Raw genomic sequence first — 115,343 nt, forward strand, 5'->3', positions numbered from 1 at the left:
GATTTGATCCGCTATCCGGGAAATGATGCCGATCTGGCTGCAGTAAACGGGCTTGCCTTGTCTAACGTGAGCGGAGGACAACTCATTGCCTTGTCTCCGGTCTACAGCAGCAACACTGGCAGCTACACCGCGACAGTTGAAAATAATGTGAGTTCGATCAAAGTAGATGTAATCAAGTCCAGTCTCTTTGCGGCAGCAACATTGAACGGGGCAAGCATTGGCTCTACGGAATCCGCTAATGCTACTGGAAATGTAAGCTTAGCCTACGGGAAGAATGTAATTTCCGTGGTAATTACCGCAGAAGACGGCAAGACTCAAAAAACCTATACAGTTACGATTGTCAGAAAGCTGTCTGGTGATGCCAGTCTGACCAATCTGACCGCTTCACCGGTTGGATTATCGCCGGTCTTCACCACTAATCAGTCAGACTACACGCTGAAAGTGGCGAACGCTGTAACGGCTGCTGAGTTTACGCCGACAGCTGCAGAAGGTGCTGTTCTAAAAGTGAACGGCATAGTTCATCCGAGCGGTACGCCTTTTGTTGTTACTGATCTGGCCGCAGGAAACAATAAGTACGTGATTGAAGTAATGGCGCAGGATGGAATGACGAAGAAAATTTACAACCTGTTTATTCTGCGTGCGCCTTCGGATGTTGCAGATCTGTCCGGATTAAGTGTCTCTTCAGGTACTTTAACACCTGCATTTAACAACAATGAGACTGGCTATTCGGTTGAAGTGCCTTATCAGGTCTCTTCACTGGGTGTTACGCCTAAGCTGCTGGACGCTGCGGCAAGCCTGTCTGTGGATGGGAATGCACATCAGGACAATACAGCCTTCACCAAAAGCTTGAGTGTCGGACTGAACACGGTCAAGATCGTTGTTACCTCACAGAGTGGAGCCCGTGAGAAAACAACCCTTATCAATATTATCCGGAAGGCCTCTTCCAATGCGGATCTGTCCAATCTGGTTCTTTCCAAGGGCGTGCTCAATCCTGTGTATGACAAGAATCAAACCGGGTATGCCGTTACTGTAGCTAACCAGGTATCTGAGCTTACGATAACGCCAACTCCTGAAGAACTCCAGGCAACGGTTAGTCTCAACGGCAACTTGACTGCGAGTGCCCAGCCAAGATTGGTCAATCTGCAAGTGGGAGTTAACGAATTCAATGTTCAGGTCACAGCTGAAGATGGGGTAACTACGAAGAATTATGTATTGACGATTGTCCGCGAAGCCTCCTCCGATGCGGATTTAACCAATATTACCCTGTCCGGCAAACCGCTGTCCGGCGGATTTGACCGTGCAACTTCGACCTATTACGAATATATAGCCAACAATATTACCAGTATGACCGTTGCTGCGACTACAAGCGATGTGCAGGCCACCTATACCATCAACGGACTCGAGTCTGCAGGGGGTGTGCCGATTCCACTGGTTGTTGGCGAGAATGTAGTTACAGTAGTTGTTACGGCTGCTGATCAATCAACTATTAAGGAGTACACGGTAACCATCGTGCGCGCGGCTTCGTCCAATGCGAGTTTACTTGAGCTCACGATGACGGACTTATCGGATAATGCGATCGCTCTTTCACCGGTTCCGGGAACTTTCAGCTACAATGCTACGGTTCAGAATGAAATCTCTGTAGCCAAGCTCAGTCCGGTAGTTGATGATGCCAATGCCAGTACCTCAGTCTTTGTAAATGGGGTGTGGGTCGAAGACCTCAATGCCGTGCCTTTGACTACAGGACTGAATGTGATTGAAGTCAGAGTTACAGCTCAAGACGGAAGTATGAAGATGTATACCATTAATCTGGTGAGAAACCCAAGTGCAGATGCTTCGCTGTATAATCTGATCGTTTCTCCTGGCGAATTAACACCAGACTTCCAGCAAGGAATCAGTGATTATTCTGTCCAAGTGGACAATAGTGTGAGCAGCATGGATTTTTGGATCAATACGAATAATGAAGAGGCTAGTTACATCCTGAAAAAGAATGGAGCTTCCGAAGGTGTAACTGGAAGCCGCGTGACACTGGATGAAGGGACGAATCAAATTACAGTAGAGGTTACCGCTGCAGATGCCAGTACTAAAAAAACCTATACAGTTACTGTGAATCGTGCGATTCTGCCGAAGGACTCCTCTCTGGCGAATTTGACCGTCAGCTCTGTGAGAGGAACGGAGACTCTCAATCCTGAATTCTCGAGTGAAGTGTTCAAATACCTTTTATCGGTACCTTATGAAGTAGATCAGCTAGAACTGGCTGCGGTAAAAGGAGACCAGGATGCGCGGATTAGCGTAAATGGTGTCACTGTAGATCAGACGATGCCTATCCAGTTAGCAGAAGGCCTAAACATCGTAAACCTGAAGGTCACTGCGCAGGATGGAAAGACAGAAAGTGTCTATGAGCTGGATTTCACCCGGGAATCACGTTCTTCCAATGCAGACCTGAGCAGTATCAGCACAGATGCTGGAGTCTTGGATCCTGTATTTGATCCGGGGGTTATAAATTATACGGTAGAGGTAGAGAGTGATGTGAACTCCATCGTTCTTACCCCGTTAGCAGCAGATGCAAAAGCAAAAGGCCAAATCACGGGAAGAGACGGTGCTTTGCTGACTAATCTGGTTGAGGGCGACAATATATTTGATATTCAGGTCATTGCGGAGGACGGAACTGCAAAGACTTATACTGTCAATATTATTAAGGCTAAGCCTGTAGCGACACCGACGCCAACACCGACGCCAACACCGACGGAAGAACCGACAGCAACGCCGACGGCAACAGCGGATCCTACACCAACACCTACAGCAGCACCGACGGCAACACCGACAGCAACAACAGATCCGACATCAACACCTACGGAAGAGCCAGTAGTAACACCAACGGTAGAGCCGACACCGGCAACGCCAGCGCCGGAAACACCAGCGCCAGCAACGCCGGTACCAGCAACGCCAGCGCCGGAAACACCAGCGCCAGCAACGCCAGCACCAGTAACGCCAGCGCCGGAAACACCAGCGCCAGCAACGCCGACACCGGCAACGCCAGCGCCGGAAACGCCAGCACCAGCAACGCCATCGCCAGCAACACCAGCGCCAGCAACGCCAGCACCAGCAACGCCAGCGCCGGAAACTCCTGCAGCACCTGTTGCGACTGCATCGACAGAGGAGATTACCGTGAAGGTAGAATCAGGACAACTGGGCCAGGGTTCTGTTCTGGCGGAAACGGTCATCCAACGTACTCAGGATACAGGTGGAATTCTGCATGATGTAGTCAACTTCACAACGGAGCGTGTAGAGGAGGTTGTCCGGAAAATTACCGGGTCTTCGGATAATACGGCCCGGATTATGATCCCGGATGAGAAGGACCAGGTCGCGGATATCAATGTAAAGGTTCCTAAGGATGCCATTAAAACACTTGGTGACTCCAACGTGAATATGGAGGTCTTCACCGAGAATGTTAGAATTCTCATCCCGCAATCGTCATTAGACAATTTTACAGAAGATTTGTATTTCCATGTTGTACCGATCAAGGACCAGGCACTGCGCAAAGAGGTTGAAGACCGGGCAAGAATTGAGCGGATTGTCAGAGAAATAGCAGCGGACAAGCAAATTGATGTAGTTGCCCGTCCAATGACTATTGAGACTAATATGCAGAGCAGACCGGTGACATTAACCCTTCCGCTGCGTGACGTACAGCTGCCAGGTGACCTCCAGGAAAGACAGGACTTCCTGGCGAATCTTGTAATCTTCGTCGAGCATAGTGATGGAGACAAGGAATTGATTAAGGCAACCGTAGTCGATTACAAAACGGGTGAGCTGGGTTTACAGTTTAAAGTAAATAAATTCAGTACATTCACCATATTGAACATGGAAGGCTGGGAGCAGTATCTTGCCTCAGCGGAGGCTGCACAACAGCAGCTTGCCGGTCACAAGGCATTCATCAACGGCTTTACCGATGGAACCTTTAAGCCGGACCATTCCATTACCCGTGCGGAAATGGCTGCAATTCTGGCCAGAAACCTTGGGTATGATCCAGCAGCACCGTTGGCTGCCTCTTCCTACCCGGATGTGAAAGATAGTCATTGGGCAAAAGGCGTCATCGAATTCGTCAAAGCTGCCGGATTGATGCAGGGTAACGACAAAGGCCAGTTCCTGCCGGATGCTCCTATCACCCGCGGGGAAATCGCCGCGATTGCATCCAGATATAAGAAGCTGGACACTGCGGCCGTTACTTCCAGCGGGTTCAAGGATACCGACAGCCACTGGGCTGCCAAGGAAATTGCGGCAGCAAGCAAGGCTAACATCATCAACGGATATGGGGATGGCACTTACCGTCCAACAGGTAACCTGACACGTGCTGAAGCCGTGAAGGTTGTCAACCGGCTGTTCGGACGCGGGCCGCTGTACGGTGTCACAACACCGAGCTGGCCGGACGTTCCAGTGACAAATTGGGCGTATAATGAAATTGAGGAAGCCTCCATTGATCACACGTTCACCGTGCGGAATGAAGGCGGAGAAACACTTAGCCAATAAAATTATATCAACAGAGAAAGGCCGTAGGTCACCTGTCGGGTGCTACGGCCTTTTTTTTGCATGTTAATTAAATTCGATTGTCAATGAGCTGGTGAAAGTTCCCCCTGGTGCCAGGCCGATTACGCCTTGCTTGTCCTGCAGTTCGCCGTCGAACGTATCGCCATCCGCGATACCCTGCCAAGGCTCGATGCACACAAAAGGTGCGTTTTTCGGCTGCCAGAGACCAAGATCGGGGAAGCCCTTGGAGGTGACGATTACGCTTTTATCTGTAAGCTTGCTTCTTAACGCAATGCGCTCTGACTTCACATTCCGGAAGACCAGCGCACCGTCAAAGAACATTTCATGGGAGAGCGGAAGGATGCGTTCGCCTTCCAGTACCGGCTCGCTTTTGCCGCTGATGACAAGACCGGCATCGCTCAGGAACAGACGCTCGAGGTTCTCCTGTTCCGAGAACTCCAGATAATAGTCTGTGATAGCGCCCTGTCCGTCCACCGGGCAGTTGAAGGCCGGATGGGTGCCAAGCTGGAAGAAGATCTGCTGCTCATCGGTATTCTCCACGTGGTAGCTGATCTCAAGCGTGCTTCCGCTCAGGATGTAGGTAAGGACCAGCTTGAATTGATAAGGGTAGCTGGCGAGCGTCTGCTCATTCTGTGAGAGGGAGAAGACCGCATGCGTGTCGGTGGCTTCTACCAGTGTGAATTCACTGCGTCTGGCAAAACCGTGATTGCCGATGGTGTAGGTCTTGCCGCCGGTCCGGATCTCTCCGTTCCGGGCTGCACCAATAATCGGAAACAGCACCGGAGAGCGGCCTGTCCAATACTCCGCATCTCCGCTCCAGATATATTCGTTGTCCGTATCCAGCCTTTTGAAGCTGACCAGCTCAGCTCCCAGTGTGCTAATGACAGCTTCGGCAGTTCCGCTGCGTAGTATGGTGTTCATTTGTCAGTTCCCCTTTCATCCTAGCTTCATCTCGTGATAGCTCATATTCTATCAAACTCTTCTGCAGTGTTGTAACACAACGTGAACATTTACAAAAAATAATTATTACAGACTGTACAATGAAAATAAAAAGGATTGGTATAACATATATAGAAAGCAATAATAACATGATGATCCGAAGCGGAGGGATATATAACATGAAGCTGCAGCAGGTATTGGTGAACGGCGGGCGATTGAAAAATACCATTGAGGCTTTTGCCGATTTTGGACGTACGGACAATAATGGTGTAACCCGGCTGTCGCTGTCGGAGCAGGATGTGCTGGTACGAAATTATTTCACCTCCTGTTGTGAAGAACTGGGGATGACAGTGAAGATTGATGATATGGGTACGATGTATGCCACGCTTGCCGGCAGGGAAGAGGGTCCGCCCGTAGTGATCGGCTCCCATCTGGATACTGTGAAGAAAGGCGGCAGATTCGACGGGGTGCTCGGTGTGATCGCCGGACTTGAGGTGGTAAGAACCCTGGTTGATCATGGTATTACGCCGCGCCTTCCGGTGACGGTAATGAATTTCACCAATGAGGAGGGTGCGCGTTTCGAGCCTTCGATGATGGCTTCCGGCGTACTCGCGGGCAAGTTCGATAAGGCGGCAATGCTGAGTAAGAAGGACCCTGAAGGGACGACCTTCGAGGAAGCGCTGCTGGCGAGCGGCTACGCCGGGGATGAGGCCAACCGGATCGCCGAAGCGACGGCTTATCTGGAGCTGCACATCGAGCAGGGACCGGTGCTGGAACGGGAAAACCTTACCATTGGCCTAGTCGACTGTGTGGTCGGGATGGCCTGTTATGAGATTGAAGTGACAGGTGAATCGGATCACGCCGGAACGACGCCGATGGATATGCGCAAGGACGCCTTGTTTGCCGCCACCGATCTGATTACTGAGCTGCGGGCCAAGCTGGGCGTGCTTGATTCCGAACTGGTGTACACCATGGGCCGGATGAACGTGCTGCCTAATATTCATACGGTGATTCCGAATAAGGTGATTTTTACCGTGGAGGCAAGGCATAAGGACATGGATATCGTCCGTCAGGTGGAGGACATTATTACCGGCCTGCCGGAAGAGCTGCTGGGATGTTCGGTCCAGAAGACGAAGCTATGGGGCCGCGACACCGTATGGTTTGATCCGCGGATCTGTGATCTTGTGGAGCAGGCAGCGGTCACGCTGGGGTATTCTCATAAAAAGATGGCCAGCGGAGCAGGCCACGATGCCCAGTTCGTAGCCGGATTCCTGCCGTCGGCGATGATCTTCGTGCCCAGCGTTAACGGCAAAAGCCACTGTGAGGAAGAGCTTACCTCCTATGAAGAATGTGAAATGGGTGTAAATGTTGTGCTGGAGACGGTGCTGTCATTGCTATCCAGTTAGTGTGTGTCACTTAATGTAACGCGGTTAAACCATGCATTCACAGACGGAAAATGATAAATATACAACAAAGGACACCAGCGATGGTGTCTTTTGTTGTGTGCCGGGCTGGGGTCAGCAGCTGTCAACCCTTGATGGTTCAAGGGGTTCCGGAGGATGGCGGTTGTTTTTTACCACCTCCATTGTGTTAAAACACAATCATGGCAGATAAAGTTTTTCTTTTTACCCAAAATGCAAACGAAATTGATATGTTATCATTCTTTACATAAGAGATCCACATAAGACGGGAGAGATGAACAATGATTATTGGCGTACCTAAAGAGATTAAGAATAACGAAAACCGCGTAGCGATTACCCCTGCCGGAGTGGTCAGCCTGGTGGCTGAAGGACATAAAGTGCTGGTGGAAGCCGGAGCCGGAGTAGGCAGCGGATTCCTGAATGAAGAGTATGCCGCAGCCGGAGCTGAGCTGATTGCAGAAGCAGCTGCTGTATGGGCAGCCGCTGAAATGGTCATGAAAGTAAAAGAGCCGCTGGAAAGCGAATACGGCTACTTCCGTCCGGGTCTGATCCTGTTCACGTATCTGCACCTTGCCCCAGAACCGGCCCTCGCATCCGCATTGAAAGACAAAGGTGTCTTCGCTATCGGTTACGAAACGGTTGTGGATGGACGCACACTGCCGCTGCTTACACCCATGAGCGAAGTGGCAGGACGGATGTCCGTGCAGCTCGGCGCGCAGTTCCTCCAGAAGAACTACGGCGGACAAGGCATTCTGTTATCCGGTGTTCCCGGCGTCAGCAGAGGCAAGGTTAGCATTATCGGCGGCGGTGTAGTTGGCACGAACGCAGCTAAAATGGCCATTGGCCTCGGGGCTGAGGTGACCATTGTTGACCTGAGTGCAGACCGGCTCCGTACGCTGGATGATATTTTCGGCTCGCAGATCAGCACGCTGATCTCGAACCCTTACAACATTGCCAAAGCGGTCGCTGAAGCGGATCTGCTGGTTGGCGCAGTATTGATCCCGGGTGCAAGAGCACCGAAGCTGGTCACTGAAGAGATGGTCAAAGCCATGAAGCCGGGCTCCGTGATCGTCGATGTAGCCATCGACCAGGGCGGGATCGTAGAAACGATTGACCGGGTAACGACCCATGACAATCCGGTGTTCGAGAAACACGGCGTACTGCACTATTCAGTAGCGAATATGCCGGGAGCTGTAGCCAAAACCTCGACAATTGCTTTAACCAACGTAACGGTTCCTTATGCACTGCAAATAGCCAATAAAGGTGTATTCCAGGCGATTGAAGACAATGCCGGCCTGAAGAGCGGCGTCAACGTAGCCAATGGCAAAATCACCTGCCAGGCCGTGGCGGAAGCTCTTGGGGAAGAGTACTTCACGGTAGAGAAAGCAGTAGAGCAAGAGTTCACTCTGATCTAGTATGTGCTAAGCCCCGCAGAGAGAAATGAATTGGGGATGAGCGGGAGAGGGGATAGCGGTGTCGGCATTCCGCAGAACCGGGGATATAACGGCATTTAGGAGCTTAAAGAGAGAGAACAGAGGGGTACCTCCATTGCAGTCCGGTGAGCAATCACCGGGCTATATTTATTGGAGTGAGAGAGGGGAAAATCCCACTGATTTCGCCGAATGCGGGCAAAGGAGTGGAAATAGAGGGAAAAATCCCACTGATTTCACCAAATGCGGGCAAAGGAGTGGAAATAGAGGTAAAAATCCCTTTGTTTCCGTCGAATGCGGGTAAAGGTGTGGAAATAGAGGTAAAAATCCCTTTGATTCCGCCGAATGCGGGCAAAGGCGTAGAAATAGAGGTGAAAATCCCTCTAAACTCGCCGTCGATCTGGCAACAAGCGGATAATCAGGGCGAGCGGAAAGCCGATAAGCCAACTCATGTCAGGTTTTCTCGCATATTATCCTAGTCAGCCGTAAATCTGAGTAATATAATGTAAACACCTAAATGTGCAAGATTCGGTTATTCTTCGGGCTGGGGTGGGAACATTGACAGAATCAGGGCCAACATTTGATCGTTTTTTTGACAGCATGGAATCCTTGGCGGATACCATTAGTGAATCGCTGCAGTCGCAGGTGACGATCGAGGACAGCAACCACCATGTCATCGGCTACAGCTCCCATCAGTTCGAGAGCGACGCGGCGCGCATCTCCACCATTATCGGCAAACGGGTGCCGAACACGGTCATCATCGGACTCCGCAAAAAAGGCGTCATGCAGCAGCTGGAGAACGCGGCGCATCCGATCCGCATTCCGGCGGTGATGGAGGTCGGGCTCGGACCACGGCTGGCCATGTGCATCAAGCACCAGCAGGAGATTCTGGGCTATATCTGGGTAGTGGACCGGGGAAATCTCGCCGAGGGGTATGCCGAGGAGATTGTCGAGAAGGCGGCCGGCATCGCCGGGCGTTATCTGCTGAAGCAGCGCGGCTGGAAGACCAAGCAGGATAAGGCTTTCGAGGACTTCTTCTGGAAGCTGCTGACCTCGCATTATGATACGGAGCCGCGCATCCGCCAGGAAGCGGAAGCCTGGTCGATTCTGCTGCCGGAGAGCTACTACATCGGGGTGCTGGAAAGCGACAAGATCATCGACGAGCACTTTCTGCTGCGCTTCCGGCAGGTGATGGATGCCTATGCCGGGCAGCGTCTCCTGTTTCTGACAGCTGAGCATAACCGGCTGATTCTGCTGTTTTCTTTTGTTTTTCCGGTGGAGGGAACGGAAATTCTGTCTTCTTTTGTGAACAAGCTGCTTGCGGATATGAGCCGCAGTGAAGGCTGCCGGCTGGCCGCCGGCTGCAGTCCCGGGTACAGGGAATATACCTCTGCCGCTCTGGCCTACCGCGAGGCACTGTCGGTACTGGAGATCAAGAAGCTGCTTCCCTACCATGCCCGCGGGCTGCTGCTCTACGAGCAAATCGGCTTTTGGGCTCACATTCCGGCCATCATGGAGCAGAAGCGCAGCCGGACCCGCCGCAGTGCGCTGCTTCATCCGCTCAAAATGCATGACCGTGAGCATAAAAGTGATTTTCTCAAGACGATCGCCGTGTATTTAACGCTGGACGGCAATCTCAAGGAGTCGGCTGCTTTTTTGCATATTCATACCAACACCCTGATGTACCGGCTGAACCGGATCGCCGAAATTACCGGCAGAAGCCTGAAAGAAACCGACTACCGTACCTCGGTTTATCTGGATATTCTCACGGAGGAAACGGCGCAGGTGAACAGCTGGTTTCAGTTTCAGGAGGATACAGGCAATGCGGCGTCCATGTCGTAGTGCTTCATAAGGAAGAGTCCAGTCCCCGGCAAGAGGGATTTGGACTCTTTTTTTGATGCTCCGCACCAACAGAAGTGTTGACACGTACAATAACCTATATTTTGTGAATGAATCAAGAAAGGGGCTGACAGAATGGGGATTGGCTACGGCTCACCCGGCGGTTCAGACTTTGAACGGAACATGCGGGCGGGAATCATTGCGGCGGCAAAATCAATGAGTGTTGGCGGAACGGACTTCTCCGATTTTAAGAACTCCCGCTGCAATCCGAAATACTGGAACCGTACGGCGGGCGGCGGATTTGAATTGAAGGCGGGGGTACGCCCGTCGGCAGCGGTCAATGATATTTTTGAGAACGGGCCGCTGTATGCCTTCGAATGTGCAATGGCGATGGTGATGATTCTATATAAAGCAACAATTGGTGCGATTGGAGCGGAAGCGTTTGACCGCTATTTCACCGACCTGTACCTGTGGGACTGGAATTATGACAGCAATCTGCAGATGATCACCACGTTCCAGCAGTTTGAGATGCAGCCAGGCGATGTGGTCTATTTCAGGAATCCCGACCATGACCCGGATTTACCGGAGTGGCAGGGGGAGAACGCAATAATGATGGGTCCGGACCGCTACTACGGACATGGGCTGGGCATCAAAAGCGCAGAGGAAATGATCACCTCGCTGAACCGGAAAAGAGTGCCGGGCAGCCGGACATCCGCTTATTTGACCGATGAGGCGCTCCACCCGAATTTTGATTATATCAGCACGCTTGCCATGAGAGGTAATCTCCCTAAGGAAGGTAAAGACGGGCAGAACGCCATCTTCTCCAGGATCGGAGTGCGGACCTATATCTATAAATAGCTGAACTAAGAGGGGCTATCCTTGCCTGAGCGGTATTTGAGCGGATGCACCCCGACTGTTTTTTTGAAGACGGTACTAAAATAATGGGGGTTCTCATAACCGACACGCTCAGAAATCTCCATCACTTTAAGATCGGTTGTCAGCAGCAGCTCCTTGGCCTTGCCCATGCGGATTTTGGTGATATAGTCGGTGATCGTCTCGCCGGTCTCTTTCTTAAAAATCAGGCTGATATAGTTGGGGGTCAGGAAGACCTCTTCGGCAATTTTGGTAATGGAGAGCTCCCGGGCGTAGCCTTCCTGCACGATCGTTTTGATCCGGCTGATGGCCCGGCTGTTTTTGGAAGTGTTTTTGCCTGCCACATAAGTGCTGAGGTCATGAAAAAGCTCCAGCATATACGCCTTAAGCCCGGCAATGCTCTTCTGGGTATATAGCGTATCCATAATCGTCATCCGGTCACTCAGTACCTCTTCAATATCCTCGTCAATCTCATAGAGCGTCCGGGCTGAGGTGAAAATCATCTCGGCACAGATGCTCTGTACATAATCGATTTGCAGCCGCGGTCCCGCAAGCTTGGTGAACAGTGTATCCAGCAGCTCCATCACATTGTCCGTATGGCCAGCCTTCAGCTCATTCATCAGCCGGGCATGGAATGTATAGAAGAATGTACTCTGCAGCGTCTCCGTATCCGGCTGAATGTCTTTGAAGTACAGGACGGTAGCGTGTCCGGTATAAAATTTGTGGGCCAGCGCAGCAGTGGCCTCCTTGTAGGAATCCTCCAGCTGTCCAGCCAGGGTGGAGGCCCGGCCGATACCGATGGAGGCGTCCAGCCGCAAATATTCCCGGATGCTGCCAATAATCTTGTTGCAGAGGCCAGTAAGCGGCTCCGCAGCCGGGTCCTCCGGTGAGCAGAACATCATAATGAATTCATTCTCGCCGGCTACGAAGCTAACTGCACAGGGGTGCGCAGCCAGGCACTCATCAATAATATTCCGGATGGAAAAGTAGAGCAGCTGCTTATCTTCCTCTGAGAACTTGTCGACAGCGCTCCGGTAATCATCAAGCTCCAGCACGCCTACCGTTAACGTGTCGCCTTGCCTGAACGGCAGGTTAAAATAAGTGATTTTATCCCATATTTCCTGTTCGTTCCGGTATAAGCCGAAGATCAGATTCTGCAGAAATTTCTCGCGGATTAGCGGCATGTTGTCCTGCAGCTGCTTACCCAGATGCTGCAGATTCAGCCGGTTGTTGCGTTCATGGTGAATCCGGTCAGTGACCTCCCGAAAAAGCTCCCGGATCTCCTCCAGCTTCACCGGCTTCAGGATATAGCCCTCCGCATTCACCTTCATGGCATTCTGGGCATAAGCGAAATCCTGTGCGCCGCTGATGACAATAATCCGGGTAGGGCAATCTGCATCCTTCAGCTTCTCGGCGACCTGGAGGCCGTTCAGAAAAGGCATCATAATGTCGGTGAACAAAATATCCGGCTTAAGCTCCATACATAAATCATAGGCTTCCTGGCCGTCTGAGGCCTCCCCGATAATCTCAATGCCGAACTCTTCCTGCCACTTGAACACCTGGATCAGGCTGCGCCGGATAAACGGCTCATCATCCGCTACGATCATGGTCAACATCTTCGATCACCTCATTCCATGTAGTAACGACCGGAAACCGGATCATGGCCAGAAGGCCGGACTGATCCTCATTATTGGTATAATAACGGATGCCGTAAGCCTCCCCGAAAAACTGCTGGATTCTTGTATGCACATTACGGATGCCGTACGACTGGTTGCCGGGCTGCTGATCGGTCAGCAGCAGGTTCAGCCGCTCAGGATCAGCACCGACCCCATCGTCAAAAACGGATACGAACAGGACCTCCTGTGCGGATGTCACCCGGATACGGATTTTTCCTTTGCCGCGGCGCTGCTGAATCCCGTGAATGATCGCATTCTCCACCAGCGGCTGGATGCTCAGCTTGACCACCAGGCATTCCGTAAGCAAGCGGGGGTCCACGTCTTCCAATTCGTACTCCAGCTTATCCTGGAAGCGGAACTGCTGGATACCGAGATAGCTCTCCACCTGCTTCAGCTCATCGCGCAGCGGGATGATATTCCGTCCTTTACTCAGGCTGTATCTGAAAAAATCCGATAGCGATGTCACCATGCTGCTGATCTCGGGAACGTTATGGTTGATCGCCAGCCAGTTGATCGAATCCAGCGTATTATAGAGAAAATGCGGATTGATCTGAGCCTGGAGCGTTTTGAGCTCGGCTTCTTTTTTGCGCAGCTCGGTGACATACAGCTTGTCGATCAGCGCCTTGATCTGCTGCAGCAGCTTGTTGTAGCGGTTGAATAAATAGGAGAATTCGTCCTTGCGCCGGTAGCGGATGATGATGTTGAAGTTCCCGCTTTCGGCATGGGACATCGACTGGATGAACTTGCGGATTGGCGCCGAGATATTCTCCGACAGCAGCAGGGCCATCGTCAGTGACAACAGCATACAGATGCCGATCACGACATACATGACCCGCTGGAAGGAGGCCAGTTCCCCGTTAAGCTCGCTGACCGGAGAGAAAGAGAGAATCGTCCAGCCGGTAGCCTGAATATTCTGGTAGGAGACAAGCATCTTCTCGCCGCCGATGACATGGCGGAAGGAATGAAAGGTGCCGGAGGCTGCATCCGCCGGGCTTATTTTGCTGAAATAATCCCGGGTGCTGATATTCTGGCCGATCAGGCTCTCCTCAGGGCTAATGGCGATGGTCCCTGTCTGGTCAACGATATAGATCCGGCTGCCGGGAGTAGGCTTGTAATGGTCCAGCAGTGTGCTGAATTCGCTCACCGGAATATCAATAGTAAGCAGGCCGGCAAAGGGCAGCTGGGCATGCCGGATACCGAACAGGCGCTTGGCGAACTTAATGGTAAATCTTGAATCCAGTGAGCTGAGCCCGACCACGGTGAAGTCGGACTTGGCCGGAATCGCCAGATACCAGGGCTTCAGCGAGATCTGATCGATATTAAACACGCGTCTGGAGAAATTATACTGGGTATATTCCGGGCGGTTCAGCATGTAGAGCATTGGCACAAAGCTGCTTCCCGAGGTTCCGTTCGCCGGGAAATTCTCCAGAATTTTATTGAGGGCGGCCAATTCATTAATGATTCCGGTGCTGTCGGTAGGGCGGTTAGAGGAGATCAGGTCGGCGAATTCGGTATTGAGGTAGAGGGCGATCATCGAATTATTGGCGCTGGTGAATCTCTGATCCAGGTTATCCTGTACCAGATTAAGATTATTCTCGATCGATGTATTCACATTTCGGGTGATAATATCGGCGGATTTGTTATATACGGTGATGGATATAATCGTCGTAGGAAGCAGGACCAGGAACAGGAAATAGAGGATCAGCCGGCTGCGGATGCTGAAATTGTACAGAAAGAGGGTTTTAGACAGAGTGTCAAATAATTTCTTCAGTGCAATCCTCCCCCGTCCCGGAGAATAATCTTCACTTGCCATTTATCGGATAGTATTGGAATATATTTAATATTGGCAGATATTAACCAATAGCTGGTATCCATTGTAAGGTGTGCCAAGACGCGCTGTCAACGCAGGAGGTAATAATGAAACGAATCCTCGTCTTTAGTATGGCTGTGTTGCTCTGCGGGCTGGTGGTCTATGCGATCGCTTATGACCGGCCGCTGTTGGTTGATTTCGCTCCCGAGCCTGTTCCTGCAGTGCAGCCGCACACCCAGATCCGGATCGCCCTCTATGACTGGACGGAGAATCTGGAAGTGAAGAATGCGATTAACCAATATAACAAAACGAACCCGGACGGGATTGAGATCAGTATTATGAATATCTCTACGGATGTATATGATGATACGCTGAATATGCTGATGACCTCAGGACAAGGGCCGGATGTGTTCAGTGTTGACAATGCCTGGCTGGCTACTTATGTGAACAAAGGGTACCTGGCTAATCTGTCCTCCGCGCTGACTCCCGGGGACATGAACAGATTTCCGGACTGGGCCAGAGCCTATGCGGAAAGCTCCTTGTTCAAGGGCGGGATTTATTTCATGCCCTCCAGCATTGAAACCGTTCGGCTGATCTACAACAAGCAGCTGTTCCGGATCGCCGGCCTTGATCCGGAGCTACCGCCGGCGACCTTTGCCGATATGAAGTCGGCTGCCGGTAAGATCAGCCAGGCCGGAGTCGGGGTGAACAAATACGGGTTCGCGCTTGCTGCCGGCGATAGCCAGTACAGCCTGCAGACCGGATTGGAGCTGTCGAATACGTACAGCGGAGTATATCTGTATAATTACCGGAGCGGTTATTACGACCTGAACGGTTATAAGCCATGGCTGCAGATGCTCCTGGATATGAAGGCACAGGGCAGCCTGTATCCGGGAGAGACTCTGCTCAAGCGCAACAGTGCCCTGCGTCAGTTCGCCGACGGCAATATCGGCATGATGTATGTAACCAGCAAAGACTATGTGAAATTGCAGGAATATATGCCAAAGGATGACTGGGGGGTAGCAATGCCGCCGGTGACGGAGGCCTCCAAACGTGGGGCCGGGGCATTAATGATGATTCCGCACTCTCCGCTCGTTGTGAACAGCGCGGCTGCGGACCGTGAGGCCGCGATTAAGGTCTGGACCTTCCTGCAGTCAGAAGAATTCCTGACGATCCTGTTCCACCAGGCACTGGCTCTGCCGGTTGTTGACGGCATTCTTAATCTGCCAAACATGGCTCCCGGCCTGGCCCACTTCACGGAGTTCTATCCGACGGCGGCCGATTCGATCTATCCGCTCCCGCCGCAGATCATGGACCAATATGATCCGAGCACTGTGTCGATAGAGCCGCGGGATGCAGGCGACCGCCCGCGGCTGCAGCTGTATCTGCAGATTATATCCGGCGAGAAGAGCTTAAGTGAAGCGCTGAGCGGCGAAACTGCCCGGCTGAATCAGATGCTGGACATCGCGGCAACAGGGTACTCTTTTAAGCATGAGGAATATATTTATCCGGGGTTTGATCCGAAGGACCCGCTGAAGGGGCAGAGTCTGGAGCAGATACTGAGCTTAGAGAAGAATTAAGGGGAATTGTAGTCCGGCATTCGATGTGCAAAGAGCTGTCCACAATCTACAACAGTGGGCGGCTCTTTTTATGCGGATCAGGCATGAAGGGACTCCGATGTAAAACTGTATAGATTATCGAACTTTTATTATAGATGGTCTTATTTAGCAAATCTGCTGCTCCGGCTACACTTAAGACATGGAAAAGAGAGAGTGATGATGGAATCAGGAGGCGTAAGTGATGATTACTCAAGGAAAAAGGAGTACAGTCCATACGGTGCAGAGCCAGCCGGTGCGGCTCCCCGCCAAGAAAGGCTCCGTATTCAAGCATTTGCTGAAGCATAAGGTGCTGCTGCTCATGCTGCTGCCGGGTGTTGTCTTTTTGCTCATTAACAATTACCTGCCGATGTTCGGGATTATCATTGCCTTCAAGAATATCAACTACGTGGACGGGATACTGGGGAGCCCGTGGGTCGGACTGGATAACTTCAGGTTCCTGTTCGCCACCTCGGATGCGTGGATCATTACCCGCAACACGGTGCTGTACAATTTTGTGTTTATCATTCTCAATCTGGTCATAGCGGTATCGATCGCGATTGCCCTGAATGAGCTGAGAAATAAGCTGGCTGCTAAATTCTATCAGAGCATCATGTTCTTCCCCTACTTTTTGTCCATGGTCGTTGTCAGCTACCTCGTGTTCGCTTTTCTCAATGTTGAATACGGTTTCATCAATAAAGGCGTACTGTCCCTGTTCGGGCTCAATGAGCTGAACTGGTATTCCGAGCCGAAGTACTGGCCGTTCATTCTGCCGCTGATCAACCTCTGGAAAGGGGTCGGCTATGGCTGTGTAATTTATCTCGCGGCGATCATCGGTATTGATTCCGAGTATTATGAGGCCGCTCTGATCGACGGTGCCAGCAAGTGGAAGCAGATCCTGCATATCACGATCCCGCTGATCCGGCCGGTCATTATCATCACGACCATTCTGGCAATCGGCGGCATTTTCCGCTCCGACTTCGGGCTGTTCTACCAGACTACGCTGAATTCCGGGGCATTGTATCCGACAACGCTTGTCATCGATACCTACGTCTATAACGCGCTGATCAACATGGGCAACCTCGGCATGTCCGCAGCGGCAGGTTTATATCAGTCATTGGTCGGATTTTTCCTGGTACTGGGCTCGAACTGGATCGTGCGCAAGGTCGACAAGGACCAGGCTGTTTTCTAAAAAAAGAAGGATTAGGAGGAGAGAAATGCTGTGACCAATAATGAAATTTCCAAATTCACGAATACGCTGCTCCATCTTATATTTATCATCCTGACGATCACCTGCCTGCTGCCAATTGTACTGGTCTTCATGATCTCCATTACCGATTACGATACGATTGTGCTGAACGGGTATCAATTTTTTCCGGAGAAGTTCAGTCTGGAGGCGTATACCTATATCTTTAAGGATTACACCGTCATTGTAAAAGCCTACGGGGTGTCCATTTTTGTCACCGTGATCGGTACACTGCTGAGTGTATTTATCTCTTCGCTGTATGCCTATCCGATTTCCCGGGCGGACTTCAGATACCGCGGCATCTTCGCTTTTCTGATCTTTTTCACGATGCTGTTCGGCGGGGGGCTGGTGCCCTGGTACATGGTGTACACGCAAGTGCTCGATCTCAAAAACTCGGTCTGGGCGCTGATTGTTCCGATGCTGCTCTCCCCGTTCAATGTGCTGATTATGAAAACCTATTTCCAGATGTCCGTGCCCCCGGCACTGATCGAAGCCTCCAAAATTGACGGGGCCGGCGAGCTGAGAACCTTTTTCCGGATCGTTTTCCCGCTGTCCCTGCCGGTCTTCGCCACGATTGGGCTGTTCAACACTCTGCATTACTGGAATGACTGGTTCAACAGCATGATCTTCATCACCGATACCGACCTTTATTCCCTGCAGTACCTGATGTACAAAATGATCTCCCAGGCGGACTATTTGAGCCGCAACGGCGCTCTGATCCAGGGCTCGGCCACCGAGCTGGCCAAACTTCCGGGGGAGACGATCCGCATGGCGATGGCCCTGATCGGGATTGGTCCGATTGTGCTGGCGTATCCGTTTTTCCAGCGCTATTTCATCAGAGGCCTAACGCTCGGCTCCATTAAAGGCTAACCTCGGCTGACGCCGATTAGCATATATTTTTCAAGTAAGAGGGAGGAAAAGAGTAATGGCAATTAAAAAAGGCACGGGTCTAATGCTATCACTTGTTTTGATGATCGGACTTACGTTAAGCGGGTGCGGAGGAAATACGAATAACACCAAAAACGCCGCCCCTGAGGCCACGGCAAAAAGCACCGCCGCTCCAGCCGCCAACGCCACCGAAACCGCTGCCCCCACCGAAAAAACGAATGAGCTGGAACAGGTGGAACTGTCCCTGTATCTGCCCGGCGGGCCGGATAAGGACGTAGCGTCCGTAGAGCAGGAGATCAATGCTTATTTGAAGGATAAAATCAATGCCACCATCAAAATCAACCAGCTGAGCTGGGATAAACCGGCCGACAAAGTCAATCTGATGATCCAGTCCGGTGAAGTCTTCGATATGGTCTATACGTGGAACTTCATGACCAATGCCGCGAAGGGCGCGTATGCCCCGCTGGAGGATTTGCTGGATAAGTACGCCAAAGAAACCAAAGTACAGATTAATCCGGCGTATCTGCAGGCTGCCACTGTAAACGGACATTTGTATGCGGTTCCAACGGAAAAAGAACTGGGCCAGTCGGTCGGGTTTGCCTTTGATAAAGCGATCGTCGATAAGTACGGCTTTGATGTGAACAGCATTACGAAGCTGGAAGATATTGAACCGATGCTCAAGGTCATTAAGGAAAAAGAGCCGGGCATGTCCCCCTTGTTCATGAACCATACAGACAGTCTGAACTGGTTCACAGCGTATCCGGAAAGCGAGGACCTCGACGGCAGCAATGAAATTCCGACCCTGCTGGATTACAAAACGATGAAGGTCTTCAACGAATACGATACTCCGGAAATCCTGGAACGGCTGAAGCTGATCCGCAAATGGTACGAAGCCGGCTATATCAATAAGAATGGGGCCACGGACAAAACAGAGCTGAAGGATGCTGTAAAAAGCGGCAAAGCCTGGTTCGTCTACGGTAATATGAATCCGACCTCCACCAACGACTGGACACGTCTGGCCGAGAAACCGATGATAATCAAAACCCTTCTGCCGGTGCAGGTAGGCACGAAGAGTCTGCAGGGCTCGATGCTGGCTATTTCCAGAACCTCCAAGAATCCGGAACGGGCGATGATGTTCATCAACCTGATTCATACCGATCCTGTACTCTATAACCTGCTCACCTTCGGCATTGAAGGCAAACACTACAAGAAGCTGGATGCGAACACTGTAGAGTTCATTCCGGACAGCGGCTACAATTCCGTCTCTTCCTGGATGATCGGGAATGTGCTGCTCAACTACCTGAATAAGGATGAGGATCCAAGACGGGTGCAGCTGTACAAAGACTGGAATGCCAACTCCAAAACCTCACCGGTCATCGGCTTTGTCTTTGATTCCACGAAGGTGCAGTCGCAGATCGGGGCGCTGATCAATATTACGAAGCAGTATAAGAACACCCTGTACTCCGGGGAAAAAGATCCTGAACCGATCCTGAAGGAAATGAACAGCAAGCTGAAAGCTGCCGGACTGGATGCGGTAATCACCGAGATTCAAACGCAAATGGATGCATTTCTGGCCGCCAAATAAGAAACTGAAGCAGTAGCAGACCCGGTCTCCGGCAAGCGTCGTGAATTTAGCCGCTTGCCCGGTTACCGGGTATTCATATTCGCAGAGCCAGCACTTGGGGTGCCCTAATCTTATTTAGAGAAGAGGGTGTTAATGTGCGAATTCATAAAAGTACAGCGAAACTGCTTATCCTGTTATTGGTTATGACCACGTTTATTGCGCCAGGCGGACCAGGGGTAAAAGCTGCCTCAACCGCTGCCGCGGCTGTGCTGGAAGTACAGCCAGATGCAGAGCCGGTGGAGCAGGTCTCAAACCCGGAAACGGTAACCAGCGCTACTTACGAGCCGCCAATGAGCTTGTTGTGGCAGGTTGGTAACCAGAATAACAGCTCGTCTGAATTTGCCGATTATAACAACGTATACAGCAATGTATACAGTAGTGTATATGAAAACGTATATGGATCCGTATATGAAAAAGCATTTAGCGAAAAGCTCACTCTCCCCGTACCTCCCGCAAGGTGGAGCACGATCTCCAAAGGAATGAAGGCTGATGCCAACGGTACAATGAAGCTAACGTACCAGCTGGCGCAGGTTCCTGTAAATGGGATTCAATTCAGCTTCAAGGTCATTGATGCAAGCACAGCTATCCCCCAGCTGGCAGTATTCTCCAACGGCCTGATGAGCGGGCTGATTCAAATTACCGGTTTGAACAATGGTGAAACCGCTTTAGTGAACACCTGGAAGCAAACCTACAAGCTCTATATTCCCAAGGAACAGCTTCATATCGGCAAGAATGTGCTTACACTGGCTGTAGACCGCGGTCTTTACGCGGACCCGCAGGCCCCCGGGTATACCGGAGACCAATATCTATGGTTCGAATGGGATTATTTCAGGCTGGATGCGCTGAATGCGCCGGCGCTTGAGCCGGTTCATGGCCGGTATATCCATCTGGGCAGCACCTTGGCCGCGTCCACCTTCAAATATGATGAGCATGCGATCCGCCATCTGGCCCCGATGACCAAATGGATGGGCATTGCCTATAGCGGCAACTGGATGCGGGCCTCCTTCTGGTCGGACACAAGCAGCGGCTGGGACCCGCAGGGGCGCAATTATCTGACGGCGCTGCGTGATCTTAATCTGGAGCCGATGGTGAATATTATCGGCGGCAACTGGAAGAGCAACACGGAGCTGGCGGGCGGTACGATACCAGCGGCTCTGAGAAGCTATTATGCTGGTTTTGTCAGCAAATTCGGCGACCTGTATCAGTATGCCGAGACGGGTAATGAGCCGGGACTGTTCGGCTGGGCCCAGCAGGCTGTGGTGGCAACCCATGAGCTGATGAATGAGCAGCGGCAGAGTAACAGCCAGCCTTACCTTAAGATTGTGGCCCCGGGCTGGGCGTATTGGCCATATAACGGGACACCCGACGGCTGGGAACGGGATGCGGAGCAGCGCCGGGAGATTGAAGAGCTGTCCGATGTGACTAACGGGCACAGCTATGGCGGTACAGGCGTGCAGCCGCTGCCTGGCGCCAGCCTTTATGAGAATCTGCGCGTTTATAATCAATCGGATGAGGGCTTTGGCAAAGAGATGGCGATGAGCGAGACCGGCGCCAATGACAATCACTCCGACAACACCAAATACGGCACATATGCTTACAGGTTTGCCGCTGCCTTTGACCGGGAGATACGCGGCGACATCGGCTATGCGGACCATATTATGCAGCATGCAGCCTTCTTCAATGACGGTACGGAATTTGGATTGTTCGGCTCAGGCATCAACTGGAATACTCACCGGTTTGAAGATACGGTGGCCGTGCCAGCCAATCAGAATGAGGGGGGAGAGACAAGGCTGAAGACCTTCCGCAGATTGGCTGCAGCGTATGCGACCCATGGAAGCCCGCTCAGCTACAAGGTGGTGAATACCTTTGCCTTAACCGGCAAAAAAGCCTATTTCCGCGCAGTTGATACCTCGGCGCTCGGCACCTCAACCATTGGAGCATCGGCGGATAAAATCCTGCTGAACTTCGTCAACTTCGAGAAGGAGCCGTTAACGATGCGGGTGAAGGTGACGATGCCGGCCAGCGGAACCTACACCGGTGAAGTGTTCGGGGCAGGCAACAGCTATGCTGCTGCACATTCTACCGTGCAGCTCACGGCAACTCCATATCTCACCCTTAACGTGACTCTGGGGGCCGGCGAAACGGTGCAGTATATCCTGGATGAACTGGAGACGACCGCCCCTACTATTCCAACCGGCGCTGCTGCGGCGGCTGTAAGCCATGAACAGATCAGAGTGAGCTGGAACGCTTCAACCGACAATGATAAGGTGACCGGATACCGCGTATTCCGGGACGGAGGAACAGAGCCGGTGATGACCGTGCCGGGACAGCTTACGTTTTTCGATGACTACAGCGTTGCCCCGGAAACAGCATACAGCTACAGGGTGCAGGCAGTGGATGAATCGGGCAACGTGTCTGCCTTAACGCCTGACGTATCGGCGACTACTCTGGCTATGCCTATTACACCGCATGTGGCGGGGGACCCTACGAAATTCGAGGCGGAGGCTGCTGCGTTTGCCCTGCCGTTAAGAATCGGCACCAACAACCTCGCTTCCGGCAAAAAGGTTGTGGAGCAAACCCATGGCGGTCCGATTTCGATCCAGGGCTTTTATTCGGCCTCCGGCGGCAGTTATACCTTAACTGTTGCATACACTTCCAATCAGGATTCGAAGAAGAATATATATGTCAACGGGCAAAAGCTCTCCACCATTTCGCTGCCGACCACTGGAAGCTGGACCAGCAATATTACAGCCCGACAGTATGGCATCACACTTCAGCCGGGGTATAACACGATTACTTTTACTTCCGGCGGAAACGGGGCAAATCTCGATTATTTCAGGCTGGAGGAGGGAGCCTTTGTTCCGGTGTCAGCATGGTATACGGTAGCGCATGACAATGCTTATATCGACTATAGCGGCTTTGAGCCGGCTCCGAACGGAGTGACTCACGTGACCTATTCGCCGGATGCCACGGCGGTGCTTAATTTTAACGGCATCGGCGTGCGCTGGAAATCGGACATCAAGAGCGATATGGGCAGCGCGGATGTCTATGTGGATGGGGAGCTGAAGGGAACCGTGGTTATTCCGCAGGCCGGTCTTGAGGGCGACAATAAGGTTGTCTACGAGCTGACCGGACTGGATTACGGGCTGCACCGGATTGAGATCATTGCGCGTGAGGGAACAGTTATGGTCAGCAGCTTCCAGTTCGAGGGGTATGAAGCCACGCTGCCTGTTCCGGGCCCGGACCTGACCATTACGGACATCGGCTGGAATATCGTGAACAGCGACGGTACGCCGTCCAGCCATACGACACCTCAGCTGGGGGACTCCTTAATCTTCTGGGCCAAGGTCAAAAATATCGGCGTGCGTCCGACTCCGCTGAATGCTTCCACCGGGCTTGGCCAGATTACGGGCGGCGCCTTCTCCGTCAATGGCGGGGTTGTCTCCTGGTCGGATACGAACAACAGCATCATCCAGCCGGGGGAAGAGATCACGCTGACCGCAAACAGCAGCGCCCAGGGAACACCGCGCTGGACGGTCCCGGCGATCGGCGATTTCACGGTCCAATTCTTCGTCAATGATATCTGGCGCTACGAGGAAATGAACAAGGAGAACAATAAATTATCTGAGACGCTTCATATTAGCCTGCCCTGACCGTGGAGAGGAGTCAGGGAGCATGGATTAGACAGCGTAATCGGACTGTGGAGATTAAAGAGTAGTTATCAGACAGTGGTGCTTGAACCGGCAATCCCCGCCTCCCGTTTTGCAAGTTACGGGAGGGGGGGTTGCCGCTACATAAGCTGAATTTAAGGCTTTCTAGAGGCGAAAGCGGCGGAGGGGAAGTTTGGAACTGTAGGAGCGGTAGCGTCCGCCTGAAAGCTTTCCGTAGGAAAGCTCGCATCGGAAGCATAAGCTAGGTTCGGATTTCTACCGCTAACAGCGGTTATAATCAGGAAATCGGAAGACAACAGCGGCCGGAAGTCCAAACATTCCCTGCAGCCCGCGTATTATGCCGGTTAGGTAAATCTAAAATTCAGCTTATACCATTATAGAATTTTGAACTTATTTCATAGCTGCCTTTATTTAGAGGCCTGGCGGTATTGGTTACACTTGGAGTAGAAATGACCGGGAGGAATCGGGATCATGCGGAGGCCGTTAACGAAGGATGAGCAGGATTGGGTGGAGCATACACTACAATCCATGAGTGTGCGGGAGAAGATCGGGCAGACGATGCAGGACCATGCCGGCCGGCTGCCGTTCAAGGCCACAGATGAGAATGAAGTCAGAGCGTACCTGGAGAAATATCCGGTAGGCAGCTTTTTTATCGGCGGAGAGGTGATCCAGAAGGCTGCGGGCAAAGCGGGGGAATACCGGGAATGGGTAGAGCTGCTGCAGAGGGTTAGCAAATTCCCGCTGCTGTTCTCCGGCGATCTGGAATTCGGCGCGGGTTCAGCGGTTAAAAGCCTGACGGCGTTCCCGCCGCTGCTTGCGCTCGCTGCAGCTGATGATGAAGCGCTGGCTTACGAATACGGCAAATATACGGCGATCGAGGGCCGGGCGGCCGGGTTCACCTGGGCGCTGGCGCCGGGGACGGATCTGCTGCTGAACTGGATGAATCCGGTGATCACGACCCGCTGTCTGGGCGATGAGCCGGGGCGCGCTCTGCGTTTGTCCGCGGCTGTGGTGCGGGGGATGCAGGATTATGGAATCGCCGCTTGCGCCAAGCATTTTCCGGGGGACGGTGTAGATTACCGGGATCAGCATATCATTACCACGGTCAACAGCCTGCCGGAGGAGGAGTGGTGGTCCACCTATGGCAAGGTCTCACAGCATTTGATTGATCAAGGGCTTATGTCGTATATGACGGGGCATATTGCACTTCCTTGGATGGAAGGGGCCGCAGCCCAGGGCCGGAAGCCGGTTCCGGCAACCGTCTCGCGGCGGATTACTACGGATTTGCTGCGTGGGCGGATGGGCTTTGAAGGCGTGGTGCTTTCCGACGCGCTGGATATGGGCGGATTCCTGGCCTGGGGGGATTATGAGCAGCGGATGGTGGACTGCCTGAACAGCGGGACGGATGTGCTGCTGTGGCCGGGCGTAAGGTATTTTGAAACCATGGAAAAGGCGCTGGTTCAAGGTACGGTAACGATGGAACGGCTGGATGCCAGTGTGCGGCGGATTCTGGCCATGAAGGCAGAACTGAGCCTCCAGCATTTGGATGCACAGGGACGCGACCCCCTCGCTGTCCCGCTGCTGAATGATAAATTGAAGCCGGAGCAGGACCGGCAAGCAAGAGAGCTGAGCAGACAGCTTGCGGAGAAATGTATCACGCTTGTCCGCAACCGGGCAGATATCCTGCCGCTGGATCCGCAGACGACCCGCAGGGTGCTGGTCATCATGCTGAACAAAGTAACGCAGGGACGGGTCTTTGAGCGGATGGGGCTGTTCGTTGATCAGCTCCAGGCAAGGGGGCTGCAGGTGGATATTCTCGATGAATTCGAGCCGCTGAATACGCTGCAGAAATGGGAACAATCCGGAATCCGCTGGGATGCGGCCTTTGTGCCTTATTTTATGCCGCTGCATGGCATGATGAACTCGGCCCGTCCGGTGGGCGAAGCGGCCAAAGCCATCTGGGCGCTGCAGCATGCGGAGACGATCCGTCCGATCGGGGTATCTTTTGCCACGCCGTTTCTGCTTCGGGATATGCCGTTCCTTGACACGCTCGTAAATGCCTATTCGCTGCACGAGGAAACGGTAGAGTTCACGGTCAAAGCCCTGTTCGGAGAAGCTCCGTTCCTGGGACATTCACCTGTTGATGCCGATCCTGAGGAAGATTATATGAGTCCAAGGGGGCTGCAGCATGTCCGAGACTAAGCTTATGCTGGATCCTATATTGGAGCGGTTATTTGCGTATATGACCGCTGATCGGCACAGCGGCAACTGGGGAATGGACATCGGCCACTGGGACTGGGTGCCGGGGGTTGGGATCATTTCCATCCTGGATTACGGCCAGGCTGCGGGCCGGGACAAGGCCGTCGATTATGTGCTGGAGTGGGTAGAGCGGAATAAGCAGCAGGCCGAAGGCATCAGGGTGATTAATTCCATGGCTCCTTATGCGGTTTTTCCCGGGCTGTACCGGCGGACACAGAATAGCTGGTTTCTGGAGAAAGCCGGTGAAATTGCCGGCTGGATGCTGGAGACGGCGCCGAGAACCCGGGAGGGGGCGCTGGAGCATACCGTCACCGAAGCGGCCAAGTTCCCGGAGCAGGTGTGGGCCGATACGGTCTACATGGCCGTGCTGTTCCTGGCGCGGCAGGCCGGGCTGACCGGAGATCGCAGAATCGCGGAGGCTACGCTGGAGCAGACGCTGCTGCACCTGCGGCTGCTCCAGGATGAGCAGACAGGGCTGCTGTTCCACGGCTGGAACTCCCTGCAGGGGAACCATATGTCGGCTGTCCGCTGGGCGCGGGCCAACGCCTGGATTACGCTTGCCGTTCCGCAGATTGTGGCAGAGATTAAGGAGCTGACCGAGATCCCCTCCGAGCTGTACAGCCGGTATGACAGGCTTGCCGCTGGCCTGCGGTCCTGCCAGGCGGAGGACGGATTATGGCATACCGTCCTGGACAGGCCGGAATATTATAAGGAAACTTCGGGCAGTGCCGGCATCGCCTGCGGATTCATCCGGGGTGTACAGAGCGGCATGCTGGACCCCTCTCATCTGGCCAGCGCGGAGCAGGCTCTCGGTGCTATTCTTCCGCTCATCACGGATGACGGAGAAGTGAAGGGGGTATCGGCCGGAACCCCGGTGATGCCTTCGGCTGAGGCCTATAATGAAATTGCGGTCTATCCGGCACTGTACGGGCAGGGGCTGGTAATGCAGTTGCTGGCGCAGACGCTGAGCCTGAGTCTAAACGGACAACCGAAGGTTAACACGGTCAGAAAGGCAGGAGATAAGCGTGAATAACGCGGCAGGTTATACCAGAGAAGACATTGACCAGCGCGAAATGCTGATCCGCAAAATGCGGGGGCTGGAAGCCCGCTATAATCCGGAGCTTGCCATGCTGCGCTCACCGTTCAGCAGCCCGGGGTACCATACTACCTTGAAGCAAGCCGATTTTATCCATTCCACGCGGGATTCGTTGTCCTATGCACTGGGGCTGCTCGATACAGAGCTTGCCGAGTGGGGGCAGCGGGCCTTCGGCATCATCGCACAGGTGATTTCACTGCAGGATACGGACCGGAGCCGCGCCACCTTTGGCATCTGGTCCTGGTTCTATGAAGAGCCGCTGGCTATGATGGCACCGCCGGACTGGAACTGGGCCGATTTCTGCGGCAGCCGGCTGATTCAGGCTCTGGCGCGTCATGGGCACCGTTTTCCGCAGGAGCTGCGCGAGGCAACGATCCGTTCGGTGGACTATGCCTGTGAGGCCATTATCAAGCGGAATGTCGGACCCGATTATACCAATATTGCAATTCTGGGGGCCTTTGTCACCAGAATTGCCGGAGAGCAGCTCGGCCGGGAGGATTATGCAGTCTATGGGCTGGAACGCTTGAAAAAACTCTATGCGTATACCATGGAGCGCGGGGCCTTTCAGGAGTTCAACAGTCCCGTTTATACCTATATCGCCATTCTGGAGCTGTCGAAGCTGCGGAGTGAGTCTGCGGACAGTACCGTGAAGGAGCTGTGCAATGAGCTGATTAAGCTGACCTGGAAAACAGTAGCCGGATATTATCATCCTGTGACTGCGCAGTGGTCCGGCCCGCACTCCCGCTCCTACGAGACACTGCTGACTGAGCAGAGCAAGGCGTTCCTGCAAATGGCGACCAGGGGTGAAGTGATGTTTTTTCCATGGGATGAGCTTCCTTATGAGGAGGAATGGTACGGCAGCGGCTTTTATTGCCCGCCTGATTATCTGGACTGCTTCAAGGTACCGGCAACCAAAGAGGTGAGACAGCTCTATGAGGGGAATGCCGATGACGGCAGCGGCAAATGGGCGGTTACTTATATGACGCCGCAGTTCAGCATGGGTTCCTTTACGAACAGTGATTTATGGAATCAGAGACGGCCGCTGCTGGCCTATGTGAATAATAACGGCGCTCCGGCCTATATCCGGCTGCACTGCCTGCATGACGGCTATGATTATTGCTCTGCCCGGATTAAAACCAAACAGGATCAGGGGGATTTGCTGTTCGGAATTGATTTTCTGACGGACGGCGGGGACACCCATCCTAATCTTGACCGGATCAGCGGGGCAATCACTGCTGCGGATTTCCGGCTGCGGCTGGAGATTGGCGGTCATACCGGCGGCATCACGGCAGAGCCCACGGAAGAGGGAGCCAAATTCCGGATCGGGGAGTCCGTCTTCTGTCTGACGACATGGTTTGCGGTATTCACCGGACAGCCGGACTCCGGGCGGAGCCTGAGCTGGCAGCCGGACCAGACTGGAGACAGCCTCAATCTGGATATGATTCTGTATTCCGGCCCGCGCTGCAGCATTGATTTCACCAGTCTGCGGCAGGCGGCATTTGTGTTCTCGCTCGCTGCCTTGGAGGCTGGGGACAGCGAAGGCCCGCGGGTGGAGGTAACCGATGAAGGTATACTTCGGGTGTGTGACCGCGCTGAATCCGGCGAGGCCTTCTCGTTGCGGCTGCGTCCCGGTCCGGCAGCGGAGTTATGAATAGCCTGGGCTAACCGGCTGGTCTGAATCAACGATCAGACTAAGCATGCCGGACTCTCTCTGAACACAGCAAAGGAGCTGTGCTCCAAGGTTCAACCCTTGGAGCCAGCTCCTTTTAACGTAAACCGGTCAATGCGAAAGCTCTCTGAAATCACCGCGGAACCGCTCATAGTCAGCGGCTCTGCATTCCAGGAGGAGCTTTGTTCCATCCTCTTCATAGCTGACCTCCTGGACGTGGGCATGTTCATTGAAATAGGAAACGATGCTGCCACGGTCATACGGGATCAGAATTTCACACTGAATGTAGTCATTAAAGACATGTCCGCGGATCAGTCCGGTAAGCTCGGCGATTCCGCTGCCCTGTCTGGCGGAGAGGGTGACGGAATCTCCTTCCACAACAGGATAAGGCCGGCCGGTCAAATCGGCTTTATTGTAGGCATACACCGTGGGAATGTCCTCTGCTCCCAGTGCTTTGAGCGTCTCGGCCGTTACCTCCATATGCTGTTCATGCTGCGGATCGGAAGCGTCGACGACATGGACCAGCAGATCCGCCTCGGTCACTTCCTCCAGTGTAGAGCGGAAGGCCTTGACGAGGTGATGGGGCAGCTGGCTGACGAAACCTACCGTATCGGTTAACAGGAAGGTTTTGTGATCCGGAAGCTTAATGCTGCGGACCGACGTCTCCAATGTGGCGAACAGCATATCCTTAGCAAATACCTGCTTGCCCGAGCCGGGATGATATTCCTCTACCATGGCATTCAACAAGCTGGACTTGCCGGCATTGGTATATCCGACCAGACAGATTACCGGCACTTCATTCTTGCGCCGCTGCCTGCGCTGAATCTGGCGCCGTTCGACCTGGTTCTGCAGTTCGGCCTGCAGTGCGGTAATCCGTTCCTCGATTCTTCTGCGGTCCAGCTCCAGCTTCGTTTCACCGGCCCCCCTGTTCTTGAGGCCCGACCCGCCGCCCTGCCGGCCGAGCGATTCGCGCATTCCGGTGAGGCGGGGGAGCATATACTGCAGCTGGGCGACTTCAACCTGCAGCTGTGCTTCCCTGGTTTTGGCCCGTTCTGCAAAAATATTCAGAATCAGAATCGTCCGGTCAATGACCTGACGGTCCAGGGACGACTCCAGATTACGGATCTGCGAAGGAGTCAGCTCATCATTAAAGATAATCACTGTGTCCTCATCTTCTATCATTGCTGCCAGCTCCTGAATTTTACCGGTACCCAGATAGTGAGAAGGGTTAACCCGGCTGGCCTTCTGGCTTAGCTCACCGATGACCCTGATATTGCAGGCGGCAGCCAGATTGCGGAGCTCCTCCATCGAGTATGCGAAATTCGTCTCGTTTTGCAGTTGAACACCAACGATTATGGCCTGTTGCTGTGTGGCTTCCATCTATTCATCAACCTCCTGAAATTTTGTATGTGCGTAAGCGGCGAGTGGTACGGTCCGGACTAAACGGACTCGACTAAGGGACAAGGGGCTAAACGGACATGAAAAAAGCACAGGCGGTAATCTGCCTGTGCTTGAATTAGAGGAAATAGAATAGTCTGGGCAGGCCATGCAATTACATGCACGGCATCAACCAGCTGGCGCACCCCACAGAGAAACTGAACGAAGCATCCGGTACCGGCAAACGGAAATAGGCGGCCTATTCCAACCTGCGCGGTTAAGGTGATCAATTCTCTATGGGAGTGCGATTTCTAAAGGCGAAGGCGGCACAACATTCCCTGTCCGCCCGGTCAAACTGCGGGCTGCCTTTAAAAATGGATAGACCTATCCTGAGTCCTCTGCACATGGGCAGAACTTTAGCGCTATTCATATCTGAATTAGCCGCGCAAAGTACGAATCCGGATAAAATCTATCACATTCATTTGCAACCCTCCGTTCCTAAAAGTTGAGTCCATCTTAGCACATCCATTATTTTCTGGCAAATCAGCTTACCCATTCCCGGCGCAGGGTGAATAGATCCTTCAGCGCATCCGTGGACAGCTCGGTAATCCAGTTCTCTGAGCCGGAGATGACATCATCGCTGAGCTGCTGCTTGCTCTCCAGCATTTCGTCAATGCGTTCCTCCAGGGTTCCAAGCGAGATGAATTTATGCACCTGCACATCCTTGGTCTGGCCCATCCGGTAGGCGCGGTCCGTGGCCTGATTCTCCACAGCCGGATTCCACCAGCGGTCGAAATGGAAGACATGGTTAGCTGCGGTCAGATTGAGGCCGACTCCGCCCGCTTTCAGTGAGAGGATGAATACATTCGGCTGATCGGCTGAAGCCGGAGACCCGTCCGGAGGCGAAGGGGCCTGAAACTGCTCAATCATGCGGTCGCGGGCCTGCTTGGAGGTGCTGCCGTTCAGATACAGCACCGGTTCCTTCAGCTCCTGCTGGAGCACGGACTGGAGCATCCGGCCCATGCCGACATACTGGGTGAAGATCAGGCAGCGTTCGTTCTCTTCGCGCAGCTCCCGCACCATCGCCAGCAGCCGTTCCAGCTTCGCGGAACGCTCAATCAGGGAGGCCGTGCCCGGCCCGCCTTCCGCGGCCGGATCTGGCAAGGCCTCTTTCGTCAGCAGTACGGGATGATCACAAAGCTGCTTAAGGCTGGTTAACGCGGCGAGAATAGCCCCTTTGCGTTCAATGCCTTCCAGCTTATTCATCTTCTCCAGCAGCCCGGTTACATGCTGGTCATAAAGGGCCGCCTGCTCTGCGGTCAGGTTGACATAGGTCTTCATTTCATTTTTGTCGGGAAGATCCAGCTGAATATGCGGATCTTTCTTTTTGCGGCGCAGCATGAAGGGCTTCACGAGCCGCTGCAGATCCGCTGTCCGCTCGGGATTCCGTTCTTTCTCTATCGCATTCGCGAACCGGTCCTGGAAGGACTTGGCGCTGCCCAGGTAGCCCGGTGTAATAAAATCATAGATTGACCATAGCTCCGACAGCCGGTTCTCAATCGGCGTTCCTGTCAGGGCAATCCGGTGCAGGGCCGGGAAGCTGCGTACCGCCGCAGACTGCTTCGTTCCGGCATTCTTGATGTTCTGCGCTTCATCCAGACATACTGCAGCCCAGGTGAACTGCTGGAGCAGTTCCTGGTCTAGTGCTGCCGTGGCATAGGAGGTCAAGACTACATCGGCCTGCGAGGCTGCGCCGTAGAAGTACCCGGCATTCAGCCGCCTGCTGCCATAGTGCAGCATGACGTTCAGGGACGGTGCGAAGCGCTGCAGCTCCTTCTGCCAGTTGCCGAGCACGGAGGTCGGGCAGATGATCAGTGCCGGCCAGCCCGGAGGATCCGTCTGCGGCTGGCCGCCCGCCGGGTCAGCCGCCAGCTCTTTCAGGTGCAGGAGATAGGAGATCAGCTGCACGGTTTTGCCGAGGCCCATGTCATCGGCCAGGACGGCCCCGAGGCCGAAGCGGCGGAGAAAGGCCAGCCAGGCATAGCCTTCATGCTGGTAGCTGCGAAGCTCGGCCTGCAGTGCGGCCGGTACAGCCGGCTTCGGCCACTGGTCACGCTGTCCAAGCTGGCCGATCAGCTGGACCAGATGCTCGTTCAGCTCCACCTCCAGCCGGAAGCGGGCCGCCTGCTCCTCAGCCTGCTCCGCTGCGGCTTCCGCGCTTAATTCCTCTTCGCCGCTGCCGAGCAGATGCAGCTGCAGCACGTCCTGGAAGGACAAGCCCTTGGACTTGTCCATCCCGGCCATGGCCCGCTGAATCTGGGCCAGCAGAGCGGGGTCAAGCGGAATCCACTTGCCCCGGAACTGCACGAGCCGTTCGCCCCGGGCGACCAGCTCGGCGAACTCCGCCTCTGTGAGGTCGGCGTCGCCGATCGAGATGCGCCAGTCGAAATCGACCAGCGCATCCAGCCCGAACAGCGACCTGCCGCCGCCGCGGCTGCCCTCGCCGGAGCTGATCTTGGCGCGCAGGCGCGGTTTCCGGCGGCTGGCGGCCTCCCACCACGCCGGCAGCAGCACTTGCCAGCCGGCTTCCAGCAGCAGCCGGCTGTCCTGCGTCAGGAACCGCCACGCGAGCGCGTCGCTGAGCGGTTCCCCGAGCACATCGTCCCCGTGGCCGATGTGCCCGCCGGGCAGGCTCTCACGCAGCCGCGAGAGCCACCCGGCCGCCCGCTCTTGGACGTGGACCGTCCAAGATGCGGGCCACAGGCCGTGCGGCTCGCCGTCCCCGGTGAGCCGCAGCGGCACAAGCGCGGATTCATCGCGCTTGTCCTGCAAGAGCAGCTGGAGCCGCCAGTAGGACGTGTCCGCGTCCGGCTCCAGCAGCTGCAGCGCCGGCCGGAACGGCGCGGTGTCGGCTTTCCAGCCGATAGACATCAGCCAGCTCTCGGCGTCCATGCCTAGAGCTGCCGCTCCGCTGCTGCTGAACAGCAGCGGGAATTCGCTGCGCAGGTCGCCGGCTTCGGCTTCCGTGCCGTAGTAGCGCTGGAACACCGCCGCTGAGAAGGCGGCGCCCAGCCCCTCGGCCAGTCCGCGCCGTTCGGCGAGCCCGCGCAGCGCGGCTCCAAGCTTGTCGTTCCCTTCGGCCAGCAGCTGGAGGGCCTTGTCGTCCCAGTTCCACTGGAGCTGGCCTTCGCGGTAAGCGGCGAAGCTTGGCACATACTGCTTCTCTGCCAGCAGCCTGGAGACGGCCGGAGCCAGCTCGGTCAGCAGGGCGGCATCGCCCTGCCAGCTCCAGCCCACATGCCGGAGCAGCCGGAGATCCGCGAAGAACGGGACTACCTGTTCGGCAGGCAGGACTACCAGCTCCACGCCATCCGCGTTTTGCAGGGTCAGCTCCGTTCCATAAAAAGACTCTTCATGCCAGGCAAACAGCTTCTGCTTCAGCTGAACACCGGGAACATAGTCGTCCCTGTCGTCGACGGCATAGATCAGGGCATCCCCGTACTTGGTCAGGGCGAGCTGGACGGTAATATTGCGCATATACTTGCTCATGGGATCAGCTTTCCTTTCCGCAGCTCTTCCTGCAGGGCACGCAGCCTGCTGTTCCGGGAGGTGAAGACTTCTAAGAATTCCTCCCAGCGCTCCTCGCGTTTAAGCTTCTTATACAGCTTGGCTAACCGCTTCATCAGTTTGACGGCCGCTTTATAGCTATGCCGGTTTTTCTCAACCACAAATCGTTCTACGGCCTGGTGATAGAAGGGCAGCAGCAGCTCCGGCGCATTTTTCTCCAGCGGCTGGAGATCGCTGACACGGAAATCGGAAGGGGCTTTGCCGGAGGATAACTGATAATCCATCCAGTCCTGCCATTTGCCATAGTCGAGCAGCAGGTCTTCGTAAATCTCCCGGGATATCGGCAGCATGCCGGACAGCGTGTCCCACATCAGCGGTTCTGTCTCCGGTAAACGCCGGACCGCTTCTTTCCAGTACCCGGCATAATCGCTGAGGTTGTACAACCGGCTGGTCAGCAGGGGGCCGATTTCAGCAAGCCATGATGTTAGGCGTGACCAGTGCCCGGCTTCGGCGAGCGGGACAAGGAAGCTCATCAGCTCATCCGGATAAATGCCGGACCGCTGCGCTGTCTTGCGGAGCAGCTCCCACGCCGCCCGGTCATCGCTGAGCAGGTAATACATCCGGCTCTCAGCCAGCAGCAGCGATTGGGGCGAGTGCGCAGCTCCGAGTTCCTGTCCGGCCTGGCGCAGGGCATCCAGCTCTTCCGAATAGAGGACCGCTCCGTCCGTGTTTGGAGCAATCCATTTTCTCCAGAGCAGTTCATAGCAGGCGGAGAAATACGGCTGATCGCGCGAGCGGTCACGCGCTTCCGTCAGCATCTCCTGCCGCAAATAGGATAAGGTATCCATTACCCGCTGCCACTCTCCGGGTTCCTCCGCCAGCGGCAGCGTAGTATTCATCAGGCGGGTTACAGCGGCCTGCAGCTCAGAGACGGCCACGGCGGTATAATAGCCGAGCGAATAGCCTAGGACGGGGGCTGCTGCTGCGGGCATGGCAGGCTTCAGCAGGTTCTCCAGGATGAAGAGATGGGCATGCAGCTTGAACAGCAGTCCGGCAGCAGGAGAGAGCTCCGGCCTCGCCTCGGCAATGGCGGCCAGTGCCCTGTCGGCATACTGGGGGTTCCGCACCGTATGCGCGAGCGGAGCGGTGAGCAGCTGAAGATATTCGCGCCACTGGGCCACTGTCCCTCCGGGAATGAGTCCGCCGAGCTTCTTCACCAAGGCGCTGCGGCTCCCGGTTCCTGCCGGAACCGCGGCGCTGGCAGCGGCTGCTTTGGGACGGCTGATGACCGCCTTGGCATTTGCCAGGGAAGCTACGGACCGCTTTTGCGCATCAGCATAATACATGAGTACCGCTGCTATATGCTTGCAGGGGCCGTCCACCGGACAGTCGCAATAACTTCCGGGGAAATTGTCCAGGTTGATATAGACGCCATAGTTCTCCCGGCCTTCAACCATTGCCCTCATTTTCCGGGGTTCACTGATGGAGAATGTCTGTACCCGGTTCTGCTTATAATATTGAAATCCCCGCTTCAGGGTTAAATCATCGAAATAATAGGCCGCATCCGAAATGAGCTTGTCCCATTCGGCATCATCCAGGGCATAGTTTGGCTGCATCGCAATCGGTCTCCTGTAGCAAAATATTCTTTGTTCCTGCTTTGTTCCCCTATTATAGCACCTAAAAAGGATGAGCTTGCTACTCATTCGTTTCTAATAAGTGAGCAGTTTCCTGACTCAATGATGACCCCCGCTAATATGCGTTTATTTGATCTAGCTGAAAAGAGCTAAATCACAAGATTCTGCTGTACAAAGTACAACAACCTCATTTTTTGGCCAAGTAATAGGGTGATCTGCTGCGGAAAATGCAATAGAATACGCGAGTGCCCTGTTTGGGCTAAGTTATAAATCGCCGGTGCCGGCATTCCAATAGGCCATATGTAGTAATTAGCTTCAAATTTATCTATGACAATTTAATCTCTATTTCTCTAAAATCCTAAAGAGTATGATATGCTCCATATTGCAGGACAACCCTGCTGTTCTAAGGTCTGATACTCAAGGGATGTAATAAATTGAACTTGGGATTATTCTTTTAAGTTCAATCTATATAGCGGAAGGATGAAGCACTGCCAATGTTGCGATTTAAACTGAAATACCTGCTTAACAATAAACAGAACCGTCTGATTCTGATACTGACATTAAGTGTTTCACTATGCATCACGATCATTGGCCTTTTCTCCTACAGAGAGTACCGGCAGGCGCTGGATACTGAACTGAATACACCGAATGTTGAATTGCTGCAGATCAATCTGGATGTGACGAACCGGGCATTCCGGGAAGCGGATAACAAAGCGGTCGATTTATCGTTTAACCCGGAGATCCTGGCTTATATTTCTACAGATGCCGAGCATGCCGGGATTGCCGCAGCGGAGCCGCAAAATGTGCTGAATACGCTGGTGGCGGAACCCGATATCCATTCGATCAGTGTGATTAAGTTTCAGGATCATTCCGTTGTTTCAAGCGGATATGGCTACAGAGCCTCCTGGGAGGATGCGCCGGAGCATGCCTGGAGCGAATGGCTGGAGGAAATTAAGGAGAAGCCGCTCCTGATCAAAAGAAGGCTCTACACCGGTACGGATACGCGGCTGACCAATACCGAGCTCCTCTCGCTCGCCCGGCCGATTGTCCAGAACGGGGAGGTTACCGGAGCAGTACTGATCGATCTTGACTACGATACGCTGTTCTCCAAGATGTACACCCATCTGTCCAGTTATCAGTTTGTGTACAACCTGGAGGGAGATTTGATCTATCCGAAGCTCAATCTGCCTTTCCCGCTGGAGGAAATGAAGGATGTCCTGTCCGAAATCGATGTAAGCCCGTTTGCCCATGTCCAAATTGAAGGGCAGGCTTATATGGCCAATCAGGCCTTCTCCAATGTCACCGGCTGGCGGCTGGTTTCGCTGGTTCCGATGAAGCAGCTGCTGAAGAACGTAACCACAGCACGCAATATGATGCTGATGCTGTCGCTGATCTCGATCACGGTCGGGTGCTCGGCGATTTATTATTACAATTTTGCCGCCTTCCGGCCGCTTAAACGGATCAGCAAGCTGCTCAGCCCTGAGGAAAAGGGGACAGGCCACGGCAATCTCTATGATCTGGAACCGGTAATCGGCAAGCTGGTCGGGGATTTCCAGAGTAAATCACTGGTCGCGGAGTGGAGTCTCCCTGAGCTGCGCTCCAAATTCCTCAGCGACCTGATTACCCGGAGTATCGGCAAGCAGGAAACGGAAACCAAGTGGGAGCATTATTTTGCCGGCTGGGAACCCGGCCCCTTTGAAAGTCTGATCATTTCCATCGACCGTCATTCACATTGGGTGACAGCTTATACCGAAGAGGATCAGCAGCTGCTTAAATATGCGATGAATAACATTGTAGTTGAGTTTTTCGAGCCTTCCTGGCGGACTGTTACGACGGCACCCCGGAAGGACTGTGTGGCCCTGCTGCTGCAGTCCAAAGGCGGGAGCGGCAGTCAGAATCTGCATGAAGAAGCGCTGAAAATGGCTGATATTATAGCCGAGGTACTCCAAATATCTGTATCCATAGGGGTCGGTACTGAGGCCCCGGTGATTGCGCAGGTAGCCCGGTCCTATGCGGAAGCTGAAATGGCGTTGTCCTACCGGCTGTATGAAGGATATGGCCGTGTCCGCGACTATTCCGGGCTGGAGGGCAGGCTTGATGAGGGCAGCGGAGCAGCTGATGATGCCTGGAAGCAGGAAGTGCTGCATGCACTGAGAATTTCCGATGCTGCTACAGGCCGGCAGTGGGTGCATAGATGGTCGGCCGAACTGCGCAAAAAAGAAGTACAGCCGCAGAAGGTTATCCGCGTTTTGAATGATCTGCTGGAGGAAATCATCAACATTGCCGCATCCGGAGGGTACACGCTACCGGCGGAGCTGGCGGATTATACCTGGTATCAGGTTACGACTCTTGATCTTAACGATATAGAAGAGATGCTGTGCAGTATTGTTGACCAGATGTCGAGTGCCTTTGAAGTGCACCGGCAGTCCAAGGAATATTTGCTGGTGCAGAATTTGATTGAATTTATGGCGACTCATTTGCAGGAGAATATCGGGCTTCAGGATATCGCCGCCCATGTGAATATGGGTGTGTCCTCGGTAAGCACAATCTTCAAGGAAGAGACCGGGACGACCCTTTATGACTATTTGACCAACCTGAGAATGGACAAAGCCTGCGAGCTTCTGCAGGGCAGCAGCCTCAAAGTATCCGAGATTGCCCAGCTTGTCGGCTACCAGAACGAGAACAGCTTCATCCGTGTCTTCCGTAAGAGCAAATCGATAACACCGGGCAAGTTCCGGGAGAACAGCAAATCTTCCAATCAGTATGCAGATCTGCCAAAACCGCATGGTTCCGGCGTTTCTGAGGATTCGGAATAAGATAATACGATTGCCGCCCACCCTCTGTATACGGTAATGTTCTATTTGAGAAAACTTTCACAGCTGCCAAAAACGCGGCTGATGTCCAAAGGATTCAGGGGGTGGAGCACAGGGGATAGAACGGAATATATATAGTAACGGTTCCGGTCAGTTGCCCAACACAAGAATGGAGAAAGAGGGATGGCCTGTGAAACGGACGACAAAGATTGCGATTGGATCAGCAGCCGTAATTATGGCTGTGCTTCTCTTCACCTTAGCCCGCATGAACGGATATAACAGCAGCGGGGGCACAAGTGGCGATTTCCCCAAGAAACCGATCACATTAATCGTGCCATATGCCGCCGGCGGAGGAACGGATACTACAGCAAGGGCTTTAGCCAAAGCTACGGAGAAAGTTCTGGGCCAGCCGGTCATTGTACTTAACCGGACAGGAGGCGGAGGTTCCGTCGGACTCATGGAGGGTGCAAATGCCAAGGCTGACGGTTATACGGTTACGTTTCTGCCGGCTGAACTAACGATTCTGCCGCATTTGGGACTATTGCCGATTACTTATGAGAAGTTTAAACCCATCGCTCAAACGAATTTTGATCCTTCCGCCATTACCGTAAGAGCCGAAGCGCCGTGGCAAACCGTAAATGAATTTCTCGACTTTGCGAAAGCGCATCCAGGTGAATTGAAAATGGGAAACGCAGGAACGGGGAGCATTTGGCATTTAGCCGCCGTAACATTGGAACGGGAAACAGGTGTGAAGTTTGCACATATTCCTTTTGAAGGTGCGGGGCCTGCCGTCTCTGCCTTGATGGACGGTTTTGTCGATGCGGTACCGGTAAGTCCTGCCGAGGTGAAGAAATACGTGGATGAAGGAAAGCTGCGGACGCTGGCCGTTAATGCCGACAAACGCTCGGAAGCGCTGCCGGACGTGCCTACGCTGGAGGAACAGACCGGAATACATGTGAACTTCACCAGTACATGGAGAGGGCTTGCTGTACCAAAGGATACACCGGATGCCATTGCGGATCTGCTGGCACAGGCCTTTATTAAGGGAACGGAAGACAGAACCTTCCGCGAAGCTATGACAATGAACGGGCTTGGACTGCTGGTTACGGACGGTAAGGCGTTCTCGCGGCAGCTCAAGGAAAGTGATGATTTATTCTCCAAAATGATTCCGGAGCTGGGACTAAGCCGTAACTGAAATGAAAGCGCGGTCAGGCAAATAAGCTCAGGGGGAAACTCCAGGGACTGGTTTGCTGCGCCCTACCGAGGAATAATAAGTAAAAAATGTAAATTAATTTAATCGATTTCTTAACTATATTAGACGAAGGGTATGATCAAACGATATGAAAATTAAAAAGACACTCGACAGAATTCCCGGCGGAATGATGCTGGTGCCGCTGTTCCTTGGAGCCATTATTCACACGGCTTTCCCGAACGCGGGCGAATATTTTGGCGGCTTCACGAAAGGCCTTATGACAGGTACGGTGCCGATTCTGGCCGTCTGGTTCTTCTGTATGGGCGCCGCGATTGACGTACGGGCAACAGGAACTGTACTGCGCAAATCCGGTACGCTGGTGCTGACCAAAATCGCTGTAGCTTGGGTTGTTGCCCTGATTGCTGTCCAGTTCCTGCCTGAGGGCGGTGTGCAGACCGGATTCTTCGCCGGCTTATCGGTACTGGCAATTATCTCTGCAATGGATATGACCAACGGCGGCTTGTATGCCTCCATTATGCAGCAGTATGGTACCAAAGAAGAGTCCGGTGCCTTCGTACTGATGTCGCTTGAATCCGGCCCGCTTGTTACCATGCTGATTCTGGGCAGTACCGGTGTAGCCGTATTTGAACCCCATGTGTTCGTGGGCGCAGTGCTTCCGTTCCTGGTTGGTTTTCTGCTGGGTAACCTTGATCATGACCTTCGTGCCTATTTCGGCAAAGCAACACAGACACTCATTCCGTTCTTCGGTTTCGCACTGGGCAGCTCAATTGACCTTGGTGTCATTGTAGATACAGGTCTGCTGGGCATTCTGCTAGGCCTTGTAGTAATCATTATTACTGGTGTACCGCTGATTCTTGCTGACAAGTTCATTGGCCGCGGTAATGGTACCGCCGGACTCGCTGCTTCCAGTACCGCAGGTGCGGCTGTAGCCAACCCGATGCTGGTAGCAAATATGAAGCCGGAATTCCTGCCCGCAGCAGAAACTGCAACCGCGCTGGTAGCCGCTTCCGTAATCGTGACTTCGATCCTTGTTCCAATCATTACGGCCTACTATTCCGGCTATATGAAGAAGAAAAATCCTCCGGTAGCTGATGGCCCTTCTGATCTGACGGCTCAAAAGGCAGCAATATAATAAATTCTTCTAACAACTGTAATTATATATATTATAAAGAATCAAATTAGAGAGAGAATAACCCTCCGTACGCTGTAATGGCGTTATCCGGAGGGTTCTTTTTTTAAAAGATAAGAATTGATATGCTTCGCGAATTAATTATTCCTTATCTTTCTCGCTGAAACGGACACCGACCTTGTAAGGACGGCATAGCCGTCTCAACTTGTAGCGGCCTATTAGTTTATGAGCTTGCTGAACGCAGCATTGTCGAACCGGTCTCCCTGGACCAGCCATGCTCCTTCGATCTTAAATAACGTCAAAATTCCCTCCAACGGCACACGCTGCTGTTCCTGGCCCTTCTCATTCAGCAGTACAAGATCCACAGTATACTTCAGCTCGGCGATATCCTGCTTGTGGCCGTCATTGAGTGTGAGCTGCAGCTTGTCCGGCTGGATCGAAAGCTGCTGCTTGTGGACGACCTGCAAGGGCAGGGCGGTGTAGCGGGTGCTGACTGCTTTTTGGTAGAAATCCGCTGTAAAATAAGGCTTCATGACTTCGTTACGCTGCCCTATAGACTCGATAGACATAATATCTACAGAGGCTTTGACCGTGTACTCGGCGTTCTTATATTCGGTGGCGGCTTTCTTGGCTGCCTCCAGTTCAGCGGGGGGGAATGTCTTCCTTAGCTGGGGCGGCGGACTCGGCTGCTGGTGCTGTGCTCTGCGGTGCGGGTGCGGCGCTTTTGCTGGCATGGGATTCATTGTCGGGTTGGTTATTGCTACCGGACGGATTAGTGCTGCATCCGGATATTAGGGCAATGGATAGAATAATACTGCCTAATGGCCATGTGAATTTACGCATAAGTCCCTCCTGATTCAAATTAATGGAAATTATTATCATATTATCATATTTTAAGAGGATAATCCTGTGCAGGCAGCAGTATTAAAGTGGAAGGCTGCCGGGCTGCGGCATACTGTCGTAATCTTGCTCTCCTATTCCAAATGGCTGCATAAGGGAAAAGCAATCGTTTATACTGGCGGTATGAGGTGATTTCACATGGACCAGATAACATTTGAGCGCATCTATGATTCGGTAGTAAAACGTGAACCGACTTATGACGGGGTCTATTATACAGCGGTGCTTACAACCCGTATTGTCTGCCGCCCGTCCTGCCGGGCCAGAACGCCTAAGGCCGGAAATGTACAGTTTTATACGTCTTTAGAGGAGGCGACCCGTGCCGGCTTCCGCCCTTGTAAACGATGCCGCCCGGAGGAAGGCGGCGTGCTCCGGCCTGACGCGGTGCTTGCCGCCCAGGCGGACGCCATTATGGAGGCACAGCTTGCAGAGAAGCTTACGCTGCCGATGCTGGCTGAGCAGCTGAAGGTCAGCCCGTTTCACCTGCAACGGACCTATACTCGTGTAACCGGGCAGTCTCCAGCCGTGAAGCTGGATCAGCTGCGGATAGCGAAGGCCTGCGGGCTGCTGGCAACTACGGATTTGCCGGTTGCTGAAATCGGTCGGGCGGTCGGCTTTCAGGGCGCATCCCATTTCGCCGCCTGGTTTGCCCGCAAGAACGGCGGGCCGCCGACAGACTACCGTAATCAATACAAGGGAGGGACTTCTCATGAAGAACAACAGGAATAGCGTAACCGCTAAGCCGGTTAAGATCTATCACCATACGCTTCGTCTCGGGAACAGGGGATGGACCCTATGGGCCAGTGATAAGGGCCTGATCCGGGTATCCTATGAGCAGGATCAGGGCCGGCTGCCGGCTGGCTGGCTGAATATGTATGCCCCTTCTAATGAGCTGGAAGAGAACGCGGAGGTTTTTGCCGATATGGGGGTTACTAATCTGCTGGAGAGCTATTTCGCCGGAAATCCGGTCAGCTTCAGCGGCCTTCCGCTTGACCTGTGGGGAACCGCGTTTCAGCAGGAGGTCTGGACAGGGCTGACGCAGATTCCTTACGGCGGTGTTGCTACGTACAAGGAGCTTGCCGTGCAGATCGGCAGACCGCTGGCAGTCCGTGCGGTGGGCGCTGCCAACGGGCAGAACCCGATACCGGTTATTGTGCCCTGCCACCGGGTCATTGGCGCTAATGGCACATTAACCGGATACCGGGGCGGCCTGAAGCTGAAGCAGGAGCTGCTGGCGCTGGAAGGCATTACGCATGTGGGGGCGGCGGGTCATGAACGATTTGCTTTTTGAGCTGCCGCTGCCGGAGTTTTTTGACCTGGGCGCTTGTCTGGCCTATATGAACCGCTCGCCGCTGGAGTGTTTGTTCCGTTCAGATAGTAAGGGGGTCAACCGGCTGTTTATTCTGGAAGGAGCGCCTGCGCTGGTCAGGTTGACCGTAGCGGAGGATCAGCCGCTGCGCCTGACGGCTGCCTTACTGGCCGGTGTTCGTCCTGGCGCGGAGGCTATTGCTGATCTGGCCCGCTATATTGTGGAATGGTTCGATCTGGACCGCGATCTGGCCCCGTTCTACCGGATCGCTGATGCAGACCCGCTGCTCCGGCCGCTGGCTGTAAGTGAGCGGGGACTGCGGATCATCGGGATCCCCGATCTGTTCGAAGCCTTATGCTGGGCGATACTGGGCCAGCAGGTGAATCTGGCCTTTGCCTACAGGCTGAAGCAGCGGCTCACCGCTGAATACGGGGAGTCGCTGGAGTGGGAAGGACACACCTATTATCATTTTCCGCGGCCGGAGGTGTTCCTGACAGTCACACAGGAAGAGCTGTGCAGCCTGCAGCTGACCCGTAACAAAGCGCGGACCGTGCTGGAGGTAGCTGCGCTGATTGCCGGAGGCGGACTAAGCCGGGAAGAGCTGCTGGCCCTGCCGTCCCCGGAAGCCGCCGAGCAGCGGCTGCTGAAGCTCCGCGGGATCGGACCCTGGACCTCGCAGTATGTGCGGATGCGCTGCCTGCGCGATACCACCGCATACCCTGTAGGCGATGTGGGCCTGCAGAATGCGGTGAAATTCCTCACCGGCATGGACCGCAAACCTACGCCAGCCGAGCTGCTGGAACTGGCGGTGCCTTGGCGCGGCTGGGAGGCTTACGCCACCTTTTATTTATGGCGGGCACTGTATTAAGAGGGAATACTTTGGCGGAACCTTCCGGGTCTACTTCAGAAATGGCTCCGCCAACCGGACCATCTCTTCTTTACTGAAATACTGCCCGCTCATCTCATCCATCTGATAATGCAGGAGCTCTTGCCCGCCGGGAATCCCGGCAGACCATGTAAGGCTATTGCCGCCCTTGTATTGGGTGTAAATCATTTCTATCCCGTGTACAACCAGCTTCTCTGCGGTGAAATCAACACTCTCATCCACATAGGTGGTAGCGGGGCCGGCGGATTTGCTGATACTGAGTGTGATTTCCTGCTCTCCCTGCCGGTAGGCTGCTGTCATATTAAGCAGCTGATCCGACAGCTCCACCGGAAGCATGGCATAGTCTTGGCCCGATTGCTCTGCCATCACCCGCAGCTTGTCTGCGGTAGCTGCCGCTTCGGTAGGGGAGGGAGGGCTGAGCAGATTGACCGGCTTGTAATAGACCGAAGCGCTATGGAAAGAATATCCGTCCGGAAGAGCATCTGTAAGGAACACGGATTGTCCGGACAGCCTTGCTTGCAGCGCCGGCAAATCGGTATAGGTGACAGGCTTGGAGCGGGTATCTGTTACTCCGCCGGGGTTGTGGGGGACGACGTAAAAGATAGCAGCCTTACCCTCCTGCAGCAGCTGTTCGGCTAATTCCCTGCTGTAATCAAGGCGTTCAATCTCTTCCTGCTGAACCGCCGGAAATTCTGCAGCGGGCTTTACCTGATAGGTTACCTCTCCGTCCTTATTGTTCAACGTCTGGTAATGTACTGCGGCGAAGCCGGAGGAAGCTGTCAGCAGCAGCCCCGTGATTACCAGTACCCCGATTTTGTATTTCATGAAGAATCGCTCCTTTGTCTGTTGTCCGGCATACAGCCGTCTCATAACACTCCCGGACAGATCGGCCTCCCGGGTACTGCATTAATAAGGATTTCTTTCAATTCCTTTTCGTTGTAAGCCGGCATAGCGGTCCTCTCCCTTCGCATTCGCATAATATTTCCGGAATTTCCCGGCGCTCCGCTCATACTTTTTCCGCAGACGGGTGCTGTTCTGATGCAGAATCAGGCTGATGTCCTGATAGCTCATTTCCTCCACACTGCGCAGGATTAACAAGTTTCGTTCCTCCGCCGACAACATCGCCATCGCCCGCTGAACCTTTTCATCCGGGTACTTAGCTTCAATCTGCTGATCCACCGGTCTGTGCTCCTTCTCATCCTGGTAAAAAAGACTAAGAGCCTTCGTCAGCTTCCGTTTGCGCATTACATCAATGCACTGATGGTAGGCAATTTTGTACAGCCAGGCTGCGAATGGCACCTCAGGGTTGTATTTGGATAAGGAGCGGTAGGCTTTGAGGAAAACCTCCTGGGCGTTGTCCTCAGCTTCCGGATAAGAACCGAGCATATGATAGCAGTAGAGAACCATCGGCTTCTGATAGAGAAGCACAACATTCTCGAACTCATCAATATTGCCGTCCAGTACCTGTTTAATAGTCTTGTGCAGAACTTCATCCTCCAAGGCTGCTCACCCCCTTTCAATCTGTACAACGGATGATGGAGCGGGAATGTGACATTTTTTCAGAAAGCATAGCCGAATTTGCAGACGAAAAAAAGCCCCATCCTTCATGTGGGAAGGACGGGGCTTGATAAGCGCTTAACGCAACGGCTTCGTAAAGATCTTGAAGGTCTTGTTTGTGGCGGGCACTGTATTGAAAGTATTGAAAGGCGTCAGTCCTGGAAGCGGTAGGCCAGCGCGGCACTCAGTACCGGGTCGTTTCCTTCTCTATAGTCGGTGATTGTATAGTCCACGGGGATATCAGGCATCAGTGCATCATCCGCTGAGTCGGAGAAATGGAACTCGCTGGTGCTGTAGGTGACAGTAAGTCCGGTCTCCGGAAGCTGCAGGAGCTGGACTTCCCCAGGCTTATTAGGGTCTCCGTTGGTCGGCTCACCCAGCAGCTTAGCCTGCAGATTCTCACGGAATTCATAGGCATTCAACATCGCTGAAGAAGCGGTGCCGCGCCCGATAAGGACAAGCACATGATTTTTGAGTACCGGATCCTGCAATAAGCTTGTCATCAGCGGATGTATAACACTTGAATTTCCACCGGAATTAGCCCGCAAATCCACAATGACTTTCTGCACCGGCGAAGTCTTTAGTGATGTCTTGATGTCCTGTACAAATCGCTTGACCGGATATTCAGAGTCTTCGGCACAACTGTTATACGCCACATACAACGTCTGCTCTGCGGACAAATTCGTAAAGCTGTAAATCCGTTTACTGTTGATTGATGACAATAAGGTATCCTTATACGGACTGATTAAATTTAGTAGTGTGCTGTCGTTCTGGGAAACCGGCTGAACTGTCTTCTTGATATCCGTTCCGTCCTCCTGCCTGAAGGTCAGGCTGATCTTGCTCTTGTCCTCAATAGCCCCCAGCCCATGTAATATGGATGGCCGGATGATATAGCGCGGGATGTTCACCAGCAGTCCTTGTTCATTATCCCGGGAGATGACATCTGTAAGCTGAGCCATTACATCACTGACAGGATGACCGTTAATCTTAGCAAGCTCTGTATATAACACTTCTCGAAAGCCGGTTAGCGTGTCGATGACATATAAACGCCCTTGCCACATATACAGCCTGAACGGAAGCACCTTTTCCTCCGCCAGCCCCAGATTGGTGTGCACCTGCCCAAGTGAGGCAATCGCCTTGGATAGATCAATTTTGACCTGGTCATCGTTGTCATAGTCCGGGAGTCTGCCGATAATTGCATCGATCTTGCTGCCGAATGCCGCGGCACGCCCGCTGTTCGTTGCAAGGCTTACCTCTTTCTGGCGCATTTCCTGCTTCACGAGCTGTAAGTCTGGTTTCCAGTCCAGGGTAAGACTGCTCTTTGGACTGCAGGAGGATAAGAGCAGGGCGGACAGCAAGCAGATTAAGGGTGCGGTAATGACAGCAAAGCCTGTTTTCCTGGTCTTAAAAATGTTCTTGTTCATTAGATTTTTCTTGTTCATGGGAACTCTCCGTTTATGTATTTGTGAAAATGTAAAGACAACCTTAATTTTACCAAATAATTAATTTTATGGATATTATTTAATTTTTAGATATAGGCCGGATCTTTACTTTCCGTGAAAAAAAGAAAATGCCACGACGCTCTACTCCAGTAGAATGTCATGGCATTTTGTCTTGAAAAGACGCCGCACAGAGGCTGTTCTTCTCATCATAATCCAGCGTGCTGGCTGACTAACGCGGCCGCTTCGTGAAGATCTGGAAGGTCACGCCGAACTTGTCGGTAACCATGCCGTAGGCCGGGCTGAAATAGGCCGGGCCAAGCTCGATGTCGACCTGCCCGCCTTCTTTCAAGGTGTTGTATAGCTGTTCCGAAGCTTCTGCAGTATCAGTGGAAATACAGAGATTGAGGCCGTTGCCGGTCTGCCGCGTCTGCCCCGGTTCCAGGTCGGCCATAAACATTGTGGTCTCGCCAATCTTCAGCACGGAATGGGCAATGCGCGCTTTTTCTTCGTCAGACATGGGGGCTTCAGGATTCTGCGGGCCTTCGCCTACGGTTTGCATGAAAAGCAACTTGGCATCTAGACTCTCCTGATAGAAAGAAACCGCTTCGCGCGCAGTTCCCTCAAGCAGGATAAACGGATTTACTTCAATCGTCATCTTTATCGCTCCTTGTGAAGTGAACTTAAAAATGTAGCTCCGCATTCTTAACTTCACTTATATAGTTGTAGATTAGCCCGTTTCTGCTGGGCTTTGATTTCATTGTAGACTATAATAGTGACAGTTACTGTCATGAATATAAAAGTAAATGGGGTCTATGCCATGTCTAAATCGAAGCGGCTGCTGGACCTGATGATGACCGTGAACCGCAAGCGTAAATTTACGGTCAGAGAGCTGGCCGATGAATTCGGGGTGTCTACGCGGACCATTCTCCGGGATCTGCAGGAGCTGGGCGAACTCGGGGTTCCGCTGTATTCGGAGGTGGGCCCCCACGGGGGCTATCAGGTGCTGAATGAACGGATTCTTCCGCCGATTGCCTTTACGGAGGAGGAGGCGGTGGCGATTTTTTTTGCCAGCCATGCCCTGCGCCATTACAAGTATCTGCCCTTCAAGGAAGAGTCTCTTTCCGCATTGCACAAGTTCTATAACTATATGTCCGGGGATGTCCGTGACCGGATTGATGAGCTGAAGAACCGGATTGATTTCCTGACCCCGGCGCGGCAGGCGGAGTTCCCTTACCTGTCGGTCCTGTTGGAGGCGGGCATAGGGCAAAAGGTGCTGCTCATCGGTTACGAATCCAAAGGCGAGCGCAGCCTGCGGCCGATTCAGCCCATCGGTATTTATGCCAGCAGTGGATTATGGTATTGTCCGGCATATTGTTTTCTGCGCAAGGACATCCGTGTGTTCCGCTGTGACCGGATTCACTCGGTTGACTACGATTCCTCGGGGCTGACACCGCTGGATCTGCGGCAGGTCCATCTGGGGAACAGGAATGAATACGGCGCGGCGGAGCAAAGCGGGGGGCTGCAACCGGAAAAAAGCCGGAATCAGGTCAGGCTGTACATTGAGCTGACGGGTGAAGGGGTGCAGGCCTGCGAAGCGGAAGTGTGGTCAGATTCTCTGCTGCATACCCGTGAGGATGGCACCGGCTGGCTGGAGGGGGAGGTTCCCGGCAACAACCTGCGTTTTTTCGCCAGATTTACGATCGGCCTTGGCCATGAAGCGACAGTACAGGAACCGCCTGAACTGGTGGAGGAGCTGAAGCTCATGCTTGCCGGAATACTGGGGAAATACAGCTAAGCTGGGCGGCGGCATCTGGTGAAATATGTTAATATTGGCGTGTGTAAATCTTATGCCTATACCGAAAGGAGATTAGCAGACCATGCAAAGTGCCCAACAACTGCTAACAAGTTATTTTCAAGCCCTAGGAAGCAAACAGATTGATAAAGTGATCGAAATGGTTCATGAGGAAGCGAATTTTATTATTCTTAAAAAAGAAACCTCTGAGGAAATTCCTTTATATGGTACATTTCATGGTAAAGAAGGTGTTAGAAAATATTTAAAAATATTAGAAGAAACAGAGCAAATAGAGAGATTTGTTCTAAACAAACTTATTGGTAATCAGGAAGCGGCATGTGCATGGGGGAATTTCCGCATTAAGGTCAACGTAACTGGGAAAGTGTTCGAGAGTGATTGGGCAATCATTTGTGAAGTAGAACAAGAGAAGATAAGGTTTTTTCAAATCTTTGAAGATACGGCTGCACTAGAAAAAGCTTTTGATTTAAAAAATCGTTGATATCTTAATGAAATACACAACATAAAGACAGGGTAATCAGACTCAACATGACTTATTGCCTGACAAAATATGTCTAACTGGGTCAAAAAAAGTTCGATACGCTAACGGGAAACGATAGCTCAATAAAGACAAGAAGCCAGCCGATCACTTTGACCGGCTGGCTTTATTAACGTGCAGGTTAGTTCCAATAATGTGGTATTATTGGGTGGACATTAAAGAGAATTTGTGGGGGCCAGCAATGAAAACTCCGGAACTGTATGAATTAGAATACCTGTTTGAATGTGAAGCAAAGCTTAGTGATGACGGTATTCCATGGCAATATACATCAGTTTCATTCCAAATAGTTAGGAATAATATAAAGGCTGTATTCGAATTTGAAGAAGCAAGCCGAGGTGGCCAGTTAAGACTTTATTTTGAAAATGAAGAAATAACCAATTACTGCTTAGAAAATATCAGCATTATTCATATAAAACGAGATGATAACTATGAATGTCTAATCCTAGAGTTTGATGAAGAAAATTTCGTGCTGCCACTGGCTTTACAGACCAAGCCATCAATTAAAACCTCTTGGGGGACATCGTTAGACTTAAAGAGGTAAATCATTACATCGTTACGTTAACGAGAAACAATTGTTTAATACACTACGGTAGCTGGTCTAATGCTCAGCTGCCGTTTCTAATTGAAGTAATGAGCAGGAATATAAATAAATGGAAACGAATCCATAATTCAGCATCCAAAATAGGTTGATTAGCGTGATTTCAACAACCGAGGATTTTTGTAAGCATCATAAAACTAAAAGGAGTAGCTGTTACTATGAAGGATTTACATAATTTAGTTTCAGATTACACGAAAGATAAGAAACATTTACATCTTGCGATCGGGATTATTAGAGAGGGCGGTATTGAATACTTTTCGTTCAGTAATAATCAAAAGAGAAGTACGATTCCTCCTGAGCATATGTTGTTTGAAATCGGCTCCATAACCAAAGTTTTCACATCCATTCTCTTATTAGAAATGGAACGGGAAAAACTGCTTTCCTCGGATGACATGGTTGGTAAGTTTGTGCCAAACGTTAAAAACGATTATTTGAATAAGATTACCTTGAAAAGCCTTGCTACTCATACCTCTGGATTACCCACATTGGCAACAAACCACAATCTGGCTAAAAAAAGATCGAATCCTTATTCAATGTATACCGAGCAAGATTTAACTGCTTTTCTATCTAATGCTGACTACACGGATAGTATTGGTTCATTTGGATATTCCAATATCGGTATGGGCTTACTGGGGAATATTCTATGCAAGGTGTCTGGAAGAAAGTATGATGAACTGTTAAAAAAATACATAACGAGCCCATTAAAGATGAATGAGACAGCCGTTACACTTGATTCAGAACAGAATAGAAGGTTTTTGAATGGATATGCTTCAACTGGGAAGAGAGTCCCTCACTGGGATCTTTCTATACATGAAGGAGCTGGGGGGATTAAGTCATCGGTTAACGATTTGAGTTTATTTGTCCAAGCCAATCTAAATGATGATAATCCGATAGCCTCTACACTGCAAAAAAGTCATATCCCTTTATGGATCGGAAATTCAAACCGTTATTTTGGCTGGGGTGAGGATAAACTTCTAGATAAAGGTATCCTCTGGCATAACGGGGGTTCAGCTGGTTTTAACAGTTATCTAGCTTTCAACAAGGAACTCCGTGTAGGAATTGTATTGCTATCCAATTATTCTTTTTTCTCGAATTCTCTTATGGATTATTATGTTGCTCAATTAATAAAATGGATTACTAAAAAAGAGCCTTCTCAAGGAACTATGATAGACGCTACAGGTAAAAAAATATTTGAAGCCATCCTAAGTAGTGAAAAGTAATGAACTAACGGGAAACGATAGTTCAATACAGACATAAGTAGCCGGCCTTGAAGACCGGCTGCTTGTCGTTACGTTAACAGGCAGGTTAGTTCCAATATGTGTTAGATTTGAGGTTGTCAGGAGCAGTACCTGCGCTTTATTGCCTTCTTCTTCAAGGGGGGTTTTTAAATTGATTTAAGGGAGCGGAAGAAAATGGGGGCAGATTTCACAGCTTTCTTAGGCCACAATTTAAATAGAGATGAAATTGAAATATTATATCATGCACTAAATTCTAGAGCTTTAAAGCACGTCGATGAATTCATTAACTTCCTGCTCCCATATAACCCTAAGGATGAGGATAAACTTTTTACAGTTCATGAGGAGATTGGTGGCACTGTGGAAATCAGTGGACCTTGCGGAATGAATTTTACATTCTCGGAAAAGGTTTGTTATTTTCATCATTATATAAGATGGAGAAGCTTTCTCCTAGAGGAGGAGCTTCAACTTCATTTAAAGAAAGTTACCTTCGATTTAGCTCGTTATTTTTCATCAGAATATGCAATTTATGTACCGGACAGTGGATCGAGAGAGTCAGGAGTTCTAGATTTTATTTGGGAAGATGAAAATAAAGATATCCATTATATAAGGAATTGGCTTCTTAAACGTTGCGGAACACCTAAAGAGAAAATTATTGATATTTATAAAGAATACGATGATTACTGGGATTCTGAAGGATATTACGTAGATTATTTTAGTGATTTAAAGTAGGGTTCTCATTCATCAAACGGGAAACGTTAATTTAATAAACACAACTCTGTAGCCGGTTAAAAGCTCGGCTGCTTTTTGTTGAACAAACGGGCAGGATAGTATAATCACTTTGCGAATACTTCAGGTATGGAGCGTTTTCGAAGTTCGTAAACAAGAAAGTTATACGCCATTACCGGTAAATATTAAAGATAATATTTAAGGAGATAATTGATGAAAGGTAAGATACTCTTATTATTTTTTATAACGATAGTGTTTTCAGCTTGTCAAAATATTAGTCAGCCGACTACCTTGAACAGCGAAACTAAATCAATAATGAATTCTGAACTGCCTCCTGATGTAGTGAGTACAGGTAATGGAACAGAATCGAAAGAAATAACGGAAGGTCAATCAAATACTAATAATAATGAAGTGTTATCCATGAGCATTGGGACCTATGATTTGACTGGGGAATTTTATAATGAAATGCTTCGAAATCCTATAGATCATGATTATGAAGTGGAATTTAATGAATTTCAAAATTCCAAAGAGTTTTCAACATTTGGATGGAGGGCGTTGGAAAGCAAATATACAGAGGTTTGGGATAAAGAGTTGAATCAAATATATAAAAAGCTTCTTTCTAAGTTGGATAGAGAACCAAAAGAAGTACTAATTGAATCGCAGAAAGAATGGTTACAGTATCACTTAAGGGAAACAGAATTTGTAGGGAAGACATTTATTAATAATGGTTACCTTGGATCACAAGGATTAGTAAGCCTAGACACGGTTATTATGGAGAGAATTCGGGAAAGAACAATGCAGTTATTTGAATATCGTTATTTGCTAGATGGTGAAGTTGAGTTTTTATACCAAAGCAAAAAATAGAATTGAAATCGTGATTAAAGGTTTTTAGGTGATGCTTCGAAGACAGTAACGGCGCATAACGCCATATTCACGCATCGGGGCATCCGCCCCTCGGTCCGCCCACGAGGGATTTCGAGGGAATTCAGCACGTTCTTCATTACGCTAACCGGGAACTTTAGTTGAAAATTATTCGCGCTGAACCGTACCCTAAATACGGGCAAGTTTTTAAGAAATTCCTTGCGGGGTCTGAATTTATATACTTTACCAGCGCTTCTTCATGAGGTATTTTGGTCTGGAAAGCACTTGCGTATAAAGGAGAATATAATGAATACCAAGCACCGTAAAGTTATTTTGGCCGTAATCCTATGTTATACCGTTTTGATTCTTTATTTTATGTTTCTCGCTTTCGGCAGAGCAGAAACCGTAGATCGGGGGACAGGTTACAACTTTCTACTTTTACCGGGTGATTTTTTTAGGCTGCCGGGTCTATCGGATCTTCAACATCCTACGCTGATGGATGCTTGGGTTTTTGGAAACATCGCAGCCTTTATTCCTTTCGGCATCTTGATCCCGTTGTTGTATCGAACAGGCTTCTTACGATTTATGATCTTATTCATTCTGTGTATCCTTGTACTTGAGACCGTTCAGGCGCTCTCTATGCTCGGCAGCTTCGATATGAATGACGTAATTCAAAACTCTTTAGGCGCAGCAGTCGGATTCGGGGCATTTAGATTCGGATTTCGTACGAAAAAAGTCTGGAGAAACATAGCTACTACGGGCATCTCCGCCATTATCCTGTTGATCGGGATTTGGGGAATCTTCGGTATCGCCGACAAAGCGTTCACAAAAGAGCTTGGCCCCTTCGTTGCGTTAAACGAACTAAAAAACAGCGGTATAAGTTCATCTACAGGAACAAAGCGAGACAGCTTTCAAATTGGTGGACAAAACGTAGAGCCCCAATATAATGCATATAGCACCGAAGGTGAAAATACGGTGACATACACATATACGCTAGGCAAAAAGGAGCTTTATCTCTACTTAAATTTTGGGATTCCCAATAAAGAGGATGCTTATGGGAGTCTTCGTATCTCTGCCGATGGCCAGGAGTATCTGTCTGCATCTTCAAAAGATCCAAGCGATGAACCGGAGATGTCCTCAATTTATCTTCAGGGGGCCAATGAGCTCGCGATCACCTTGGAGGGGAATGAAAGAATATGGGACATTGGAATTAGAGAGATGAGGCACACCTGGAATTGGTAAAGAAGACTATTATAGGTGATTCAACTAACGGGAAACGTTAGTTGAATAGCAGCGGCAGTCTAAGACTTATTTATCAAGTCTTGTTCTGCCGCTTGTTTTAATGAGTCAGTCTAAAACTTATTTATTAAAAGTTGACGATGATCAAACCCAGAAACCTTGTTAATTCAACAAATACAGTCTAACAGTTTATTTTCTTTTCACAGTAATAACTGCTGACCCGTCAAGCTGGAGGCGCTAAGCTATTTGGTAACCCGGATCAATTGCTTGTCTGCCAGTTCGAAGACGTCTCCCAGCTTAAAGTCCGGCAGATGAAGGGTGGAATCGAGCTCTGTGTTCCTGTCCATCTCCAGCTCACTATCCCAGCAAGAGTAGATTTCCATGGATTCCCCTTCCTCCATATGGTCATTCATGTGGGAGAGCAGCAGCCCGATGCATTTTCGCCCGATTTCAAAAGACAGGGGACTCTGCACCCTCATCTCCTTACTAATATTAAAAGAACCGCTAATCCCATAAACATAAGGCTTAGTTATAAGCAGCTTCTGCCTCCACGGTAAGGCGGTCACGTCTGCGATCTCCAGCCCCGCCGCATCCAGATCACTCTCAAACACCTGGACAAGGGTATCATTTAAATGCGATAGGTCCATGATGTTGTGAAGCGCACTAGGGTCATCCGATTTGGGGATATCCGCGTACTTTTGGTACGAGAATACATAGCCGAAGCTTCCGGCGGGCAGCGGCCTGTCTGATCCCAGGTAATGGTTAAGCGTCATGTTTGCACCTCTTCTCTGCTTCAGGCGGCATCTGATTCTCCAAACCTTCTTCTGGATTTTAACAGTTTTGGCTATTTTATAGTATCCAGATTTGTAATACCATAGAGCTACCAAAAGAGACAGGAGATGGAACAATGAGCAAGCAGTCTGGTTTATTATTCGGGGATAAGGTATACCTGCGCCCGCTGAACGGGGAGGATGCCGAACAGTATTACCATATGTTCTATGGTGCAGAGGTACGCAGGCTCACAGGGACACAGAGGCATATCAACAAAGAGCAGATCGCAGCATACATAGAGCGTAAAGCGGACGATGACAGTGCGGTGCTGCTGCTGATTGCCCTTAAAGAGACTGATGAGGTGATCGGCGACATCGCCATTCAGGATATGGACCGGGGCAACCGCACCGCCGGTCTGCGTCTCGCCATTGGCCATGAACAGCATCAGAATAAGGGATATGGCCGGGAAGCGCTGATCCTGATGCTTGACTACGGCTTCGGCATACTGAATCTGCACCGCATAGAGCTGGAGGTTTATTCGTACAATAGCCGTGCTGCACATGTGTATGAGAGCGTCGGTTTTGTCCGGGAGGGCGTGCGGCGTCAGACGCTTTTTTATGATCATGAGTACCATGATGTTGTAATAATGAGCATGCTCGAGAATGAGTACCGGGAGCGTTATTTAAAATAAAGGTCAAAAAAGGTCAGAAAGTTAATTACACCGAAAAAATGTCTGCCAAATCAGCCAAAACGCCGGGATTTCCCGGTTTTTTGGCGTATACCGGTTTTGAGATTAAACGGAGGCGGGGCTATAATAAAGGCATAAGGTCAAATAAAGTCAAGGTCAAATTAAAAGTCAATGAGAGGAGAATGAACGATGTTTGATTTGGTTCCTTTTGGAAAACGCAGAGATGACGTATTTGGTGCATTGGCAAAGTCCTTGAATGAAGTGTTCAACGATGATTTTTTTGCCCCGATGACCAGTTCCACCCTGTCTTTCCGGACGGATATCCGCGAGAGTGAGCAGGCGTATCTGATTGAGGCTGAACTGCCCGGCTTCAAAAAAGAAGAAATCGACATTGATTATGCCAGCCCTTATCTGACGATTAAAGCCGTGCGCAAAGATGAGAACAGCCAGGAGAACGAAGATCACAAGATCGTGCGCCGCGAACGCCGCTACGGTGAGTATGTCCGCCGTTTCTATGTGCAGGATATTAACGATGACGAAATCCGTGCCTCACTGAAAGATGGACTGCTGTCGCTTGAGGTGCCTAAACGGCAAAAATCAGCCGGCAAGCGCATCGAGATTCAGGACCACGGTACATCCGGGCCGCAGCTTCAGTAAGCTGTTCAAGTCTGCGCGAAGGTGCTGAAGCAGTGGGTTCCGGGCCGGCAGCCAGCCGAAGTCCCCTCTGAGCTCCGCAGTCACGGCAGCTTCACCGGGCTTTTCATATAGCAGTTCATAAAAAGGCGCATTGTAGTGGGGATACCGGCTATGGTGCGTCTTTTTTTGGGAAACGGATAGAATAAATAGATGAGCGGATTCGTATAGGAAATTAGCGAAAGGAGAGGGCCATGGTGGCGGCAAAAAACTACTATGATGCACTTGGCGTAGGCAAACAGGCGAGCAGGCAGGAGATCAAAAAAGCCTATCAGAAGCTGGCCAAACAATGGCATCCTGATGTCAATAAGGCTCCGGGCGCTGAAGAGAAATTCAAGGAAGCGGCGGAAGCTTACGAGGTGCTCGGCAACGAAGAAAAGCGCAAAGCCTATGATGAGGAGCTCCGTTACGGTTCAGGCCGGCCGGGGCAGCCGGGAGCCTGGAGAACCGCCGGCGCTTCGTCCGGTTCTGGCCGGGAGTCGCCGTTTGGTGCGGGCTGGAGCGGAAGCTACTCTACCGCTGGCGGGATTCCCGAAGAGGATTTGTTCAGTATGTTCTTTGGCAGCCGGGGCGGGGCGGACCGGTCCGGGTTTGATTTTTTCTCCGGCAGCGGCAGCGGCTTCGGCGGAACGCAGGGTATGATGCAGGCCCAGCTGGAGATCACGCTGGAGCAGGCCTATAAGGGCGGAAACGTCAGGGTGCAGGTGGGTGGTAAGGATGTGACTGTCAGTATCCCGGCGCGTTCTCCGGAAGGAACGGTCCTCCGTGTGCCGGGCAGCGCAGTAAAGGGTGCAGCAGAGGCAGGAGACCTGCTGATTGTGCTGCATCTTGCCCCGCATGAAATTTACGAGGCGGAAGACGGCGATCTGTACGGTACGGTTGAAATCGCACCATGGCAGGCTGTGCTCGGCGGGGAGGCGAAAGTTCCACTGCCCGACGGCAGCAGCATCAAGCTGAAGATTCCGGCTGGAACAACAGGCGGCAGAACGCTGCGCATTCCCGGCAAGGGGCTGAAGCGTCAGAGCGGAGCGAACGGCGACATTCTGTTCGTTGTTGAAATAGTCATTCCGCCGGATACCGGCACTACAGAGAAGAACCTGTACCGTAAGTTGGCTGAAGCCTCCAATTTCCAGGCCGGAGCGGGACGGCAGGGCGGCGGAACGCGGCGGCAGAAGGCTGCAAAGGGGTAACACGGCCAGGGTAATAACATATAAGGAACAAGTTCCAGAGGAAAGGTGCTGAAGACCATGGATTTCAATAAATTAACGCAAAAACTGCAGGAAGCCGTCGCCGCGGCACAGTCACTGGCTGCGGCAGGCGGCCATCAGGAGATCGAACATCTCCATCTGCTGAAGGCGCTTCTTCAGCAGCATGAAGGTCTGCTGCCGCGGCTGCTGCAGAAGATGAACATTCCCGCAGCTGAGCTGCTGCGCGGTACGGAGGAGCTGCTGCAGCGGAAGCCGAGTGTCAGCGGATCGGGTGCAGGTACAATGCGGCGCTATGCTTCGGCATCGCTGCTGGAGGTGCTGGATCAGGCTGAGAAGGAAGCGGCCGCGATGCAGGATGAGTTCGTGGCCGTGGAGCACGCCGTACTGGCGATGGTGTCCGATACCGGCAGCGCGAACCGCGAGCTGCGCGGATTGTTCACCAGCCGTGGCGTGACCCGCGACAAGCTGCTGGAGGTGCTGGCGGACATCCGCGGCCATCAGCGGGTGACCAGCCGGGAGCCGGAGGCCACCTATGAAGTGCTGGAGAAATACGGCCGTGATCTGGTGGCCGAAGTGCGGGCCGGCAAGATTGACCCCGTCATCGGGCGCGACGGGGAGATCCGCCGGGTGATCCGCATCCTCTCCCGCAAGACGAAGAACAATCCGGTACTGATTGGAGAACCCGGTGTAGGGAAGACAGCGATTGTCGAAGGCCTGGCCCACCGGATTGTCCGCAGGGATGTGCCGGAGGGGCTGAAGGATAAGACGATTTTCTCACTGGATATGAGCGCTCTGGTCGCCGGGGCTAAATACCGCGGGGAATTTGAGGAGCGGCTGCAGGCCGTACTGAAGGAGATCCGCGAGAGCAACGGCCGGATTATCCTCTTCATCGATGAGCTGCACACGATTGTCGGCGCAGGCAAAACGGAAGGCGCGATGGATGCCGGGAATATGCTGAAGCCGATGCTGGCCCGCGGTGAGCTGCACTGTATCGGAGCGACAACACTGGATGAATACCGCAAATACATTGAAAAGGACCCCGCGCTGGAGCGCCGCTTCCAGCAGGTGCTGGTCAGCGAGCCGGATGTCGAGGACACGATTTCGATTCTGCGCGGCTTGAAGGAGCGGTTCGAGGTGCATCATGGGGTCAAAATCCATGACAGTGCACTTGTTGCTGCGGGCGTATTATCCAACCGCTACATCACCGACCGCTTCCTGCCGGATAAGGCGATTGATCTGGTCGATGAAGCCTGCGCGATGATCCGTACCGAGATCGACTCCATGCCGGGCGAGATGGATGAGGTTACCCGCCGCCTGATGCAGATGGAGATTGAAGAAGCCGCGCTGAAAAAAGAAACCGACGATGCCAGCGCCCGCCGCCTGGAGATTCTGCAGCGGGAGCTGGCCGATCTCAAGGAAAAGCATCTGGGCATGACGGCCCGCTGGGAGAAGGAAAAGTCCGCGATTCAGGGCATCCGCGACCTGAAAAAAAGACTGGAGCAGGCCCGTAAAGACCTGGTTGACGCGCAGGAGGTCTATGACCTGAACAAGTCGGCGGAGCTGAGCTACGGCATCATTCCCGAGCTGGAGAAGCAGGTTAAGGCTGCCGAGGAAGCAGCCCAGCAGGATCAGGAGAGCCGGCTGCTGCGCGAGGCCGTGACCGAAGAGGAGATCGCCGATATCGTGTCCCGCTGGACCGGAGTTCCGGTCAGCAGACTGGTGGAGGGCGAGCGGGATAAGCTGCTGCGGCTGGAGGAGACGCTGCATGAGCGGGTGGTCGGCCAGGAGGAGGCCGTGTCGCTGGTGGCCGACGCCGTGCTGCGCGCCCGGGCCGGAATCAAAGACCCGAACCGTCCGATCGGTTCGTTCCTGTTCCTCGGGCCGACCGGTGTCGGCAAGACGGAGCTGGCCAAAGCGCTGGCCGTCTCGCTGTTCGACCGGGAAGACGGAATGATCCGCATCGACATGTCGGAGTACATGGAGAAGCATAGTGTCTCCCGTCTCGTCGGTGCGCCTCCGGGATATATCGGCTATGAGGAAGGGGGCCAGCTTACGGAGGCAGTCCGCCGCCAGCCGTACACCGTTGTGCTGCTGGACGAAGTGGAGAAGGCGCACCCCGATGTCTTCAACATCCTGCTGCAGCTGCTGGATGACGGGCGGCTGACCGATTCCCAGGGCCGGATCGTGGATTTCAAGAATACGATTGTTATTATGACTTCAAATATCGGCTCGCCGCATCTCATTCAGGGTACGGATGACAACGGGGAGCTGACGCAGGCGGTCAAGGACCGGGTGATGAAGGAGCTGAGCGGCCATTTCCGCCCCGAGTTCCTGAACCGGGTGGATGATATTGTGATGTTCAAGCCGCTGACACTGGGCGAAATCGGGCAGATTGTTGTCAAATTAGCGGATGGTTTGCGTACACGGCTGGCTGAACGGGGCATCGGTCTTACGCTGAGCGAAGCGGCGGTACGGTTTATTGCCAAGGAGGGCTTCGATCCGGTGTACGGGGCGAGACCGCTGAAACGCTTCATCCAGCGGAGCCTGGAGACACCTGTTGCGCGGGCGCTGATCGCCGGGGAAGCAGAGGAAGGCTCAATTCTGGTGGTTGATGAGGCGGACGGCAGGCTGAATGTGGCCATCCGGCGGCCTGAGGCGGCTTTCAACAGAACCTGACCAACAATATATGAGCAATGAAAATAGCTGCTTTGGTACAACTATGCATGCTGAGATCCTTCTTAGCTAAAGCTGAATTGTACTTGGGCAGCTATTTTGCTGCGCTTTGATCCCCTAAGAACTTGACGTGAGATATTATTTCATTGAAGAAATTTGCTATCGATTCATTTGAACGGTAATGGACTATAGGATAGTGAGGTTGTTTTACAAATGTGAAAATATAGTGAATTTGAAATAATATGGTGTATAATTACATAAAGGAGATGATTCCCATGGCTGACTTCTCTAATCCAGGACCAAGCTCAAATAATCCGGATCCCGGCGGTCACAAGGCTAATCATGATGTAAATGCGCAAAAGTATCATACAGAAGGGGTTCCTGGCTTTTGGAGGCAGGTAACTGATCTGCTTATTGCAGTGGCTGTTATTGCATTTATTATTTTCCTGGTTCTGTGGATTTTTTAAAGTGATATGAAAACATAATAAAACAGCGGTAAATCAGGAGTGATTGTTAAATCCTGATTTACCGCTGTTTTTGCTTTTGATTGGGTTACACCCGAAAGAAATGACGCCCATCTTCTGAGAAATATATCTAGAGCAGCTGACCCTTCTTCTGCAAATGACGATACAGCAGATAAGCGAACATTGAACAGAGCAGGGCGCACAGGCCGATGAAGCCGTAGCCCGCCTGCAGTCCGCGGAGCAGTCCCGCACCTTCCTCGGCACCGGAGGAGAACAGCTGCTTGATCCCTTCCGTGATCGCACCGATGAAGTAGTTGCCCAGCACACTGGCCACACCCATCAGGGTGACGATGAAGGTAATCGCCGTATCGCTGCCCTGGCGGTACCGGTCGGCGATCAGCGCCATAATTGTCGGGTAGACCGGCGCGATGCCGACACCGGCAACGGCGAACAGAACGGCACCGGATTCCCCGAGCAGGATGGCAGCGAACGTACATAGCCCGGAGAAGGCAGAGAAGAGGATCAGCGAGAGGGCGAAGCCGATTTTGTCGGTCACGGGGCCGAGAATGAGCCGGGCCAGCGTGAAGCAGAGGAAAAAGGCGGACAGCATGCCCGCAGCAGAGGCGGAACGCCAGCCGTAGGCTTTTTCCAGAAAGTTAACTAGCCAGCCGCCGATCGCCAGCTCTGAAATGACGCCAAAGGAAAGGACGGCGACCAGCAGCCAGATGACCGGATCGCGGGAGATGGACGATAACGGAATACGGTCCTCCGTCAGCGTGGCATCACCCGGGAATTTGCCTAGAAAGGCCGGAATCATCGGAAGGACGGATAACATGAGAATAATCAGATAGACGCCCCGCCAATCCAGCAAATGGCCAAATATCGTGACGGTCATCAGTCCGGAAGAAATCAGCGGCGCGACGGTGGAGCTAAGGCCATAGAAAAAATGGGATAGATTCATCATCGTGCCGGTGTTTTTCACAAAAATCCGCGCACCGAGCACCGCCAGGCCAATCTCCAGCATCCCGTTGCCGATATACATCAGGAAAAAAGAGCTCGATAGCGCAGGGTAGCTATGCGACAGGAAGATGAATACGCCGGATACAGCCATTGAGCCGAAGGCGAGCAGGCTTACCGCCTTGATGCCGATTTTACGGATTAAAAGTGCAGTGAAGGTGCAGGCCAGCAGATAACCGAGCGAGTTCAGGGACAGCAGCGTCCCGAGCTGTATTTCATCCAGCCGGAAATCGCTCTGGATACGCGGAATGGCGGGCCCTTTAATATTTTCAGAAAAGCCGAAAATCAGAAAGCCGACAAATACGGTCAGCAGCTGCAGAATGTAGTTGCGTTTGGATGATGATGCCGGTGTTGAACGGATGTCAGCCTTCAAGATGTACCTCCTGGATTTTGAAATCACCGGGTTTGGAGCCCAAACCACATGAGGTCCATTATATCACCGTTCACTCCGTCCAAGGAACCAGCTTGGGGTGCTGGTCGAGAATCGACTGATATTGCTCCATCCATCCGTAGACGCCCTCGGGGTCCAGCTGCATATAGCGCTTATATTTATCGAGCCGGTATTCCGGCCGGGACCAGCCGAGATGCTTGAGCCGCAGATTGCTGAGCTGATGGGACAGTTCAAAAATATTCTCCGGGAGCCGTCCGCAGTGCTGCGGTGAGTCATTCCAGACATAGGTGAAATCCTCCCGGTAGCGGAGCAGAAACGGGCGGTAGCTCTGGTGGGAGCGCCAGTACATGTCTTCACGGTAATGATGGTCGTCCCAGAAATCGTACAGCCGGAAGCAGAACAGGTCACAGTTGTCCTCCTGCAGCAGAATCTCTATATCCTGGGCGAAACGTGCCTCGAAAATTTCATCCGCATCCAGGCTCAGAATCCACTCGGGGTTTGTTTTGACGACCTCTTCCCACAGCTGCTTGCGTAGCTCGGCTTCATTGCTGAACCTGGAGACAGAATTGCGCACAAGATGAAGCGGAATGCCCTGAAGAACTTCCCGGCAAATGTCCGCTGAATCATCAGTGCTGCCGTCATCAATAATGACAGCTTCGTCAATGTATTTGCGGTGCTCCTGCAGTACTGTCCGCAGGAAGCGCGGAGCCTCGTTCTTGACGGCCATCATCAGCGTGAGCTTGGGCCGCTTTGCTGCCGCAGACGATGCAGCCGTCTTAGCGGGATCAGGGGACTTCCCCGCCTGGGACGGCGGATCTTTATGAAGGCGGTTCTCCGCTTCCGCCGCCGACCATAAGGCGGAAGCAGGCTCCGGATCCGGCCGGTGAAGCGGCTCTGCCGTTACCCCGGCAATGTCTGCCGTCCCGGACTCAGATCCGCCCGCCGCCAGCTCGACGGTTGTGATCCGGATGTAGTCTGTGACCTTGGCCAGGTCACTGTCCCGGTACAGATGCAGGGCCGGATAATGAGTATCCACATAAAGCGGGATCCCCAGGGCAGCAGCACGGATGCAGAAGTGGCGGTCTTCTCCCCAGAAGGAAATATTCGGGATCCTGTCATAGCTGACTCCGGACTCGATGGCCCGGCGGCTGATCAGGGTGCAGGCGCCAAGGCCGCCTACTTCATAAATTCCCGGCTGCTGGAGCCTGGACAGGAATAGTTGGAATCGGCGGTTGATTTCCTCCGGCCCTACCTTTTCCCCGGGGAGAATCTCCCACTGGTTATACTCATCATGCATCCAGACCTGCGGTTGCAGTAGGGTGCCGGGCTGCCACTGGGTCCAGAATATCTCCGAAATGATATCCTTCTCTGTCCGGATCAGATGTAACAGCGTATCAGGATGGAGGATCAGATCGGAATCAATCAGGAACAGATGATCATAGCCGAAGGCCTCTGCCCGGCGGATCATCAGATTTTTGAAGCCGGCCACTTTCCAGACCAGGTCGGAATTCCAGAAATGAGTGGTATCATTGCGGATATACGCATCATGGAAGCCGGAGGACTGGTGGAAGACCTCACTGCCTTCCGGGGCGAATTGCCGGAGCAGCGCACTTGCGGCATCATCCTCATTGTCATCGATAAAATAGAAATCCAGCGTCACTCCGTCACGCCGCAGGCGCAGCAGTGAATTCAGGAATTCTTGCAGGATTTGCGGTTTTTGGTGAATCGGGCTGCCAACCAGCACCCGGGTCTTAGTCTCGCTCATAGCCGAACCCTCCTGGACAGGGTTATCATGGTATAGAACATCCCCTTGCATTCACAAATAGATGATATGAAGTATATATATTCAATATATTTAGAGACGTACGAGACTAACCCTAATTTTGCTAATTTCCTCAAAGTTACAGATTTGAAAAAATCATTCATTGTAATTCCGAGTATTCCGATATATAATTCAAAAACAACATAACGAGTGAGTTTGCTCATAGACAATGGAGGAGAGAAAGAGATGAAAAGAGGGCTATCAGGGGTTGTCGCTTTAATATTGTTAACATTTATGATCAGTGCATGCTCCGGGGGGAACAACAACGCAGCATCTACTAATACAAGTGCTTCGCCAGCAGCTACTGAAGCAGCTGCCAGCACAGAGCCGAAGGACGGCGGGAGCCTGATTATCGGAGTCGCTTCCGATCCGCAGGTGCTTAATCCGAACTACGCGGGTGACCGTATCAGCCTGACAATTGACCAGGCACTCTACGCACCGCTCTTCCAAGTGAACAATGGTAAGAAAACATTCTATCTGGCAGAGAGCCTCACGCCTTCGGCCGACAATCTTACCTACACACTGAAGCTAAAAGACGGCCTTACCTGGCATGATGGTGAGAAGCTGACGGCAGATGACGTTGTGTTCACGATCGACAGCATTTTAGACGAGAAGCAGAACAGCTTCCTGCGCGCTAACTTCCTGATTAATGACAAGCCGATTACGGCCACTAAAGTGGATGATCTGACTGTAGAATTCAAGCTTCCGCAGGTCAGCCCGGCATTCGAAGCTACGCTGGTGCAGGTGTTCCCGATTCCGAAGCATATCTTTGAGAATGAAGCCGACATTGAGAAGAGCACCAAGAATGCTGCTCCTGTAGGTTCCGGTCCGTTCAAATTCAAAGAATACAAAGCAGGCGAGTATCTGACCCTGGAAAGATTCGATAACTACTTCGGCGGCAAGCCTCACCTGGATTCGGTAACCTACCGGATTGCCAAGGATGCCAACGCTGCTAACCTTGCCCTGCAGAACGGCGAGATCAACGTGCAGTACCTCGATCCGAAGGATGTAGCGACGATTCAGGCTACGAATAACTTCGAAATTCTGCCTTACAGCGAAGGCCGTCTGGCTTATCTGATGTTCAATGCGAACAGCGATACCGGCGCCTTGGCTAAAAAAGAAGTCCGTCAAGCCCTGTCCCTGGCCCTTAGCCGTGATGAACTGATCCAGACGGCGTACACATCCAGTGAATATGCGGATCCGGCGAAGTCCTTCCTGACTCCTGATGCCTTGTACTTCACGAATGATGTAACTACTTTTGACAATGACGCTGCTAAAGCGAAGGAACTGCTGGCATCCGCCGGAGAGAGCAACCTGAAGCTGAGATATATTGTACAGAGCGGTAACAAAGCGCAGGAAGCGATCTCCCTGTATGTGCAGCAGAAGCTGAAAGAAATCGGTGTTGAAGTGGAACTGCAGAACATGGATTCCTCCGCTTGGGTACAGAAGTTCATCGACCTGAAGGCTACTGATTTTGAGCTTGCACTTACTGGTTATATCATGGGATATGATCCGGATGCTTACCGTATCCTCTTCACTACAGACAGCTCTTCTAACTATTCGCATTATTCCAACGCTGAGGTTGATAAGCTGATGAACGAAGGCGCCGGCGAAGCGGATCCTGCCAAACGCGGTGAAATCTACAAGCAGGTCCAGGAAATTATCGCTGGTGATGCACCAATCTATCCTATCGCTTATACTAAAACTGTCGTAGCCGTCTCCAAAAACTACGGCGGTATTGATGAAGCCGTTCTGAAGCCTGTTGTTATTTTTGAAGATTTGTCGAAGATCTACCAGAAATAAGCCACAGTAAAAAATAAGTACGGCGAAAAATAAGCTGGACCTCCAGCTTATTTTTTTGCCGATCAAGAGCTGGGAGAATCGCGTATGAGACAACTCATCGTCCGTAGACTGCTGCAAACCATACCGATGCTGTTCTTCGTGTCGGTGGTCTGCTTTGCAATGATTAAGCTGGCCCCGGGGGACCCGGTGCTGTCCTTCGTCACGCCGAATATGCATGCAGAAGATATCGAGCGGATCCGTCATAATCTGGGACTGGATAAGCCGGCCTATATTCAATATTTCATCTGGATCAAAGAAATGGTACAGGGGAATTTCGGCTACTCCCTGGTCAATCACCAGCCTGTACTGGGGCAGATTCTGGAGCGTCTGCCGGCCACAGCCGGGCTGATGGGCAGTGCCATCCTGCTGGCTGTATTGCTGGCGATTCCGCTGGGTCTGATTGCCGGAGCGAACCGCAACCGCTGGCTGGATAAGCTGATCAATTTCATTTCCTACATCGGGATTTCCGTGCCGTTATTCTGGCTGGCGATCCTGCTGATGTATTTGTTCGCCATTAAGCTGCATCTGCTGCCAAGTATGGGCATGCGCACAATTGGTGTGGAATCGGCCGCCGATGTACTGAAGCATGGCATCTTGCCCTGCTCTGTGCTGGCTTTCGGTTTCCTGGCCAGCTATGTGCGCTATATCCGCTCCAGCACCATCGGGCAGCTCAAAGAGGAATATGTACAGATTCAATACGCTTTTGGCTCCCGGAAGTCAACGATTCTGTTCCGCCATGTGCTGAAGCATGTGCTGCTCCCGGTCATTACGCTACTTGGCATGTCCATGGGCGATCTGGTGGCGGGTGCAATTGTGACCGAGACGGTCTTCTCCTGGCCGGGTATCGGCTCACTGGGGATGACAGCGGTCCGGGGTATGGATTATCCGGTCATTATGGGGATTACGCTGTTCTCGTCCCTCATGCTGATCATCGGCAATCTGGCCGCGGATATTCTCTACAGCTTCGTAGATCCGCGTATCAAATTAAAGGGGTGACCTCATGAATCGCAGTAAATGGATAAATTTAAAATCAGAGCTGTTTACGAACGGTCTGGGTGTCGCCGCTCTTGCTATTCTGGTGGTCTTTACGCTGGGCTCCATATTTGCTTTCTTGTCCGGCTATGACCCTAACGCGATGGATGCCATGGCCAGACTTACACCCCCCGGGGCGGGCCACTGGTTCGGAACGGATGACTATGGCCGGGACTATATGGCCCGGGCGCTGTACGGCGGGCGTGTCTCCCTGCTGGTCGGCTTTGCTTCCATGATCGTGGCCACCATTATCGGGGTTGCTGTCGGTGTCGTCAGCGGCTATTTCGGCGGCTGGCTGGATAATCTGCTGATGCGGATGCTGGACATCATCATGTCGATTCCGTCCTTTTTGATCCTGCTGCTGCTCAGTGTATTCCTTAAGCCGAGCGTCGGCAATATCATTCTGATTATAGCCCTGCTGATGTGGATGACGGTGGCCCGGGTCATCCGGGCGGAGACGATGACCATCAAGGAGCGCGAATACGTGCTGTACGCCAAAGCCTCCGGCCAGAGCGCGTCCGGCATTATCTGGCGGCATATTCTTCCCGGGCTGGTGCCGGTCATTATCGTAGGAGCAACCAACAACATCGCTTCAGCTATTATGATGGAATCCTCGCTCAGCTTCCTCGGCTTCGGCGTACAGCCGCCGAATGCCACCTGGGGCAGTATGCTGAATAGCGCGCAGGGCTACATTGCCCAGGCGCCTTATCTGGCACTATTCCCGGGTCTGATGATTCTGCTGACTGTGCTAAGCTTTAACGTGCTGGGTGATATTTTGCGGGTCGGCTTTGAACCTAAGCTGATCAAGAGATAGGAGAGTGAAGACAGCATGACTGAGCGGCTGCTATCTGTTGAGAATTTACAAGTATCGTTCGCTACCCGTGACGGGGAGAACCAGGCGGTCCGGGGCGTCAACTTTCATATTAATGCCGGTGAGACCGTAGGGATTGTCGGGGAATCCGGCAGCGGCAAAAGCGTTACCGCCAAGGCAATCATGTCGCTGATTACCCCTCCGGGACGGATCACCTCCGGAAGGATGGAGTTTCGCGGCAGGGATCTGACCGGACTTTCGGAAAAAGAGTGGCGGAAGCTGCGCGGCAACGTGATGGCTATGGTCTTTCAGGACCCGATGACCTCGCTGAATCCGGTCAAAAAAATCGGGCAGCAATTAACGGAAGTGATCCGCAGACACCGCGGATTAAATAAAGAAGCAGCCTACAAGGAAGCGGCTGAAATGCTGCGCCAGGTAGGTATCCGTGATCCGGAGCAGCGTCTTGCGCAGTATCCGCATGAATTCAGCGGCGGGATGCGCCAGCGGGTAATGATCGCGATGGCGCTCTCCTGCCAGCCGGAGCTGCTGATTGCCGATGAGCCGACTACGGCGCTGGATGCTACCATCCAGGCACAGATTCTTGACCTGTTCAAAGAGCTGAAAGGCAAGTCGGATACGGCAGTTGCGCTAATCACACATGACCTCGGGGTGGTGGCTCAGGTCTGCACCCGGGTCATTGTGATGTACGGCGGGCTGATTATGGAGGAAGGAACGGTAGAGGATATTTTCTACCGTCCGCAGCATCCATACACCCAAGGGCTGCTGCGCTCGATTCCGAAGCGCGGCGGAGGTTCGCGTGAGCGGCTGATCCCGATCGAGGGTACGCCGCCCGATCTGCTGAATCCGCCGCCGGGCTGCCCGTTTATGGAGCGCTGCCCGCATGCCTTTGCCCGCTGCAGCGAACGTCCGCCGGTAACAGAGCTGTCCCCGGGACACCGCTCGATGTGCTGGCTGGCTGATGGTGCAGGGCAGCAGGCGGCAGCTGTCGCAGAAGGAGGGTTATCCGGTGAGTGAGAGCAGTATCTTAGTAGATGTTAATAATCTCAAGAAGCACTTCTCCAAGGGCAAGGATCTGCGCGGGCGTGACACTGCTGTCCTTAAAGCGGTGGATGGCGTCAGCTTCCAGATCCGCCGCGGCGAAACCTTCGGGCTGGTTGGTGAATCGGGAAGCGGGAAATCTACGGTGGGGCGCTGTTTGCTGCGGCTGTACGATTACACCGCTGGTGAAGTATCATTTGACGGGCAACCGCTCGGGGCCTTAGGCGAGAAGCAGCTTAAGCCTTTCCGCAGACGGATTCAATCCATCTTCCAGGACCCGTATTCCTCGCTGAATCCCAGCCTGAATGTGCTGGAGCTGATCAGCGAGCCGATGAAGATCCATGGTGTGTATCAGGGAGAGGAACGCAAGGAAGCAGTGGCTGCACTGCTGGAGAAAGTAGGTCTGAAGCGGGAGCACCTGTACCGCTTCCCCCATGAGTTCAGCGGCGGCCAGCGGCAGCGGATTTCCATCGCCAGAGCGCTGTCGGTAAGGCCGGAGTTTGTGGTCTGCGATGAGCCGATTTCAGCGCTCGACGTGTCCGTTCAGGCACAGGTAGTCAATATGCTGGAGGATCTGCAGGCGGAGTTCGGCTTGACGTATCTGTTCATTGCCCATGACCTGTCGATGGTCCGGCATATTTCCGACCGGATCGGCGTAATGTACGGCGGGCGTCTGGTGGAAGTGGCTGAGAGTGATGAGCTGTATGACAATCCGCTGCATCCGTATACGAAGGCGCTGCTATCCTCTATTCTGGAGACAGATCCGCTCAAGGCGAATCAGCGCATCCATCTGGACGGCTTCTCCGTCACGCGCGGTGAAGGTGAGGCAGCGCAGCTGCAAGAGGTAACTCCGGGCCACTTCGTGGCTTATGATTTCAAGGAATAAGCGGGAGGTTATGAAGATGACGGAAACAGTGAAAAGGATAAAATTATCACAGTGGGATGCATTGTTATTGGAGTCACTGCGGGGGCTGGGCTGGACGAATGAAGAGCTGCTGGCAATTACCTCCGCGACAGAACTGCCGGTGGACAATAGTCCGTTCGAATTTGATTATCAGCAGCTCGCGGCTCTGGCAGCAGAGAAGCCTGAAGAATATCGCCAGGCTGTAACGGAAGGCTACCAGATTAAATACAATACGATCCGCGGCATCCGCAGCTGGATCTCTGTCGCCCTCGGCCTAGAGCCGCAGCTGGAGCTGGAGGAAGGCAAGGAAGCGGTTGAGGTTTCCTTAAACGCAGACGAGAAAAAACGTGTGGAAGACGTTCTGTCCTTTGGCTGGGTGATCAGCGGGGGAACGGAGTCCGGAGTCTACCGGATTGAACCGCTCCAGCGGTAAGCTGCACTATAAATTTAATTGCCTCCCGGCGATACGTCCGGGAGGCAATTTTTTTGGCTCTAATTTTTAAGCGGCTGAAACGCGGGAACAGGGATAGACGTATGATAAGAAGCATGGAATCGTTTAGGGGGAATCCTGCCGCCCGGTCTTTACTGCATATTAAGCTGAATTTTGCGGGTGCTGAGTACGCCTTCCAGGCCGGTAGGGTCGTTACTTACTTTGCGGGATACAAAGGCTTCAGCCCGCTCCGAGGTGCGGATACGCACCGGCTTGGTCTCCATATGCACCAGTTCCCACATAACGTCGGCTACGGACTCTGCCGTCTGGGGCTCTACATTCCGCTGCAGAAAGGTTGCGGTGTAAGCATCAATTACCGGCTTATATTCGTCGTCCAGAATCCCGCCGGTGCCGGCTACATGCCCCAGCACGGTTTTGTTGAATTCTGTGGCAATCGCCCCTGCCTCCAGCAAAGTTACGTCGATGTTGAATTGCGGTTTGTAATAGGTAGCCAGACTTTCCAGCAGGCCTTCCACCGCAAATTTGCTGGCGCAGTATATTTCATTCATCGGCTGTCCGACAAGTCCGCCTACACTTGAAGTGGCTACAATATGAGCGTATCCGCTCTTGCGCAGCAGCGGAAGTGCGGCCCGGATCGTATGCATTACACCGTATACGTTGGTGTCGAAGACACGCTGAATATCTTCCACCGGCGCTTGTCCAAGTGCGCGGAGGTAGCCGAAGCCGGCATTTGCGAACAGCACATCCAGAGAGCCGTGCTCACGCTCAATCTCGTCAATCACAAGCTGGATGCTGTCCGGATCTGTGACTTCGAGATGGACGAAATGCAGATTGGTCTCTTCGCGGTACAGCTCATGGTCGCGGGCCAGATTCCGCGTGCCGGCGTATACAGTCCAGCCTTCACGGGCGAATTTCAAAGCCGTAGCCAGTCCGATTCCGGAAGAGGCGCCGGTAATGCAGATGATTTTGCTCATTTTAAATGCAACCTCCAATGAATTTAATGTTGGATAAATTAGGAATTTTCAAACACATTATAGCATGTACCGGGTGTATCTCTCTCTTATGTCCGGCATAAGTCCGCATTTTCGCCTATTTTTACGGCCAGCTTAAGTTGTATCAAAGATTTCATTACTGTAGACTATAATTAAGTCTATAGTAGTAAGCGAATGGAGAGGAACAATGGAAGTATTTAAACGTTATTACGCAAATTTAACGATCCGGCGCTTTGGAATTCTGGTGTTGATCGGACTTCTGCTCTACAGTATCAGAGACATGCTGAATTTAGTGCTCCTGACATTTTTGATTGCTTACGTGATGAACAGTTTTCAGGTTCTGCTGACGAAGCGGATCAGCAAGTATATCCGGGTAAACAGCAAGGTCATTATTATCGTGTTGTACCTGGCCCTTATCACCATGATTGTACTTGCCCTGGTAAAATACCTGCCCAAAGTGTTCGAGCAAATTAAGCAGTTAACCACCTTTTTATCGAATTTAACTCCTGAAGACATCCCGCAAAACCAGATTACCCAGTACTTATTCGTTACGCTCAAGGATTTGAATTATCAGTCTTATCTCAAGGGCGGAATTGACTATGTGTTCAAAATCAGCAACTGGGGCACCACCTTCGTATTATCCACCATTCTGAGCTTTGTTTTCATCCTGGAAAAGGGCCGCATCGTCAGCTTCACTTCCCGCCTGAGAGAGAGCAAGATATCCTGGTTCTACGTTGAGCTTGAGTATTTCGGCAAAAAATTCATTTCCTCCTTTGGCAAAGTCATTGAGGCGCAGATTCTGATCGCACTGTTCAATACCGTGTTCACCGTTATAGGGCTGTGGATTCTGGGCATGTTCTTCTCACCGTTCCCTTACCTGTTTGCGCTTTCTATCATGATTTTCCTGCTCAGCCTGATTCCGGTAGTCGGCTTTGTCATCTCGCTGGTTCCGCTTTGTATTATCGGCTATAATATCGGCGGGCTGGAAGTGGTCATCTATGTACTAGCTATGATCGCCGTGCTGCACTTTATGGAGGGTTATTTCCTGAATCCGAAGCTGATGTCCTCGAAGATGAACCTGCCGATGTTCTATACCTTCATCGTTTTGCTGTTCTCCGAGCACTATATTGGCGTATGGGGACTTATTCTCGGGATTCCGATCTTTGTATTCTTCTTGGATATCCTTGAAATTTCCCGCAATGAACCCGGGAAGTAACCAGAATTCCGTTCATAAAAGAGAGGCAGCCCGCATTTGCCGGCGGGCTGCCTTTTTCATAATCTAAGTATTCCGCAATCAGCCGAACGTAGTAGTGACACTCTGGGTCACAAGCTCTCTTACCTCGGCTTTTTGCGCTGCGTATTGTTCTCTTGTAATGCTTCCGCTAGCCAGCCGCGAATCCAGCTGCTGAGTCAGCTGTGCAACCTGCAGGTTAATGACATGATTGATATTCCCGCCGTTCTCTGTGGCGATGTCCTTCAGGGACTTACCGTCGTAAATTGCCTCGTACAGCTCTTCATCGGAGGACTGGTTCAGTGCTTCAAGCAGTTCGTCCTTGTCTGCCACAGCTGCGGAAGTAGACCATTTGGCTACCGGAGAGGCGATGGCGGCAGTTTTACCCCAGGCTGTTCCTCCGAAAGACATAGCTACGATCATGGTCCCGACAATCATCACTCGTTTTATGTTCATGTAAATATCCTCTTTTCATTATTTGTTATATCGGTAAGGGGTCATAGGTTACGTCAGTTAGGATAAATGTGCTTAAGTGCATTGTAACCGGGAAAGCTGAGGCTAAGCTTAAGTCTGGTTTAAGATTGCCTAAAGAATGGCCCCTTGCGGGGTAATACGCTTTAATCAGCGGCAGGGTTCATTTAAATGATCACGGCAACCTTTCAAGCGGAGAACCGTCTGGAAGCATGGTAGAGCTTTTGGGTGGACCGGCAAACCAAGGTATACTATCAGCAGGAAGCAGAACGGTTATTAAGAGAAGCAGGGCCAGATAGTAAATAAACCATAAGTGTAAGAGGTGAACCGCCGATGAATAAAAAAGTACTGGTTGTTGATGACGAACAGAGCATTTCCAGTGCAATTGCCTATGCGCTGCGGCGTGAAGGCTATGAGGTGGATACGGCCGGTGACGGGGAGGAGGCGCTCTCCAAGGTGCTGACCTTCCATCCGAATGTGCTGGTGCTGGACGTGATGATGCCGAAGCTGAGCGGCTATGATGTATGCCGCCGGCTGGAGAACCGGGATGATATAGGGATTATTCTGCTGACAGTCAAAAATGATATTGTCGATAAAATTGTCGGGCTGGAGCTAGGGGCAGATGATTACATGACCAAGCCGTTTGAAATCCGTGAGCTGCTGGCCCGTGTCAAGGCGCTGCTGCGCAGGCTGGAGAAGAAGACGGGTGAAGCCGCCGGCGAGGTAATCGAGTATGGGGCGCTGCGAGTGTATCCCGAAAGGCGTTCTGCCGAGCTTAAGGATGAAGAGCTGGAGCTGACGCCGAAGGAATTTGATCTGCTGCTGCTCCTGCTCTCCCATCCGCAGCGTGTGTATATGCGGGAAGAGCTGCTGGAGCAGGTATGGGAGATGGACTATGCCGGCGGCACGCGCACCGTGGATATCCACATCCAGCGTCTGCGCAAAAAGCTCGGTGAGCCGTATCAGAATATGCTGCAGACGGTTTATGGCGTCGGGTATAAAGCTGTACCGGCCGGGAGCTACGCATGAGAGTCAGCATCAAGCTGAAATTCAGCCTGTTCCTGGGGCTGCTGCTGATCCTGGCTATCAGTGTGCTGAGCTATTTCGTGCTGCGCGGCGTAGAGCGCAATGAACTGACCCAGGCGGAGGCCTCGCTCGCCCAGCATGTCAAAACCGTTAATCTGCGGGTGAAGCAGACCTACTACACGGGAGTCCGGCTTCCTCCGCAGCAATTTCTGCAGCGGCGCGGGCGTGAGCTGGCGGCCGAGCTGGCCGGTTTTACCGGTCTTGAGGTCACGCTGTACGATGCGCAAGGTGAGCAGGCAGGAACCTCGGTGCAGCGTGAGCCTGCACAGGGAAGTGCTGTTGCCGCCGATGCACTGGCCTATGCGCTGCAGAACAAGATCGCTTACCAGAATGCAGGCGACAAGCTGCTCTATCTGGCTCCGCTTCAAGGCCCGGAGGGTCAGATGGGGGTAGTGCAGCTGCAATATTCGCTGAAGAGTGCACAAAGCTTTCAGCAGACCCTCCGCAATCTGTTCCTGACGACCGGAGCCGCAGTGCTCCTGCTAAGCTTCATTACCGGTTATTTGTATTTCAACCGCGCCGCCTCTGCGATCAGCCGCTTGAAGAAGGCGGCAGAGTCGATCCGCCGGACCGAATATATCTCGTCCCCGCCGCTTACGCGGAGGGATGAGCTGGGTGAGCTGGCCGAAGGGATTTATTTTATGAGTAAGGAAATTGAGCGCAGTATTGCCGCAAAGGATGAGGAGCAGCGTAAATTACAGCTCGCCGTGACGAAGCTTCAGGCGCTGGAACAGCAGCAAAAGCAGTATATCGGCAATATCAGCCATGAGTTCAAGACACCGCTGACCTCGATTAAGGCTTATGTGGACTTGCTTAATATGTATGATGATGATCCCAAGCTGCTGCTGGAGGCCAAGACCAATATCGCCAAGGAAAGTGACCGGCTGTATGAGATGGTGGACAAGGTGCTGCAGCTGACCGCACTGGAGAAATATGATTTCGAATCGCAGGCGGAGTCTTTTGAGGTAGCTGAAGGGCTGCGGGATATCTGCGGCCGGATGAACGGCAAGGCCGAGCGGTTCGGCCTGACAATTACGCTGGAGGCGGAGCCTGCGCAGATCTGGATCGACAAAGAGAGCTTCATGCATATTTTCATCAACCTGATCGATAATGCCATCAAATATAATGTCCCGCAGGGGGCTGTCCATCTGCGCAGTGAGGTCCGGGAGGGCCGGGTATGGATCACGATCAGCGATACCGGCATCGGCATCCCGGCTGAAGCGCGGGACAAAATCTTCGAGCCATTCTATACGGTTAACCGCGACCGCTCCCGTGCGTCAGGGGGCACCGGTCTCGGGTTGTCGCTGGTGCGCAATCTGGTCGAGAAGCAGAACGGCACCATTGTCCTGCTGGAGACAGAGGGCGAAGGCTCGGCGTTCCAGCTTTCTTTTCCGGTAATGGTGTGAGGATCAATAAGATTTACAAGTTGGAAACATTATGCAGCGTTTTTGAAATACTCTTCCGGTATGCTTGGGGCATTGGAGCAATAACACTGTAGGGGGAAGTAATGATGATTATATTAACAAGCGGCAGGCTGCGCAGGGCGGGTCAGGTAGTGCTGGGCACAGCGCTTGTGCTGACTACGGCATGCAGTTCGGGGAATACGGAGTCGCGGCAGGTCGTTGACAAGTCGGGTACCCAAATTACAGTAATGGATAATACCAGCGAATCTGTATACACCAAGCTGAAGCTGGAGGGCATCGACAAGGTCGACGGTGTGCGCGGCATGGACTGGGTTAGTGAGGATGTCATTGCGGTGGACAAAGAAAACCGGAATCTTATCCCGCAGACGATTGAAGGCACGGAACGTTATCCGCATAATCTCTATTTGCATAACCTTTCCTCCGGGGAGGAAACTGCGCTCCAGGAAGGGGACAAAAACTATAGTGCAGCGGAGCTGTCCCCCGACAAAAAGTATCTTCTGTACAAAGAGGCAGAGGATGTGGTGGGTCTCGGGTACATCATGAATCTTGCCACAGGCGCTTCGGTCAAGGTGGATGAAGCCCCGTTCCGGATGGAAGAAGGCCGGTGGGCAGACGACGGGCATGTGATTTTCCCCAGTATGGATGGGACTGTTTACAGCGTAGATGTACAGGGAAATAAAGAGACTGTGGTGAAGCCCGGCGAACCCTATGTCCATGAGCTGGGGCAGTCGGGGAATATCATCTACTACGTGACCGGTGAGGAGATGCAGCTGAACGCCTACGATACTGAAACCAAGCAGTCCAGGGCTCTGAAAAAAAGTGTGGTCTGGGCCATTCCGTCCCCGGACGGCAGCAAGCTGGCGATTGTGAAGCGAACTAAGCCGGGAGAGATGGTGCTGGTGCTCTGTGACAGCGAGGGCAACGAGCAGTCGGAGCTGGCCTCGGGCCAGCAGGTCTTCGGAACAAGCTGGTCGCCGGACGGCAGCATGCTGGCGTATTCATTAATCGCCGAGAACCCTGCCGATGACCAGAACGGGGTGTTCATTACCACACTTGAGACCGGGGAGCAGACGCCGCTCCTTGGCGATATTGAAATTTCCGGCCAGCTGCGCTGGAGTCCTTCCGGCAAGAAGCTGCTGGCTTCATCGGCTGTGCTGAAGGATAACGCCTTTCAGATCACGACCTATGTGATTAGGCTGTCATAACGCACAAGAAAAAGCGCCCGGGATATGGCAGCTGCTGATGCCATATCCCGGGCGTTTATTAATGCTGTTATTGAGGGGTTAGCTGACCCAGCTGGTTCAAAAGCTCGTTGATCTGGCTGATCGTAGCGGGAATCCCTGTCGATTCGAAGGCGGCTTTGCCCTCTTCCAGATTAGTTGCAGCCTGATCCAGACCTTGCTGAAGCTTCTCGTTGTAGCTCACAATGGATTGATGCAGATCCGCCGCATACTCCGGAACCTGAAGATTGGCATACCCGGAAATCTGTTCCTTCAGACCAGCCAGCCTTTCTATCAATGCCTCCTTAGCCTGCGGGTCTGTGGCTGCATCGGCTGCCAGCGAATCCATTTCCTGCCCGAATTCTGTCAACGTTTGCATGTAAGAAGCTGTATCGGCAGTGAAACTGACGCTATTCCCCACCTTTTCTGCAAACCCGCAGCCCGGTACAATCAGCAGGATGAACAGCAGCAGACTTAAACTGTATTTCTTCATTCGCCTCACTCCTCTTGAGTTATCGTATGTGCCAGGTTTACTCTAGTTCATACGGCAGTATACAGAGCGGGTTGCGGAAAATTAACTTTTGTCTAAATTCATACTTGACAGGTGGGTTTAAGGGGGTATATGATTACACCAATAGTTCACCACTAATTAAATGAACAGTGAAATAATTACCTGAGCCGATTGGACCGCCAAAGGCTCCCGCATTACTACCCTATGGAGGGAGTATGCCGGGAGCCTTTTTTTGTTGGCTGATGGAGGAAGGCAGGAGCGAATGACAGATGAAAAGTGGGAGCGCCTGGAGGAGGCCGACTGGCTCTTCCGCAAGATGGTAAGGAGATTCGTGAAGGAGCGTGACCGGGTGAATGTGGAGGGCATTGCCCTGCCGGGCATGCTGATCCTGAACAAGATTATCCGCGAGGGTGAGCAGCGGCTCGGCGACCTGGCAGAGCAGCTCGATTTCACCTCCGGTGCCATCACGGCACTGAGCGACAAGCTGGAAAAAGGCGGGTACACGGTACGCCGGCGGAAGGAAGATGACCGCAGGACAGTTCTGCTGAATATTACGGCAAAAGGGCGGGAGCTGGTGCAGCGCAACAGCAATGTGGGAGCCCGATGTATCACGCTTCTGTTCGAGGGCTTCACGGAGGAGGAGCTTGAGCAGCAGAGCCGGTTCTATGAACGGATTATCGGGAATCTGGAAGGATTCTCGGATACGCTGCTGGAGCTGGCCCGGGACAATACCGAAGCCGCCGCGACCCGCCCTGAACAGAAGCCGCGAAAACCCTCGACAGAGAACAAGTATCTCAGCTACTAAGAACAACAAGAAGCGGTTTTATATACGAAGACGGTTCAGGATGCATAAGCTCACAAAAAATTAAGTGTATGCTTCCGAAGCGAGTTTTGTACGAAGCTGGTTCAACGAAGTAACCCTAACAAAACTTTGAGCGTATGCTTCCGAAGCGATTTTTTGTACGAAGACGGTTCAGGAAGCATAAACTCACAAAAAATTTTAGGAGAGATGATCATGGGACACTCAACAATTTATCCGACAGGAGCTACATTGTATAACCCGGCCAAGGCATGGAGCGGTTATACCGTCTATCAGGCAGGTGAAGAAGGGGTTGTGCTGATCGACATGAACGGCAAAGAGGTGCATCTGTGGAAGGGGCTGCTCGGTTTCCCTGCCAAAATCCTCCCGGGCGGTTATGTACTGGGCAGTACAGGACGAAGAGATCCGAAGTTCGGCATTCAGGATAATGTCGATCTGGTACAGGTCGATTGGGACGGCAATATTGTCTGGAAATTCAACGGTTATGAGCACATCGAAGACCCCGGCTACGAACCGCTGTGGTATGCGCGCCAGCATCATGACTATCAGCGGGAAGGCAATCCGGTGGGCTATTATGCTCCGGGCCTTGAACCTAAGGTGAACAGCGGCAAGACCCTGATTCTGGCCCACAAAAACCTGCATAACCACGAAATCTCCAACAAGGAACTGTTGGATGACACGATTATTGAGGTGGACTTTGACGGCAATATTGTCTGGGAATGGGCCGCGAGTGATCATTTTGCAGAGCTTGGATTTGATGAAGCAGCCCGCAATGTACTGTTCCGTGATCCGAATACACGCTCCTTCGGTCATCTGGGCGGAGGCGTCGGTGACTGGCTGCACATCAACTCGGCTTCCTATGTAGGACCGAACAAATACTACGATAACGGGGATGCGCGTTTCCACCCGGACAACATCATCTGGGATGCCCGTGAAGCAAACATTATCGCTATTACAGACCGGGCAACAGGCGCGATTGTCTGGCGGCTCGGCCCCGACTATAACCTGCCTGAAGTGAAGCATATCGGCTGGATTATCGGCCAGCATCATGCCCATATCATTCCGAAGGGGCTGCCGGGCGAAGGCAACCTGCTCGTATTTGATAACGGCGGCTGGGGCGGTTACGGATTACCTAACCCTGCCTCACCATACGGACAGAAGAATGCCGTGCGCGACCACTCGAGGGTTCTGGAGATTAATCCGGTCACCTTCGATATTGAGTGGCAGTACACCTCCGCAGAAGCCGGCTTCTCTGTACCTACTGACTCCTATAAATTCTACAGTCCCTATATCAGCTCGGCCCAGCGCCTCGTGAACGGCAATACACTGATCACAGAAGGTTCAAACGGCAGATTGTTCGAGGTTACGGCAGAGCATGAAATTGTCTGGGAGTATGTCTCCCCTTATAAAGACGGCAGAAACACCAACATGGTCTACCGCTCCTACCGTGTGCCTTACAGCTGGGTACCGCAGCTTGAGAAACCGCAGGAAACGGAGATTGAGCCCATCGATGTAACCAGCTTCAGAGTACCGGGGGCCGCACCCAAGGGATCGGATTCAGTAGTGAGTGTTGCTACAACCCTGCCGTTCATGGAGGGCGCCGCTTGTGTGGCAACAGCAGAAGAGGGCGTTCTTCAGAAAAAAGGCTAGATCACTAATTAAGCGAAGAGGTGCATTGTCTTGAAAAAATCATGGTACGGTTCAGCATTCCTGCTCTTATCTATATCTCTTGTTGTTATCCTGTCGGGCTGCAGCTCCAAGGGGGACGCGGCCGCCTCAGGAGAGGCTGCGGGTAATCAGCCCAAGACACTTAAGATCAAAATCGCCGACACCAACACGAACCCGGTTTTCCGGGTAGCGGCGGATAAAGGCTTTTTCAAAAAGCATGGCATCGACGCCGAAATCATCACCTTCGCTTCGCCGGCGGAAGGGGTTAACGCTTTGTTCATTAAACAGGTGGATGTAGCATACGGTGCAGACTTTCCGGTGCTGAATGCGGTATCCAAGGGCGGCTATTCGATTATCGCTTCTGCCGGCCAGGCTACCGATCAGGCTGCTGCGGCCTGGAAGCTTTACGTAAGGGACGATATCAAGTCTGCCGCTGATCTGAAGGGCAAGAACCTCAGCTTCATCCGGGGGACCTTTATCCCGTATCTGTGGGATGAGTACCTGAAAGAGCAGGGTATTGCGCTAAGTGATGTGACGTTAACCGGACAGGGCGGTTTTGACGAAGCTTTTATTGCCCTGAAGCAAGGTGACATTGATGCAGCATGGGTAATTGGTTCGGCGCTGGTTGATAAGCTGGCTGCGCTGGAAGGGGTGCATGAGCTGAGCGATATGTCCAAAACCCCGGTGCGGCTGGGCATGGGACTTGTGAGCGGAGACGAGTTTGTTAAGGCGAATCCCGAGGGTATCGGTGAATTCCTGGCAGCGGTGGATGAGGCTTCAGCCTATGCCCAGGCCCATCCTGACGAAGTTGCGGATCTCATGTATGCGGAAGTGAAGCAGCCGAAGGAGAATACGCTGAAGGATCTGCCTCTAAATCCATGGATCATCGGCTTTACTCCTGCTGCTTATGACAGTCTGGCCGGCCAGAAGAAATACATGATTGATGCGGGAATTATCGAGAAGGACTTCGATCTGGAGAGCACGCTGAATCTGGAGCCGCTGAAGCAGGTTCTGCCGGATACAGTGACTTACGGGAAATAACTAGCCGCTACACAAAACTAAGCTTATGCTTCCGAAGCAAGTTTTGTACGAAGTCTAATCATTGAAGTGTTGCTACACAAAACTAAGCCTATGCTTCCGAAGCAAGTTTTGTACGAAGTCTAATCATTGAAGTGTTGCTACACAAAACTTTTAGGAGGTGTCCAAATGTCTACACTAGCGAGTCAGAGCCAGCACACCATTCAGATTGAGAAGCTCCGGAAAAGCTACAGTGAACAGACGGCCGGAGACGTTCATTACATTATCAAAGATGTGAATCTTGTGATCAGAGGCGGTGAATTTTTCGTTCTGCTCGGCCCGAGCGGCTGCGGGAAATCGACACTGCTGAATATGATCGCCGGGTTTGTCTCCAAATCCGGGGGCAATCTGAAGGTGGATAATGTTGAGATCGACAGACCGGGCAGAGACCGTGCGGTGGTGTTCCAGCAGGCGGATTCCTCCCTGTTCCCGTGGCTGACCGTTCGTGAGAATGTGGAATTCGGATTGCGGATGAAGAAGACGCCCAAAACGGAACGCCGCAAGATCTCTGACCGCTACATCGGGCTTGTCGGGCTGAACGGGCATGAGGAGAAGTTCCCGAAGGAATTGTCCGGAGGTATGAAGCAGCGGGTGCAGCTGGCCCGTGTACTGGCGAATGATCCGGCGATTCTTTTGATGGATGAACCCTTCGGCGCTCTTGATGCGATGACCCGGCGGACGATGCAGAAGGAGCTGGTCAACATCTGGCGGGAAACGCATAAGACGGTTATTTTTGTCACCCATGATATACAGGAGGCGCTGCTGCTTGGTGAGCGGATCGGCATTATGTCCGTAGGTCCTTCCTCCAATATCACCGATATTTACGACAATGCGCTGCCGTTTCCGCGGGATGTGGCCTCACCGGAGTTCTACTCGCTCTATAACCAAATTCAAGGACATTTCGAAGAATAGAATAGGGGGTGACACTTGATGAAATGGGTGGAGAAAAAATGGGTATCCGTCTCTCTGTTATGGATTGCCGCACTGGGCATCTGGCAGCTGGGCGCCGCAATATACGGGCCTGATGTCATCCCCGGGCCGTGGGCTACACTGAAAGGCGGGCAGGAGCTGATTAACGACGGCACGCTGATGCAGTATATCGGCATTAGCTTTTACCGGGTGCTGGTGGGCTGGGTGCTGGGTAGTCTGCTGGCGATTCCGGTGGGGCTGATCATCGGCAAGGTGAATATCATCCGGATTTTTGCCGAGCCTTTTCTGAATTTTATCCGCTTCATTCCGCCGATTGCCTTCATCACGCTGTTCCTGGTCTGGTTCGGCATCGGCGAGCAGTCGAAAATCGCCCTGATCATGTACGCGACCTTTTTCATCGTGACGCTGAATACGCTGACCGGTGTAATGGCGGTGGAGGAGGACAAAATCCGTTCCGCCCGCAGCATGGGGGCCAGTGAGTGGCAGATCCTGCTGCATGTCATTGTGCCGGCGACAACACCTTATATTTTTACCGGAATCCGCCTGGCGATGGGTACCTCTTACATGGCGATTATCGGCGCGGAGATGATTGCCTCGAACGAAGGTGTGGGTTATCTGATCTGGAACTCCCGCTTGTTCTTCCGCACGGACTGGATTTTTGTGGGGCTGTTCTGCCTGGGCTTCATGGGCTTCTTCACGGACCGGGTGTTCGGCTGGTTCGGCCGCAGGGTGCTGTACCGCTATGGTGTTGTCAGTGTGGCGGCACGGAAGCGGTAGGATTGTTTCTTTCCCGGAAAATAAAACGGAGATAACGCATAACAGCCGCCCGGTTGAACGGGCGGCTGTTTATTATGAGGCAGCGGTACTCCTTATTCAAGTAAGGAAAGCTGCTGGCGCGAAGTAACTGTTATCCGTTCTTCCCCTGTGATAGGGATCGCTCCATTTTATGGAACAGATAGTTAGCCAGGCCGCTGTAATCAAAGTCCGGGTGTGACGCCGAGTCCATCAGCGTTGTAGCCCACATGGCATTCCAAAACGAGACCACATAATCCATATCCTGAAGGGAGCGTAAAAGCTCAGGGGAAGTATAGCCGAAATAGGCGTTTAAGAGCTCCGTCTGCTTATCAGGTTCGAGAGACTGGCTGATACAGGCAAGATCGTACATAATATCACCCATCCCTGCGAATTCCCAATCCAGCAGGCGGAGTGATCCGTCATCCATGAAATTATTTGCAAAAGGATCATTATGGCACAGCCCCCGGCAGCTGTCCGCAACCGCTGACCGCAAGGCCTGTATGTGATGAAGGCGCTCCAGCAGGCTGTCCAGGGCTTCAGGAAGCTGCTGCCTGCGGCTTTTCGCCAAATGAATCCACCGTTCAATATCTGCGTAGGGGGAGAATTCGAATTCAATCCCGGGAACGGTGTGCACCTTTTTAAGCAGAGCCGCCAAACCTTCGATATTTGCCGCCGGATCACTGGATTCCCAGGTGCGCCCTTCAATAAAACGGGTGATCATAACTCCTTGCCCGGCTTGACCAGCCTCAAAATACAGCAGCTCAGGCGCAATATCTAAAACGCTTACAGCTTTCATGGCAGCTAATTCTGCCCGGCGGTCGATCCCCAAATCTCCCGAGAGGGCACCATGAATGCGGACAACCGCCTTCTCCACACCATTCGATACGATGTAGTTCCGGTTGGTCAAACCGCTCTTCTGATACTGTATCTCTACCTCTGCCGCGTTCCATCCCAATCTATTTACTGCGCGTTCAAGTACTGACTCCATAGCATTTCCTCCCCATGTATGAGCTCTAGCGCCGTTTCAAGCCCATTATACCAAGTATGAAGCTTCGCGGGATTAGCCCTTTTAGGTAAATATTTCACGGGGCCGGGCGGATATTACAGGGTTTAATTTACAAATGTTTCTATCTCGTTTAACGTCCGGCAAATACTGGGCCACTATACTTCAGTTGGGCAGTCAGCAGCTTGGAACAGAGAGAAACGCCCGCAAATAAGAATTTAGGAGTGAACGGGAAATCATGAAAAAGAGATTCAAACAGCAGTTGTCTATGGGTCTGATGTTGTCCTTGCTCGTCCTCTTGCTTGCCGCTTGTTCCAACTCGGAGGCCAAGGCTGATGAAACCGGGAATTCTGCAGGAACGGAGCTGAGCTTAAGCGAAATTGAAGCCGCCGCCAAAACGGAGGGCGCGGTAGTCAGCGTAGGCATGCCGGATTCCTGGGCCAACTGGAAGGATACGTGGACTGATATTACAGGGAAGTATGGAATTACACATACAGATACAGATATGTCGAGCGCAGAGGAAATTGCCAAGTTCGAGGCAGAAAAGGACAAGCCGACAGCCGATATCGGGGATGTTGGGATTGCCTTCGGTCCCGTTGCGGTGGATAAAGGGGTGACACTGCCATATAAAACCTCCTATTGGGATGAGATTCCCGATTGGGCCAAGGATAAGGACGGAAACTGGATTGTCGGCTATCAGGGAAGCATCGCCTTCCTGACCAACACCAAGCTGGTGGCCGATCCGCCGAAAAGCTGGGAGGACCTGAAGAACGGCAGCTACAAAATCATCGTCGGCGATGTGACCAAAGCCGCGCAGGCGCAGATGGCGGTGCTCGCCGCAGCAATTGCTTTTGGCGGGGATGAATCGAATATTGAGCCGGGAATTGCTTTTTTTGAGGATTTGGCTAAAAAGGGCCGGCTCTCCAATGCCGAAGCTTCACTCGCCAATATCGAGAAGGGCGAAGTGGAAATGACGCTGCTCTGGGATTTCAATGCGCTGAATTACCGGGATCAGATCGGCAAGGACGGCTTTGACGTCGCTATTCCGAAGGAGGGCAGTGTCGTGAGCGGGTATGCGACAATCATCAATAAATGGGCACCCCATCCGAATGCTGCCAAGCTGACCCGTGAGTACATCCTCAGCGATGAGGGCCAGATTAATCTGGCCAAGGGCTACGCCCGGCCGATCCGTGACAGCGTCAAGCTGCCCGAAGATGTATCTGCTAAGCTGCTGCCGAAAGAGGAATATGTTAACGCTAAGCCGGTCGGTGACTACAAGGCATGGGAAGAAACGGCGAAGAGCATCCCGCAGCTGTGGCAGGAACGTGTGCTTGTGCATTTGAACTAAATGAAGAAGATGAAACAGAGACAACGCGGGGTCATTCTGGCCCTGCTTCCCTTTGTGCTGATGGTGCTCGCTTTTCAGGTAGTCCCCCTGCTGTCCATGCTGACAGGCAGCTTTCGCAGGGAGGACGGAACCGGGTTTACGCTGGGTAATTATCTTCACGCTGTGCAGAGCGCTTACTATATGCAGGCGATCAAGAACAGCCTGCTGATCTCTGTCGCCTCCAGTGTGATCGGCATCGCGGCCGGCCTGCTGTGTGCCTACTGCATCACCCGGTTTACCCCCGCGGTGCGGGATAGGCTGCTGATGCTCTCGAATATGACCTCGAATTTTGCCGGAGTGCCGCTTGCGTTTGCTTATATTATTCTGCTCGGCAACAATGGCGTTTTTACGCTGCTGTTCAAGCAGTGGGGCTGGAGCGTATTCTCGGACTTTAACCTCTACAGCTGGTCCGGACTGATTCTGGTCTATGTCTATTTCCAGATTCCGCTGGCCTTGCTGCTGCTGTATCCGGCTTTTTACGGCATCCGGGAACAGTGGAAGGAAGCGGCTGCCCTGCTCGGAGCAGGCTCCTGGCAATTCTGGAGAACCGTAGGCCTGCCGGTGCTGTCACCGGCAATCTTCGGCACGCTGGGCATCCTCTTCGCTAACGCGATGGGGGCTTACGCGACGGCCTATGCGCTGGTCGGCGGCAACTATAATCTGCTGGCCGTCCGCATCGGCTCACTGGTTGCCGGCGATGTGGTGACCCAGCCGCAGATGGGCAGCACGCTGGCTGTTCTGCTGGCTCTGAGTACGCTGCTGGCCGTTTATCTCAATCAGCGGATGGTCCGGCTAACCGAAGGTTTTACCAGCAAACCGCCCCGGAAACGGGCCTGGCGGAGAGAAGCTTCAGCAGGCATACGGGCTGCGGCCTTGGAGGAGGCGGGACAATGAACACACGGCGGAGCGGGCTTGCCCCGCGTACGTTTATGCTGCTGCTCATGGTTTATCTGTTACTGCCGCTGCTGGCGACGGGGCTGTATGCTTTCGCAGAGAACTGGCAGAACACCCTGCTGCCTGAAGCCTGGACCTTCGGCTGGTTTGGCGAGATGTTTAAGGACATCCGCTTCCTGGAGGCGCTGTGGACTTCGCTGTATCTGTGTCTGATCACTGTACTCTTGAGCCTCGCAGTCATGCTGCCTGCCGTGTTTGTGATCACGGTTTATTTTCCGTGCTGGGAGAGCTTTATGAAGGGGATTGTTGTTCTGCCTTATGCCGTACCCGGTGTAGTAGCCGCCGTGGGTCTGATCCGAGCGTATTCCTCAGGCCCGCTGAATATTTCGGGAACCGCCTATTTGCTGGTCGGGGCTTATTTTGTGGTCATTCTTCCCTATATGTATCAGGGTATCCGCAACAGCCTGCTGAGCGTATCCGCCGTTGAGCTGCTGAATGCCGCTGAACTGCTGGGTGCGCGCCGCCGGAGCGCTTTTGTGAATGTGATTCTGCCGAATATCTGGCCGGGTGTTATCGTATCTGCGCTGCTCTCGTTCTCTGTCCTGTTCGGGGAGTTTGTGCTGACGAATATGCTGGTCGGCGGTCACATTCAGACGATTCAGGTGTATCTGTACAGGCGGGTCGGGGAGAGCGGGCATCTGGCCAGCGCGATCGCCATTTCTTATTTTGTATTCATTCTTCTGCTGTCGGCACTGCTGATGCGGCTGGGGACGCTGGGAAAGAGATAGCTCATGTGGAGGAGGGAATGACCGGATGAACGATTACTTGAAGCTTGAGGGGATCCGCAAAAGGTTCGGGGATGCCCAGGTGCTGAATGGAGTGGATCTGAGTGTCGCCGAAGGGGAGCTTGTCACGCTGCTCGGTCCGTCCGGCTGCGGAAAAAGCACGCTGCTGCGCTGCATCGCCGGCCTGGCCGAGCTGGATGGCGGCAGCATTGTGCTGGAGCGGCGGGAGCTGACGAGCCTGCCGCCGCGCAGCAGGGATGTGGGCATGGTGTTCCAGTCCTATGCGCTGTTCCCCAATCTGACCGTCAGCCAGAATGTGGAATACGGGATGCGCATGCGCGGGATGGCTCCTGCGGCGCGGCGCAGCCGCTGCCGGGAGCTGCTCGCGATGGTCGATCTTGAAGATAAGCGGGATATGTATCCGCAATTGCTATCCGGGGGCCAGCAGCAGCGGGTGGCGCTGGCCCGCTCGCTCGCCGTCCAGCCGAAGCTGCTGCTGCTGGATGAACCGCTCAGCGCACTCGACGCCAAGATCCGCAAGAACCTGCGGGCGGAGATCCGTCAGATCCAGCGGAGGCTGGGGATGACGACGCTGTTCGTTACCCACGACCAGGAAGAGGCGCTGATTCTGTCGGACCGGATCTGCATCATGAACCAGGGCCGGATGGTTCAGGAGGGCTCACCGGAGCAGCTGTATACAGCGCCGCGGACGGAATTTGCCGCCCGGTTCATGGGCAGCTACAATGTGCTGACCCGGGCCGAGGCGCTGACGCTGTTCCGCAGCGTGCGCAGCGCAGCGGACAGCTTCGCCATCCGGCCCGAAGCACTTAGGCTGCTGCCGGAAGGCGACAAGCCGGGGGAGGACACAGACGGCATGACCTCTGTGAAGGGGATGGTACAGTCTGTATCTGTGCTCGGCAATATTATCCGGGCTGTAGTGGAGGCGGCGGGGATTTGCCTAACCGTAGATTTGCTGAATGACGGACGCTGGCTGCGCGTGCGGGAGGGCGAGGGAGTTACCCTTTTGCTGGACCCGTCCCAGCTGCTGCAGCTGGAACAGGAGGGAGCCTGAAGATGACGGATACAGCGAATAAGCTTATCGTAGTGGTGCTGGACGGGCTGCGGTACGATGCCGCCCGCAAATATATGGGTTACATGGAGCATCTGGTAGAGCAGGGTCAGATGTCCTGCTGCAGTGTACAGTCCGAGCTGCCCAGTCTCTCGCGGCCTCTGTATGAAGTGCTGCTGACGGGGACGCCGGTATCGAGGAACGGAATCACCGCCAATCATATTGTCAGGCTGAGCCATGAAGAGAGCGTCTTTCATCTTGCTGTCGCCGCCAATCTGCGCACAGCTGCAGCGGCATATCACTGGGTCAGCGAGCTGTACAGCTCGGCGCCGTTTGATCCTGTTGCCGACCGCCATCAGCACAATGTCCTGAAGCCGATCCAGCATGGCAGCTTCTACTTTGAGGATCATTACCCGGACAGTCATGTATTCGCTGATGCCGAATATTTGCGCACTGCCTATGATCCCCATTTTCTCTATATTCACCCGATGAATATTGATGATGCCGGACACCGCTCCGGCGGGGAGAGTAAGGAGTATGAGCTGGCGGTCCGCAGGGCAGACGGTCTGCTCGCCACACTGCTGCCGAAGTGGGTGGAGGAAGGCTATAAAGTGATAATAACGGCGGATCATGGGATGAACGCTAACGGGTGTCATGGCGGTGTAACGCCGGCTGAACGGCTGGTGCCGCTGTACATATCCGGCAATAACGGACTACTGCCGGAAGCGGGAGCCGTGACCCTGCCCCAGCTGCTGCTCGCCCCGTTAATGTGCCGTTGCCTGGGACTCGCACCCTCTAAAGCGATGATCACGGAGGGGCTGCCGTCTCTTGTACAAACATAAGAATTTATATGTTGCACGCCATAAATCATCCTTATGTTGGGTTTCCTCCACCTAAATTCTGCCGGGACGGGATGAAGAGGGACGCTAGTTGGATTTACTCCACCTAATCGCTCCTGTATGGGCCCGAATCAGCGTTTCTCGGAAAATTAAGTGGAGGTTTTCCCGCTAAACTATGATGTTAGGCGAAGTTGGACGAATTAGCTGGAGGTTTTCCCGCTAGTGTCGCCAGATCACAACAAGGCTTATCCGGGCTGCGGGCCGTACTTGCCCCGATATCTTTCAGGGGACGGCTTTCTTTCATATTCATGCTATAATGAGGAATATTGCTTATGGCATTTTGAAAGGGGCAGCAGCCTGATGGAAGTTACCGCACAAGAGGTAGCGGAATGGATGGTCAAGGAGATCCGTTTTACCGGAACCCTGCACCAGACCGCCGCGATTGAATATGTTAAGGCCAATTTCGGCGAACAGTTTGTGTTTGTCAATGAGAACGGGAACGCCTCGCTGTCTAAGGACGTGAAGAAGGCTTTCCGTAAGCTGCATGGCGGAAGAATCGCCTGGGACCGCGACGGTTTTCTGTGGGCTTGGACGTGAAACAGGAAGGACCATTGCTCTGGCAGCAATGGTCCTTTCTATTTGAGAACCGGATATGTATAAAGAAGCAAAGCCCCTTCCCACAATTGTTCTGTGGAAAGGGGCTTTGCCCATAGGTGCGTCTGTCCTGTATTACACAGGAACCTCCCGGGTGCTTTTCTCCATGGGCGAGCTGCACAGCGGGCAGGGCTTGGAGGCCAAATGATCCTCGGCCCCGCCTGCCTTCATCCGGGTCCAGCCCGGGCAGCTTGTGCCGGTACAGTTCCAGACCGGAACAGTATGCATCCGTACATTCGCTCCGCTGCCGGAGGAATACGATCTGGCCCCGCCGGTTCTTGTTACCGTCACAGAGGCGGGTGCAGGCCGGGAAGGGGCGGCTGCTGCGCGGAAGGCGGACAGCATAAAGCGGGAGACTTCCGCTTTCTTCCCCCGGTGTCTGGCCGGTGAGCTGATGAACAGCTCTTCCCGGGCCCGGGTGACGGCCACGTATGCGAGCCGCCGCTCTTCTTCCAGCGCGGCAATGCCGGACTCACTGTGGGTCTTGAAGGCGCTGGCTGCCGGGGGCTTGGCCGTCTTCCGGTCTTTCAGCCGCTCGCCCTCGAGCGCTGAGCTGTGGGGAAGGATGCCCTCCGATGCGCCGATCAGGAAGACAACGGGGAACTCCAGCCCCTTGGACTTGTGAATGGTCATCAGCGCAATCCGGTTGCCCTGCTCCTTCAGGCCGGGCTGGCGGCTCAGCTCATTCCGCTCGGTAATATTCGCAATGAATTCGAGGAAGACCGGGATGCTGTCGAACCGTTCAGCCGAGGACTCCAGCTCGTCCAGCATTTCCTTGAGCGTCTCCCGGTGCAATGTAGCCTGGTGCCGTTCATTGGCTTCAATGAAATAGTCATAGAAGTTCGTGCGGATCTGGCGGATCGCCTGCACCGGTGTTAACGCCGCCAGACCGCGGATCAGCTCCAGCCGGTCCCGCAGCTTAGCGCCTTTGAAATCCTCCATGCCTGGCAGCGACAGGAGATGGATCAGCGGTCCTTGCTTGGGCTGGACAGCCTCCATCCGGCGGATATGGTCCATGCCTTTTTCCCGGCTCATATAGAGGGTCGGGAGGATATTCTCCATAGCCGCGAAGTTGCGCCGGTTCAGCGACAGCCGCAGATGATCCAGCACCGGGGAGATCAGCCAGTGCTCGTAGAGCAGCTGGCCTTCCCCGTAATCCACATAGGGGATATCCCGCAGGAGGAGCAGCTCCAGCACCGCCCGGTTGCTGCTGGAAGCACGGTAGAGCAGGGCGAAATCACGGTATTCCCTGTTACCGCTGTCCACTTGGCTGACAATATGTTCAACAATCTGCTCGGCCTCCTCGTCCGCGGTCTGCGGGCGCAGATACCGGGGCTGGCTGCCGCTGTTTTTGGCGGCCTGCAGGGTTTTGGAGCGCCGCCGCAGGTTATGGCGGATGATGCCGTTGCCAAGGCCGACAATAGCCGGGCCGGAGCGGTAGTTGATATTCAGCGTGATTACCTTGGCGCCCGGATAGAGCTTCTCGAATTCAAGGATGAACTCGCTGCGCGCGCCGTTGAATGAATAGATCGTCTGGTCATCATCGCCGACAACCATCAGATTATGCTGCGGATGGGCTATCATTTTGACCAGCTCATATTGCAGCGCATTCGTATCCTGAAATTCGTCGACCATGACATACTGGAATTTCTGCTGCAGCTCTTGCAGCAGCGCGGGCTGCTCCCGCAGCATTTTGTATGCGATCAGCAGCACATCGTCGAAATCGATTTTGAAATTATCGGTTTTCCATTGCTCGTACAGGACCAGGATCGCTTTCATTTCCTGTTCTGCTGTTGTGCTCTCCGGCAGATTCTCCGCTTCGCCCATATTCATCTTGCAGGAAGAGAGCAGGGCGAGCAGTGTTTCCGGCGGATAGGCATCCTTCGGCAGCCCCAGCTCCCGCATAATCTGCTTCAGCAGGATGTGCTGACGGCGTGTCTCATGAAAGATGTCCTGCCGCAGTCCTTGTCTTCTCAGGAAATAGAGAAAAAAGGAGTGGAACGTGCGGGCCTGGAGACGGGCGGCATCGCTCTCCTCAACACCAGGCAGCAAGGCGATACGCTCACGCATTTCTGCAGCCGCCTTACTCGAGAAGGTAAGCAGCAGCATCCGGCTGGGCGAGATGCCCCGTACCGACAGCAAATAGCCGGTCCTGCAGATCAGCACCGAGGTTTTACCGGAGCCTGCCCCGGCCAGTGTCAGCAGCGGCCCCTGATAATGCCGTACTGCCGCGATCTGCGGCTGATTGAGCAGTATGCCCCCTTCTTCCAGCCTGCGGAAATAAGCGGCATCACTTTCCTCCGACTTCACCATCTCGCGGCTGGTCCGGGCTGAAGCGATGGCCGCCTGGGGAATGCGCTCACCGGTTGCGCCCAGCGGTATATTATGAAATAAAAGCTTGTTCATTAGATTCACCTTCATTTAAGTCCACTAACGGGTTGATTTTTGCCAACTTACACTATAACACGTATCTGTTTTGGCGAAATGTTATTTTTATGCCAGAGGATGGAACGCCGATGAGGATCGGTGCTGCAGAGGGGGAAATGCTGAAATGAGATAAATTGCAGGGTGGACCCATCCAGGGCACCTTAAGCAGTAGCCCCTTTTTAACGGCAGTCTTAACGGTCACTTTATCTTTCCAAGCATATAGTTCACTTTGCGCTCGTACCCGCGGGGTTTGTTCTCCCGGATCTCTTCGAGCAGAAAAGCCAGTGCCCGTTTTACCCGTGGAGGCATGCCTTTGGCTATAGCGGCATATTCCTTCAGGAACCTATCGTCGCTCAAGATCCGCTCATTCAGCACGATGGCCCAGCCCCGGGCAGGCTCGAGCATCTCAGGCAGCGATTCCAGCAGCTGGGTCAGGTACATCTCCATGTGGCAGCTCTCCACGAAATGAACGAGGCTGAACATCATTTCCTCGTGCTCGGTCTCATCATCGAACACCTTGAAAATCTGCTGGATCACAGCATCCTCGGTATCACCTGCCAGCCCTTCAAGCGCCTGTTCGAACAGCTCGCACTCCAGCTCCGTCCGCAGCAGGCGGTTGTTGTACAGCTGGGCGATGCCCGGATACATATTCATCATGAGCGGCCTCCTACTTCCGGTCCAAAAGATGGCGGATTCCGGCGGCAACACCATGCTCTACATTAGTCAGTGTGATGAAATCAGCGGTTTCCTTGAGCAGGGCAGCGGCATTCCCCATGGCAATTTTATAGCCGGCCGTCTCAAACATCGGGAGATCATTATAGCTGTCGCCCATAACGGCAACTTGCTCCGTAGGAATGTCATAGTGGGCAGCCAGCAGGCTTACGCCGTTACCTTTGTTGGCCTCCTTGTGGTTGATCTCAATATTACTCTCATGAGAAGCGGTAATAATGAGCCCGGGAATCGCTGCAAACCGTGTAGATGCTTCTTTGAGCACTTCAGGGTTCAGCGAGAAGGCCAGAGCTTTATAAATGGGGTCTTCTTCTTTGCTCCAAATTTCCTCCATACTCTCTACGTAAGTAACGGCAGCCTGCTGAAACTGCTTGGCAATCATGGCCTTCAACAGCCAGCCGAAGCCCTCTGGGATTTCTTCGTCTTTGAGCTCCGACAATTTCTCCAGTCTGACACGCTTGTCCAGCTCTACATATACATTATCTTTGGTATACACTTCGTAATAAAGCTCAGGAATCTCGTTCATCCAGCGCAGCACAGGGATAATATCCTCTTTGTCGAGCGGCCGGCTGGCCGCAAGGGAGCCGTCAGGCAGCATCAGCAGTGCTCCGTTCAGACAGACCACAGGGCATTCCAGATTGGCCAGCCGCAGCTGCCGCTCCGCATCCATGTAAGAGCGTCCGGTGGCAATCGCCACGATATGCCCCAGACTTTGTGCATGGAGGATAGCCTCGCGGTTCTCCGCGCTAATCCTTCCATCTTCATTTAGTAGTGTCCCGTCCATATCAAGTGCAATCAGCATAGCAGTGTTCTCCTTTTCCGTTCAAAAGTTATCCCCATCGTGGAGAGTGAAATGATTCTTTGTATTTTATCACTAATTCTGTGTAAATAAAAAATCCATTTTCAAGTAAGTGGAGGATTTTCAGAAAGGACTCCGGTCGTGTTACAATGAGAGGTAGACCAACAAGCAGGCATCCTGAGCACTTTCAGCTTACATTGCCCATTGTGAATTGTTTTTAGGTAAGGGGGATAAAAAATGAAATCCAGAAATTTAGCTACGATATCGCTTGCCGTGATGGCCTGCGGTTTTCTGATTACGCTGTTTTTACCGGAAAATATAGGGACCGAGCTGCTAAGAGGCGGCTTTGAGGCCGGCCTTGTCGGCGGGATTGCTGACTGGTTCGCGGTTACCGCGCTGTTCCGGCACCCGCTGGGCCTGCGGATTCCGCATACCTCGCTGCTGCTCAAGAACCGGGACAAAATCGTGCAGTCGCTGATCTCCGCCATGGAGAATGAACTGCTGAACAAGGCAAGCATTGAGAACAAGCTGCGCAAGGTTCGCATTGTTTCTCTGGGCAGCGGGCTGCTGACGAAATTTATGTCACGAAAAAAAGCAAGAACCGAAATTCTCGGACAGCTTAGCGCGCTCGTGCAGCGTCTTCCGGTGGAACAAGCGGTGCCGTATCTTCAAACGGCTCTCGCGGACTATCTCCGGGATGCTGAGCTTGGCGTTGCTGCTGACCGGATCGCGACCAGGCTGATGAATGACGGCAAGGATACCGCCGCCCTTGATTATGCGCTGGAGGGAATTTCCGGCTGGAGCGGGCGTCCGCAGACGCGTGCCATGCTGGGTAAGATCGCCAGTGAGAAGCTGGCCGAAGTAAAGCTTGGCGGGCTGAAGGGGATGGCCTTTCAGGCCTTTGTAGGATTTATGGATGCCGACATGCTGGGAGAAATGCTGCAGGGTATGCTGCAGTCCGGAATCCGCGATTTCCGCGAAGCAGACAGTCCGTACCGGGAGGAAATGATCCGCGAAATCCGCGTCGCTATATTCCAGCTTGTGAATGACGAAGCGAAGATCGCTGCGCTGAAAGACTGGGCGCAAAAAGAGCTGCAGGGCGAAGAAGCTGCTGCATTTCTGCACCAGCAGCTGGAGGTTTTCCGGGGCAAGGCGGCTGCGATGCTGGAGGAGGACCGCAGTTCCGGCGGGCGCAGGCTGTTCGCGCTGTATGCCATGCTGGTCCGCCGCATCAGCGGGGAGACAGAGTGGATTCAGGGCTGGGAAGAACGGATTCGGGCTTCATTGATTAATATCGTAGAGGCTAATCATTTCCGGCTTGGTGTATTGGTCAAAGAAAACCTGGATCAAATGGACGATGCTAGCCTCGTTAACATGCTGGAGGATAAAGTGGGCAAGGATTTGCAGTGGATCCGGGTCAACGGCGCCGTATGCGGCTTTGTCGTGGGTCTGGTGCTGACAGTCATCCAGATGATTTGAAGATAATATTACAAGAAGAGGCAGCAGAACGTTTCTTGGAGCGGTATTCCCGTCCAGGCGACGCTTTGCTGCCTCTTTAATATGGAGTTATGACTTAGGAAGTTAAGCGGCTACAGTTGATTTTTACCGTTGCTGATCGTGAAGGTCTCCAGCACTGGCAGTACAAAGATCTTGCCGTCACCGAAGGAGCCTTGTTCGCCGGTTCTTGCCGTTCTCATAATAATGCTGATGACATCGTCCTTCTCATCATCATTGATGACGATCATCAGCAGCTTTTTGGAAATTTGATTGTAGTAGTTGGTGCCTACTTGAATTCCTTTTTGTTTACCACGGCCCAGCAAATCCATTTTACTGATGGAGGGGAAGCCGGCCAGCATTAATTCAGCCATGACCTCATCCGCCTTCTCGGGTCTAACAATGGCTTTGATCATTAACATAACGATGCACCCTTTCTACAGCGAATAGTTGTTGTAGGGGGTTGCCAGCATCTTGATAGCGGTATAAACTAACACAGTTTGTTATTGGCAACGCTTACAATATGAGTATAATAGCTGCAGCTGCCTATATCCTGCGAAGATGATCACAATTCCTTTGTTACACATTGTCGCAAGGGAAGAGGAGCGCCTGTCAGGCAGACTCCTCAGCTACGGCTTAAGCAGCAGGCGGTACAGCTCCTCTAAATGCGCTGCGGTATGCTGCCATTCGAAAGTCCGCAGCGCATCGCTGCGGCCCTGCATTCCGATCTTTGCAGCTAGTAGGGGATTCCGGCCTACCTTGAGCATAAGCCTTGCAAAAGGCAATGCTTCCTGGTACCGGTCCACCAGATAGCCGTTATGGCCTGAAGTGATGATCTCCCGGATCCCGCCATTGTTCGAAGCGATGACCGGCAGGCCTGAAGCCATAGCCTCCACATTCACTAATCCGAAGGATTCATGCCGCTGGGAGGGGCAGACGAAACAGTCAGCAGCCTGATACAAGCCGTGTATATGTTCGTGGGCGATAGTGCCAAGGAAGGTTACGGATACGCCGAGCCGGCCGGCCAGGCTCCTAAGCTTACGGATATATAACGGTTTGCCCGGGCCTGCGATGATCAGATGGGCGGGCAGGTATTTGTTAAGATGCCGCATGGCCCGGATCAGCACAGGCACTCCTTTGCGCGGAATGACCCTGCCCACGAACAATACAGTAAACTTCGGTGGAAGCCGGTACGTTCTGCGCAGAAGCAGACGCTCCGGCAATTCAACAGGGGTGAAGCGGGATAAGTCTGCTCCCAGCGGAACGACACTAAGCTTTCTGGAAAGCCCCGGAAAACGCCTGGAAAGCCGCTTCTGCAAAGACCTGCTGTTGACAGCAATGGTATTGGCGTGTGCAAGGCTGCGGGCAATTCTCGCTTCTGCCGGTACAAAGGTTAAGGAGTGTAGATACAGCAGTACCGGGGTCTCTGGATGCCGCTGCTTTACGGCGGCCATAAGCAGCGGACGATTGTCGACCTGGATCACATCGAAGGATTCCCCTTCCAGAAAGTGAAGCACGGAAGCCTGGTAACGGGAGGGAGTTCCTGAAGCCAGCCGGATGATCCGCACCTGCTCCAGTTCTGCTGAATCGGGCAGGAAGGCTGTTCTGCGGCTTAGAATCGTCACTTTATGTCTCTGGGATAACTGTTTGGCAATAGCCCAAATGCAGATCTCCACAGACCCGTCCCCCGGTACCGGGAACTGCTCCGGGGCAATAATACAGATTTGCATAGCTCCAGCCTCCTCAAGGCCCATTAACGGATGTTCTCTCTACCTAACATATGCGGACTGACAGGCGGAAGACACCCGGGGTTATATCAGGGAGCGATTTGCCTCGCGGTCGCTGCAATCACTGCAGCAACCTTTTGTTCCAGCTCGATGATTTTCTGTTTACTGGCGGCAATCTGCTTGTATCCGGAAAGGAGTGAGGTCAGGGATTGTCCGGCAAGAACCGGATTCTGTTTGCGGACGGCGGATTTAAAGTCGCTGAAGTCTGCAGTTATCCGCTGGTTCAGTGCGGCCGCCACGTTTTTCTGGGACTTGATGGTGGTCTGGGGGCTGTCGATGCCGGCTAAGGTTTTGCGTGCTGCAGTAATCTTCCGGGAGCGTTCCTCTTTGGCAGCCTTTAGCAGGGCTTCTTTGTCCCGGATCTCCTGGCGGGCGATTTGGACGGCTATTTTCATGGCCTCCGCCTGGGTACGCAGCACGGAATTCAGCGTCTTGTCCTTAAGTCCTTTCAACAGGGTGATCCGGGTATTAAGCGCACTATATTGATCAAAGAGAGGCTGATAATGCTGCTTGACGCTGCTGACCGCAGAGGTAAGCTTGGCCACAGCAGCCTGATCGATCTCTTTAATCTGGTTCCGGACCACAAGCAGTGCCTGTGCGTTACTCTCATGCAGGATACGGATTTGTTCTTCACGGCTCTCATACTGTGCAGTTTGGGCAGAGAGTTCACTGTACTGGCTTTTCAGCCTGACTCTGGCTGTGGATTCAGCGGCGGCGGCAGTCAGCTCAAAAGCGGCCTGAATCGAGGGTGTCAGCACAGCAGCAGCTGCACTTGCGCCACCAGCTGAGGTGAATAAGGACACCATAAGCATAAGTGCTGCAGGGACTGTCTTCATAAGCTTGTTCAACTTGGGTTCTCCTCCTGTCGTCACTATTGTCCGCAAACGGCAAAAAGCACCCGTAAGTAAAGGCAAATAAGCCTTTATTACGGGTGCTTCCATCGTAATTGGTTAAATATGTGATATTAACCAACACTCTAAATGAACCGCAGAGAGCCGTCAACATTTAAAATTCTTAATTTATGTTCCGAAGTTGCGCTGTACATTTCTTCCGACTTCCTCTTATCGTATACTGGTAGAAGTACAACTGAGAGTCTGCACAGAGCTGGCTCATGATGAAGGGGGCCCCTATAAAATGAATTACTTGGCAGAGAACGGCAGTATTCTGGATCAAGCATTCATGATGTCTCCAGTAGGAATGGCTGTATGGGCCATAGAGACGGACAAGTGGATTAAGGTTAACTCCGCACTTTGCAATATTCTGGGCTGCAGCGAGTCTGATTTTCTTGAAGGAGCTTTGTGCAGCGGTAATCATGCATCGCAGGCGGAACTGGAAGGATTGTCTCTGGCAGGGAGCATTGATGGGCAATCTTTCCCGCCGGGTGCTACTGTAGTAAAAGAATTGAGATTCCACAACCGTGCCGGACGCCCTATATGGCTGTCTCTTACGCTTGTCCGTCCAGAAGAAGGACAGGCTTCCCCGCATATTATAGTTTATGCCCTGGATATTACCGACAGGAAAATCGCTGATCAGCTGACCGTAGACAGCCGCGATTTATATGATTTATTTATAAAAGATGATCAAAACATTATTTCCTTTACCCAGCCGGACGGCATCATGAGCTTTATTTCACCTTCTGTGAAGAAGCTGCTCGGCTATGAGCCAGAGGAGCTGATCGGCAGGAACCGCCTGGAATTCTATCATCCGGATGATGTCGCAGGTCTGGATAAGTCGTTCGAGGGACTTCTGCAGAATGATACGTATACCCGCCGTCTCCGCCACAAGGAAGGGCATTATATCTGGTTCGAAACCTCTTTTCATGCTATCCGGAATGAGCAGAATGAAATCACGAGAATTATGGGCATTGGCCGGAATGTGACCCGCCGCAAACAGAATGAAGAAGCGCTCGCCGAAGCACAGCGGGTTGCCAGAATCGGCTCCTGGACCTGGGATTTAGTCAAAAGCAAGCTGACCTTCTCGGAGGAGCTGCGGCGTATTCTGCATTATAGTGTAGGTCCAAACGATGTGGATTACCAGACGTTCGCAAAGCTGGTCCATCCGGAGGACCTGAGCTATTTGTATGAGAATGTAGAGCTGGCACTGAATCATGGAGAATCCAGCGAAGCTACCTACCGGCTGGTCCTCCCTGACAATACCCTGCTGGCGGTAAATATTCAGTCGGATGTGATCTACAGCCCGGAAGGACAGCCCATCAAGCTGATCGGCATGATGCAGGATATTACCGAGCGGCAGCAGATGGAGCAGCAGCTCAGGGAGAGCGAGCGCAATTTCCGGCTGATGTCCGAAAACTCACTAGATCTGATTTCGCGCCATACAGTCGACGACATCGTCTTTTTGTATTGCTCCCCGGCCAGCCGTACTTTACTTGGTTACGAGCCTGAGGAGATGGTCGGTACCAGCGCCTATGACTATCTGCATCCCGACGACCTGCCCCTGATACAGGAGAAGATGATGCAGAACAAGGCAGCCGGATTCATTCCGCCGATATCCTACCGGTACCGCCACAAAAACGGCAGCTATATTTGGTTCGAGACGAACAGCCGTTACATTTTTGATGAGCAGGGACAGGTGGTAGAGATTATTGCTGTCGCCAGAGATATTACAGAGCGCAAGCAATTCGAGTCGAGGCTGCAGGAGAATGAGCAGCGTTACAAATCGCTATTTGAGTACAATCCTTCTGCGGTATATTCGATGAACCTGCAAGGTGATTATTTAACTGCGAACGCTATTTTGGAGAAATTATCCGGCTACTCCATGGAAGAGCTGATCGGTAATTACTACGGGCCTCTCGTGCATGAAAAGGACATTGAGAAGACAAATTATCACTTTTCTATGGCCTGCAAGGGAGTCCCGCAAAGCTATGAACTCACGCTGATTCATAAAGACGGGCATCTGGTGGAGATCAATACGGTCAATATTCCGATTGTAGTCGATGACGAGGTTGTCGGTGTCTACGGGATTTCCCGCGACATTACCGAGCGCATCCGGTATACCGAGCAGATTGAGAAGTTGAGCAATGATTACACCCTGATCCTCAATGCGGTCTCCGAGGGCATATTCGGCCTTGATACGGAAGGCAGGATAACCTTTATCAACCCTGCCGGTGCAGATATGCTTGGCTTTGCCCATGGCGAGATTATGGGACGGTCTTATCTTGGCCATATTCAGCAGACGGCACGGGACGGCAGCTATTCCCGGCCTGAGGATTCTCCGCTGATGCGGGCTGTCCAGGCCGGGGAGTCCCTTTCAAGCAAGGATGCGGTGTTGTGGCGGAAAGACGGATCAAGCTTTTTGGCTGAATACCAGGTGACCCCCCTGTTTGATAAAGGAGAACGTATCGGTGCGGTTGTCGTCTTCCGGGACAACACCAATGAGAAGGAGATTATCCGCGCCAAAGAATCGGCAGAGAAGGCGGATCAGGCTAAATCGGAGTTTCTGGCCATCATGAGCCATGAGCTGCGGACCCCGATGAATGGCATTATGGGCATGACGGACCTGCTCGCAGAGACAGAGCTTGATGAGGAGCAGCGCGGATACACCAATATTATCAGTGAGAGCAGTGCTTCCCTGCTGTATATTCTTAATGAAATTCTGGATTTCAGCAAAATTGAAGCAGGAAAAATGACGCTGGTGCATGAGCCGCTTAGCCTGGAGGGAGTCATGGAAAGTGTCACCGAGCTGTTCCTGCCCAAAGCCCGGGAAAAAAACATCGGGCTGAGCTGCCGGATAGCCCCGGATGTACCGGAGCTGATTATGGGCGATGCAGCCCGGCTTCGCCAGGTCGTGGTTAACCTGGTCAGCAATGCTGTTAAATTTACCGAGACGGGGCATGTTGATATTGCTGTAGAGACGCAATTCTGCCCTAAACGGCGCAAATTAACGCTGAAATTCAGTGTACAGGATACAGGGATCGGCATTCCGCCCGAGAAGCAATCCCAGTTGTTTCAGTCCTTTTCCCAGCTGCATCCGGCAATCAACCGCAAATACGGAGGTACCGGACTTGGACTTTCGATCTGCAAGCGGCTGGTTGAGCTGATGGGCGGGGCAATTACCGTGGACAGCAGGGAAGGGGAGGGCTCCAATTTCTATTTCACCCTGCCTATTGATATTGACAGTGACCCTGATGAACATGCTGAGGAAATGGTAAGGCCGGCGGAGGAAACGCTTCGGAATGCCGGGGCTCTGCCGCATGCAGAACCCAAATACGGTCCGCTGCGGATACTGGTTGCCGAAGACCATCCAATCAACCAAAAGCTGCTCCTGACCATGCTGCAGAAAAGAGGCTATAACGCCGACCTCGTAGAAAATGGACAACAGGCGCTCCAAGCGGTGCAGCAGCAGGACTATGATCTTATCTTTATGGATGTGCAGATGCCGGTGATGAGCGGGCTAAGTGCAGCGGCCCGGATTAGTAAGCTGCCTGTAACCGGCAGCCGTCCCTATATGGTAGCTGTGACTGCCTACGCCAGACCTGAGGACCGGGAGAGATGCCTGGCTGTAGGCATGGAGGATTTCATCAGCAAGCCTTTTCTCGCTTCCGATATTGAACGTATACTGCGGGAGCGGCAGGAGAAGATATCCCTATGACACAGTCACTGCTAAGCCGCCGGATTCCCGCAGAACCCTATACACAGTGGGAGCCGGGCGTTCGTTCACCCGGCTCGGCCTGCGGGCCTGCCACTATGGCAGCGTTAATGGAATATTGGCACACGCGGCAGGGAGCAGCCTTTATTCCTGGAATGAGGCATTTTGACACCAAAGCAGCACATATAAATAACATATACAGCCGTCACGGCGGAAGGCCTTGGGGCATGAGTGTGCGCAGCTTCACCCGGGGCATCCATGCCTATCTCAGGTCTGCTGCCGGGAAGGATGGCCATAACGGATGGCAGCACACTGTAACCGTCTTTAATGATATGGAGCGGTATACAGCGGAGATTGATGCAGCCAGGCCGGTAGCACTCAAGTTTGACAAATGGTTCAGCTTCCGCTGGCATGGGGATTTTGCCTACAATTATCACTGGGTTCTGGGAATCGGTTATGAAAAGCCTGCTGGCGGAAAAGGACCGGTGCTACTTGTTCACGATAATGGACTCCGCCTTAAGGACGGCAGCTACCGCCCGGGGCAGGAACGGCGCATCCCTTATCTTCCCAATCAGAATATCATCACAATGGTAGCACTGGACATAACCCGGGCGTAAGCGGGAACCGCTCCTTTAACCTGTACAGGGAGGAGCGGGCAAAAACTTTGTACAAACGTTTGCGCAAAATGGATAATGGGGCTATAATTCCAGTTATTAAAGGGTAAAGGAGACAGGTTGCCTTGTCCGTACAAAAAGAAATGAAAGAACCTATTTATTATGGTGATCCGGCGGCCACGGACGGAATCTCCGTGTTCGATCAGGATTTTGATGATCTATTCAGTTATGATGGCGATGATCTAGGCCTAAGTTATACTCCTGCTCAATCCGCCTTTTGCCTATGGGCACCCACTGCATTTGAGGCTGAGGTTGTGCTCTATGAGTCATGGCAGGAAGCTGAAGGAGAACATTTGCCAATGACCCGGGATGTGCGGGGGGTCTGGAGGCTGAGGGTTGCCGGAGACTTGGATGGGAAGTTCTATACATACCGGGTGCGTGTCGGGGAGCAGTGGAATGAAGCGGCAGATCCATACGCCCGGGCTGTCGGAGTCAACGGAGACCGAGGCGCAATTCTCGATTTACGCAAGACTGACCCTGAGCGTTGGACTGACGGGAAGCCGCCTCTGGCCGATCCGGTCGATGCCGTAATCTACGAGCTGCATTTGCGTGACTTATCGGTCCATCCGGCGAGCGGCATTACCCATAAGGGACAATATCTTGGTCTGGCGGAAGAGGGCACCCGCGGTCCGGGCGGAATTCTTACCGGCCTTGATCATATTGCCGGCCTCGGGGTAACGCATGTGCAGCTGCTGCCTATCTACGACTATGCTACAGAAAGCGTGGATGAGACCAGGCTCAGTCAGCCCCATTATAACTGGGGATATGATCCGAAGAATTACAATGCGCCGGAAGGCTCTTATGCCACCGATCCTTATGTGCCGGCCGTACGCATCCGTGAATCGAAGACTATGATCCAGGCGCTGCATGACCGCGGTCTGCGGGTGATTATGGATGTGGTCTACAATCATGTATATGACGGGTTCCGCGTCAATTTCACCAAGCTGGTTCCCGGCTACTATTTGCGCTATAAGCCGGATGGCAGTCTGTCTAACGGGTCGGGCTGCGGCAATGATGTCGCCAGTGAACGGCTGATGATGTCCCGTTTTATTGTAGAATCCGTCCTCTACTGGGCCAGAGAGTATCATATTGACGGCTTCCGCTTTGATCTGATGGGACTGATTGATATTGAGACAATGCAGGAAGTCCGCCGCAGATTGGATGAGATCGATCCTTCGATCCTAACGATCGGCGAGGGCTGGATTATGGATACGGAGCTTGCTCCTTCGCGGCTGGCCAGCCAGAGTAACGCGGATGTGCTGCCGGGCATCGGTCATTTTAACGACGGCTTCCGTGATGCAGTGAAGGGTAACATCTTCCGGTATGAGGAGCCGGGTTTTATCGGCGGCAAGGGTGGCCTTGAACAGGCCGTGAAGACAGGGATTACCGGCGGAGTAGTGTACGGTCAAGCTACAGGACAGTTTGCTGATGAGCCGCAGCAGTGTGTGAACTTCGTGGAATGCCATGATAACCATACGCTGTGGGATAAAATCGTGCTGTCCTCGGAGGGGGTAAGCGATTCCCGCCGTGAAGCGATGCACCGCCTGGCCTCGGCCATGGTGCTGACGAGCCAGGGGATTCCGTTTGTTCACGCCGGACAGGAGTTCATGCGTACTAAGGATGGGGTTGAGAACAGCTATAAGTCGCCCGTTGAGATCAACCGCATGGATTGGGAACGCTGCGCTGCGCATACTAGTGATGTCGCTTATATGAGACGGCTAATCGCTTTGCGCAAGGCGCATCCGGCCTTCCGTCTACGCACTGCGGAAGAGATTCGCACCCGGCTCATTTTTGAGCGGTCGCCGGCCGGTACGGTCGCCTACACGTTGCGTGATCATGCCGGAGGAGACTCTGCTAAGCACTTGTATGTGCTCTATAATGCGAATCCGGACGGAGCTTCGCTGAGCCTGCCTTCCCTTGGGGAATGGAGCATCCTGTTCGGGGATGAGCTGGTCACGAGTGTTGCCGGAGGTAAGCTGGCAGTCCGGGGACTTGGAATGGTTGTGCTGGCTGTGCAGCCTTAGGCAGCCTTGCTATGTGCTTTGCCGGATAAGAAACGGATACTGCCCCTGAAAGGGGAGGTATCCGTTTTTTTTTTTGCATTTTATCGGGAATATATGTAAAGAGTACTTCACCTGTCGTAGTAGATGTGCTACACTTCAGTTACTACGACAGATGAAGTAATAAATGACCGCGTGTACGCTTACGAAGTAAGTTTTGCGGAGTTACCCAATGAAGCCTATGCTACAAAACTTTAAGTGTACGCTTACGAAGTAAGTTTTGCGAAGTAATCCAATGAAGCCTATGCTACAAAACTTTTAGGAGGGTAAATTTTGATCAGCAGTGATGTCATTCGGGGATACAACGATACGCTTATCCTTTACATGCTCCTCGATGGCGAATCCTACGGATATGAAATATCCAAGAACATCAGGAAGCTGTCGGACGAGAAATACATTATGAAGGAGACCACACTATATTCGGCATTCACCCGGCTGGAGAAGAACGGATATATTGATTCTTTTTTTATGGATGAGACGTTTGGCAAGAGGCGCACCTATTACCGGATTACTCCGCTGGGTCTGGCCTATTACCGTGAGAAATGCGAGGAATGGAAGGTCACGCAGGAGGTCGTCAATAAATTTATAAAGGAGCTGTAACAAGATGGATACCATTACCGGATATTTGAACAATATGTTCGCCTCTTTGCCCAGAACTGAGCAGACCTACAAGTTGAAGCAGGATCTGCTGTCGAGCATGGAAGACAAGTACTACGAACTGAAGCAGGACGGGAAATCGGAGAATGAGGCAGTAGGCATTGTCATTTCCGAGTTCGGCAACATTGATGAACTGATTGATGAGCTTGGGATCGCTGTGGAGGGAGCAGATTCACCGCTTCCGCAGCTAGCTCCGGAAGATACCTGGAGCTATATGGCTGCCAAGAAGAGAGCCGGCTTCATGGTGGGACTTGGCGTGATGCTGTGCATCGTCGGCCCAGCTTTACTGATTCTGCTTAGTACTCTTGCGGAATATGGTTTTCTGCAAGGGGTTATTTCCGGGGATACTGCCGGAATCCTTGGTGTGATCATTCTGCTTGTACTGGTGGCTCCAGCCGTCGGACTATTTATTTACAGTGGTACGGTGGCGGAGAAATATAAATATTTGCAAAAGGGCTTTACCCTGCCGCATTTTTTACGCACCGAAATTGAGCAGCGCAGCAGAGCATTCACTCCCACGTATACCCTTTCTCTGACTATGGGGGTATGCCTGTGTGTGCTGAGCCCGGTTCCGGTCATTACCTGGTCGATGATTAATGACGATGCTACCGCTTATGGTGTGGTCCTTCTGCTGGCACTGGTTGCACTCGCAGTCTTTCTGTTCATTTACTACGGAAGTATCAAGGACAGCTTCAAGTTCCTGCTCAAGGAAGAAGAGTATACTGACATCCCGGAAAAGAAAGAAGAAAACCGTATCAAGGGGTCCATTGCAGCCATCATCTGGCCGCTGGCCGTATGTATTTTTCTGATCAGCGGCTTTGTATTTGAACGGTGGGACATTAACTGGGTAGTGTTCCCGGTTACCGCTCTGCTGCTGGCAGTATTCAGCGCTGCTTATAATGCGTTAAAAGCCCAATAAGGCATCTCCAGACCGCTTTGCCCATTCCCCGGAATTTTATCTAAAAAAGTGACATTGCTCATTTAGGCGATAGTGGATAAATGATAATATTAAGGCATTTCAATCTAAGAAAGATCCTAACAGGGACTGTGAAGGGGCGGAAATCCGTCACATCACAACTTCTTGCTTTGCTGCTTTACAGTGACAAATAATTAGTCGGTGACGGAGAGTAACGGCCAATCAGAGAAACTCGGAGGATGACAGGAATGGGTAAAACAACCGGATTTTTAGAGTATCAGCGGCAGGCTCCTGCGGAGTGCGAGCCTTTAGAACGCATTAAGAACTGGGATGAATTTTTAATACCAATGGATGAAGAGAAGCTGAAGGAGCAAGGGGCGCGCTGTATGGACTGTGGAACACCATTCTGTCATGTGGGGCGTCTGCTCTCCGGGATGGCATCCGGCTGTCCGCTGCATAATCTGATTCCCGAGTGGAATGACTTAGTATACCGCGGCAACTGGCAGGTAGCATTGAAGCGCCTGCATAAGACCAATAACTTTCCGGAGTTTACAGGACGTGTCTGTCCCTCGCCTTGCGAAGGGGCTTGCACCGTAGGACTTAACGGCAAGCCGGTAACCATCAAATCCATTGAGCGGTCGATTGTAGATAGAGGTTTTGCTGAGGGCTGGATCGTTCCTGAGCCTCCTTTGGTCCGTACAGGCAAGAAGGTAGCCGTAGTCGGCTCCGGCCCTGCAGGACTCGCCTGTGCGGCACAGCTCAACAAGGCTGGACACACCGTAACTGTCTATGAACGGGCAGACCGGATCGGTGGACTGCTGACGTACGGGATTCCCAATATGAAGCTGGATAAGCAAACCGTTCAGCGGCGGGTGGATCTTCTGGCTGCCGAAGGGATTACCTTTGTGACGCGGACCGAAATCGGCAAAGATATTACGGCTTCACAGCTCCAGGAAGACCATGATGCCGTTGTGCTATGCGGCGGCTCGACGCAGGCGCGTGACCTGCCGATTGAGGGACGTGATCTTCGCGGGATACACCAGGCGATGGAGTTTTTGACGCTGAACACGAAGAGCCTGCTTGATTCCGGTCTGGCAGACGGAGAATATCTCTCTGCTGCAGGCAAAGATGTAGTAGTTATCGGCGGCGGCGACACTGGTACCGACTGCGTGGCGACTTCCATCCGCCATGGCTGCCGCAGTGTAATTCAGCTTGAAATTATGCCGCAGTCTCCACTGACCCGTCAGGCCAACAACCCTTGGCCGGAATGGCCAAAGGTACTGAAGGTGGATTACGGGCAGCAGGAAGCAGCTTCCTTGTACCAGGAAGATCCGCGCCGCTATCTCGTTTCTTCGAAACGTTTTGTCGGAGATGATGGCGGACATGTCCAGGAACTGCATACCGTACGGATAGAGTGGACCCGTAATGAGCAGGGGCGGATGATTCCAGTGGAAGTGCCGGGCAGCGAAGAAGTAATTAAGACGCAGCTCGTGCTGCTGGCCCTTGGCTTCACGGGACCTGAAGATACAGTGCTGGATCAGCTTGGAGTGGAGCGTGATGAGCGTTCCAATGCCAAAGCGGAGTTCGGTACGCAAACTACCAATATCGAGGGCGTATTTGCGGCCGGAGACATGCGCCGTGGACAGAGTCTTGTAGTCTGGGCGATTGATGAAGGACGTCAGACCGCGCGGGAAGTGGACCGCTATTTGATGGGCTCCTCCAATCTGCCTTGATTAATCCGTGAATACGAAAGTATGCGACACGACAGGACGCCAACGGCGTCCTGTTTTGCGCTCCGGGTACAAGAGGAAGTAAGATTAATAGGAAAGCGAATAAGGGAAGGGAAGATCACCTGATGAAACTAATGTTTATCTCCGATATTCATGGCTCACTGTTTTGGCTGGAACGGGCTTTAGAAAAAGCTGAGCAGGAACAGCCGCATACCCTTGTGATCTTGGGGGATTTTTTGTATCACGGACCGAGGAATCCGCTGCCGGAGGGGTACGACCCGCAAGGCGTTGCTGCCCGGCTGAATGCCTACGGCAAATCGCTTGTGGCTGTGCGCGGTAATTGCGATGCTGAGGTGGATCAGATGCTGCTGCAGTTTCCGATGATGGGCGATTATGTGCTGATCCTTCATGAAGGCAGAAAAATTTACGCCACCCACGGTCATGGCTTCAGCATCGATCAATTGCCTCCGCTCGTTCCGGGTGATGTCTTTATCCAGGGGCATACCCATCTTCCGGTAGCAGACGTAAAGGAAGGTATTTATGTACTTAATCCGGGTTCGATCTCTTTGCCCAAAGAGAACAATCCGCATTCTTACGGGATTATGGTTGACGGGAAATACACCATTAAGGACTTTGAAGGCAATGTGGTGAGAGACATACAATTGTAAGGATAAGGTGAGCGAAGCAATGCTATTGTGCAGGCTTATCATAGGAGTACTGGTTTAAGAGCTCATCCAGAATCACAGACTGCTCAATGACCTTGGGATGAGTAAAGTACCCGTATATTTTCTCTGTCTGATAAAGCTTCGTCCGGGCTTTTTCCACTTGAAGCAATAATAAATCAAGATTATTCTGCATAAAACCCCCTCCTTAAGAGTATGTTAGTACATGCTGTCAAAAAGCAGAATGGTGAAAAATGTGCGGAAACCAAAGAAGAAGCTGTGCCATTGGCGCAGCTTCTTCTTTGGTTCTATTTTATTATAATCCTACCTGTAGTTGCTAAAAGACTGCGGAAAACTCTTAACCCCCGGCACCATGGGTCATAGGCTGAAACACATTAGCTTGAATTGAATCGCTGCTGCTGGCATACGCAGGTACGGCAAGGAGAAGCACAATACTAGCTACTGACAGTAATAATGCCATCTTTCTCTTCATTGATCTTTTGCACCTCGCTAATGGAATTTGTGTACCTCTGAATTACTTCCGGGGATGCAGATACCCGGTGTTTCTCGAATAACCCCACACATTTAACAATGTTGGTGTCATTTCTTATAGTAACAGATGATTCCAAACTCTCTAGTAAGTAATGGAAGCCAAATTCGAATTTATTTCGGCTAAGATGGTAAATCGCTAACTCGGTCAGAAACCGGGTATATCGGTCACCCGTTAATTGCTGATTGAATTTACCTAAGCGGCTGTGCTGTTCTCTGTAGGACAAATGGTCCTTAAAGCGCTCAAGAATGTCATCAACATTAAACCCGTAACGGTTAGCAGCCTGCATAATTTTGAATAAGGCCGGGAAAATCTCGTCTTCCTTGGTTTCAACATAATGTATATATTCAGGCAGCACCTCGACTTGACCGGCCATTAAGCGGTACAAATACATATTGGCCGTTGCCCATTCCTGAAACTGCTCCATAACCCGCTGTTCTTCTTGGCTGTATGGAGTATTTACCCAGCTCATATCGGAGTATAAGGAAGCATGATACAGAGCGTTATCATAATTGCCGAGTTCATCGGAAACCAATGACCGCAATAAATGTGCATACAATATATAGTAAATAAGCGGTCGTGTTGGCTGCTTCTGGGTGCTTTCTTTTTTTGTGGTTTGCTTATACTGCAGGCTGGCTTTTTGGCCTAAAAGCTCGGCTAGCTCATCAACCTTCTCCCAGCGGTGCATGGAAGCAAATACATCGGCCAGATGCTTAAGCGCATCGAGCTGATCGGCTTCGTCCAGGCGCTCTACATAGGGTTCGAATTGATTGGCGGCATGCAGGTTCGCATCCTGGCTCTCACTGAGCCCGATTGTAAACAGTCTATAACGGCAGAGGGCGAGTCGTTCGGAATGCTGGAAACGTTCACCTTCTGCGACACTTTCGTATATCAGTGCAGCGGCGGCACGGCTGCCCTGATTGAACAGCTCTTCGGCCGTATCAAACAGCATGGGGGAGTATATCAGCTTGTCCATAATGTGCTGGACTACACGGTGGATGCAGTCGAGTTTATTCAGTTCTGCGCACCGCTGGAGGAGAGGTCCGATCCGCCGCCAGTCCGGAGCGCCGTTAATAATGTAATTATCGACATACAGCTCATAAAAATAGCCTTCAGGCAGATCCATGGCTATGGTGATTCGGTCAAGCTGCTGCATTGCAATCGGACGATGTCCCTGGATCACATTGCTGAGTGTACCGGAATTCATTCCCGAGCGGGCGGCAAATTTTGAAATCGTCAAAGCTTCTCTTTTCATGTAATCTTCGAGCTCTGTTAGGATCGTTGATGCAGGTTCCAAGTCATGACCACCTTTCACGCTGTAGGTCCGGCAATTATAATTGTACATCTTCCAGTATTATACAAAATCTAACGATGGTCAATATTAGAGATACGTCGTATATGTGAACATGCTGTTTTCTGGCAATTGAGCGTGTCACCAGTTTATTGTATGATGGGTAAGGAGCTTTTTAGTAGTGAGAATACGCTCCAAATTTAACCAGTAGAGGTAGCTAACGAATGTATCCTAAAGAATTGAACTATACAATGCCCGCGGAATGGGACAAGCATGAACGGACCTTCATCTCCTGGCCGGTGCAGGCGTCGATGGTATTTCCGGATAACTATAAAGCAGTAAGCGAAGGCTATACTGAGATTATACAGGCGATTGCCGAGTTTGAGCCAGTAACAGTTATAGTAAATCCTGAAGAATTGGAAGCGGTCGAGGCTTTGGGCCTTGGATCCAATGTAACGCTTTTGCCGATCCGGCATAATGATGCCTGGCTGCGTGATAACGGGCCGACGTTTGTTGCGGCTGGGGACGGGAAGCTCGCCGGTGTGAACTGGAAGTTCAATGCCTGGGGCGGCAAATATATGCCTTGGGACCTCGATGATGAGGTGGCCCCGCAGATTCTGGAGCAGCTGCAGGTTGAACGGTTTGATGCACCGCTCGTCATGGAGGGAGGCTCGATCCACACCGATGGTGAAGGAACACTGATTACCACGGAGGAGTGCCTGCTTAATACCAACCGCAATCCCGAGCTTAGCCGCGAAGAAATTGAGGATTATGTGCGCAAATTCACTGGTGCAGAGTCGATCATCTGGCTGAAACGCGGTCTTAGCGGCGACGAGACTGACGGACATGTCGATAATATTGCTTGTTTTGCCGCACCGGGCAAAGTGATTATCCAGGTGTGTGAAGATCCGCAGGACGAGAATTATGAGATTACCCTGGAGAATCTGCGTATTCTGGAGAATGCAGTGGATGCTAAGGGCCGGAAGCTGGAGATTATCCGGATTGCCCAACCTCCGCGGGTTGATTATGAGGACAGCCGCCTGACGCTCAGCTACTTGAATTTTTATTTTGTCAACGGCGGCATCATCCTGCCGGTGTTCGGCGGTACGGCTGCAGAGACGGATAAGCTGGCTGAGCAGCAGCTGGCCAAGCTATTCCCTGACCGCAGAATCCGTACGGTGAACGGTATGGCCGTGATTGGTGAGGGCGGCAATGTGCACTGCACTACCCAGCAGATGCCGGCAAGGAAATAAATGAATTTTGGCAAGGAGGACTAACAACGTGAGAAAAGTAAAGGTAGCCGCAACACAAATGAGCTGTTCCGGCGACATTGATGAGAATATCCGCAAGGCTGAAGTCCTGGTTAGAGAAGCGGCATCACAGGGAGCGCAGATTATTTTGCTGCAGGAGCTGTTCGAAACACCGTATTTCTGTCAGAAGGAAAAGTCCGATTATTACGCGTATGCTACTGAGCTTGAGCACAACAAAGCCGTGAACCATTTCAAGGCAATCGCCAAAGAGCTGCAGGTAGTGTTGCCCATCAGTTTTTATGAGAAGAAAAACTATGCGCGTTACAATTCGCTGGCGGTCATTGATGCCGACGGAACCGTAATGGGCAAGTACCGCAAGAGTCATATTCCGGACGGTCCCGGGTACGAGGAGAAGTTCTACTTCAATCCCGGTGATACCGGCTTTAAGGTATGGAATACCCGCTATGCCAAAATCGGCGTGGGCGTCTGCTGGGACCAGTGGTATCCGGAAGCGGCCAGAGTGATGAGCCTGATGGGGGCGGAAATTCTGTTCTACCCGACAGCCATCGGTTCAGAGCCGCAGGACGGCTCCATCGATTCTAAGGACCACTGGCAGACCTGCATGCTGGGTCATGCGGCGGCGAACCTGATTCCCGTCGTGGCTTCTAACCGGATCGGTGAAGAAACGGACGAGGAATCCAGCATTAACTTTTACGGCTCCTCGTTCATCGCCGGCCCGCAGGGCAACAAGATTGTCGAAGCCGGGCGGGATGAGCAGGCGGTACTGGTCAGCGAATTCGATCTGGATGCCCTTGAGGTCGGCCGGATTGAATGGGGGATTTTCCGCGACCGCCGTCCCGAGCTGTACCGGATGATTTCTTCCTATGACGGTGATCTGACGTTTTAAAAGATAAGAATCTATAGGCTTCACCCCTAAATCGGCCGTCTCTATTGGTCGGCAATGATGCTAAAAGGCTATCTCCTCGGAGATAGCCTTTTTTGTGTTCCGGGATTGTCAGATGCGGGAGGAGTGACAGTAAATGTTACAATCTATTGATAATATGTCATGTAATCTAACACAATAAAGAAAAGTTAATTGTCACCACTGCTTTAATCTGATAAAATCTCTTTAAGTATTTTACAAAAACAGTGGGGGGATTGGAGTATGGGGATCGGGAAAAAGTGGGCCATGTCAGCTTTAGCTGCATGTTTCGTGCTAACGATGGTGGGCTGCGGCTCAAATAACAATGCGGCAAGTAATGGTGCAGCGGGTGAAATGATCAAATTCGCCAGTGACGCCAGCTATGCACCGATGGAGTATATGGATACGGACACCATCAAGGGCTTTGACATTGATTTCATCAAAGCGGTTATGGAAGAAGCGGGGATTAAATACTCGGTAACCAATACCGGCTGGGATACGATGCTTACAAGCGTGAAGCAGGGGACGGAATATCAGGCCGGTCTTTCTTCCGTATCCATCACAGATGAACGCAAGGAAACCTATGACTACTCCATTCCTTATTTTGAATCGACGAACATGATCATGGTCAAAGAAGGCAGTGACATTAAGAACGCTCTGGACCTGAAGGATAAAGTGGTAGCGGTTCAGGGGGCTACGACAGCCGATGATCTGATGAGCGGAATCATGGGTGTCGACAACGCCAACCTGAAACGCTTTGACAGCAATGCAGTGGCGCTGATGGAGCTGAACAGCGGCGGAGCCGATGCGGTTGTAGCGGATATTGCCATCGTGAATGAATATATCAAGAACAATCCGAATGAGAAATTGACCGGAATTATTGATAAGGAAAACTTCGGTTCCGAGTACTACGGCATCCTCTATCCTAAAGGCAGTGAATGGAAAGCCAAGCTCGACCCGGCGATCAAGGCGATCATTGAGAACGGGAAGTATGCGGAAATCTACAAAACATGGTTCGGGGAAGAGCCGGATACGGCCACTCTTCTGAGCGCGGAGTAAGGCGGGGAAACAACAAAGCATGCGTAATGATTGCTATTGCGCATGCTTCTTTTTTTGAAGAGAGCAATAGAGAAAGATAGACGCAGAAGAGAAGGGAAGAGTTCTATGGATTTCAGATTTGACATCATCGTTCATTATTTACCGGTTTTATTGCGAGGGACACTGTTTACGATCGGCGTATCCATCGTCTCGATTCTGTTCGGCTCGATTCTGGGGCTGGGCATCGGATTCGGCAAAATGGCGCCAAAGGCCATCTTCCGCTGGCCCTTTCATTCTTACATTAACTTTTTCCGGGGGACGCCGCTGTATGTGCAGATTCTGATCGTACACTTTGGGGTGATTCCTGCTTTTTACGGTACGACTAATGTGCTTCTGACTTCGTTTGTGGCGCTTTCACTGAACTCGGCCGCTTATTCCGCCGAGATTTTCCGTGCAGGTATCCAGTCTATCGATCCCGGGCAGCGTGAAGCGGCCTTATCGCTTGGAATGACCAAATGGCAGGCCATGCGCTTTATTATTTTGCCGCAGGCGATCAAACGGATGGTTCCGGCGTTCGGGAATGAATTTATTGTTCTGGTCAAGGATTCCTCTCTGCTGGCGCTGGTAGCTGCCCCTGAAATCATGTACTGGAGCAACACGATGAAGGGCCAATATCTGCGGATCTGGGAACCGTATCTGACTGCTGCCCTGATCTATTTCATCCTTACCTATTCCCTCAGCAAGCTGCTCAATTATATCGAACGGAAGGTGTAAGTTCATATGGAGCCTATTATTTCAGTAAGACATTTGCATAAATCCTTCGGAGCCCACAGGGTGCTGACGGATATTAACGTGGATATTCACAGCCGGGAGGTTGTGGTGGTAATCGGACCTTCGGGTTCGGGCAAATCGACCTTTTTGCGCTGTCTCAATTTGCTGGAGCAGCCGCAGGACGGCGATATCATTATTGAAGGCACTTCCTTGATGGCCAAAAGCACAAGGATTAACGATATCCGTACAGAGGTTGGCATGGTGTTCCAGCAGTTCAATCTGTTTCCGCACAAGAAGGTCATCGAGAATATTATGCTGGCACCGATGCAGGTCCGTAAGTGGCCCGAGGACAAGGCGCGGCAGAAGGCACTGGAGCTGCTGCAGAAGGTAGGTTTAAGCGAAAAGGCAGAGATGTACCCCGCTTCTCTCTCCGGGGGGCAGTCACAGCGTGTAGCGATCGCCCGGGCGCTTGCCATGGAGCCGAAGATCATGCTCTTTGACGAGCCGACGTCGGCGCTGGATCCGGAAATGGTCGGCGAAGTGCTTGCCGTAATGAAGGATTTGGCCCGTGAGGGAATGACTATGGTTGTGGTTACCCATGAGATGGGCTTTGCCCGCGAAGTAGGGGACCGGGTGCTGTTTATGGAGCAGGGGATTGTTGTGGAGGAAGATGCGCCGGAGCGGTTGTTCGGCAATCCGTCACATGAGCGTACCAGGGAATTTTTGTCGAAGGTTCTGTGAAAATCTGGCAAACTAGAATATTACATTTCAATCGGTTATATTAGAAGAGTAGGCGGGAGTGTCGATGAATACACCAGATATCTGTCGAAAGACGGAGGGGAGGCTCTCTAATATCTTTAGTTATCATAACTTATAATGATAGAAGGAGAATACGATGAGCACATTTAAAAATTGGCTGAACACAACTAAAAGCGGACTGACTGAACAGGTTAAGAAATTTAAAAATAAAGATTTCATGAATGCGGTCGTTGCGGGCTGCGCTTTAGTGGCTGCTGCAGACGGCAAGATTGAAGAGGCTGAGAAGAACAAAATGGCCGGATACATGAACCTCAGTAACGAACTCAAGGTATTTGATATGAGAGATGTCATTACCCAGTTTAACTTCTATGTCAGCAATTTCGAATTCTCCCCGGAGATCGGCAAACAGGAAGCGCTCAAGTCCATCGCTAAATTTAGCGGCAAACCGGAAATCGGCCGCGTCATTGTAGGAGTATGCTCTGCCATCGGGGCGGCTGACGGTGATTTTGATGAGCAAGAAAAGGCTGTTGTACGGAATATCTGCAGTGTGCTGGGACTCAGTCCAAGCGAATTCAGCCTCTAAGGCCTGCTGGATATTTGCCATTAATTCGATGAAACGAAACAGGTTCTTGACCGTATCACTGATATAACATCCTCATGCTAGACTTACAGGCTGTGATTCTTTTCGGAAACGGAGGTACTTGAAATTGGCTGGAATTAATCTGGTAAAAGGTCAGAAGATTGATTTAACTAAAGGTAATGCCGGGCTGTCGAATGTCATTGTAGGTTTGGGCTGGGACCCCGCCGAGCCTGCCCGCGGGTTCTTCGGTGTGAAGAAACAGGCGAATGTGGACTGCGATGCCTCAGCACTGCTGCTAAGTGAGAACGGCAAGCTGGTCAATAAAACAAATCTTGTATGCTTCCACAACAAACAGAATCCGAACAATTCGGTTGTTCACTCCGGGGACAACCTGACCGGTGACGGTGATGGAGACGACGAACAGATCATGGTCAATCTGAAGGCGATCCCTTCCGATGTGCACAAGGTTCTGGTTGTGGTTAATATTTATGATGCCGTCAACCGCAAGCAGGATTTCGGAATGATCAAATCCGCGTACATCCGTATCATGAATGCTGCAGGCAGCGGCGAGCTGGTCCGGTTTAATCTGACGGATAATTACACAGGCTTTACGGCGCTTATCTGCGGGGAGCTTTACCGCCATGGCGAGGAATGGAAATTCGCGGCGATCGGTGAAGGATCCCATGCAGCACATATTAATCAACTGGCTGAACGATACATCTAAATCTAATAGAAGAGAGGTTTCTACTCATGGCGATTAATTTATCTAAGGGACAAAAGATTGATTTGACGAAATCCAATCCAGGCTTGACCAAAATTACAGTCGGCCTTGGCTGGGATACCAACAAATATGACGGCGGCAAGGATTTTGACCTTGACGTGTCCGTATTTTTGACCAATGCAAGCGGCAAGGTTGCTAAAGAGACCAACTTCATCTTCTTTAACAATAAGCAGAATGAGAATGGTTCGGTAATTCATACCGGAGATAACCGCACCGGCGACGGCGAAGGCGATGATGAGCAGATTCAAGTGGATCTTCCCAATATCCCGGCTGACGTGGAGAAGATTGCCTTCACGATCACCATCTATGAAGCTGAGCAAAGAAGCCAGAACTTCGGACAGGTATCCCGCTCGTATGTACGCATCCTGAACGAAGCCAACGGTGAAGAATTGATCCGGTTCGACCTCGGGGAAGACTTCTCCATTGAAACCGGCGTAGTTGTCGGCGAATTGTACCGCAATGCCGGCGAATGGAAATTCAGCGCAATTGGCAGCGGCTACAAGGACGGCCTGGCTGGCCTTACCCGTGATTACGGATTGCAATAAATCAGGAAAGAAGGTATTAGCCAGTGACAATCAGTCTTTCCAAAGGACAGCGGATCGATCTTACTAAGACCAATCCGGGTCTGACGAAAGTGGTAGCAGGGCTAGGCTGGGATACGAACAAATATAGCGGAGGCAAAGACTTTGACCTGGATGCTTCAGCATTCCTGCTGCATGAGGACGGCAAGGCTAAGGGTGAAGATGACTTCGTATTTTATAACAACC

At 52.4% G+C, this 115,343-nt stretch carries 96 protein-coding genes (2 of these 96 only partly in view); 70 read left to right on the plus strand and 26 right to left on the minus strand.

Going from position 1 to position 115,343, the window contains the following annotated elements:
• A protein-coding gene (locus tag QU597_RS01310; protein WP_310833203.1) for a cadherin-like beta sandwich domain-containing protein crosses the window boundary here: on the plus strand, positions 1-4,524 show its 3' portion. The gene continues 1,734 nt to the left of window position 1, outside the view; 4,524 of the gene's 6,258 nt are visible here — the last part of the coding sequence; its start codon lies off the left edge, out of view; it ends in the stop codon at positions 4,522-4,524.
• Between the two features lie 63 nt (positions 4,525-4,587).
• Here the strand turns inward: QU597_RS01310 and QU597_RS01315 are convergent, their stop codons facing one another.
• A complete protein-coding gene (locus QU597_RS01315) occupies positions 4,588-5,463 on the minus strand; it encodes an aldose 1-epimerase family protein (RefSeq protein ID WP_310831017.1) in 876 nt (291 codons plus the stop codon).
• Positions 5,464-5,660: 197 nt separating this feature from the next.
• Between QU597_RS01315 and QU597_RS01320 the strand changes: the two genes are divergently transcribed.
• The 5 genes from QU597_RS01320 to tgl all read left to right on the plus strand — a co-directional run bounded on the left by QU597_RS01320 (position 5,661) and on the right by tgl (position 11,029).
• Positions 5,661-6,887: a Zn-dependent hydrolase gene (locus tag QU597_RS01320; protein WP_310831018.1), complete on the plus strand. Its 1,227-nt coding sequence runs from the start codon at positions 5,661-5,663 to the stop codon at positions 6,885-6,887.
• Positions 6,888-7,183: 296 nt separating this feature from the next.
• Complete coding sequence (gene ald / locus QU597_RS01325) at positions 7,184-8,317, plus strand: alanine dehydrogenase (RefSeq protein ID WP_310831019.1); 1,134 nt, start codon at positions 7,184-7,186, stop codon at positions 8,315-8,317.
• Between the two features lie 221 nt (positions 8,318-8,538).
• Positions 8,539-8,811 (plus strand): hypothetical protein, encoded by a 273-nt coding sequence (locus QU597_RS01330; RefSeq protein ID WP_310831020.1) that lies wholly within the window; start codon positions 8,539-8,541, stop codon positions 8,809-8,811.
• A gap of 79 nt (positions 8,812-8,890) precedes the next feature.
• Positions 8,891-10,174, plus strand: a complete 1,284-nt coding sequence (locus QU597_RS01335) for a PucR family transcriptional regulator (RefSeq protein ID WP_310831021.1) — start codon at positions 8,891-8,893, stop codon at positions 10,172-10,174.
• Positions 10,175-10,306: 132 nt separating this feature from the next.
• Entirely contained in the window at positions 10,307-11,029 is a 723-nt protein-coding gene (tgl, locus tag QU597_RS01340) for a spore coat transglutaminase TGL (RefSeq protein ID WP_310831022.1), read from the plus strand.
• Positions 11,030-11,034: 5 nt separating this feature from the next.
• Here the strand turns inward: tgl and QU597_RS01345 are convergent, their stop codons facing one another.
• Together QU597_RS01345 and QU597_RS01350 are read right to left on the minus strand one after the other, a co-directional pair.
• Positions 11,035-12,660: a response regulator gene (locus QU597_RS01345; protein ID WP_310831023.1), complete on the minus strand. Its 1,626-nt coding sequence runs from the start codon at positions 12,658-12,660 to the stop codon at positions 11,035-11,037.
• Positions 12,635-14,533, minus strand: a complete 1,899-nt coding sequence (locus QU597_RS01350) for a sensor histidine kinase (protein ID WP_310831024.1) — start codon at positions 14,531-14,533, stop codon at positions 12,635-12,637. The genes QU597_RS01345 and QU597_RS01350 overlap by 26 nt, the downstream gene beginning before the upstream one ends.
• Positions 14,534-14,637: 104 nt before the next feature.
• Here QU597_RS01350 and QU597_RS01355 point away from each other — a divergent pair, with 104 nt between their 5' ends.
• The 8 genes from QU597_RS01355 (at position 14,638) to QU597_RS01390 (ending at position 28,560) form a co-directional block, all read left to right on the plus strand.
• Positions 14,638-16,110, plus strand: coding sequence for an ABC transporter substrate-binding protein (locus tag QU597_RS01355; protein ID WP_310831025.1), 1,473 nt, complete (start codon positions 14,638-14,640; stop codon positions 16,108-16,110).
• Between the two features lie 220 nt (positions 16,111-16,330).
• Entirely contained in the window at positions 16,331-17,317 is a 987-nt protein-coding gene (locus QU597_RS01360; protein WP_310831026.1) for an ABC transporter permease, read from the plus strand.
• A gap of 30 nt (positions 17,318-17,347) precedes the next feature.
• Complete coding sequence (locus QU597_RS01365) at positions 17,348-18,241, plus strand: carbohydrate ABC transporter permease (RefSeq protein WP_310831027.1); 894 nt, start codon at positions 17,348-17,350, stop codon at positions 18,239-18,241.
• A gap of 55 nt (positions 18,242-18,296) precedes the next feature.
• The gene (locus QU597_RS01370; RefSeq protein ID WP_310831028.1) at positions 18,297-19,844 is read left to right on the plus strand and encodes an ABC transporter substrate-binding protein; all 1,548 of its coding nucleotides are present in this window, start codon (positions 18,297-18,299) and stop codon (positions 19,842-19,844) included.
• 134 nt (positions 19,845-19,978) lie between these two features.
• A complete protein-coding gene (locus QU597_RS01375) occupies positions 19,979-23,536 on the plus strand; it encodes a carbohydrate-binding domain-containing protein (protein ID WP_310831029.1) in 3,558 nt (1,185 codons plus the stop codon).
• A 489-nt stretch (positions 23,537-24,025) separates the two neighbouring features.
• Positions 24,026-25,756, plus strand: coding sequence for a glycoside hydrolase family 3 protein (locus QU597_RS01380; protein WP_310831030.1), 1,731 nt, complete (start codon positions 24,026-24,028; stop codon positions 25,754-25,756).
• Positions 25,743-26,846: a glycoside hydrolase family 88/105 protein gene (locus QU597_RS01385; RefSeq protein ID WP_310831031.1), complete on the plus strand. Its 1,104-nt coding sequence runs from the start codon at positions 25,743-25,745 to the stop codon at positions 26,844-26,846. The genes QU597_RS01380 and QU597_RS01385 overlap by 14 nt, the downstream gene beginning before the upstream one ends.
• A complete protein-coding gene (locus tag QU597_RS01390; RefSeq protein WP_310831032.1) occupies positions 26,839-28,560 on the plus strand; it encodes a DUF8769 domain-containing protein in 1,722 nt (573 codons plus the stop codon). Before QU597_RS01385 ends, QU597_RS01390 begins: the two co-directional genes overlap by 8 nt.
• 129 nt (positions 28,561-28,689) lie before the next feature.
• On the opposite strand, the gene hflX is transcribed toward QU597_RS01390, so the two are convergent.
• The 3 genes from hflX to QU597_RS01405 all read right to left on the minus strand — a co-directional run bounded on the left by hflX (position 28,690) and on the right by QU597_RS01405 (position 35,138).
• Entirely contained in the window at positions 28,690-29,958 is a 1,269-nt protein-coding gene (hflX, locus tag QU597_RS01395; RefSeq protein WP_310831033.1) for a GTPase HflX, read from the minus strand.
• 540 nt (positions 29,959-30,498) lie between these two features.
• Complete coding sequence (locus QU597_RS01400; RefSeq protein ID WP_310831034.1) at positions 30,499-33,504, minus strand: DEAD/DEAH box helicase; 3,006 nt, start codon at positions 33,502-33,504, stop codon at positions 30,499-30,501.
• Positions 33,501-35,138, minus strand: coding sequence for an SWIM zinc finger family protein (locus QU597_RS01405; protein WP_310831035.1), 1,638 nt, complete (start codon positions 35,136-35,138; stop codon positions 33,501-33,503). Before QU597_RS01405 ends, QU597_RS01400 begins: the two co-directional genes overlap by 4 nt.
• 512 nt (positions 35,139-35,650) lie before the next feature.
• Between QU597_RS01405 and QU597_RS01410 the strand changes: the two genes are divergently transcribed.
• The 3 genes from QU597_RS01410 (at position 35,651) to kdgT (ending at position 40,314) form a co-directional block, all read left to right on the plus strand.
• Complete coding sequence (locus QU597_RS01410; protein WP_310831036.1) at positions 35,651-37,972, plus strand: helix-turn-helix domain-containing protein; 2,322 nt, start codon at positions 35,651-35,653, stop codon at positions 37,970-37,972.
• A 262-nt stretch (positions 37,973-38,234) separates the two neighbouring features.
• Positions 38,235-39,164 (plus strand): tripartite tricarboxylate transporter substrate binding protein, encoded by a 930-nt coding sequence (locus tag QU597_RS01415; RefSeq protein WP_370656248.1) that lies wholly within the window; start codon positions 38,235-38,237, stop codon positions 39,162-39,164.
• Positions 39,165-39,309: 145 nt separating this feature from the next.
• Entirely contained in the window at positions 39,310-40,314 is a 1,005-nt protein-coding gene (kdgT, locus tag QU597_RS01420; protein ID WP_310831037.1) for a 2-keto-3-deoxygluconate transporter, read from the plus strand.
• Between the two features lie 215 nt (positions 40,315-40,529).
• Here the strand turns inward: kdgT and QU597_RS01425 are convergent, their stop codons facing one another.
• On the minus strand, positions 40,530-41,045 hold the full coding sequence (locus tag QU597_RS01425; RefSeq protein ID WP_310831038.1) for a hypothetical protein: 516 nt from the start codon (positions 41,043-41,045) through the stop codon (positions 40,530-40,532).
• A 304-nt stretch (positions 41,046-41,349) separates the two neighbouring features.
• On the opposite strand from QU597_RS01425, the gene QU597_RS01430 reads away from it, so the two are divergent.
• The 3 genes from QU597_RS01430 to QU597_RS01440 are packed head-to-tail and all read left to right on the plus strand — an operon-like array spanning position 41,350 to position 43,385.
• The gene (locus QU597_RS01430; RefSeq protein ID WP_310831039.1) at positions 41,350-41,937 is read left to right on the plus strand and encodes a bifunctional transcriptional activator/DNA repair enzyme AdaA; all 588 of its coding nucleotides are present in this window, start codon (positions 41,350-41,352) and stop codon (positions 41,935-41,937) included.
• Positions 41,918-42,499: a methylated-DNA--[protein]-cysteine S-methyltransferase gene (locus QU597_RS01435; protein WP_310831040.1), complete on the plus strand. Its 582-nt coding sequence runs from the start codon at positions 41,918-41,920 to the stop codon at positions 42,497-42,499. The genes QU597_RS01430 and QU597_RS01435 overlap by 20 nt, the downstream gene beginning before the upstream one ends.
• On the plus strand, positions 42,480-43,385 hold the full coding sequence (locus tag QU597_RS01440; protein WP_310831041.1) for a DNA-3-methyladenine glycosylase family protein: 906 nt from the start codon (positions 42,480-42,482) through the stop codon (positions 43,383-43,385). Before QU597_RS01435 ends, QU597_RS01440 begins: the two co-directional genes overlap by 20 nt.
• 30 nt (positions 43,386-43,415) lie before the next feature.
• Here QU597_RS01440 and QU597_RS01445 read toward each other — a convergent pair whose 3' ends face one another.
• The 4 genes from QU597_RS01445 to QU597_RS01460 all read right to left on the minus strand — a co-directional run bounded on the left by QU597_RS01445 (position 43,416) and on the right by QU597_RS01460 (position 47,057).
• Entirely contained in the window at positions 43,416-44,228 is an 813-nt protein-coding gene (locus QU597_RS01445) for a hypothetical protein (protein WP_310831042.1), read from the minus strand.
• 81 nt (positions 44,229-44,309) lie between these two features.
• Complete coding sequence (locus QU597_RS01450) at positions 44,310-44,903, minus strand: RNA polymerase sigma factor (protein ID WP_310831043.1); 594 nt, start codon at positions 44,901-44,903, stop codon at positions 44,310-44,312.
• 209 nt (positions 44,904-45,112) lie between these two features.
• Positions 45,113-46,402: a S41 family peptidase gene (locus QU597_RS01455; RefSeq protein ID WP_310831044.1), complete on the minus strand. Its 1,290-nt coding sequence runs from the start codon at positions 46,400-46,402 to the stop codon at positions 45,113-45,115.
• A gap of 229 nt (positions 46,403-46,631) precedes the next feature.
• Positions 46,632-47,057: a VOC family protein gene (locus QU597_RS01460; RefSeq protein WP_310831045.1), complete on the minus strand. Its 426-nt coding sequence runs from the start codon at positions 47,055-47,057 to the stop codon at positions 46,632-46,634.
• Positions 47,058-47,219: 162 nt separating this feature from the next.
• Between QU597_RS01460 and QU597_RS01465 the strand changes: the two genes are divergently transcribed.
• The 7 genes from QU597_RS01465 (at position 47,220) to QU597_RS01495 (ending at position 53,415) form a co-directional block, all read left to right on the plus strand.
• Positions 47,220-48,197 carry a helix-turn-helix transcriptional regulator gene (locus QU597_RS01465; protein ID WP_310831046.1) on the plus strand — a complete coding sequence of 326 codons (978 nt, stop codon included), beginning with the start codon at positions 47,220-47,222 and terminating at the stop codon, positions 48,195-48,197.
• Positions 48,198-48,279: 82 nt separating this feature from the next.
• Positions 48,280-48,693 carry a nuclear transport factor 2 family protein gene (locus tag QU597_RS01470; RefSeq protein WP_310831047.1) on the plus strand — a complete coding sequence of 138 codons (414 nt, stop codon included), beginning with the start codon at positions 48,280-48,282 and terminating at the stop codon, positions 48,691-48,693.
• 205 nt (positions 48,694-48,898) lie between these two features.
• A complete protein-coding gene (locus QU597_RS01475) occupies positions 48,899-49,291 on the plus strand; it encodes a hypothetical protein (protein WP_310831048.1) in 393 nt (130 codons plus the stop codon).
• Between the two features lie 215 nt (positions 49,292-49,506).
• A complete protein-coding gene (locus QU597_RS01480) occupies positions 49,507-50,568 on the plus strand; it encodes a serine hydrolase domain-containing protein (RefSeq protein ID WP_310831049.1) in 1,062 nt (353 codons plus the stop codon).
• Between the two features lie 192 nt (positions 50,569-50,760).
• Positions 50,761-51,315 (plus strand): hypothetical protein, encoded by a 555-nt coding sequence (locus tag QU597_RS01485; protein WP_310831050.1) that lies wholly within the window; start codon positions 50,761-50,763, stop codon positions 51,313-51,315.
• Between the two features lie 210 nt (positions 51,316-51,525).
• Positions 51,526-52,176 (plus strand): lysozyme inhibitor LprI family protein, encoded by a 651-nt coding sequence (locus QU597_RS01490; protein ID WP_310831051.1) that lies wholly within the window; start codon positions 51,526-51,528, stop codon positions 52,174-52,176.
• 303 nt (positions 52,177-52,479) lie between these two features.
• Entirely contained in the window at positions 52,480-53,415 is a 936-nt protein-coding gene (locus QU597_RS01495; protein WP_310831052.1) for a VanZ family protein, read from the plus strand.
• Between the two features lie 239 nt (positions 53,416-53,654).
• Here the strand turns inward: QU597_RS01495 and QU597_RS01500 are convergent, their stop codons facing one another.
• Positions 53,655-54,185: a hypothetical protein gene (locus tag QU597_RS01500; RefSeq protein ID WP_310831053.1), complete on the minus strand. Its 531-nt coding sequence runs from the start codon at positions 54,183-54,185 to the stop codon at positions 53,655-53,657.
• Between the two features lie 134 nt (positions 54,186-54,319).
• On the opposite strand from QU597_RS01500, the gene QU597_RS01505 reads away from it, so the two are divergent.
• From QU597_RS01505 to QU597_RS01525, 5 genes are all read left to right on the plus strand, one after another.
• On the plus strand, positions 54,320-54,874 hold the full coding sequence (locus QU597_RS01505; RefSeq protein WP_310831054.1) for a GNAT family N-acetyltransferase: 555 nt from the start codon (positions 54,320-54,322) through the stop codon (positions 54,872-54,874).
• Between the two features lie 186 nt (positions 54,875-55,060).
• Positions 55,061-55,528 carry an Hsp20/alpha crystallin family protein gene (locus QU597_RS01510; RefSeq protein ID WP_310831055.1) on the plus strand — a complete coding sequence of 156 codons (468 nt, stop codon included), beginning with the start codon at positions 55,061-55,063 and terminating at the stop codon, positions 55,526-55,528.
• A 230-nt stretch (positions 55,529-55,758) separates the two neighbouring features.
• The gene (locus tag QU597_RS01515; protein ID WP_310831056.1) at positions 55,759-56,754 is read left to right on the plus strand and encodes a DnaJ C-terminal domain-containing protein; all 996 of its coding nucleotides are present in this window, start codon (positions 55,759-55,761) and stop codon (positions 56,752-56,754) included.
• A 57-nt stretch (positions 56,755-56,811) separates the two neighbouring features.
• The gene (clpB, locus tag QU597_RS01520; protein ID WP_310831057.1) at positions 56,812-59,448 is read left to right on the plus strand and encodes an ATP-dependent chaperone ClpB; all 2,637 of its coding nucleotides are present in this window, start codon (positions 56,812-56,814) and stop codon (positions 59,446-59,448) included.
• Between the two features lie 272 nt (positions 59,449-59,720).
• Positions 59,721-59,912: a hypothetical protein gene (locus QU597_RS01525; RefSeq protein ID WP_054943261.1), complete on the plus strand. Its 192-nt coding sequence runs from the start codon at positions 59,721-59,723 to the stop codon at positions 59,910-59,912.
• A 127-nt stretch (positions 59,913-60,039) separates the two neighbouring features.
• Here the strand turns inward: QU597_RS01525 and QU597_RS01530 are convergent, their stop codons facing one another.
• Positions 60,040-61,299 (minus strand): MFS transporter, encoded by a 1,260-nt coding sequence (locus QU597_RS01530; RefSeq protein ID WP_310831058.1) that lies wholly within the window; start codon positions 61,297-61,299, stop codon positions 60,040-60,042.
• A 70-nt stretch (positions 61,300-61,369) separates the two neighbouring features.
• Positions 61,370-63,082 (minus strand): glycosyltransferase, encoded by a 1,713-nt coding sequence (locus tag QU597_RS01535; protein ID WP_310831059.1) that lies wholly within the window; start codon positions 63,080-63,082, stop codon positions 61,370-61,372.
• Between the two features lie 243 nt (positions 63,083-63,325).
• Between QU597_RS01535 and QU597_RS01540 the strand changes: the two genes are divergently transcribed.
• The 6 genes from QU597_RS01540 (at position 63,326) to QU597_RS01565 (ending at position 69,220) form a co-directional block, all read left to right on the plus strand.
• Positions 63,326-64,942: an ABC transporter substrate-binding protein gene (locus tag QU597_RS01540; protein WP_310831060.1), complete on the plus strand. Its 1,617-nt coding sequence runs from the start codon at positions 63,326-63,328 to the stop codon at positions 64,940-64,942.
• Between the two features lie 84 nt (positions 64,943-65,026).
• The gene (locus QU597_RS01545; protein WP_236336605.1) at positions 65,027-65,977 is read left to right on the plus strand and encodes an ABC transporter permease; all 951 of its coding nucleotides are present in this window, start codon (positions 65,027-65,029) and stop codon (positions 65,975-65,977) included.
• Positions 65,978-65,981: 4 nt separating this feature from the next.
• Positions 65,982-66,827 carry an ABC transporter permease gene (locus QU597_RS01550; protein WP_310831061.1) on the plus strand — a complete coding sequence of 282 codons (846 nt, stop codon included), beginning with the start codon at positions 65,982-65,984 and terminating at the stop codon, positions 66,825-66,827.
• A gap of 15 nt (positions 66,828-66,842) precedes the next feature.
• A complete protein-coding gene (locus tag QU597_RS01555) occupies positions 66,843-67,859 on the plus strand; it encodes an ABC transporter ATP-binding protein (RefSeq protein ID WP_310831062.1) in 1,017 nt (338 codons plus the stop codon).
• Positions 67,804-68,769, plus strand: coding sequence for an ABC transporter ATP-binding protein (locus QU597_RS01560; RefSeq protein WP_370656226.1), 966 nt, complete (start codon positions 67,804-67,806; stop codon positions 68,767-68,769). Before QU597_RS01555 ends, QU597_RS01560 begins: the two co-directional genes overlap by 56 nt.
• Before the next feature lie 16 nt (positions 68,770-68,785).
• Positions 68,786-69,220, plus strand: coding sequence for a hypothetical protein (locus QU597_RS01565; RefSeq protein ID WP_310831064.1), 435 nt, complete (start codon positions 68,786-68,788; stop codon positions 69,218-69,220).
• Positions 69,221-69,369: 149 nt separating this feature from the next.
• Here the strand turns inward: QU597_RS01565 and QU597_RS01570 are convergent, their stop codons facing one another.
• Positions 69,370-70,212 (minus strand): SDR family oxidoreductase, encoded by an 843-nt coding sequence (locus tag QU597_RS01570; protein ID WP_310831065.1) that lies wholly within the window; start codon positions 70,210-70,212, stop codon positions 69,370-69,372.
• 205 nt (positions 70,213-70,417) lie between these two features.
• Here QU597_RS01570 and QU597_RS01575 point away from each other — a divergent pair, with 205 nt between their 5' ends.
• Positions 70,418-71,446 carry an AI-2E family transporter gene (locus QU597_RS01575; RefSeq protein WP_310831066.1) on the plus strand — a complete coding sequence of 343 codons (1,029 nt, stop codon included), beginning with the start codon at positions 70,418-70,420 and terminating at the stop codon, positions 71,444-71,446.
• 78 nt (positions 71,447-71,524) lie between these two features.
• Here QU597_RS01575 and QU597_RS01580 read toward each other — a convergent pair whose 3' ends face one another.
• Positions 71,525-71,917 (minus strand): hypothetical protein, encoded by a 393-nt coding sequence (locus QU597_RS01580; RefSeq protein WP_310831067.1) that lies wholly within the window; start codon positions 71,915-71,917, stop codon positions 71,525-71,527.
• Between the two features lie 348 nt (positions 71,918-72,265).
• On the opposite strand from QU597_RS01580, the gene QU597_RS01585 reads away from it, so the two are divergent.
• From QU597_RS01585 to QU597_RS01595, 3 genes are all read left to right on the plus strand, one after another.
• A complete protein-coding gene (locus QU597_RS01585) occupies positions 72,266-72,961 on the plus strand; it encodes a response regulator transcription factor (protein ID WP_310831068.1) in 696 nt (231 codons plus the stop codon).
• A complete protein-coding gene (locus tag QU597_RS01590; protein WP_310831069.1) occupies positions 72,958-74,424 on the plus strand; it encodes a sensor histidine kinase in 1,467 nt (488 codons plus the stop codon). The genes QU597_RS01585 and QU597_RS01590 overlap by 4 nt, the downstream gene beginning before the upstream one ends.
• 101 nt (positions 74,425-74,525) lie before the next feature.
• Positions 74,526-75,647 carry a hypothetical protein gene (locus QU597_RS01595; protein ID WP_310831070.1) on the plus strand — a complete coding sequence of 374 codons (1,122 nt, stop codon included), beginning with the start codon at positions 74,526-74,528 and terminating at the stop codon, positions 75,645-75,647.
• A 67-nt stretch (positions 75,648-75,714) separates the two neighbouring features.
• On the opposite strand, the gene QU597_RS01600 is transcribed toward QU597_RS01595, so the two are convergent.
• Complete coding sequence (locus tag QU597_RS01600; protein ID WP_310831071.1) at positions 75,715-76,155, minus strand: DUF6376 family protein; 441 nt, start codon at positions 76,153-76,155, stop codon at positions 75,715-75,717.
• A gap of 280 nt (positions 76,156-76,435) precedes the next feature.
• On the opposite strand from QU597_RS01600, the gene QU597_RS01605 reads away from it, so the two are divergent.
• The 5 genes from QU597_RS01605 to QU597_RS01625 all read left to right on the plus strand — a co-directional run bounded on the left by QU597_RS01605 (position 76,436) and on the right by QU597_RS01625 (position 81,445).
• Positions 76,436-76,978, plus strand: a complete 543-nt coding sequence (locus QU597_RS01605; protein WP_310831072.1) for a MarR family winged helix-turn-helix transcriptional regulator — start codon at positions 76,436-76,438, stop codon at positions 76,976-76,978.
• Between the two features lie 210 nt (positions 76,979-77,188).
• Positions 77,189-78,643, plus strand: a complete 1,455-nt coding sequence (locus tag QU597_RS01610; protein ID WP_310831073.1) for an aryl-sulfate sulfotransferase — start codon at positions 77,189-77,191, stop codon at positions 78,641-78,643.
• A gap of 30 nt (positions 78,644-78,673) precedes the next feature.
• Positions 78,674-79,702, plus strand: a complete 1,029-nt coding sequence (locus QU597_RS01615) for an ABC transporter substrate-binding protein (protein WP_310831074.1) — start codon at positions 78,674-78,676, stop codon at positions 79,700-79,702.
• Positions 79,703-79,867: 165 nt separating this feature from the next.
• Positions 79,868-80,650: an ABC transporter ATP-binding protein gene (locus QU597_RS01620; protein ID WP_310831075.1), complete on the plus strand. Its 783-nt coding sequence runs from the start codon at positions 79,868-79,870 to the stop codon at positions 80,648-80,650.
• An 18-nt stretch (positions 80,651-80,668) separates the two neighbouring features.
• The gene (locus QU597_RS01625; RefSeq protein WP_310831076.1) at positions 80,669-81,445 is read left to right on the plus strand and encodes an ABC transporter permease; all 777 of its coding nucleotides are present in this window, start codon (positions 80,669-80,671) and stop codon (positions 81,443-81,445) included.
• A 130-nt stretch (positions 81,446-81,575) separates the two neighbouring features.
• Here the strand turns inward: QU597_RS01625 and QU597_RS01630 are convergent, their stop codons facing one another.
• Positions 81,576-82,451: a phosphotransferase gene (locus QU597_RS01630; RefSeq protein WP_310831077.1), complete on the minus strand. Its 876-nt coding sequence runs from the start codon at positions 82,449-82,451 to the stop codon at positions 81,576-81,578.
• 253 nt (positions 82,452-82,704) lie between these two features.
• Here QU597_RS01630 and QU597_RS01635 point away from each other — a divergent pair, with 253 nt between their 5' ends.
• The 6 genes from QU597_RS01635 to QU597_RS01660 all read left to right on the plus strand — a co-directional run bounded on the left by QU597_RS01635 (position 82,705) and on the right by QU597_RS01660 (position 88,037).
• Complete coding sequence (locus QU597_RS01635; protein WP_310831078.1) at positions 82,705-83,814, plus strand: ABC transporter substrate-binding protein; 1,110 nt, start codon at positions 82,705-82,707, stop codon at positions 83,812-83,814.
• Between the two features lie 9 nt (positions 83,815-83,823).
• Positions 83,824-84,747: an ABC transporter permease gene (locus tag QU597_RS01640; RefSeq protein ID WP_310831079.1), complete on the plus strand. Its 924-nt coding sequence runs from the start codon at positions 83,824-83,826 to the stop codon at positions 84,745-84,747.
• Positions 84,744-85,535: an ABC transporter permease gene (locus QU597_RS01645; RefSeq protein ID WP_310831080.1), complete on the plus strand. Its 792-nt coding sequence runs from the start codon at positions 84,744-84,746 to the stop codon at positions 85,533-85,535. The genes QU597_RS01640 and QU597_RS01645 overlap by 4 nt, the downstream gene beginning before the upstream one ends.
• Positions 85,536-85,560: 25 nt before the next feature.
• Positions 85,561-86,604, plus strand: coding sequence for an ABC transporter ATP-binding protein (locus QU597_RS01650; RefSeq protein ID WP_310831081.1), 1,044 nt, complete (start codon positions 85,561-85,563; stop codon positions 86,602-86,604).
• Positions 86,605-86,606: 2 nt separating this feature from the next.
• Positions 86,607-87,443 carry an alkaline phosphatase family protein gene (locus tag QU597_RS01655; RefSeq protein WP_310831082.1) on the plus strand — a complete coding sequence of 279 codons (837 nt, stop codon included), beginning with the start codon at positions 86,607-86,609 and terminating at the stop codon, positions 87,441-87,443.
• Between the two features lie 357 nt (positions 87,444-87,800).
• The gene (locus QU597_RS01660; protein WP_236336630.1) at positions 87,801-88,037 is read left to right on the plus strand and encodes a DUF6953 family protein; all 237 of its coding nucleotides are present in this window, start codon (positions 87,801-87,803) and stop codon (positions 88,035-88,037) included.
• A 132-nt stretch (positions 88,038-88,169) separates the two neighbouring features.
• On the opposite strand, the gene QU597_RS01665 is transcribed toward QU597_RS01660, so the two are convergent.
• The 3 genes from QU597_RS01665 to QU597_RS01675 all read right to left on the minus strand — a co-directional run bounded on the left by QU597_RS01665 (position 88,170) and on the right by QU597_RS01675 (position 92,052).
• Positions 88,170-90,500, minus strand: coding sequence for a UvrD-helicase domain-containing protein (locus QU597_RS01665; protein WP_310831083.1), 2,331 nt, complete (start codon positions 90,498-90,500; stop codon positions 88,170-88,172).
• 219 nt (positions 90,501-90,719) lie between these two features.
• Positions 90,720-91,178: an Imm30 family immunity protein gene (locus tag QU597_RS01670; protein WP_310831084.1), complete on the minus strand. Its 459-nt coding sequence runs from the start codon at positions 91,176-91,178 to the stop codon at positions 90,720-90,722.
• Between the two features lie 10 nt (positions 91,179-91,188).
• Entirely contained in the window at positions 91,189-92,052 is an 864-nt protein-coding gene (locus QU597_RS01675; RefSeq protein ID WP_310831085.1) for a Cof-type HAD-IIB family hydrolase, read from the minus strand.
• A 234-nt stretch (positions 92,053-92,286) separates the two neighbouring features.
• On the opposite strand from QU597_RS01675, the gene QU597_RS01680 reads away from it, so the two are divergent.
• On the plus strand, positions 92,287-93,528 hold the full coding sequence (locus tag QU597_RS01680; protein WP_310831086.1) for a DUF445 domain-containing protein: 1,242 nt from the start codon (positions 92,287-92,289) through the stop codon (positions 93,526-93,528).
• 110 nt (positions 93,529-93,638) lie between these two features.
• Here the strand turns inward: QU597_RS01680 and QU597_RS01685 are convergent, their stop codons facing one another.
• From QU597_RS01685 to QU597_RS01695, 3 genes are all read right to left on the minus strand, one after another.
• Positions 93,639-93,965 carry a P-II family nitrogen regulator gene (locus QU597_RS01685; protein ID WP_310831087.1) on the minus strand — a complete coding sequence of 109 codons (327 nt, stop codon included), beginning with the start codon at positions 93,963-93,965 and terminating at the stop codon, positions 93,639-93,641.
• 207 nt (positions 93,966-94,172) lie between these two features.
• Positions 94,173-95,273, minus strand: a complete 1,101-nt coding sequence (locus QU597_RS01690; protein ID WP_310831088.1) for a glycosyltransferase family 4 protein — start codon at positions 95,271-95,273, stop codon at positions 94,173-94,175.
• Between the two features lie 86 nt (positions 95,274-95,359).
• The gene (locus QU597_RS01695; protein ID WP_310831089.1) at positions 95,360-96,178 is read right to left on the minus strand and encodes a hypothetical protein; all 819 of its coding nucleotides are present in this window, start codon (positions 96,176-96,178) and stop codon (positions 95,360-95,362) included.
• Between the two features lie 286 nt (positions 96,179-96,464).
• Here QU597_RS01695 and QU597_RS01700 point away from each other — a divergent pair, with 286 nt between their 5' ends.
• From QU597_RS01700 to yfcE, 7 genes are all read left to right on the plus strand, one after another.
• On the plus strand, positions 96,465-99,938 hold the full coding sequence (locus tag QU597_RS01700; RefSeq protein ID WP_310831090.1) for a PAS domain S-box protein: 3,474 nt from the start codon (positions 96,465-96,467) through the stop codon (positions 99,936-99,938).
• A complete protein-coding gene (locus QU597_RS01705; protein WP_310831091.1) occupies positions 99,935-100,552 on the plus strand; it encodes a C39 family peptidase in 618 nt (205 codons plus the stop codon). Before QU597_RS01700 ends, QU597_RS01705 begins: the two co-directional genes overlap by 4 nt.
• Positions 100,553-100,674: 122 nt before the next feature.
• Entirely contained in the window at positions 100,675-102,633 is a 1,959-nt protein-coding gene (gene pulA / locus QU597_RS01710; RefSeq protein ID WP_310831092.1) for a type I pullulanase, read from the plus strand.
• Positions 102,634-102,942: 309 nt separating this feature from the next.
• Positions 102,943-103,269 (plus strand): PadR family transcriptional regulator, encoded by a 327-nt coding sequence (locus tag QU597_RS01715; RefSeq protein ID WP_310831093.1) that lies wholly within the window; start codon positions 102,943-102,945, stop codon positions 103,267-103,269.
• A gap of 4 nt (positions 103,270-103,273) precedes the next feature.
• On the plus strand, positions 103,274-104,245 hold the full coding sequence (locus QU597_RS01720) for a permease prefix domain 1-containing protein (protein WP_310831094.1): 972 nt from the start codon (positions 103,274-103,276) through the stop codon (positions 104,243-104,245).
• A gap of 245 nt (positions 104,246-104,490) precedes the next feature.
• Complete coding sequence (locus tag QU597_RS01725) at positions 104,491-105,975, plus strand: glutamate synthase subunit beta (RefSeq protein ID WP_310831095.1); 1,485 nt, start codon at positions 104,491-104,493, stop codon at positions 105,973-105,975.
• Between the two features lie 122 nt (positions 105,976-106,097).
• Entirely contained in the window at positions 106,098-106,640 is a 543-nt protein-coding gene (gene yfcE / locus QU597_RS01730; protein WP_310831096.1) for a phosphodiesterase, read from the plus strand.
• A 22-nt stretch (positions 106,641-106,662) separates the two neighbouring features.
• On the opposite strand, the gene QU597_RS01735 is transcribed toward yfcE, so the two are convergent.
• Positions 106,663-106,830 carry an aspartyl-phosphate phosphatase Spo0E family protein gene (locus QU597_RS01735; protein ID WP_310831097.1) on the minus strand — a complete coding sequence of 56 codons (168 nt, stop codon included), beginning with the start codon at positions 106,828-106,830 and terminating at the stop codon, positions 106,663-106,665.
• A 259-nt stretch (positions 106,831-107,089) separates the two neighbouring features.
• Complete coding sequence (locus QU597_RS01740) at positions 107,090-108,481, minus strand: helix-turn-helix domain-containing protein (RefSeq protein WP_206102891.1); 1,392 nt, start codon at positions 108,479-108,481, stop codon at positions 107,090-107,092.
• A 218-nt stretch (positions 108,482-108,699) separates the two neighbouring features.
• On the opposite strand from QU597_RS01740, the gene QU597_RS01745 reads away from it, so the two are divergent.
• From QU597_RS01745 to QU597_RS01785, 9 genes are all read left to right on the plus strand, one after another.
• On the plus strand, positions 108,700-109,728 hold the full coding sequence (locus QU597_RS01745) for an agmatine deiminase family protein (RefSeq protein ID WP_310831098.1): 1,029 nt from the start codon (positions 108,700-108,702) through the stop codon (positions 109,726-109,728).
• Positions 109,729-109,756: 28 nt separating this feature from the next.
• Entirely contained in the window at positions 109,757-110,632 is an 876-nt protein-coding gene (gene aguB / locus QU597_RS01750) for an N-carbamoylputrescine amidase (RefSeq protein ID WP_310831099.1), read from the plus strand.
• Between the two features lie 258 nt (positions 110,633-110,890).
• Complete coding sequence (locus QU597_RS01755) at positions 110,891-111,706, plus strand: transporter substrate-binding domain-containing protein (protein WP_206102894.1); 816 nt, start codon at positions 110,891-110,893, stop codon at positions 111,704-111,706.
• Positions 111,707-111,811: 105 nt separating this feature from the next.
• Complete coding sequence (locus tag QU597_RS01760) at positions 111,812-112,459, plus strand: amino acid ABC transporter permease (protein ID WP_206102895.1); 648 nt, start codon at positions 111,812-111,814, stop codon at positions 112,457-112,459.
• Between the two features lie 15 nt (positions 112,460-112,474).
• Entirely contained in the window at positions 112,475-113,197 is a 723-nt protein-coding gene (locus QU597_RS01765) for an amino acid ABC transporter ATP-binding protein (protein WP_206104939.1), read from the plus strand.
• A 154-nt stretch (positions 113,198-113,351) separates the two neighbouring features.
• Complete coding sequence (locus QU597_RS01770; RefSeq protein ID WP_206102896.1) at positions 113,352-113,798, plus strand: tellurite resistance TerB family protein; 447 nt, start codon at positions 113,352-113,354, stop codon at positions 113,796-113,798.
• A gap of 124 nt (positions 113,799-113,922) precedes the next feature.
• Entirely contained in the window at positions 113,923-114,519 is a 597-nt protein-coding gene (locus QU597_RS01775; protein ID WP_054943215.1) for a TerD family protein, read from the plus strand.
• Between the two features lie 26 nt (positions 114,520-114,545).
• On the plus strand, positions 114,546-115,121 hold the full coding sequence (locus tag QU597_RS01780) for a TerD family protein (RefSeq protein WP_310831100.1): 576 nt from the start codon (positions 114,546-114,548) through the stop codon (positions 115,119-115,121).
• Positions 115,122-115,144: 23 nt separating this feature from the next.
• Positions 115,145-115,343, plus strand: partial view of a TerD family protein gene (locus tag QU597_RS01785; RefSeq protein ID WP_206102898.1) — the 5' portion only. The gene runs 383 nt beyond the window's last position; only the first 199 of its 582 coding nucleotides appear in the window; the start codon lies at positions 115,145-115,147; the stop codon falls past the right edge of the window.

Origin of the sequence: Paenibacillus pedocola, assembly GCF_031599675.1 — a bacterium.
GTDB classification, from domain to species: Bacteria; Bacillota; Bacilli; order Paenibacillales; family Paenibacillaceae; genus Paenibacillus_AQ; species Paenibacillus_AQ pedocola.

Excerpts from the sequence above, each read along its gene's own strand:
- QU597_RS01435 (WP_310831040.1), top strand. The coding sequence starts at position 41,918 with ATGAAGAACAACAGGAATAGCGTAACCGCTAAGCCGGTTAAGATCTAT.
- QU597_RS01515 (WP_310831056.1), top strand. The coding sequence starts at position 55,759 with ATGGTGGCGGCAAAAAACTACTATGATGCACTTGGCGTAGGCAAACAG.
- QU597_RS01560 (WP_370656226.1), top strand. The coding sequence starts at position 67,804 with ATGGTGCAGGGCAGCAGGCGGCAGCTGTCGCAGAAGGAGGGTTATCCG.
- QU597_RS01590 (WP_310831069.1), top strand. The coding sequence starts at position 72,958 with ATGAGAGTCAGCATCAAGCTGAAATTCAGCCTGTTCCTGGGGCTGCTG.
- QU597_RS01380 (WP_310831030.1), top strand. The coding sequence starts at position 24,026 with ATGCGGAGGCCGTTAACGAAGGATGAGCAGGATTGGGTGGAGCATACA.
- QU597_RS01440 (WP_310831041.1), top strand. The coding sequence starts at position 42,480 with ATGAACGATTTGCTTTTTGAGCTGCCGCTGCCGGAGTTTTTTGACCTG.
- QU597_RS01480 (WP_310831049.1), top strand. The coding sequence starts at position 49,507 with ATGAAGGATTTACATAATTTAGTTTCAGATTACACGAAAGATAAGAAA.
- QU597_RS01550 (WP_310831061.1), top strand. The coding sequence starts at position 65,982 with ATGAATCGCAGTAAATGGATAAATTTAAAATCAGAGCTGTTTACGAAC.
- QU597_RS01735 (WP_310831097.1), bottom strand. The coding sequence starts at position 106,830 with ATGCAGAATAATCTTGATTTATTATTGCTTCAAGTGGAAAAAGCCCGG.
- QU597_RS01640 (WP_310831079.1), top strand. The coding sequence starts at position 83,824 with ATGAAACAGAGACAACGCGGGGTCATTCTGGCCCTGCTTCCCTTTGTG.
- QU597_RS01400 (WP_310831034.1), bottom strand. The coding sequence starts at position 33,504 with ATGAGCAAGTATATGCGCAATATTACCGTCCAGCTCGCCCTGACCAAG.
- QU597_RS01430 (WP_310831039.1), top strand. The coding sequence starts at position 41,350 with ATGGACCAGATAACATTTGAGCGCATCTATGATTCGGTAGTAAAACGT.
- QU597_RS01445 (WP_310831042.1), bottom strand. The coding sequence starts at position 44,228 with ATGAAATACAAAATCGGGGTACTGGTAATCACGGGGCTGCTGCTGACA.
- QU597_RS01720 (WP_310831094.1), top strand. The coding sequence starts at position 103,274 with ATGGATACCATTACCGGATATTTGAACAATATGTTCGCCTCTTTGCCC.
- QU597_RS01460 (WP_310831045.1), bottom strand. The coding sequence starts at position 47,057 with ATGACGATTGAAGTAAATCCGTTTATCCTGCTTGAGGGAACTGCGCGC.
- QU597_RS01570 (WP_310831065.1), bottom strand. The coding sequence starts at position 70,212 with ATGAGCAAAATCATCTGCATTACCGGCGCCTCTTCCGGAATCGGACTG.
- QU597_RS01555 (WP_310831062.1), top strand. The coding sequence starts at position 66,843 with ATGACTGAGCGGCTGCTATCTGTTGAGAATTTACAAGTATCGTTCGCT.
- QU597_RS01580 (WP_310831067.1), bottom strand. The coding sequence starts at position 71,917 with ATGAACATAAAACGAGTGATGATTGTCGGGACCATGATCGTAGCTATG.
- QU597_RS01650 (WP_310831081.1), top strand. The coding sequence starts at position 85,561 with ATGAACGATTACTTGAAGCTTGAGGGGATCCGCAAAAGGTTCGGGGAT.
- QU597_RS01595 (WP_310831070.1), top strand. The coding sequence starts at position 74,526 with ATGATGATTATATTAACAAGCGGCAGGCTGCGCAGGGCGGGTCAGGTA.
- QU597_RS01665 (WP_310831083.1), bottom strand. The coding sequence starts at position 90,500 with ATGAACAAGCTTTTATTTCATAATATACCGCTGGGCGCAACCGGTGAG.
- QU597_RS01655 (WP_310831082.1), top strand. The coding sequence starts at position 86,607 with ATGACGGATACAGCGAATAAGCTTATCGTAGTGGTGCTGGACGGGCTG.
- QU597_RS01780 (WP_310831100.1), top strand. The coding sequence starts at position 114,546 with ATGGCGATTAATTTATCTAAGGGACAAAAGATTGATTTGACGAAATCC.
- QU597_RS01625 (WP_310831076.1), top strand. The coding sequence starts at position 80,669 with ATGAAATGGGTGGAGAAAAAATGGGTATCCGTCTCTCTGTTATGGATT.
- QU597_RS01410 (WP_310831036.1), top strand. The coding sequence starts at position 35,651 with ATGTTGCGATTTAAACTGAAATACCTGCTTAACAATAAACAGAACCGT.
- QU597_RS01700 (WP_310831090.1), top strand. The coding sequence starts at position 96,465 with ATGAATTACTTGGCAGAGAACGGCAGTATTCTGGATCAAGCATTCATG.
- QU597_RS01565 (WP_310831064.1), top strand. The coding sequence starts at position 68,786 with ATGACGGAAACAGTGAAAAGGATAAAATTATCACAGTGGGATGCATTG.
- QU597_RS01495 (WP_310831052.1), top strand. The coding sequence starts at position 52,480 with ATGAATACCAAGCACCGTAAAGTTATTTTGGCCGTAATCCTATGTTAT.
- QU597_RS01470 (WP_310831047.1), top strand. The coding sequence starts at position 48,280 with ATGCAAAGTGCCCAACAACTGCTAACAAGTTATTTTCAAGCCCTAGGA.
- QU597_RS01370 (WP_310831028.1), top strand. The coding sequence starts at position 18,297 with ATGGCAATTAAAAAAGGCACGGGTCTAATGCTATCACTTGTTTTGATG.
- QU597_RS01630 (WP_310831077.1), bottom strand. The coding sequence starts at position 82,451 with ATGGAGTCAGTACTTGAACGCGCAGTAAATAGATTGGGATGGAACGCG.
- QU597_RS01505 (WP_310831054.1), top strand. The coding sequence starts at position 54,320 with ATGAGCAAGCAGTCTGGTTTATTATTCGGGGATAAGGTATACCTGCGC.
- QU597_RS01745 (WP_310831098.1), top strand. The coding sequence starts at position 108,700 with ATGTATCCTAAAGAATTGAACTATACAATGCCCGCGGAATGGGACAAG.
- QU597_RS01500 (WP_310831053.1), bottom strand. The coding sequence starts at position 54,185 with ATGACGCTTAACCATTACCTGGGATCAGACAGGCCGCTGCCCGCCGGA.
- QU597_RS01345 (WP_310831023.1), bottom strand. The coding sequence starts at position 12,660 with ATGTTGACCATGATCGTAGCGGATGATGAGCCGTTTATCCGGCGCAGC.
- QU597_RS01645 (WP_310831080.1), top strand. The coding sequence starts at position 84,744 with ATGAACACACGGCGGAGCGGGCTTGCCCCGCGTACGTTTATGCTGCTG.
- tgl (WP_310831022.1), top strand. The coding sequence starts at position 10,307 with ATGGGGATTGGCTACGGCTCACCCGGCGGTTCAGACTTTGAACGGAAC.
- hflX (WP_310831033.1), bottom strand. The coding sequence starts at position 29,958 with ATGGAAGCCACACAGCAACAGGCCATAATCGTTGGTGTTCAACTGCAA.
- QU597_RS01385 (WP_310831031.1), top strand. The coding sequence starts at position 25,743 with ATGTCCGAGACTAAGCTTATGCTGGATCCTATATTGGAGCGGTTATTT.
- QU597_RS01670 (WP_310831084.1), bottom strand. The coding sequence starts at position 91,178 with ATGATGAATATGTATCCGGGCATCGCCCAGCTGTACAACAACCGCCTG.
- QU597_RS01760 (WP_206102895.1), top strand. The coding sequence starts at position 111,812 with ATGGATTTCAGATTTGACATCATCGTTCATTATTTACCGGTTTTATTG.
- clpB (WP_310831057.1), top strand. The coding sequence starts at position 56,812 with ATGGATTTCAATAAATTAACGCAAAAACTGCAGGAAGCCGTCGCCGCG.
- QU597_RS01540 (WP_310831060.1), top strand. The coding sequence starts at position 63,326 with ATGAAAAGAGGGCTATCAGGGGTTGTCGCTTTAATATTGTTAACATTT.
- QU597_RS01320 (WP_310831018.1), top strand. The coding sequence starts at position 5,661 with ATGAAGCTGCAGCAGGTATTGGTGAACGGCGGGCGATTGAAAAATACC.
- QU597_RS01535 (WP_310831059.1), bottom strand. The coding sequence starts at position 63,082 with ATGAGCGAGACTAAGACCCGGGTGCTGGTTGGCAGCCCGATTCACCAA.
- QU597_RS01705 (WP_310831091.1), top strand. The coding sequence starts at position 99,935 with ATGACACAGTCACTGCTAAGCCGCCGGATTCCCGCAGAACCCTATACA.
- QU597_RS01690 (WP_310831088.1), bottom strand. The coding sequence starts at position 95,273 with ATGCAAATCTGTATTATTGCCCCGGAGCAGTTCCCGGTACCGGGGGAC.
- QU597_RS01465 (WP_310831046.1), top strand. The coding sequence starts at position 47,220 with ATGTCTAAATCGAAGCGGCTGCTGGACCTGATGATGACCGTGAACCGC.
- QU597_RS01725 (WP_310831095.1), top strand. The coding sequence starts at position 104,491 with ATGGGTAAAACAACCGGATTTTTAGAGTATCAGCGGCAGGCTCCTGCG.
- QU597_RS01405 (WP_310831035.1), bottom strand. The coding sequence starts at position 35,138 with ATGCAGCCAAACTATGCCCTGGATGATGCCGAATGGGACAAGCTCATT.
- QU597_RS01415 (WP_370656248.1), top strand. The coding sequence starts at position 38,235 with ATGAACGGATATAACAGCAGCGGGGGCACAAGTGGCGATTTCCCCAAG.
- QU597_RS01425 (WP_310831038.1), bottom strand. The coding sequence starts at position 41,045 with ATGCCAGCAAAAGCGCCGCACCCGCACCGCAGAGCACAGCACCAGCAG.
- QU597_RS01355 (WP_310831025.1), top strand. The coding sequence starts at position 14,638 with ATGAAACGAATCCTCGTCTTTAGTATGGCTGTGTTGCTCTGCGGGCTG.
- QU597_RS01680 (WP_310831086.1), top strand. The coding sequence starts at position 92,287 with ATGAAATCCAGAAATTTAGCTACGATATCGCTTGCCGTGATGGCCTGC.
- yfcE (WP_310831096.1), top strand. The coding sequence starts at position 106,098 with ATGAAACTAATGTTTATCTCCGATATTCATGGCTCACTGTTTTGGCTG.
- QU597_RS01455 (WP_310831044.1), bottom strand. The coding sequence starts at position 46,402 with ATGAACAAGAAAAATCTAATGAACAAGAACATTTTTAAGACCAGGAAA.
- kdgT (WP_310831037.1), top strand. The coding sequence starts at position 39,310 with ATGAAAATTAAAAAGACACTCGACAGAATTCCCGGCGGAATGATGCTG.
- QU597_RS01545 (WP_236336605.1), top strand. The coding sequence starts at position 65,027 with ATGAGACAACTCATCGTCCGTAGACTGCTGCAAACCATACCGATGCTG.
- QU597_RS01675 (WP_310831085.1), bottom strand. The coding sequence starts at position 92,052 with ATGCTGATTGCACTTGATATGGACGGGACACTACTAAATGAAGATGGA.
- QU597_RS01490 (WP_310831051.1), top strand. The coding sequence starts at position 51,526 with ATGAAAGGTAAGATACTCTTATTATTTTTTATAACGATAGTGTTTTCA.
- QU597_RS01575 (WP_310831066.1), top strand. The coding sequence starts at position 70,418 with ATGGAAGTATTTAAACGTTATTACGCAAATTTAACGATCCGGCGCTTT.
- QU597_RS01585 (WP_310831068.1), top strand. The coding sequence starts at position 72,266 with ATGAATAAAAAAGTACTGGTTGTTGATGACGAACAGAGCATTTCCAGT.
- QU597_RS01620 (WP_310831075.1), top strand. The coding sequence starts at position 79,868 with ATGTCTACACTAGCGAGTCAGAGCCAGCACACCATTCAGATTGAGAAG.
- ald (WP_310831019.1), top strand. The coding sequence starts at position 7,184 with ATGATTATTGGCGTACCTAAAGAGATTAAGAATAACGAAAACCGCGTA.
- QU597_RS01660 (WP_236336630.1), top strand. The coding sequence starts at position 87,801 with ATGGAAGTTACCGCACAAGAGGTAGCGGAATGGATGGTCAAGGAGATC.
- QU597_RS01315 (WP_310831017.1), bottom strand. The coding sequence starts at position 5,463 with ATGAACACCATACTACGCAGCGGAACTGCCGAAGCTGTCATTAGCACA.
- QU597_RS01770 (WP_206102896.1), top strand. The coding sequence starts at position 113,352 with ATGAGCACATTTAAAAATTGGCTGAACACAACTAAAAGCGGACTGACT.
- QU597_RS01685 (WP_310831087.1), bottom strand. The coding sequence starts at position 93,965 with ATGTTAATGATCAAAGCCATTGTTAGACCCGAGAAGGCGGATGAGGTC.
- QU597_RS01605 (WP_310831072.1), top strand. The coding sequence starts at position 76,436 with ATGACAGATGAAAAGTGGGAGCGCCTGGAGGAGGCCGACTGGCTCTTC.
- QU597_RS01485 (WP_310831050.1), top strand. The coding sequence starts at position 50,761 with ATGGGGGCAGATTTCACAGCTTTCTTAGGCCACAATTTAAATAGAGAT.
- QU597_RS01350 (WP_310831024.1), bottom strand. The coding sequence starts at position 14,533 with ATGGCAAGTGAAGATTATTCTCCGGGACGGGGGAGGATTGCACTGAAG.
- QU597_RS01600 (WP_310831071.1), bottom strand. The coding sequence starts at position 76,155 with ATGAAGAAATACAGTTTAAGTCTGCTGCTGTTCATCCTGCTGATTGTA.
- QU597_RS01610 (WP_310831073.1), top strand. The coding sequence starts at position 77,189 with ATGGGACACTCAACAATTTATCCGACAGGAGCTACATTGTATAACCCG.
- QU597_RS01525 (WP_054943261.1), top strand. The coding sequence starts at position 59,721 with ATGGCTGACTTCTCTAATCCAGGACCAAGCTCAAATAATCCGGATCCC.
- QU597_RS01755 (WP_206102894.1), top strand. The coding sequence starts at position 110,891 with ATGGGGATCGGGAAAAAGTGGGCCATGTCAGCTTTAGCTGCATGTTTC.
- QU597_RS01510 (WP_310831055.1), top strand. The coding sequence starts at position 55,061 with ATGTTTGATTTGGTTCCTTTTGGAAAACGCAGAGATGACGTATTTGGT.
- QU597_RS01635 (WP_310831078.1), top strand. The coding sequence starts at position 82,705 with ATGAAAAAGAGATTCAAACAGCAGTTGTCTATGGGTCTGATGTTGTCC.
- QU597_RS01360 (WP_310831026.1), top strand. The coding sequence starts at position 16,331 with ATGATTACTCAAGGAAAAAGGAGTACAGTCCATACGGTGCAGAGCCAG.